Origin of the sequence: Paenibacillus sp. FSL K6-4396 (genome assembly GCF_038002525.1) — a bacterium.
In the GTDB taxonomy this organism is placed as follows: Bacteria; Bacillota; Bacilli; order Paenibacillales; family Paenibacillaceae; genus Paenibacillus; species Paenibacillus amylolyticus_B.
Window position 1 is genome coordinate 1,038,090 of the sequence record NZ_JBBOCR010000001.1, and the last position, 115,343, is coordinate 1,153,432.

At 46.3% G+C, this 115,343-nt stretch carries 107 protein-coding genes (2 of these 107 cut by a window edge); 83 read left to right on the top strand and 24 right to left on the bottom strand.

Annotation, left to right across the window (positions count from 1 at the left end; translation table 11 throughout):
- The 3 genes from MHB85_RS04610 to MHB85_RS04620 form a co-directional block, all read left to right on the top strand.
- On the top strand, nucleotides 1–1,689 hold the 3' portion of the coding sequence (locus MHB85_RS04610; protein ID WP_341072467.1) for an alpha/beta hydrolase family protein. It extends 438 nt beyond the left edge of the window; 1,689 of the gene's 2,127 nt are visible here — the last part of the coding sequence; its start codon lies off the left edge, out of view; it ends in the stop codon at nucleotides 1,687–1,689.
- A 454-nt stretch (nucleotides 1,690–2,143) separates the two neighbouring features.
- On the top strand, nucleotides 2,144–3,322 hold the full coding sequence (locus MHB85_RS04615; protein ID WP_192132643.1) for an alanyl-tRNA editing protein: 1,179 nt from the start codon (nucleotides 2,144–2,146) through the stop codon (nucleotides 3,320–3,322).
- A 117-nt stretch (nucleotides 3,323–3,439) separates the two neighbouring features.
- Entirely contained in the window at nucleotides 3,440–4,744 is a 1,305-nt protein-coding gene (locus MHB85_RS04620; protein ID WP_192132645.1) for a DUF1963 domain-containing protein, read from the top strand.
- Between the two features lie 161 nt (nucleotides 4,745–4,905).
- Here the strand turns inward: MHB85_RS04620 and MHB85_RS04625 are convergent, their stop codons facing one another.
- Both MHB85_RS04625 and MHB85_RS04630 read right to left on the bottom strand, forming a co-directional pair.
- The gene (locus tag MHB85_RS04625) at nucleotides 4,906–5,253 is read right to left on the bottom strand and encodes a DUF1801 domain-containing protein (protein ID WP_192132647.1); all 348 of its coding nucleotides are present in this window, start codon (nucleotides 5,251–5,253) and stop codon (nucleotides 4,906–4,908) included.
- On the bottom strand, nucleotides 5,250–5,825 hold the full coding sequence (locus MHB85_RS04630) for a GNAT family N-acetyltransferase (RefSeq protein ID WP_192132649.1): 576 nt from the start codon (nucleotides 5,823–5,825) through the stop codon (nucleotides 5,250–5,252). Before MHB85_RS04630 ends, MHB85_RS04625 begins: the two co-directional genes overlap by 4 nt.
- A 181-nt stretch (nucleotides 5,826–6,006) precedes the next feature.
- Here MHB85_RS04630 and MHB85_RS04635 point away from each other — a divergent pair, with 181 nt between their 5' ends.
- From MHB85_RS04635 to MHB85_RS04645, 3 genes are all read left to right on the top strand, one after another.
- Nucleotides 6,007–6,462 carry a GNAT family N-acetyltransferase gene (locus MHB85_RS04635; protein WP_192132652.1) on the top strand — a complete coding sequence of 152 codons (456 nt, stop codon included), beginning with the start codon at nucleotides 6,007–6,009 and terminating at the stop codon, nucleotides 6,460–6,462.
- Nucleotides 6,463–6,617: 155 nt separating this feature from the next.
- Nucleotides 6,618–6,899 (top strand): hypothetical protein, encoded by a 282-nt coding sequence (locus tag MHB85_RS04640; RefSeq protein ID WP_105601025.1) that lies wholly within the window; start codon nucleotides 6,618–6,620, stop codon nucleotides 6,897–6,899.
- Between the two features lie 135 nt (nucleotides 6,900–7,034).
- The gene (locus MHB85_RS04645; RefSeq protein WP_341072468.1) at nucleotides 7,035–8,387 is read left to right on the top strand and encodes an amino acid permease; all 1,353 of its coding nucleotides are present in this window, start codon (nucleotides 7,035–7,037) and stop codon (nucleotides 8,385–8,387) included.
- 103 nt (nucleotides 8,388–8,490) lie between these two features.
- Here the strand turns inward: MHB85_RS04645 and MHB85_RS04650 are convergent, their stop codons facing one another.
- Both MHB85_RS04650 and MHB85_RS04655 read right to left on the bottom strand, forming a co-directional pair.
- Complete coding sequence (locus tag MHB85_RS04650) at nucleotides 8,491–9,465, bottom strand: alpha/beta hydrolase (RefSeq protein WP_341072470.1); 975 nt, start codon at nucleotides 9,463–9,465, stop codon at nucleotides 8,491–8,493.
- Nucleotides 9,462–10,091 carry a TetR/AcrR family transcriptional regulator gene (locus MHB85_RS04655; RefSeq protein ID WP_091015914.1) on the bottom strand — a complete coding sequence of 210 codons (630 nt, stop codon included), beginning with the start codon at nucleotides 10,089–10,091 and terminating at the stop codon, nucleotides 9,462–9,464. Before MHB85_RS04655 ends, MHB85_RS04650 begins: the two co-directional genes overlap by 4 nt.
- 371 nt (nucleotides 10,092–10,462) lie before the next feature.
- Here MHB85_RS04655 and MHB85_RS04660 point away from each other — a divergent pair, with 371 nt between their 5' ends.
- Nucleotides 10,463–12,217 (top strand): methyl-accepting chemotaxis protein, encoded by a 1,755-nt coding sequence (locus tag MHB85_RS04660; RefSeq protein ID WP_341072471.1) that lies wholly within the window; start codon nucleotides 10,463–10,465, stop codon nucleotides 12,215–12,217.
- A gap of 114 nt (nucleotides 12,218–12,331) precedes the next feature.
- Here the strand turns inward: MHB85_RS04660 and MHB85_RS04665 are convergent, their stop codons facing one another.
- Nucleotides 12,332–13,243 carry a LysR family transcriptional regulator gene (locus MHB85_RS04665; RefSeq protein WP_341072472.1) on the bottom strand — a complete coding sequence of 304 codons (912 nt, stop codon included), beginning with the start codon at nucleotides 13,241–13,243 and terminating at the stop codon, nucleotides 12,332–12,334.
- A gap of 116 nt (nucleotides 13,244–13,359) precedes the next feature.
- Here MHB85_RS04665 and MHB85_RS04670 point away from each other — a divergent pair, with 116 nt between their 5' ends.
- A complete protein-coding gene (locus MHB85_RS04670) occupies nucleotides 13,360–14,403 on the top strand; it encodes a 2,3-butanediol dehydrogenase (protein ID WP_341072474.1) in 1,044 nt (347 codons plus the stop codon).
- 192 nt (nucleotides 14,404–14,595) lie between these two features.
- Here the strand turns inward: MHB85_RS04670 and MHB85_RS04675 are convergent, their stop codons facing one another.
- Together MHB85_RS04675 and MHB85_RS04680 are read right to left on the bottom strand one after the other, a co-directional pair.
- Nucleotides 14,596–15,108 (bottom strand): GNAT family N-acetyltransferase, encoded by a 513-nt coding sequence (locus MHB85_RS04675; protein ID WP_341072475.1) that lies wholly within the window; start codon nucleotides 15,106–15,108, stop codon nucleotides 14,596–14,598.
- Between the two features lie 129 nt (nucleotides 15,109–15,237).
- Nucleotides 15,238–16,002, bottom strand: coding sequence for a helix-turn-helix transcriptional regulator (locus MHB85_RS04680; protein ID WP_341072476.1), 765 nt, complete (start codon nucleotides 16,000–16,002; stop codon nucleotides 15,238–15,240).
- Nucleotides 16,003–16,363: 361 nt separating this feature from the next.
- On the opposite strand from MHB85_RS04680, the gene MHB85_RS04685 reads away from it, so the two are divergent.
- The 5 genes from MHB85_RS04685 (at nucleotide 16,364) to MHB85_RS04705 (ending at nucleotide 23,320) form a co-directional block, all read left to right on the top strand.
- Nucleotides 16,364–18,685, top strand: coding sequence for a beta-L-arabinofuranosidase domain-containing protein (locus MHB85_RS04685; protein ID WP_149846282.1), 2,322 nt, complete (start codon nucleotides 16,364–16,366; stop codon nucleotides 18,683–18,685).
- An 82-nt stretch (nucleotides 18,686–18,767) separates the two neighbouring features.
- Nucleotides 18,768–19,334 carry a Uma2 family endonuclease gene (locus MHB85_RS04690; protein ID WP_149846283.1) on the top strand — a complete coding sequence of 189 codons (567 nt, stop codon included), beginning with the start codon at nucleotides 18,768–18,770 and terminating at the stop codon, nucleotides 19,332–19,334.
- A gap of 394 nt (nucleotides 19,335–19,728) precedes the next feature.
- Nucleotides 19,729–20,460, top strand: a complete 732-nt coding sequence (locus tag MHB85_RS04695; protein WP_091016231.1) for a hypothetical protein — start codon at nucleotides 19,729–19,731, stop codon at nucleotides 20,458–20,460.
- A 12-nt stretch (nucleotides 20,461–20,472) separates the two neighbouring features.
- On the top strand, nucleotides 20,473–22,161 hold the full coding sequence (locus MHB85_RS04700) for a vWA domain-containing protein (protein ID WP_341072479.1): 1,689 nt from the start codon (nucleotides 20,473–20,475) through the stop codon (nucleotides 22,159–22,161).
- A 19-nt stretch (nucleotides 22,162–22,180) separates the two neighbouring features.
- A complete protein-coding gene (locus MHB85_RS04705) occupies nucleotides 22,181–23,320 on the top strand; it encodes a toxic anion resistance protein (protein WP_091015899.1) in 1,140 nt (379 codons plus the stop codon).
- Between the two features lie 122 nt (nucleotides 23,321–23,442).
- Here MHB85_RS04705 and MHB85_RS04710 read toward each other — a convergent pair whose 3' ends face one another.
- Together MHB85_RS04710 and MHB85_RS04715 are read right to left on the bottom strand one after the other, a co-directional pair.
- On the bottom strand, nucleotides 23,443–23,976 hold the full coding sequence (locus MHB85_RS04710; protein ID WP_341072481.1) for a hypothetical protein: 534 nt from the start codon (nucleotides 23,974–23,976) through the stop codon (nucleotides 23,443–23,445).
- Between the two features lie 128 nt (nucleotides 23,977–24,104).
- Nucleotides 24,105–24,725: a TetR/AcrR family transcriptional regulator gene (locus MHB85_RS04715; RefSeq protein WP_341072483.1), complete on the bottom strand. Its 621-nt coding sequence runs from the start codon at nucleotides 24,723–24,725 to the stop codon at nucleotides 24,105–24,107.
- A gap of 192 nt (nucleotides 24,726–24,917) precedes the next feature.
- Here MHB85_RS04715 and MHB85_RS04720 point away from each other — a divergent pair, with 192 nt between their 5' ends.
- Nucleotides 24,918–25,676: an SDR family oxidoreductase gene (locus MHB85_RS04720; protein WP_341072484.1), complete on the top strand. Its 759-nt coding sequence runs from the start codon at nucleotides 24,918–24,920 to the stop codon at nucleotides 25,674–25,676.
- Between the two features lie 165 nt (nucleotides 25,677–25,841).
- On the opposite strand, the gene MHB85_RS04725 is transcribed toward MHB85_RS04720, so the two are convergent.
- A complete protein-coding gene (locus MHB85_RS04725; RefSeq protein WP_341072485.1) occupies nucleotides 25,842–26,876 on the bottom strand; it encodes a LacI family DNA-binding transcriptional regulator in 1,035 nt (344 codons plus the stop codon).
- Between the two features lie 445 nt (nucleotides 26,877–27,321).
- On the opposite strand from MHB85_RS04725, the gene MHB85_RS04730 reads away from it, so the two are divergent.
- From MHB85_RS04730 to MHB85_RS04745, 4 genes are all read left to right on the top strand, one after another.
- The gene (locus tag MHB85_RS04730) at nucleotides 27,322–28,608 is read left to right on the top strand and encodes a sugar ABC transporter substrate-binding protein (RefSeq protein ID WP_341072486.1); all 1,287 of its coding nucleotides are present in this window, start codon (nucleotides 27,322–27,324) and stop codon (nucleotides 28,606–28,608) included.
- A gap of 43 nt (nucleotides 28,609–28,651) precedes the next feature.
- Nucleotides 28,652–30,007 (top strand): sugar ABC transporter permease, encoded by a 1,356-nt coding sequence (locus MHB85_RS04735; RefSeq protein ID WP_210109698.1) that lies wholly within the window; start codon nucleotides 28,652–28,654, stop codon nucleotides 30,005–30,007.
- Nucleotides 30,004–30,840, top strand: coding sequence for a sugar ABC transporter permease (locus MHB85_RS04740; RefSeq protein WP_091015889.1), 837 nt, complete (start codon nucleotides 30,004–30,006; stop codon nucleotides 30,838–30,840). Before MHB85_RS04735 ends, MHB85_RS04740 begins: the two co-directional genes overlap by 4 nt.
- A 150-nt stretch (nucleotides 30,841–30,990) precedes the next feature.
- Nucleotides 30,991–32,277, top strand: coding sequence for an MFS transporter (locus MHB85_RS04745; RefSeq protein WP_341072488.1), 1,287 nt, complete (start codon nucleotides 30,991–30,993; stop codon nucleotides 32,275–32,277).
- 181 nt (nucleotides 32,278–32,458) lie between these two features.
- Here MHB85_RS04745 and MHB85_RS04750 read toward each other — a convergent pair whose 3' ends face one another.
- On the bottom strand, nucleotides 32,459–34,615 hold the full coding sequence (locus MHB85_RS04750; RefSeq protein ID WP_341072489.1) for an alpha-amylase family glycosyl hydrolase: 2,157 nt from the start codon (nucleotides 34,613–34,615) through the stop codon (nucleotides 32,459–32,461).
- 446 nt (nucleotides 34,616–35,061) lie between these two features.
- On the opposite strand from MHB85_RS04750, the gene MHB85_RS04755 reads away from it, so the two are divergent.
- The 3 genes from MHB85_RS04755 to MHB85_RS04765 are packed head-to-tail and all read left to right on the top strand — an operon-like array spanning nucleotide 35,062 to nucleotide 39,211.
- Entirely contained in the window at nucleotides 35,062–36,441 is a 1,380-nt protein-coding gene (locus tag MHB85_RS04755) for an alpha/beta hydrolase-fold protein (RefSeq protein ID WP_341072490.1), read from the top strand.
- Nucleotides 36,438–37,856 (top strand): hypothetical protein, encoded by a 1,419-nt coding sequence (locus tag MHB85_RS04760; RefSeq protein ID WP_341072491.1) that lies wholly within the window; start codon nucleotides 36,438–36,440, stop codon nucleotides 37,854–37,856. The genes MHB85_RS04755 and MHB85_RS04760 overlap by 4 nt, the downstream gene beginning before the upstream one ends.
- Entirely contained in the window at nucleotides 37,850–39,211 is a 1,362-nt protein-coding gene (locus MHB85_RS04765; protein ID WP_341072492.1) for an ANL family adenylate-forming protein, read from the top strand. The genes MHB85_RS04760 and MHB85_RS04765 overlap by 7 nt, the downstream gene beginning before the upstream one ends.
- A gap of 179 nt (nucleotides 39,212–39,390) precedes the next feature.
- Here the strand turns inward: MHB85_RS04765 and MHB85_RS04770 are convergent, their stop codons facing one another.
- Both MHB85_RS04770 and MHB85_RS04775 read right to left on the bottom strand, forming a co-directional pair.
- Nucleotides 39,391–41,163: an alpha-glycosidase gene (locus MHB85_RS04770; RefSeq protein ID WP_341072494.1), complete on the bottom strand. Its 1,773-nt coding sequence runs from the start codon at nucleotides 41,161–41,163 to the stop codon at nucleotides 39,391–39,393.
- A 223-nt stretch (nucleotides 41,164–41,386) separates the two neighbouring features.
- Nucleotides 41,387–41,968 carry a hypothetical protein gene (locus MHB85_RS04775; protein WP_341072496.1) on the bottom strand — a complete coding sequence of 194 codons (582 nt, stop codon included), beginning with the start codon at nucleotides 41,966–41,968 and terminating at the stop codon, nucleotides 41,387–41,389.
- 453 nt (nucleotides 41,969–42,421) lie between these two features.
- On the opposite strand from MHB85_RS04775, the gene MHB85_RS04780 reads away from it, so the two are divergent.
- From MHB85_RS04780 to MHB85_RS04830, 11 genes are all read left to right on the top strand, one after another.
- Nucleotides 42,422–42,550 carry a hypothetical protein gene (locus tag MHB85_RS04780; protein ID WP_341072498.1) on the top strand — a complete coding sequence of 43 codons (129 nt, stop codon included), beginning with the start codon at nucleotides 42,422–42,424 and terminating at the stop codon, nucleotides 42,548–42,550.
- 465 nt (nucleotides 42,551–43,015) lie between these two features.
- Complete coding sequence (locus MHB85_RS04785) at nucleotides 43,016–44,038, top strand: hypothetical protein (protein ID WP_341072500.1); 1,023 nt, start codon at nucleotides 43,016–43,018, stop codon at nucleotides 44,036–44,038.
- A gap of 172 nt (nucleotides 44,039–44,210) precedes the next feature.
- Nucleotides 44,211–45,566: a diaminobutyrate--2-oxoglutarate transaminase gene (locus tag MHB85_RS04790; protein ID WP_091015873.1), complete on the top strand. Its 1,356-nt coding sequence runs from the start codon at nucleotides 44,211–44,213 to the stop codon at nucleotides 45,564–45,566.
- An 11-nt stretch (nucleotides 45,567–45,577) separates the two neighbouring features.
- A complete protein-coding gene (locus MHB85_RS04795) occupies nucleotides 45,578–46,993 on the top strand; it encodes an MFS transporter (RefSeq protein ID WP_341072502.1) in 1,416 nt (471 codons plus the stop codon).
- Nucleotides 46,971–48,758: an IucA/IucC family protein gene (locus MHB85_RS04800; protein WP_341072504.1), complete on the top strand. Its 1,788-nt coding sequence runs from the start codon at nucleotides 46,971–46,973 to the stop codon at nucleotides 48,756–48,758. The genes MHB85_RS04795 and MHB85_RS04800 overlap by 23 nt, the downstream gene beginning before the upstream one ends.
- On the top strand, nucleotides 48,733–50,748 hold the full coding sequence (locus MHB85_RS04805; RefSeq protein WP_341072506.1) for an IucA/IucC family protein: 2,016 nt from the start codon (nucleotides 48,733–48,735) through the stop codon (nucleotides 50,746–50,748). Before MHB85_RS04800 ends, MHB85_RS04805 begins: the two co-directional genes overlap by 26 nt.
- Complete coding sequence (locus MHB85_RS04810) at nucleotides 50,745–51,521, top strand: HpcH/HpaI aldolase family protein (RefSeq protein ID WP_341072509.1); 777 nt, start codon at nucleotides 50,745–50,747, stop codon at nucleotides 51,519–51,521. The genes MHB85_RS04805 and MHB85_RS04810 overlap by 4 nt, the downstream gene beginning before the upstream one ends.
- Entirely contained in the window at nucleotides 51,518–52,930 is a 1,413-nt protein-coding gene (locus tag MHB85_RS04815; protein ID WP_341072512.1) for a type III PLP-dependent enzyme, read from the top strand. Before MHB85_RS04810 ends, MHB85_RS04815 begins: the two co-directional genes overlap by 4 nt.
- Nucleotides 52,890–54,737, top strand: coding sequence for an IucA/IucC family protein (locus MHB85_RS04820; protein ID WP_341072514.1), 1,848 nt, complete (start codon nucleotides 52,890–52,892; stop codon nucleotides 54,735–54,737). The genes MHB85_RS04815 and MHB85_RS04820 overlap by 41 nt, the downstream gene beginning before the upstream one ends.
- Before the next feature lie 209 nt (nucleotides 54,738–54,946).
- Complete coding sequence (locus tag MHB85_RS04825) at nucleotides 54,947–55,954, top strand: restriction endonuclease (protein ID WP_149846293.1); 1,008 nt, start codon at nucleotides 54,947–54,949, stop codon at nucleotides 55,952–55,954.
- Between the two features lie 256 nt (nucleotides 55,955–56,210).
- Nucleotides 56,211–59,699: a glycoside hydrolase family 2 TIM barrel-domain containing protein gene (locus tag MHB85_RS04830; protein ID WP_341072516.1), complete on the top strand. Its 3,489-nt coding sequence runs from the start codon at nucleotides 56,211–56,213 to the stop codon at nucleotides 59,697–59,699.
- A gap of 109 nt (nucleotides 59,700–59,808) precedes the next feature.
- Here MHB85_RS04830 and MHB85_RS04835 read toward each other — a convergent pair whose 3' ends face one another.
- Complete coding sequence (locus MHB85_RS04835) at nucleotides 59,809–60,258, bottom strand: hypothetical protein (protein WP_192132682.1); 450 nt, start codon at nucleotides 60,256–60,258, stop codon at nucleotides 59,809–59,811.
- A 173-nt stretch (nucleotides 60,259–60,431) separates the two neighbouring features.
- Here MHB85_RS04835 and MHB85_RS04840 point away from each other — a divergent pair, with 173 nt between their 5' ends.
- The gene (locus MHB85_RS04840) at nucleotides 60,432–60,902 is read left to right on the top strand and encodes a DUF4362 domain-containing protein (RefSeq protein ID WP_192132685.1); all 471 of its coding nucleotides are present in this window, start codon (nucleotides 60,432–60,434) and stop codon (nucleotides 60,900–60,902) included.
- Nucleotides 60,903–61,000: 98 nt separating this feature from the next.
- Here the strand turns inward: MHB85_RS04840 and MHB85_RS04845 are convergent, their stop codons facing one another.
- On the bottom strand, nucleotides 61,001–61,246 hold the full coding sequence (locus MHB85_RS04845) for a hypothetical protein (protein WP_192132686.1): 246 nt from the start codon (nucleotides 61,244–61,246) through the stop codon (nucleotides 61,001–61,003).
- Between the two features lie 87 nt (nucleotides 61,247–61,333).
- On the opposite strand from MHB85_RS04845, the gene MHB85_RS04850 reads away from it, so the two are divergent.
- The 9 genes from MHB85_RS04850 (at nucleotide 61,334) to MHB85_RS04890 (ending at nucleotide 70,755) form a co-directional block, all read left to right on the top strand.
- Nucleotides 61,334–61,714, top strand: coding sequence for a hypothetical protein (locus MHB85_RS04850; protein WP_192132688.1), 381 nt, complete (start codon nucleotides 61,334–61,336; stop codon nucleotides 61,712–61,714).
- Between the two features lie 517 nt (nucleotides 61,715–62,231).
- Nucleotides 62,232–63,188: a DUF4183 domain-containing protein gene (locus tag MHB85_RS04855; RefSeq protein ID WP_192132691.1), complete on the top strand. Its 957-nt coding sequence runs from the start codon at nucleotides 62,232–62,234 to the stop codon at nucleotides 63,186–63,188.
- Nucleotides 63,189–63,270: 82 nt separating this feature from the next.
- A complete protein-coding gene (locus MHB85_RS04860) occupies nucleotides 63,271–63,555 on the top strand; it encodes a DUF4183 domain-containing protein (protein WP_091015856.1) in 285 nt (94 codons plus the stop codon).
- Nucleotides 63,556–63,809: 254 nt separating this feature from the next.
- On the top strand, nucleotides 63,810–65,063 hold the full coding sequence (locus MHB85_RS04865; RefSeq protein WP_192132693.1) for a WXG100 family type VII secretion target: 1,254 nt from the start codon (nucleotides 63,810–63,812) through the stop codon (nucleotides 65,061–65,063).
- Nucleotides 65,064–65,081: 18 nt separating this feature from the next.
- Nucleotides 65,082–65,561 carry a hypothetical protein gene (locus MHB85_RS04870; RefSeq protein ID WP_149846301.1) on the top strand — a complete coding sequence of 160 codons (480 nt, stop codon included), beginning with the start codon at nucleotides 65,082–65,084 and terminating at the stop codon, nucleotides 65,559–65,561.
- Nucleotides 65,562–65,763: 202 nt separating this feature from the next.
- Complete coding sequence (locus MHB85_RS04875; protein WP_341072518.1) at nucleotides 65,764–68,901, top strand: DEAD/DEAH box helicase; 3,138 nt, start codon at nucleotides 65,764–65,766, stop codon at nucleotides 68,899–68,901.
- A gap of 177 nt (nucleotides 68,902–69,078) precedes the next feature.
- Nucleotides 69,079–69,399 carry a hypothetical protein gene (locus tag MHB85_RS04880; RefSeq protein ID WP_341072519.1) on the top strand — a complete coding sequence of 107 codons (321 nt, stop codon included), beginning with the start codon at nucleotides 69,079–69,081 and terminating at the stop codon, nucleotides 69,397–69,399.
- A gap of 54 nt (nucleotides 69,400–69,453) precedes the next feature.
- On the top strand, nucleotides 69,454–69,978 hold the full coding sequence (locus tag MHB85_RS04885; RefSeq protein ID WP_341072520.1) for a PsbP-related protein: 525 nt from the start codon (nucleotides 69,454–69,456) through the stop codon (nucleotides 69,976–69,978).
- A 45-nt stretch (nucleotides 69,979–70,023) separates the two neighbouring features.
- On the top strand, nucleotides 70,024–70,755 hold the full coding sequence (locus tag MHB85_RS04890; protein ID WP_341072521.1) for a restriction endonuclease: 732 nt from the start codon (nucleotides 70,024–70,026) through the stop codon (nucleotides 70,753–70,755).
- 80 nt (nucleotides 70,756–70,835) lie between these two features.
- Here the strand turns inward: MHB85_RS04890 and MHB85_RS04895 are convergent, their stop codons facing one another.
- Nucleotides 70,836–71,177 carry a helix-turn-helix domain-containing protein gene (locus tag MHB85_RS04895; RefSeq protein WP_341072522.1) on the bottom strand — a complete coding sequence of 114 codons (342 nt, stop codon included), beginning with the start codon at nucleotides 71,175–71,177 and terminating at the stop codon, nucleotides 70,836–70,838.
- Between the two features lie 141 nt (nucleotides 71,178–71,318).
- Between MHB85_RS04895 and MHB85_RS04900 the strand changes: the two genes are divergently transcribed.
- The 10 genes from MHB85_RS04900 to MHB85_RS04945 all read left to right on the top strand — a co-directional run bounded on the left by MHB85_RS04900 (nucleotide 71,319) and on the right by MHB85_RS04945 (nucleotide 79,625).
- On the top strand, nucleotides 71,319–71,834 hold the full coding sequence (locus MHB85_RS04900; RefSeq protein WP_341072523.1) for a HEPN domain-containing protein: 516 nt from the start codon (nucleotides 71,319–71,321) through the stop codon (nucleotides 71,832–71,834).
- 497 nt (nucleotides 71,835–72,331) lie between these two features.
- Nucleotides 72,332–73,573 (top strand): WXG100 family type VII secretion target, encoded by a 1,242-nt coding sequence (locus MHB85_RS04905; protein WP_341072524.1) that lies wholly within the window; start codon nucleotides 72,332–72,334, stop codon nucleotides 73,571–73,573.
- On the top strand, nucleotides 73,573–74,058 hold the full coding sequence (locus MHB85_RS04910) for a hypothetical protein (protein ID WP_341072526.1): 486 nt from the start codon (nucleotides 73,573–73,575) through the stop codon (nucleotides 74,056–74,058). Before MHB85_RS04905 ends, MHB85_RS04910 begins: the two co-directional genes overlap by 1 nt.
- 60 nt (nucleotides 74,059–74,118) lie before the next feature.
- Complete coding sequence (locus MHB85_RS04915; RefSeq protein WP_341072527.1) at nucleotides 74,119–74,586, top strand: hypothetical protein; 468 nt, start codon at nucleotides 74,119–74,121, stop codon at nucleotides 74,584–74,586.
- 40 nt (nucleotides 74,587–74,626) lie between these two features.
- A complete protein-coding gene (locus MHB85_RS04920) occupies nucleotides 74,627–75,124 on the top strand; it encodes a hypothetical protein (protein ID WP_341072528.1) in 498 nt (165 codons plus the stop codon).
- Between the two features lie 228 nt (nucleotides 75,125–75,352).
- On the top strand, nucleotides 75,353–75,679 hold the full coding sequence (locus tag MHB85_RS04925) for a nucleoside triphosphate pyrophosphohydrolase (RefSeq protein ID WP_341072529.1): 327 nt from the start codon (nucleotides 75,353–75,355) through the stop codon (nucleotides 75,677–75,679).
- Nucleotides 75,663–78,101 carry a DEAD/DEAH box helicase family protein gene (locus MHB85_RS04930; RefSeq protein ID WP_341072530.1) on the top strand — a complete coding sequence of 813 codons (2,439 nt, stop codon included), beginning with the start codon at nucleotides 75,663–75,665 and terminating at the stop codon, nucleotides 78,099–78,101. The genes MHB85_RS04925 and MHB85_RS04930 overlap by 17 nt, the downstream gene beginning before the upstream one ends.
- A 21-nt stretch (nucleotides 78,102–78,122) precedes the next feature.
- Nucleotides 78,123–78,419, top strand: a complete 297-nt coding sequence (locus tag MHB85_RS04935; protein WP_341072531.1) for an EndoU domain-containing protein — start codon at nucleotides 78,123–78,125, stop codon at nucleotides 78,417–78,419.
- 12 nt (nucleotides 78,420–78,431) lie between these two features.
- Nucleotides 78,432–78,743, top strand: a complete 312-nt coding sequence (locus tag MHB85_RS04940; protein ID WP_339189563.1) for a hypothetical protein — start codon at nucleotides 78,432–78,434, stop codon at nucleotides 78,741–78,743.
- A 522-nt stretch (nucleotides 78,744–79,265) separates the two neighbouring features.
- Nucleotides 79,266–79,625: a hypothetical protein gene (locus tag MHB85_RS04945; RefSeq protein WP_017690437.1), complete on the top strand. Its 360-nt coding sequence runs from the start codon at nucleotides 79,266–79,268 to the stop codon at nucleotides 79,623–79,625.
- A gap of 24 nt (nucleotides 79,626–79,649) precedes the next feature.
- Here the strand turns inward: MHB85_RS04945 and MHB85_RS04950 are convergent, their stop codons facing one another.
- Complete coding sequence (locus MHB85_RS04950; protein ID WP_341072534.1) at nucleotides 79,650–79,874, bottom strand: hypothetical protein; 225 nt, start codon at nucleotides 79,872–79,874, stop codon at nucleotides 79,650–79,652.
- A 189-nt stretch (nucleotides 79,875–80,063) separates the two neighbouring features.
- Here MHB85_RS04950 and MHB85_RS04955 point away from each other — a divergent pair, with 189 nt between their 5' ends.
- The 5 genes from MHB85_RS04955 (at nucleotide 80,064) to MHB85_RS04975 (ending at nucleotide 82,485) form a co-directional block, all read left to right on the top strand.
- A complete protein-coding gene (locus MHB85_RS04955) occupies nucleotides 80,064–80,372 on the top strand; it encodes a nucleoside triphosphate pyrophosphohydrolase (RefSeq protein ID WP_341072535.1) in 309 nt (102 codons plus the stop codon).
- Complete coding sequence (locus MHB85_RS04960) at nucleotides 80,356–80,640, top strand: hypothetical protein (RefSeq protein ID WP_341072536.1); 285 nt, start codon at nucleotides 80,356–80,358, stop codon at nucleotides 80,638–80,640. The genes MHB85_RS04955 and MHB85_RS04960 overlap by 17 nt, the downstream gene beginning before the upstream one ends.
- A gap of 51 nt (nucleotides 80,641–80,691) precedes the next feature.
- Entirely contained in the window at nucleotides 80,692–80,829 is a 138-nt protein-coding gene (locus tag MHB85_RS04965; protein ID WP_341072537.1) for a hypothetical protein, read from the top strand.
- 339 nt (nucleotides 80,830–81,168) lie between these two features.
- Complete coding sequence (locus MHB85_RS04970; protein ID WP_341072539.1) at nucleotides 81,169–82,083, top strand: hypothetical protein; 915 nt, start codon at nucleotides 81,169–81,171, stop codon at nucleotides 82,081–82,083.
- Between the two features lie 159 nt (nucleotides 82,084–82,242).
- Entirely contained in the window at nucleotides 82,243–82,485 is a 243-nt protein-coding gene (locus MHB85_RS04975; protein ID WP_341072540.1) for a hypothetical protein, read from the top strand.
- Between the two features lie 15 nt (nucleotides 82,486–82,500).
- On the opposite strand, the gene MHB85_RS04980 is transcribed toward MHB85_RS04975, so the two are convergent.
- Genes MHB85_RS04980 through MHB85_RS04990 form a run of 3 tightly spaced genes read right to left on the bottom strand, consistent with a single transcriptional unit; the run spans nucleotide 82,501 to nucleotide 85,485 of the window.
- Nucleotides 82,501–83,268, bottom strand: coding sequence for a MerR family transcriptional regulator (locus MHB85_RS04980; RefSeq protein ID WP_341072541.1), 768 nt, complete (start codon nucleotides 83,266–83,268; stop codon nucleotides 82,501–82,503).
- Nucleotides 83,243–84,169, bottom strand: coding sequence for a DUF2268 domain-containing protein (locus MHB85_RS04985; protein WP_341072542.1), 927 nt, complete (start codon nucleotides 84,167–84,169; stop codon nucleotides 83,243–83,245). The genes MHB85_RS04980 and MHB85_RS04985 overlap by 26 nt, the downstream gene beginning before the upstream one ends.
- Nucleotides 84,170–84,228: 59 nt before the next feature.
- On the bottom strand, nucleotides 84,229–85,485 hold the full coding sequence (locus MHB85_RS04990; RefSeq protein WP_192132732.1) for an MFS transporter: 1,257 nt from the start codon (nucleotides 85,483–85,485) through the stop codon (nucleotides 84,229–84,231).
- A 276-nt stretch (nucleotides 85,486–85,761) separates the two neighbouring features.
- On the opposite strand from MHB85_RS04990, the gene MHB85_RS04995 reads away from it, so the two are divergent.
- Entirely contained in the window at nucleotides 85,762–87,060 is a 1,299-nt protein-coding gene (locus MHB85_RS04995) for a galactokinase (RefSeq protein ID WP_192132734.1), read from the top strand.
- 227 nt (nucleotides 87,061–87,287) lie between these two features.
- Nucleotides 87,288–87,569, top strand: coding sequence for a hypothetical protein (locus tag MHB85_RS05000; RefSeq protein ID WP_192132736.1), 282 nt, complete (start codon nucleotides 87,288–87,290; stop codon nucleotides 87,567–87,569).
- Nucleotides 87,570–87,670: 101 nt separating this feature from the next.
- On the opposite strand, the gene MHB85_RS05005 is transcribed toward MHB85_RS05000, so the two are convergent.
- On the bottom strand, nucleotides 87,671–88,207 hold the full coding sequence (locus MHB85_RS05005; RefSeq protein ID WP_192132738.1) for a hypothetical protein: 537 nt from the start codon (nucleotides 88,205–88,207) through the stop codon (nucleotides 87,671–87,673).
- A gap of 191 nt (nucleotides 88,208–88,398) precedes the next feature.
- On the opposite strand from MHB85_RS05005, the gene MHB85_RS05010 reads away from it, so the two are divergent.
- From MHB85_RS05010 to MHB85_RS05025, 4 genes are all read left to right on the top strand, one after another.
- Nucleotides 88,399–88,773 (top strand): hypothetical protein, encoded by a 375-nt coding sequence (locus tag MHB85_RS05010; RefSeq protein ID WP_192132740.1) that lies wholly within the window; start codon nucleotides 88,399–88,401, stop codon nucleotides 88,771–88,773.
- 117 nt (nucleotides 88,774–88,890) lie between these two features.
- A complete protein-coding gene (locus tag MHB85_RS05015) occupies nucleotides 88,891–89,196 on the top strand; it encodes a hypothetical protein (protein WP_192132742.1) in 306 nt (101 codons plus the stop codon).
- Nucleotides 89,197–89,238: 42 nt separating this feature from the next.
- Nucleotides 89,239–89,811: a hypothetical protein gene (locus MHB85_RS05020; RefSeq protein WP_192132744.1), complete on the top strand. Its 573-nt coding sequence runs from the start codon at nucleotides 89,239–89,241 to the stop codon at nucleotides 89,809–89,811.
- Between the two features lie 10 nt (nucleotides 89,812–89,821).
- On the top strand, nucleotides 89,822–90,325 hold the full coding sequence (locus MHB85_RS05025; RefSeq protein ID WP_192132746.1) for a hypothetical protein: 504 nt from the start codon (nucleotides 89,822–89,824) through the stop codon (nucleotides 90,323–90,325).
- An 87-nt stretch (nucleotides 90,326–90,412) separates the two neighbouring features.
- Here MHB85_RS05025 and MHB85_RS05030 read toward each other — a convergent pair whose 3' ends face one another.
- From MHB85_RS05030 to MHB85_RS05040, 3 genes are read right to left on the bottom strand one after another with little or no spacing between them, the layout of a single operon-like run.
- Nucleotides 90,413–91,576, bottom strand: coding sequence for a Ger(x)C family spore germination protein (locus MHB85_RS05030; RefSeq protein ID WP_091015819.1), 1,164 nt, complete (start codon nucleotides 91,574–91,576; stop codon nucleotides 90,413–90,415).
- Nucleotides 91,573–93,075, bottom strand: a complete 1,503-nt coding sequence (locus MHB85_RS05035; RefSeq protein ID WP_256975096.1) for a spore germination protein — start codon at nucleotides 93,073–93,075, stop codon at nucleotides 91,573–91,575. The genes MHB85_RS05030 and MHB85_RS05035 overlap by 4 nt, the downstream gene beginning before the upstream one ends.
- Nucleotides 93,047–94,168, bottom strand: coding sequence for a GerAB/ArcD/ProY family transporter (locus MHB85_RS05040; protein WP_192132750.1), 1,122 nt, complete (start codon nucleotides 94,166–94,168; stop codon nucleotides 93,047–93,049). Before MHB85_RS05040 ends, MHB85_RS05035 begins: the two co-directional genes overlap by 29 nt.
- Nucleotides 94,169–94,363: 195 nt before the next feature.
- Between MHB85_RS05040 and MHB85_RS05045 the strand changes: the two genes are divergently transcribed.
- The 20 genes from MHB85_RS05045 to MHB85_RS05140 form a co-directional block, all read left to right on the top strand.
- Nucleotides 94,364–95,257 carry an NAD(P)-dependent oxidoreductase gene (locus tag MHB85_RS05045; protein WP_341072544.1) on the top strand — a complete coding sequence of 298 codons (894 nt, stop codon included), beginning with the start codon at nucleotides 94,364–94,366 and terminating at the stop codon, nucleotides 95,255–95,257.
- A 277-nt stretch (nucleotides 95,258–95,534) separates the two neighbouring features.
- On the top strand, nucleotides 95,535–96,266 hold the full coding sequence (locus MHB85_RS05050; protein ID WP_341072545.1) for a nuclease-related domain-containing protein: 732 nt from the start codon (nucleotides 95,535–95,537) through the stop codon (nucleotides 96,264–96,266).
- 264 nt (nucleotides 96,267–96,530) lie between these two features.
- Nucleotides 96,531–97,421 carry a hypothetical protein gene (locus tag MHB85_RS05055; protein WP_341072546.1) on the top strand — a complete coding sequence of 297 codons (891 nt, stop codon included), beginning with the start codon at nucleotides 96,531–96,533 and terminating at the stop codon, nucleotides 97,419–97,421.
- 227 nt (nucleotides 97,422–97,648) lie between these two features.
- Nucleotides 97,649–99,424 carry a cache domain-containing sensor histidine kinase gene (locus tag MHB85_RS05060; protein ID WP_341072547.1) on the top strand — a complete coding sequence of 592 codons (1,776 nt, stop codon included), beginning with the start codon at nucleotides 97,649–97,651 and terminating at the stop codon, nucleotides 99,422–99,424.
- On the top strand, nucleotides 99,421–100,485 hold the full coding sequence (locus MHB85_RS05065) for a response regulator transcription factor (RefSeq protein WP_341072550.1): 1,065 nt from the start codon (nucleotides 99,421–99,423) through the stop codon (nucleotides 100,483–100,485). The genes MHB85_RS05060 and MHB85_RS05065 overlap by 4 nt, the downstream gene beginning before the upstream one ends.
- Before the next feature lie 271 nt (nucleotides 100,486–100,756).
- Nucleotides 100,757–101,674, top strand: a complete 918-nt coding sequence (locus MHB85_RS05070; protein ID WP_047844113.1) for an ABC transporter permease — start codon at nucleotides 100,757–100,759, stop codon at nucleotides 101,672–101,674.
- 14 nt (nucleotides 101,675–101,688) lie between these two features.
- The gene (locus MHB85_RS05075; protein ID WP_341072551.1) at nucleotides 101,689–102,558 is read left to right on the top strand and encodes a carbohydrate ABC transporter permease; all 870 of its coding nucleotides are present in this window, start codon (nucleotides 101,689–101,691) and stop codon (nucleotides 102,556–102,558) included.
- A gap of 60 nt (nucleotides 102,559–102,618) precedes the next feature.
- A complete protein-coding gene (locus MHB85_RS05080) occupies nucleotides 102,619–104,274 on the top strand; it encodes an extracellular solute-binding protein (protein WP_091015806.1) in 1,656 nt (551 codons plus the stop codon).
- A gap of 343 nt (nucleotides 104,275–104,617) precedes the next feature.
- On the top strand, nucleotides 104,618–105,064 hold the full coding sequence (locus tag MHB85_RS05085; protein WP_091015805.1) for a tellurite resistance TerB family protein: 447 nt from the start codon (nucleotides 104,618–104,620) through the stop codon (nucleotides 105,062–105,064).
- A 40-nt stretch (nucleotides 105,065–105,104) separates the two neighbouring features.
- Nucleotides 105,105–105,698 carry a TerD family protein gene (locus MHB85_RS05090; RefSeq protein ID WP_091015803.1) on the top strand — a complete coding sequence of 198 codons (594 nt, stop codon included), beginning with the start codon at nucleotides 105,105–105,107 and terminating at the stop codon, nucleotides 105,696–105,698.
- A gap of 90 nt (nucleotides 105,699–105,788) precedes the next feature.
- Entirely contained in the window at nucleotides 105,789–106,364 is a 576-nt protein-coding gene (locus MHB85_RS05095) for a TerD family protein (protein WP_091015801.1), read from the top strand.
- Between the two features lie 93 nt (nucleotides 106,365–106,457).
- Nucleotides 106,458–107,039, top strand: coding sequence for a TerD family protein (locus MHB85_RS05100; RefSeq protein WP_341072552.1), 582 nt, complete (start codon nucleotides 106,458–106,460; stop codon nucleotides 107,037–107,039).
- 25 nt (nucleotides 107,040–107,064) lie between these two features.
- Complete coding sequence (locus tag MHB85_RS05105) at nucleotides 107,065–108,294, top strand: TerD family protein (RefSeq protein WP_341072554.1); 1,230 nt, start codon at nucleotides 107,065–107,067, stop codon at nucleotides 108,292–108,294.
- 191 nt (nucleotides 108,295–108,485) lie between these two features.
- Nucleotides 108,486–109,706 carry an HpcH/HpaI aldolase/citrate lyase family protein gene (locus MHB85_RS05110; protein WP_341074196.1) on the top strand — a complete coding sequence of 407 codons (1,221 nt, stop codon included), beginning with the start codon at nucleotides 108,486–108,488 and terminating at the stop codon, nucleotides 109,704–109,706.
- Nucleotides 109,636–111,069: a phosphoribosyltransferase family protein gene (locus tag MHB85_RS05115; RefSeq protein WP_341072556.1), complete on the top strand. Its 1,434-nt coding sequence runs from the start codon at nucleotides 109,636–109,638 to the stop codon at nucleotides 111,067–111,069. Before MHB85_RS05110 ends, MHB85_RS05115 begins: the two co-directional genes overlap by 71 nt.
- On the top strand, nucleotides 111,066–112,217 hold the full coding sequence (locus MHB85_RS05120) for a cysteine protease StiP family protein (protein WP_091015797.1): 1,152 nt from the start codon (nucleotides 111,066–111,068) through the stop codon (nucleotides 112,215–112,217). The genes MHB85_RS05115 and MHB85_RS05120 overlap by 4 nt, the downstream gene beginning before the upstream one ends.
- A complete protein-coding gene (locus MHB85_RS05125) occupies nucleotides 112,217–113,065 on the top strand; it encodes a hydrolase (RefSeq protein ID WP_091016215.1) in 849 nt (282 codons plus the stop codon). Before MHB85_RS05120 ends, MHB85_RS05125 begins: the two co-directional genes overlap by 1 nt.
- Entirely contained in the window at nucleotides 113,066–114,115 is a 1,050-nt protein-coding gene (locus MHB85_RS05130; protein ID WP_091015795.1) for an ATP-grasp domain-containing protein, read from the top strand.
- Between the two features lie 266 nt (nucleotides 114,116–114,381).
- Complete coding sequence (locus MHB85_RS05135; protein ID WP_149846316.1) at nucleotides 114,382–115,134, top strand: hypothetical protein; 753 nt, start codon at nucleotides 114,382–114,384, stop codon at nucleotides 115,132–115,134.
- Between the two features lie 11 nt (nucleotides 115,135–115,145).
- A protein-coding gene (locus tag MHB85_RS05140) for a toxic anion resistance protein (protein ID WP_036606281.1) crosses the window boundary here: on the top strand, nucleotides 115,146–115,343 show its 5' end (the start). The gene runs 906 nt beyond the window's last position; 198 of the gene's 1,104 nt are visible here — the first part of the coding sequence; the start codon lies at nucleotides 115,146–115,148; its stop codon lies off the right edge, out of view.

A 115,343-nucleotide genomic window follows, 5' to 3' on the forward strand; every position in this document is an offset into this window, starting at 1 on the left:
GCAGTTAGCGGTCATTCCATGGGTGGGTTCTCAACATTGCTATCCATGTACATGGATGAGATGAGTTCCCTGCAAACCGGATACCGCATGATCTATACAGGTATCTCCGTTGGTTCGGATTTCTCCTACGCCGCAGCTGTTGCACCTCAAGATCAGCTTCAAGCAGCATATGGCAGCCGGACTGTAGGCATGATTGCAGGTAAGTATGACGAATTCTTCTTCAACAAATCAGATGAAGAAAAAACAGCGGCAGAGAAAGAAGTGCAAGGTACCGTAACTCGTAAGGACTTTGCTGCAACTGCTTCGGGTAAAGCTTTCCTTGGACTTAAGCCAGATGTGCCAAAAGGCGAGACGGACCAATTTAAAGAAGTAACATCCGGTGATCTAACCGTGGATGGTAAGGTGGTACGTGCTTCTCAGACGGGTGAACACATTATGTATACACCGAATCAAACACACCCATGGAACCATTTCTCGGGAACAACGACCGGTCATTTGATCGACTTTTACACGCATGCATTCAATGGTGTGACCTCACCCAACCAGACAAATGTGAATCTGGATTCCGGTAATCAGATCTGGTGGGCTAAGGAAGCCTTAAATTTTGTCGCTCTGATCGGGTTCTTCCTGATGATTGTTCCGCTGATTACGTTGCTGCTCAGACTTCCGTTCTTGCGTAACGCGGCAACAGGTGAGATTGCAACCGTGTCCGCAGCGGTCAATGGGAAACAAAAAACAATGTATTGGCTCGCTATTGCATTCAGCACATTGATCCCAGCAATCTTGTTCCCTACCTTAATGGATAAAGAGGAGAGCGGACTGAATGTACTCCGCATCATTGCTCTGATTTTGCTGATCGTAAGTGTGCTTGGTGCCATTATTGGATTCGTCGTGGCTGGAAGCAAAAGAAACAACTATTCCGCAAGCCGTCGGGTAAACAATATTGCGGTGGGCAGTGTGCTTCTCGCGATCGTATCTCTGGTAATGTGGGTCATCTTCAACTATGCAGATAAGATTTTGGTTACAAGTTCGTATTTCAATGAACCAACAACAAATCAGATTGTGTACTGGGCGTTGGTATCGGCCTTAATTATGATCCTGGTAACCTTTGCATTCCACTATTTCTCTAAAAAGGATGCTGGAACTCGTTTCAGCGATTATGGTATCAGCCTGAACCCTGTTACGATAATTGCCAGCTTGGTAACTGCAGTACTTGCGGTAGTTATTGGGTACTCATTGTTATTCATAGTACAGGCGATCTTCGGAACAGATTTCCGAATCTGGACGTTTGCGGTCCGTACGTTTGAGAGTGAACACTTCATTACCGCATTGCGTTATACCCCGTTTTTCCTGATATATTACTTTGTCAGCGCGGTTGCCCTGAATGCCAATACACGTGGCAAACGCGGGGGCATGTTCCTGGCCATGGTACTGAATGTTGGCGGGTTGGTGCTGTGGTTGCTAGTGCAATACGGCAAAGACTTTATGACAGGTGTGGCGTTGTATCCAGGTCAGGCATTGAATGGCATTTTGCTCTTTGCACTGGTGCCTTGTCTCATCATCGCTGCCGTGTATGCACGCAAATTGTTTGAAAAAACGAATAACGTATGGCTTGCCGCATTTGTGAACACATTATTGTTCACCATGGTTACGGTGGCAAATACCGCACTGTTTTGGAATTTGGTTTAATGTGAAAAAGATATGGAATGCACCTAGGATTACACTTGACCACTCCGATTGCAGACCATACTTGATTTAGACACTCAGGAACTACACAGACAGAAAACCTTTCGATTTCTCTTATCACCGGATTTCCCCCTGAAGGGAGAAATCCGGTGATAAAGGAGTACGCTTCGCTTCTTCAGGTCCTTTCTGTCTGCTTCGCTCTTGTGTCTGTAATAAGTAATATAACTGCAATCTCCATTCCGGTGTAATCATGGGTCAAACCATATCCAACGTTACATTAAACGTGGATATAAGTAAGGGGACCGCTCTGTAGCTTGGCTTACAGAGTGGTCTTTTTGATATGGAGGAGCGGTCTTGTGTGCCTTAAATTGGATTCGCAGTTCCAGATAGTGTAATCTGGAGGTTAGGTGCAGATCGGTAAAAAACCATTTGAACGAGAAGGGATCGGGATGATTCAATGACGCAAAAAATCTATTATGACTCTGCTTATACAAGAGATTGGCATACAACGGTTACAGGCAGAGTGGACAAGGAAGATGGTATATATGTCACACTGGCGGAGACTGCTTTTTACCCGCATGGTGGCGGACAACCTTGTGATCTGGGACAAATTGGTGGCATCGCAGTTCTGGATGTGAACATTGAAGATGGCGAGGTGTGGCATAAGCTGGAACGCGCCCCTGAACAGACTGAGGTACATTGTGAGATTGACTGGGAGCGCAGATTCGATCATATGCAGCAGCATACGGGTCAGCATTTGTTATCGGCAATCACTCTGAAGCTGACTGAAGCCATGACGCTCAGTTTCCATCTTGGAACGGAGTATGACACGATTGATGTGGCTGCGCCTGAACTGGGAGCGAATCAATTGACCGCCATTGAACAAGAAGTGAATCGCCAGATCTATCGTAACGCTCGCATCAACACGTCCTGGGTTACAGCAGAAGAGGCAGCACAATTGCCACTGGTGAAGCAGCCTACGGTAACGGAAGACATTCGTATCGTCGAGATCGAGGGTGTGGAGTATAACGCCTGCGGCGGAACGCATGTGTCGGCGACGGGTGAGATTGGGATCATCAAACTGCTGAAAACTGAAAAAGTGAAAGGCGGCACCCGCATTTATTTCAAATGTGGAACAAGAGCGCTGAATGAATTCACATCCACACAAAACGTGCTCAATAGCATCATGGTTAAATTGAAGACCAGCAAGGACGAATTGTTGGAGCGCATTGAGAAAATGGAGCTGGAGCAAAAACAGCTGCAAACCGAGCTGAATGCAGTGAAAACAACGAACGATGCCTATTATGCGGAGGAACTTCTGGCCGCCCGGCAGGGGCTGGTGATTGCTCAGGTCTTTGAAGACAAATCGCTCAAGGATATGCAGAGCCTTGCCACCAAGCTGACGGCAGACCATGAAGGCCTTGTACTCTTTGCCAGTATCTCAGAGGCCAAAGTTGTTCTGGCACAGAACGGACAGCCGCCTGAATGGGCTTGTGGACCTTTCTTCAAAGGCAATCTTGGAGCCTACAATGGCAAAGGTGGCGGCAGTGAAAAGATGGCTCAGGCAGGCTTTGTCAGCAGTGAAGATGCACTTGCCTTTTACGAATTCACCAAGGATCAGCTGGGACATCACTGATCCTGATTTGTATTTTCCAGATACGAATACGAGATAGGTAGCATTGAAGAAATATGGAGTAAGGAGTAGACACGTCACATTGTGGCGTGTTTTCCATGGATTTTAGGAGGTGGAAAAATGACAGAACGAATTCCGTGTATACGGGAAGGGTGTACAAATACCATTTTACCTACAACAGTGGCGAAAACGGGTGGGTATTGCATGCCTTGCAAGCAGGAGATGGAGCGAGAGGAGCGCCAGAGATACATTGAAGCGAATCGGCGTGACGTAAACTTGTATGCGGGCATCACAGACCCGGTGGGAATTTTGAAAATTATGCACGAACCTCAGGTTCGCGATCCGCTAATTCGCTACGTGCCGTATGAAGAATCTAAAGAACAGGTGTATCTGTCTTTGTCTGTAGAGCAACAAGATCAGATGAAGGATTATGCGATGCAACGGATTCGTACAGGTGATGAAGATATGGCCAAAGACATTCTGGTATATCTGGTCTGCTACCATGATATATCGTTAACTGCCGAAATTCCTGAGCTGCTGGAACAGAAGATTTATTATCCTGCCATTTTGGTTAAAAGTGCCTCGACTGAAGTGCGAGATCATCTCTTGCAGCAGGTAAACACCGATGATGAGAATAGGAACCATATTTTGCTCATGCTGGCTCATATCGGGGATGATGTTGTCGTGCAGCAGTTCAGGCAGTGGAGACAGTCTCCGCCATCCTGGGCGAGCGAATTGTACGTGGCACCTGAGCATTACACCACTGAAGCGGGTTGGGAGCTTACAAAAGACGGGCAGCGCAGGGAATTATTCACTACCCCAAGTTATTCACTCTATAAAGTAAAAGAGAGTGAAGCAACTAACGTGGCAATAGCCGGAGGTTTGCTCTCGATGCTAACTCCTAGCAACAATTGCTGTCCATGGTGTGGTGGTGCGTTAACGACCTTAATTAATCTGGATGTTAAGCATCCGGCACTGCGGGACGTGTCTTGGCATGCCGAGCGACTTCAGTTCCAGACTTGCGTGATATGCAGCAGTTATGGTGTGGTTTACATGGAGCTGGACGCAGGAGGGGAGCCGTTATGGAGTTCACATAACGTGATGCCTGTGGGAGCAGAAGAGATGGACTTGGATGACTATGGTAAACTTGCACCGGATGTGGGCCGGCAGTTTCGGATTGCGGATGCATCACGTCATGCATTCCATGCCAGTGAGTGGGCGATGGAGCCATCGTTATCTCAGGTCGGTGGTCATCCGGGATGGGTCCAGGATGCCGAGTATCCAACGTGTCCATGCTGTTCCATGAGAATGAAGGCTGTAGCACAACTGGATTGGGGTGAAGTTGAGGAGTATGGTGAGGGTATGTATTACATGTTCATATGTGAGCCGTGTCAGATGACCGCCGTATCGTACCAGCAATCTTGATGGTGGAAGCTATGATTAAAAGCTATTATTAGCAATCATCTTATTAGTAATATTACACCGCTGTTAGGGTTGGAATGACAGTCGCAGCAAACAATAGCAAAGGGGCATCCCGTAAGTTCTTGAACTTCATGGGATGCCTTTATAATGTACGTCAGATTTTCCTACAAGTCCGCAGATGCCTGCTTCAGCAGTCCAGCCAACCATTCATAATCCGGTGTATCTTTTTCCTTGAGCTTGATCGTTTTGCGTTCTTCCGAGCCTTCAAATATCCCATCGGGTAGATCAAGTCCAGTTGCATGAAAGATGGTGAAGGACACGGCTTGTTTGGATGGAGAGATGACCGCAGCGTACTTACCGTTTTTCAAAAAATGAGGTTTCTTGTATTGCACACGTTCCTGTACGTCAGGGATGGTATCATGGACCAACTGTCGCAATTGTTCAGCGACTTGTATTTGCCAGGGGATCTGAATCTGTTCAATAAACGCAGTAACTTCTGCATTTTTGGTCATACTTGTTCACCCTCCGTATGGATCTGACTGTGTGTTTCCCATTCTGGTCTCAGGATTCCCATCATCAAGCGGTCGTAACGCTTGCCATCACGATATACAGCGGAACGTGCCCGTCCTTCCAACTGAAAACCAGCCTTCTCATAGGAGCGAATCGCTTTGGCGTTGTAGGCGATGACATCGAGACCAACCCGGTCCAGATTCATCTCATGGAATGCATATCGTAAAATAAGATTCAACGCTTCCGTGCCATATCCCTTGTTGCGATGTTTGGCAAGTCCGATGCCAATGGCAAGTTGTCCGCAGCGGTTGTTCCATTCAATGCTATGAATGACGACAAAACCAATCAGCGTATCCTCTTCATGCGTGCGCAGTCTGAAGTAAACTTCCTTGTTCTTCGTTTCGCCCTCATCTTCCAACTGTTTCTCTGAATAGGGAATGGCAAGATCAGTATCCACATTCCGAAGGTACTCCGGATCTTCGTTCCATTGCAGCATGGTCTGCACGTCTTCAGGACGTGGGGGAGTCATTTTTAATCGTTTGCTATAAAACAGGTTGTCCGTAGTTAGTGTCATAGGGGTCTCCTTTTGGCATCTGATAGCCTCATCATACTGGAAATTATAGGTGAATCACAATAGCGTATTTCAGTGGATATAAGTAACCTCTTGTCATAAAACCTAACACGGTAGTAATATGAGTTAATCGATATACATTCAGTGATAGAACCAATAAAAATGTCGGCAGGAGTGATACGTTTTGGAGATCAAAGTGGATGATTTAACTGGAGTACAAGTGAAGACATTAATTGCAGAGCACTTGCAAGGGATGGCAGCGGATTCGCCTCCGGAGAGTATTCATGCGTTGAATCTGGATGGGCTTAAGAAACCTGAAATTACATTCTGGTGTGCGTGGGAAGGGGAAGACTTGCTCGGTTGCGGGGCCATCAAAGAACTTGATCCAGCGCATGCAGAATTGAAATCGATGCGTACCGCTTCGGCTCATCTGAGAAAAGGCGTAGCAAGAAAAATTTTGGCCCACATTATGGACGTTGCTGTAGAACGTGGTTATAAGCGAGTCAGTCTGGAGACGGGCTCCATGGATTCGTTTATTCCGGCACGGAAGTTGTACGAAGACTTCGGATTCAAATATTGCGAACCATTCGCGGATTATACATTGGACCCAAACAGCGCATTTATGACGAAAACAATCTAAATGGATTTACGTGAGAAACCAGTATTCTGTTTTTTACAGGATACTGGTTTTTTATTTTTGCAACATATCGTACATTTTTAAAGTTGGAAAAGGAGTAGAATACACGCAATGATGTAACATGGACCATGCTATGAAAAGGGTGGAGGGAGCCGTGGATGATATATTGGTGGTTGGATCAGATGAATCCGCTGTTTGCCGTCTTGGTGTTATGTCCTATAATTGCTGTGGTGCTTGGAGTAGGCAGTTATTTTGCCAAATGGTTTAGACTCTGGGTAGCGCTAGTTATTTCTTTTATGTTGCCTTTGTTGTATATCGCGAGTGATCTTTCAACATTGGGTAGTAACATAGGCGCTTGGTTCATCTATGGGGCAGGGTATAGTTTGATCAGCTGGGTTGTATACAGATTGCTTCATGCAATTGTGGGGTATAAAACATAGATTATGTCCGTATGCTTGGGATGAATTGGCCATAAGGAACTACTGGGCTGATTGATGAACAATAGGGTATACTGGACATTATGTCTATGAAACAAGACAGCAGTACAGACGTTTTTTACATCAGGAGGATTTGAATTGGCTCAGACAGAAGGAACACTACAGAAGAAGCTTAAACCAAGACACATCAGTTTTATGGCTATGGGTGGTGTCATTGGAACAGGGATTTTCAAAGGCAGTGCAGAGACGATCGGACTCGCAGGTCCGGGCGTGATTGTCACGTACATTTTTGCTGGATTATTGCTGTTGGTTGTTATGGCCGCGATGGCAGAGATGGCTACGGTGTACAAGAACAAAAATATGAAAGATTTCGTGCAGGAGGCATTTGGTAGCCGAGTATCCTTTGTTATGGGATGGATGTATTGCTTTCTGTGGTTATCGGTATGTGTCATTGAGGTGATTGCTGCCGGGAGCTTTTTGCAGTATTGGTTCACGGAAGTACCGCTGTGGATGCTGAGTCTGGCTTGTGCGGCGTTCATTATACTCGTTAATCTGTTAAGTGTAGGTGTGTTCGGGGAATTTGAGTTTTGGCTGGCCGGAATCAAAATTGCCATGATCATTATTTTTATCTTCCTGGGTGCCGGGTTGATCTTTGGCATTATCCCAAGTGATAACACTCCATATCTGCAAAATTATACGCAAGCAGGCGGGTTCTTCCCGAACGGATGGTCATCGATTTTCTCGGCACTGCTTGTGGTCATGTTCTCTTATGGGGGATCGGAGCTGATTGGTCTGACCCTGACCGAGACGGAGAATGCAGAAAAAGTGATGCCCAAAATCGTGGGCAATTTCATGCTCAGAATTATTCTGTTCTTCACCTTGCCAATTCTCATCATCTGTGGTCTTATCCCATGGAATGAAATTGGGCCGGAGAGCAGTCCGTTTGTACAGGTGCTCGCCTCCACGGGACTGCCGGGAGCAGCACACATAATGAACTTCATTTTGGTGACGGCAGTTCTGTCTGCTGCAAATTCAGGGATCTATGGTGCATCCCGGATGATGCACTCCATGGCAGTGGGCGGGGAAGCTCCGAAGGCATTGTCAAAGACGAATCGCAACGGTAGCCCTATTAACACACTTCTGGTGTGCTCAGTAGTTTTGCTCGGAGGTTCCTTGCTTGGCCTGTTCGCGCAGGATCAACTGTTCCGTGTATTGCTCGCAGTTCCGGGGTTTGTCGTGATTCTTGTGTGGATCTGTATTGCCTCATCCCAGTTGAAACTGCGGAAGAAATATCCGGTTCAACCGACCTTCAAAGTTTGGGGATTCCCTTATATAACCGGAGCCGTGGTACTATGTCTCAGTGTGATTGCGGTGATGTTTGTGTTTGATGAGGGTAATCGGTTCAGCATTAGCATCTGTCTTGCCGTGCTCGCGGTGCTGATCATCTGGTCCCTGATTCGATTCAGAAAGATGAATGGACGGACCGTTTAGTATTTGTAATATATAGATGTACGATAATACGTAACAAAGAACATCCCGGCGGTGGTATTCGAGCCGGGATGTTCTTTGTGTTAATAGTCTTTTGGTATTCAATTTATTGTCCTACATACTTATCCATAAAGTGATCTACTCTTTGGAAATAATCAGTAGGATAATGATTAATCGCATCAATGTGTTCCGTATTTTGAGGATACCATACTTCTGCATTGGGATTATTTTTTAAGGACTCATAGATCTTTTCTGTATTTTTATAACTTATTTGCTGATCCCCAGTACCGTGAATGAGCATAACGGGCTTGTCTTGCATCTTTTTAACCGCGTCCATGGGTGATACGGAATCGAGATCAACGTTAAAGACCCAATCCGCCATCCATGTCGATGTATAACTGAAAGGGAATGCAGGTAAACCTGAGAAGAATGGCAGGCCCTCTCTCAGAAATAAACCGGCATTACGAAATGGACTATCTGCAATTACAGCCTGGATATCATCACTTTCACTTGTGGCCAGTAGAGAAGTAGCAGCCCCCATAGAGAAGCCGATAACTCCAATATGGTCTCCCGCATGATCTCTGGATTTTAGATAGTCTACAGCCCCAAGTAAATCGTATTTCTCATGTAGTCCCAGCGTAATCAAATTCCCATCGGACTTACCCTGTGAGCTGAGATCAAAGGCCAGTACGTTATACCCCTTTGGAACGAAATGTTCTACCAACTTGGGAGTACGACCTTTGACTAAACGATTACTCGTATACCCATGCACGACAATAATTGTTTTGTTACTTGCTGTGCCTGAAGATATACTCGCTGGAAAGAAAGTTCCTCGAATCGTATTATCATTTTTCATACTCTTGAATTCGACTTCTTCGTAAGGTGTTTTCTCCATATTCAACTCGTAGCTGACATTGGTATCTCGTGGATGGTGTAATAACGTGTCTACTACTTTATAGGATACAAAGAATACAAGAGAGACAATAAGCACAAGTGCTATCCCCAGGCCCCATAATAGTTTCTTGTGTTTCTTCATACGACCTTTAAAGGTCAGAGCAGGGGGTAAAGATGATTGACTCATTGAGATTCCTCCAGTGTTTCTTCGTGTTGTATGGGTGCAAACAGATAAAAGGCATGTCCCTTCAGATTCTCCCACTCAGGATGATGAAGGATGTCATCTCCGAGAGTTAAAGCTACTCCATTCAAAAAAGAGATATAACTTCGAGAGATCATCGCTGGAGAGAAGTTTTTGTTGAACTCCCCCATGGCTTGTCCCTTTGTATAGACAGATTCAATCGTATCGGTCATTATTTTAATGCTTTCAAGAACCTTCTGTGTAAGTTCGGGAAATCGGGTTCGTTGCCCCAAGACAGATTGAACAAGTCGCAGCTCATTGGTATAGAAGTAAATATGACTGAATTGTTCTTCTACCATGTTTTTAATCAGCGTACCTGGTGTTCCTTTTTGTTGTAGAGAAGCAAGTGATTTCTTCTGAATATCATCAAGCGGTTCAAGTACAGCGGCATGGAACAGAGCTTCTTTGCTTGGGAAGTATTGAAAGATGGTTCCGGAAGTTACTCCTGCAGTTTTTGCAATAATAGCCGTTGTGGTATTGGAATATCCGCCTTCGGCAAACAGGATCACGGCTTCTTTTAGGATTCGTTTACGCCGCTCGAGTCTCTTTTCCTCATTAACCGGTCTGGCCAAATGAATTCTCCTCTCATCATTACAATTAATTAATTAACTGATCAATTAATTAATAATATAACTGAATTAATTCCTTATGGCAATAGTAAGTTGTCCATTCATTTGCTGAAAGGATTTTAACTAGAAGTGGTTACAAGACAAAGGTATATATTGCAGGTTCTGTTGGGAAAAAAACTAAAATTATGCCTAGATGTAGTTTCTGCTAACAAATCTACCACATCCATGATAGCGTTTTTATGATAACCCAATATTTTCTTGCCTAATTCGACATATTCGTTTACTATTTTCCCATACTTAGTGCTTCAAGCATGTGTTTTTTGGGTATCGCCTAGTCAAAAAGGCTTGGGTTCACGGGAGAGGAAGAGGAGCGGATGATCGGTTTTTTTAGGAAACGTTTGGTTGTACGCATTGTTGCAGTCGTTACACTGGCCATGACGATTATAGCTGTTGGCAGCATGCTGTTACAGGTGGCCAATATGAAGCTGGCTGCGCAGGAGGCCATATCGAGTTACAATATCCAGATTGCTCAGAGTTATGTGAATCAGCTGGATACCGCATCTTATGCCGAGTTTGCCAAGAATCCCAAGGAGAATGACGCGTTCTTGAAGATTCGTGATGAGCTGGATGATTTTCGCGTAAGTATCGGGGCCATGTATGTCTATTTCGTCAAAATAGATGACAAAGGTACGCCACTTATTATGGTGGACGGCATGAAGGATGCAGATAAAGCCTCACCGATTAATGAAGTGACGGATGTCCCTCAGGAGGCTGTACAGAAGCTGTTGCAGGGGCAAACAGCCAGTTCTTCAATCATTAACAACGAGGAGTATGGCGACTATATTTCCTCTTATGCTCCTTTGCTCGATAGTAACGGCGCTGTAACAGGTGTCATTGGTATCGATACGGCGGTATCGGTGATCGGAAGCATTGAGTCAGATATTATGAAGTCGAGTATTCCTTTTTATGCTTTGCTGCTTTTAATTACACTTATAGGCATTGCCGTTGTCATGTGGTTTATCGTGAGGGGACTGCGGCCACTTCAACCGCTTAAGGCGAGTGTGGAAAAAATGGCACAGGGTGAGCTTGCAAAAGCCAACAAAATTTTGACGTCGTATCGTCTGAAAAGCAAAGATGAGATTGGAACCACATATCAAGCGATGATACATATGTCCGGCAACTTGAACAAGATCGTGAGTAACATGGTTGAAGGCGTGGCGGTAACCACCAATATTTTATCGGAATCAACGAAGGAATTTAATCGCAGTACCGAAGAGATGCTTGAGATGGGCAAGACGGTTGACCAATCTGTCGAACAGATTAGACAAGGGGCACATACACAGAAGCAGGGTGCGAGCGATAGCGCGCATGCGATGGAAGAGATTGCAAAAGGTATTACGGATATCTCCGAATCCTCGATGGTTGTATCGGATGCGGCAACAAGTGCGCTTTCTACGGCGGAGTCAGGTAAACAGAGCATGACACTGATGAAAACACAGATGGAGAGCATCTCACATGTCTCAAGTGAAGTTGTAGCGATGGTTCAGGTGCTGAACAACTACTCCCAGGAAATTGGTGGTGCCCTGCACACGGTTCGTGATTTTGCGAGTCAGACGAAGCTGCTTGCGCTTAATGCATCCATAGAGGCAGCACATGCAGGAGAACATGGCAAAGGTTTTGCGGTTGTGGCGGATGAAGTTCGGAAGCTTGCTGAGGCCTCAAGCACATCCATGGAACGGATTTCCGACTTGCTGCTTCGTATTCAACAAGAATCACAGCAGATTGGCTCACAGATGGGGGTTACTGCAACCGAGATTGGACAAGGGGTTACAATTACCGCAGAAGCGGAGCAAGCTTTCGCCCATGTGGTTGATGCGTTCCAACTGGTGACCAGTCGCATTCAGGAAGTCTCCGCTGCGGCAGAGGAAATCTCGGCAGGTTCGGAAGAGGCTGCAGCCTCTGTCAATACGATCTCGCAGATCTCAGCCGGAGTATCGGATCATTCGGATGAAATCTATCGCTTAATGCGTGAACAATCGGCCATGTTCAACAGGGTGGCGCAGACCTCCACCATACTGGAGCAGCAGACGAACGAGATGAGCGAAGCCGTACGCAAAGTTAAAGTATAGTTTGAGTAAGGTGTAGTAATAGTAACGCAAGAGGTAGTCAGAAAAGTGTTCCGCTCTTGGAGAAGTTGGTGTTCATCCCAAACTTCCTTCAAAGGGAGGAGCACTTTTTTAGATTTAAACTTTTAAATGATCCAGCTCTATCGCCTGTCTGAAGCGTTGGGCGAATCGTTCTGCAGCTACGGCGGACTCCTTGGACTCCGTCTGTACGAAGCCAATTTGCATTTTCGGTTGATCGATTCCAGTGATCTCTACCATCTTCACCAGACCTTCCTTCCATAATGGATTTTGGTAAAAGGAAAAGTCGTGACCAATCGTGGCGGCAATATCGTTTCGTAACACCATGTTGATGGCTTCTGAATTATTTGTTTTAAACAGAATGGACAGAGATCCATGATCATAAGTGAATTCCCTGATGAAGTCTTCGATGAAACCATCTCGATAGAGTGCCAGCTTGTGTTCTTTTAATTGATCAGGTGAAACACGGCTGTGTTTGGCAAGTTCAGACAGGTGATGAGTACCAACTACCAGCTTGCCCGAGTACATGGGACTGAAGTGAAGTCCATCGAATTCCCGCAATTGTTTGGCATAGATCGCGATAAAGCCCAGATGGGTTTTGTTACTCCGAATATCCTCGATAATTTCCATGGACCCTTTCTCTTCAATCGAGATGTTAAGTTGGGGGTGCTCACGCTTCATATCTGCAGCAGACTGGACAAGATACGGCATGACACTTGGAAAAGTAGCCACATGAAGCTCTCCGCTAAGAGAGGAGGTTTCTGCGTTCAGGGATTTCAATTCATCAATCCGCTGCAAAATGTCCAGTGCCTTGGCAATGAATTGTTTGCCTTCGGGAGTGGGGTGAGTTCCCTGCCGCGAGCGTTCGAACAGGATGATACCCAATTCTTTCTCCAGACGATGAACCGATTGGCTGATCGCCGATTGTGTGACATGCAGATGCTCCGAGGCGGCGGAGAATGATTGCGTTTTTGCAATTTCAACGACATATTCGAGCTGTTCCAGATTCATGAGTTCATCTCCGTTTAGCATTAATACAACTAATGTTAACATTAGTATCTATAAATATGAATAATACATGAACAGCGATATAATATATAGACAATCATATAAAGGGGATGAACTTCATGAAAGCAGCAGTATGGTATGCCCATAAAGACGTGCGTGTGGAAGAACGGGAGGTTCCGGTCGCTCAAGCGGGTCAGGTCAAAATCAAAGTGGAATATGCAGGGATCTGCGGCAGTGACTTGCATGCCTATCATCATGGTGTGGGCATTCAAGAAGGCGAGAATCATCCGCTCTCAGGACAAAAAGCACCGCTGACATTGGGTCATGAATTTGCAGGAACCGTGAGTGAATTGGGGAGTAATGTAAGCGGTATCAATGTAGGGGATCGAGTCGTGGTAGAGCCGTTGTACCATTGTGGAACATGTGAGTACTGTATCCAGGGGCGTTATAACCAGTGTACTCAATTTGGATTCGTTGGACTGAATGGTGATGGTGGTTTTGCGGAGTATGTTGTTGTTGAATCCTACATGGTTCATCCCATACCGGATAACGTAACTTTCGAAGAAGGCGCGCTCGTTGAGCCTACGGCAGTAGCCTTTCACGCGGTTCGTCATAGCAAGCTGAAAGTGGGGAACAAAGTAGCCGTATACGGAGCCGGTCCAATTGGATTATTGACGATTCTGTCTGCCAAAGCAGCAGGAGCCTCTGAAATCTATGCAGTCGATGTATTTGAGGAACGTTTGGACTTGGCAGTCAAGCTGGGAGCCATTCCGGTGAACAGTGCCAAAGTCAATGCAACCGAAGTGATTTTGCAGCAATCGGGCGGCATTGATGTGGCCTATGAAGCAGCGGGTGTGCAACCAACGATGGATAGCGCCATTGCGGTTGTCAAAAAAGGTGGAGAAGTTGTTGTCATTGCAGCAATTCCGAACCCGCTTCAAGTGAACTTCTTCGATCTTCTGGTGAAGGAAGCGAACCTGACAGCAACGTTGGCCTATCGTCACATTTTCCCTGAAGTGATTTCATTGATTGCGGAAGGATCGCTTGATGTGAAACAGGTCATCACCAAAAAAATCAAACTGGACGACATCGTGCAGGAAGGACTTGAACTGTTAATGACCGACAAGAGCCATGCGAAGATTTTGGTGGAGATTGGCGACTAAAAACCGTTCGCTAACGAAGATAGATTTTCATATCAACGTAATTGAAGTATAAGTTTTAGATCGCGAAAAAGACCGTTCATCCGTATGAATGGTCTTTTTCGCGTTATTCAAGTAGAACACACATCTTTCACTAGCTACTCTTCATCAATCATATTCCGCTGATCGCGGCTCTCAGATTACTTTTACCGTCGACTAGGAGTCATATCGGTAGCAGATCGCCTTACCCCCGCTACTCTCGGAGCTGAATTCCTCATCCTCTGTAAATCCGAAACGCTCATATAAACGGATGGCGTTGACCATCTGACCGCCTGTATATAAATACACCGTATTTTTGCCCATGTTCTTGGCAGATTCCACGCATTGCTGGAGCAATTCTCTGGCGATTCCATGACCTCTCCATTTTGGATCAACACCTAACAGCCGAATAAACGGATAATCGATTGGTAATTCAAAGTCTGGATAAGCCTTGCGCGCTGTTTCGAATAATTGGACTGTACCGACAATCTGATCATCAATCTTGGCGATCCATAATTGTGTCAGGTACGGATTAACCACTGACTCTCGAATATCTTTTAGGTAGGCCTCCCAGCGTTCATTTTGCTCAAAAGTCTCCCGATACTCGGCGTAACTTGCAATAAGGATATCTATAATCTCTGGATGGTCCGTTTCTGTGGCAGGATGAATCGTAACGGCAGCCGTTGTCATCTAATAATTCCCCTTCTCTTATGGGTTAAGTTTGGAATATCGTTTTCTTGCATTTTACCATAACGGATTCAATCCGATTGATTCAAATATTCTATAGTAAACTCAGTCATTTCTATAGATCAAAGCATATCAGCGATTGAGCTGTGTGGAATACAGATGATTGCGATATTCGGTTGGCGTATTGCCTTCGTATTGCTTGAACATGCGCAGGAACAGCTTGTAATCGGAGAAGCCGCACTGTCCGGCAATTTCTTTTACACTGGCATTGGTGTTCAGCAGCAGCTGTTTCGCCCGGCGAATACGTTCGGTGAGGATATAGGTTTTGAGTCCAGTACCTTTCTCGCGCTTCACCATTTTGGAAATATAGTCTTTGTTAAAATTAAAATTTTCTGCAATCTGACTCACCGTGATGTTTGTATGCAGATGAATATCGACCCACTTGCAGATATGGTCCACAATCGCATTGTGCGGGCGATAATCGGCCTCTATATTACGCTCCAGTTCTCTGAACAACAATAGCAATGCAGCGTCGGCTTCCTCCGGTGAGAAGGATGACACATGCAGCAGCTGCTTAAACAACTGATTGGCCATGGAAGGTACCTGAATGGTGGCATGTGTCCTAAACTGGTTGAAATCTGCCAACATGGCATCATAGTGAACCCAGTAGAAGCTGACGGGGGCGTCGCTGATTTGGTAGCCATAGTGGGTGCTACCCGCGCGCAGAAACAACAGATCGTTGGCACGAACTACATATTGTTCCTCTTCTTCCGCGATGTACATCTCACCTTCCAGCATCAAAATGATCTCATGCACAGGCATGCTGCGTCTCATGTGGCTCCAGTTGCCTTCGGATATGAACTTGCCGCACAGGTAATGTTCCAGTGGCTTTTGCATAGGACGGATTTATCCACCTTTTCTTGGATTATGAGTCTGATGTAATTATATTTTATTTGATAATATGGGGATATTCAAGCTCGGAAGTGGATTGTTGAGTATTGGACATATGGAACAGAACACGGATTTTACCCCTTAAGAATGAATGGATATCTATATAAGTTGAACTAAGATAACGGAGAGGACAGAAAAAACCTGAAAAAGCGAAGCGTTCGCCTTTATCCCTGGATTTTCCCTTGAGAAAGGGGATCAAAAAAATCTGGGGATAACAGCGATTGGAAGGTTATTCTGTCATCGTAGTGTCAGTGTAAATAATCTTTAGTTCAACTTATCTATTACATCCCGAGAAGGAGTGAGTGTCATGATTGATACGAAAAAAGGATTTCTGGGACCGGAACATGTAGATCTGTTAAATGGAGTGTTCCAAACATCACAAGAGGTGGGGGAGCGTTACCTGTTATCGCTGGATATTGATCGATTCCTGGCTCCATGCTTCGAAGCTCATGGTTTACCTGCCCGAAAAGAGCGTTACGCGGGTTGGGAGGCACGTACCATCAGCGGACATTCCCTCGGACATTATCTGTCTGCCCTGGCTGTGACGTATCAGGCAACCGGGAATATCACGTTAAAAGAAAGACTGGATTATGCTGTCACCGAACTGGCGAGAATCCAGCAGACCACAGGGAGCGGATATATCGGCGGTTTGTCGGAAGAACCTTTCCACATGGCTTTTCGAGCAGAGAATATTGGTGGATTCAATATCGGTGAATACTGGGTTCCCTGGTACAGTGTGCACAAAATCTATCGCGGCCTGATTGATGCGTACAAACTCACTGGTAACGGACAGGCACTTGATGTAGTTACTCGATTTGCAGACTGGGCGGTAGAAGGTTTGCTCCCGATGACAGAAGAACAGATGCAGACGATGCTTCAAAGTGAACACGGGGGCATGAATGAAGTATTTGCACACTTGTATGGGATCACGGGCAAAGCCTTATACCTTGAGATCGCCAATAAGTTTACCCATCAATTGATCCTGAGACCCTTGGAACACAAGCAGGACGATCTTCAAGGCAGACACGCCAATACTCAGATTCCCAAAGTGATCGGTGCTGCCGAAATCTACAATCAGGATCATACCCATGAGAGTTACCGGACAGCGGCAGAGTTTTTCTGGAACACCACGGTGCATCATCGTTCTTATGTATTTGGTGCGACGAGCATTTCGGAGCATTACGAAGCAAAGGGCATGGAGAGTCTCGGGATCAAAACAGGAGAGAGCTGTTGTACTCACAACATGTTGCATCTAACGAAGCAACTCTTCGCCTGGAATCACGATAGTGCCTACATGGACTATTATGAAAACGCCATCTATAATCATATCCTCGGCACGCAGGACCCCGATACGGGGAACAAAACATATTTTGCATCAACGCTACAAGGCCACTACAAAATCTATGGTACTCACGATACCGCCTGGTGGTGCTGCACAGGATCAGGCATGGAGAACCCGGGCAAATATGCCGAGGCCATCTATTTTGAGAATGAACAAGACCTGTACGTCAACCTGTATATCGCTTCCCAACTGGATTGGGCGTCACAGGGATTATCCCTGAAGCTTGAAACCGACTTTCCTTATTCGGAAAAGGTGACCCTGACGATCACCGGAGGCAGCGCCTCGGCTCATCTAAGATTACGCGTACCCTCATGGCTGCAAGAGCCAATGACGGCAACGGTTAACGGGGATACGGAACATCCGTATACACGGATGGAACCCGGCTATCTGTCCATCGACCGCATCTGGTCTGCGGGCGATGTCATCACAATCACCCTGCCGATGTCACTTCGCCAGTACACCTCCCGGGATGATGCCCACAAGGTGGCATTCCTGTACGGCCCGATTGTACTCGCCGGTGCACTGGGAAACGAGGGTCTTCCAGAGGATACGATTGTGGATGAAACAGCACTGAATCCCAAGACCGCACCCGTACCTGTGATCTGGACGGAGCAGGAGGATGTACAAGAGTGGATCAAGGTTGTAGATGCAGACACGTTAACATTCGAACTTAGCAAGGATGTCACTTCCACAGGTGAAGCCGTGAAACTCATTCCGTTCTATGATGTGCATCATGAATTTTATACCGTGTATTGGCCGTTTAACGATGAAGGTGATGCGCTCGAGAAAGAGTTGAACGATATCACGATCGACAGGGTTCAGGCTGACGGTCAGCAGGATGAGATTGGACATCAACTTGATAGCAACTGCCGTGGGGAGCATCACAACGGTTCAACCACAGATGGCCGTAAGAAGTTGCATATGTGGCGAGAGGCTTTTGGCATCAGTGGAGCTTACTTCAGTTATCAACTGGCAGTGGACCACGCCGCAACCAATTATTTATGTGTGGCCTATTGGGGTGGAGATCATTCCCCGTTTGAGCGGGAAGGTACGTTATATGAGAGACAATTCACCATTACCATGGATGGAACACTCATTGGAGAGCAGCGAATTCATATGAACAAGATTGGCGACGTGTTCTATGTGACATATGATATTCCTGAGAGCGTAACATCAGGTAAAGACAGCGTTAAGGTCATGTTCCAGGCGAAGGGCGACAATGGCTGTGCCGGGAAAGTCGTAGAGGTACGTACTACACGAAGCAAACCGGAATCTCTCTTTGCGTAATAAGAGGCATGGTGTGAAAAGGCGCAAACACAATGTTATAATGAAAATAAATTACGGTTAGGTGAAAGAGGAGGTTGGAAGTGTGGCAAAACCCGATAATAAAGGTACTTATAACTTTCAGGATTGGTTAACTTGGGAGGGGGCATGGGAATTAATTAACGGCAAAGCTTTTAATATGTCTCCAGCACCCACTTCATTGCACCAGTTTATTGTGGGTGAGCTGCACTTCTCTTTGCGGACTTTTTTTCAGAATCGGAAATGTTTCGTGTTTGTTGCCCCTTTTGATGTGTATTTTAGCGAAAATGAACAATATGACCTGCCAGATCAAGTTGTACAGCCTGATTTATCGGTGGTTTGCTCCAAAGACCAGATATCTAAGAATGGCTGTAACGGTGCACCTTCTTTAATTATCGAGGTGTTATCGCCTTCGACTGCGCTAAAGGATTTTAACGAAAAATTTAACTTGTATCAGAAATACGGCGTGAACGAATACTGGATTGTTGACCCCGGGAATCAAACCGTCCATGTGTACACGTTGGAGGATGGCAGTTACCAGACCCGTCATCTGTATACAGAGCAGGAAACGATTATATCTGTCTTGTATCCTGAATTGCACATTCCGCTGGATTCGTTGTTCAAGCTCAGGTAGTGGAAACTAAAAAAAGTGAACCAACGCATAAGGGACGAAACCGGATGATTTCCGATTCGTCCTTTTTGCAGTACTATTTTTCAGACAAGTCTTATATAAAAAATGACACGCATAGCTATTTTCCACGTATTACCTGATAACATTTCTTCTCCACAATCTGCTGTTTGAAAAGACGTACTTCTACGGATTGACCACCAAATTTCCTGCCTAGTTCCACGTTGTCCCTGAAAATATGAAATGGGATAAGCCCAAACCACGTATATTATGAGTATTCGAATATCCAATGTTATCCACCTGAGAGCGTTAACATCATGTACAATAAGAAGAAGTTGATCAGGAAAATTACGACATGAGGCACCAATATATAACATGAAAGGAGGTCGGATGATTGAACATGATCAAGTACATAAAATTATTGGGATTAATCCTCGGTATTGTGGCTGTGAATGTTCTGGCATTCTCACCCGGCTTTATAGGGCTGAATTTCGGGGAGGGTGCATTCACAACTGCGCTATCCGTTACCCTGTTGTTCGGTAGTGCAATGGCACTTTTATATGGCAGTTATACCTTGTTGTTGAGGCAGCCGATAGTCCTGCCCGTGAAGCATATCGAAACACATGAAGATTATGTGGAAGCTTTATCTTTTTATAGACGCATCAAGGTCCTCGAAGAAGATATTACGCTGGGGCTGTCCCAACTTAGCCGGATGAAAAAGAAGAAAGAAACACTCTTGAATGTGCTTCATCAGCGGTTTGATCCGGGGGAACTAAGCTACAAAAAATTCGCATCGGTCACGCTGGAAGTGGAGAAGCTGTTGTACCTGAATATCCGCAGTGTGCTGAACCGGTTGAATGTATTTGATGAAGCCGACTATGCCAACATGATGAAATCCAAATCCTCAAACCTTCCCCAAAAACTTTTTCAGGAAAAAACCAAGGTATACAACGATTATCTGTCTTATGTGAAGAATGCATTACACACCAATGAGGAAATTTTGCTCAAGCTTGATCAGTTGTTATTGGAGATTTCACGCCTCGACAGCTTTGAAGCCGGAGATATTGAACAGATGCCTTGTATGCAGGAGATTGATCAGTTAATCAAGCACACCAAATTATACAGACAGTGAGGGGTTGCTCGTATGGCCAAGAAGGGAAAGTTTTTTTTCATATCGATTGTAATGCTGGTACTCGTATTTGGTCTGGTCTATGCAGGGATTACACTGACGTCGAACTTTGGCAAGTCGACCACACAGGTGAGCACAGAGAATGCAGGTAAGGAACTGGGCAAACTGTACGCGGACATTGCACCAGCAACGGCAGAACCGGTCAAAGGACAGATTGATCTCGATCCGGTCGATGTGGCGGAATCACTGCCGGATATCTCCAAATTCGCAATTGCCGTAGAGAATACAACGAATGATTACGTCGAAATTTTCTCTTCCCCAGAGAAGTCGGGCAGCGGGGTAGACGGCTGGTTAACCGAGGTGGGCGAGGAATTCAACAAAGCGAATATCAGCGTTGGTGGAAAACCGGTATCGGTCAAAATCCGCAACATTGCCTCCGGAACCGCTACCGATTATATCAAGTCGGGCAAGTATATACCGGATGCATTCACACCTTCCAATGAACTGTGGGGCGAGATGGTTGAGGCCAGTGGGGTGAAGACAGAGATGGTCTCCAAGCGATTGGTTGGGAATGTTCCTGGTATTGTCATTTCTAAAGCCAAGTATGATGCACTGGTTGATACCTATGGCTCCGTTAATGTAAAAACCGTAACCGAAGCGATTGCCAACAATGAACTCGCGATGGGATATACCGATCCATTTGCCAGCTCCACCGGACTGAACTTTCTGGTGACTGCACTGAATACGTATGATAGCGCCAATCCGTTGGGAGAGAAGGCGATTGAGGGATTTGAGAAATTCCAGACGAATGTTCCGTTTACGGCCTCGACAACCATTCAGATGCGGGAAGCGGCCAAGTCAGGCAGACTGGATGCCTTTGTACTCGAATACCAGACGTATGTGAATACCGCTGATCTCAAGAGTGGTTACGTCTTTACACCTTTTGGCGTGAGACATGACAGTCCGCTGTATGCATTGGGACAATTGCCGCAGAACAAACAGGAGATTATCCAGAAGTTTGCGGAATTCGTAACCCAGGCGAAGTACCAACAATCAGCGGAAGAGTTTGGTTTCAACGGGTTGCAGGATTACAAATCCGAACTGGCCACCGTGGATGGCGGCACGTTGTTGTCTGCACAGAAAGTATGGAAAGAAAAGAAAAACGGCAGCAAACCGATTGCCGCGGTGTTCGTGACGGATGTATCCGGAAGCATGGACGGCGAACCGCTTAACCGACTGAAGGAGTCCCTGCGCAAAGGTCAGAAGTACCTGGGTACAGACAACAGTATTGGCTTGGTCTCTTACTCCAGTGGGGTAACCGTGAATCTGCCCATTGCCAAGTATGATACGAACCAGCAGTCCATGTTTGTCGGAACAGTGGATAGTCTGCAAGCTGGCGGAGGGACGGCGACCTTTGACGGGATCGTGGTAGCGATGAAGATGCTGGAAGATTACATGGCTGCTAATCCAAACGTGAAGCCTTTAATCTTTGTCCTGAGTGATGGCGAGACCAATGAAGGTCACACCCTGAAGGATATTCGGGATCTGGTCGAGACGTACAAAGTGCCGATCTATACGATTGGGTACAACGCAGACATCAAGGCTCTGGAGAGCATCTCCAGTATTAACGAAGCGGCAAGCATCAATGCCGATACCGATGATGTCGTGTACAAGATCGGTAACCTGTTTAACGTACAGATGTAATCTAAAGGGGGAACTATAGATGTCATTTTCAATGGAAATACCGAGCCACAAGGAAATTCAGAAGGTGATTGAAGAAGAGGTGAAACCCGTGCCCGCCGAGGTCGCGGAGCTTCAACAAGTGGCCGATGCCAACGTAGAGATGATTATGACACTGGATCTCGAATCCCTGGAAAAACGCAAAGAGATTCTGCAATCCATTGACGGCTTTGGTATGAACACGATGAGATCCTCTTCCGAGAAAAACGCCTTGCTTCAAGTCTCCGTTGGACATCTGTCCAAGACGGGAGACGAGGGCGGTCAGGTCGCCAAAGGTTTGACCGAGCTGCATATGCAACTGAAGGATCTCGACCCAAGTGTGGTTGATTTCGCCAAGACCGGCTTCCTCGGGAAATTATTCAATCCGCTTCGCGCCTATTTCCTGAAATACCAGAAGGCTGACGCAGTCATCGCTGACATCGTAACCTCTTTGGATAAAGGCAGGTCCACCCTGCGTAACGATAATACGACGCTGGAGATCGAACAACAGAACCTGAGAGAACTCACCAAACGACTGCAAAAGGAGATTCAGCTTGGTGTGCTCATGGATGAGTCCATCGATGCGCAGATTGAAGCCGCCAAGGTTCGCAATGAGGACCCCGAGAAAGTCCGCTTTATTACAGAGGAAGTACTGTTCCCGCTCCGTCAGCGGGTCATGGACCTGCAGCAAATGCTGGTCGTGAATCAACAGGGCATCATGGCGATTGAAGTAGTCATCCGTAACAACAAGGAGCTAATCCGAGGGGTAGACCGGGCCAAGAATGTAACGATCTCGGCACTGAAAATTGCTGTTACGGTAGCGAGTGCTTTGTATAATCAGAAGATTGTATTGCAGAAGATTGAATTGCTGAACCAGACAACCAATGATCTGATTGCGGGTACATCCAAAATGCTCAAGGATCAGGGGATTGCCATCCAGAAGCAGGCATATGAAGCCAGCATTTCCGTGGATACGATGAAACAGGCGTTCACCGATGTGTTGTCAGCACTCGATTCGATTAGTCTTTATAAGCAGGAAGCCCTGCCAAGAATGCGCGAGACGATTAACCAGTTCCGTGAACTTGCGGATACCGGAGAGCAGCAGATTCAGCGTTTGGAGAAAGGGCAGAAGCTGGGGCTGTAAGTCAGAAGAGAGAGAAATACAATGTCACTTGTTAGATGGCTATCATTTGTATAATTAGAAAAAGCGATCATTCCTCATTAAGCATGAGGAATGATCGCTTTTTGGTTCTCTATAATTAGTGACTAACTGTCATATCCCAAACTTCTTGCATAAGCATATAACTGTTGTTCACATTGGTCCATTAGAACAGCAGCGGTGTTTACTTTTGCATTTCCCTGTTTCAGTAATGTGTAATTCACTTTGTTCTTGGAGACTGCTTTTTGGTACAAGAGGTACCCTTCGAGCTGAGTGTAACTTGCCTTGATAAATGTGGCGTGAATTTTCTTAATTTGCGGGTTGGTAGGCTTGATTTGTTTTGCCTTGGATACCAATTTTGTATAATTGGGGATCACTGTATTCGTAAGTTTAAGATACATGGACTTGCGGTTCGTTGAAGTTACCTGAGTATCGATGCTTTCCAGAGCGGTAAAGGCTTTGGCCTCATAAGTTTCAAGAGCAAATAACTGAGTAGTGTACTCCTTAAATTCTTCATAACTCTGATCTGAATATGTAGAGGTTGCTACTTTGGTTGCATCGGCAGAAGCGGCTGGAGAGAAAAGCACTCCGCCAAGCAAAACAAAACTGGTAATCAATGATATAATCCACGACTTTTTCAAATGTAATGTCATCCTCCTTTTGTTTGTATTCCATTGGATAATCTAACATATCAATACCAGAAATTACAGGAATGTATTTACATTATTATGGTGATAAACCTTTCTTAAAATCCCTCTCAATGACCACGCTATAGGGAAGAATGGCGATTTGAATGTTCATCTTTCAACACGACATTGTCGGGCCTGTAATGAATGATCTTGAACAATTCCTCGGCCATGTAGGCGGGGCTGTGCTTGAAATCCTGTCTGATCCACTCCATGATCATGCCAAATATCGCATGAGACTGGTAACTTGCCAGCAGTTCAGGGTTAATGTGCTGCGGGAAGATTTGGTTCAGATCCTGTAAGGAAAGATCTCGAAGAACATCGCAGATCATACGCTGAAAATTGGAGGAGGCCTCCGATTTCACAACCAGTGTGTAGAATTGTGCATGCTGGTGCACATGTTCAAATATAGTGATGGCCGAAGAGGGCATCAGACCAACCTCGAACTCTTTCAACCCTTGATAGGGTTTGCGAAAAGAAGTCACCAGATCCTGAATCACATCATTGATGATCTCATTGAACAGGTCTTCCTTGTACTGATAATGTCTGTAAAATGTACCTCGATTCAGGTCGGCGCGCTGGACAATATCCGTAATGGATATTTCTTTAAAGGGATGTTTTTGCATCAAATGGATGAGGGCATCCTTCAGCGCAGCTTTTGATTTCTTGATTCTTCGGTCCATCGAATTTGGGGTTTCAGACATCTATTTTCCTCCTCGCGAGTTCAATTTATTAATTAAAGAACATTTGGGCTTAGTAGTGTTGTTTAACGTACAACTGGACAAGCTTTTACTGATTGAAGTGAAACGCTATGACTTATTATACTAAGGATAAGAGTTAATGAACATTTGTTTGTTAACTTATTGTAAACGAATACACAAAGGAGGATACATGGAATGAAACTTCAAGATAAAGTGGCAGTTGTTACAGGTGCTGGTTCAGGTATGGGGAAAGCGATCGCCACGTTGTACGCCCAAGAGGGTGCGAAAGTAGTTGTATCGGATATTAACGAGGAATCCGCACAGGCGGTAGTGAATGATATTAAGGCACAGGGCGGGGAAGCGATTGTGGTTCTGGCCAATGTAGCCAAAGAAGAAGATGTGCAGAATCTGATTGATACAACGGTGAGCACATACGGTACAGTAGATATTCTGATTAACAATGCGGGCATTATGGATGGCATGGAGCCGGCAGCGGATATAACGGATGAGAAGTGGGAGAGATTGTTCGCTGTGAACACAACCAGTGTGATGCGGACAACACGGAAAGTATTGCCGATCTTCCTGGAAAAACAAAAAGGTGTCATCGTGAACATTGCTTCGGCAGGTGGATTGCACGGCGGACGTGCAGGAGCAGCCTATACGGCTTCCAAACATGCGGTCGTGGGCTTCACCAAAAATACAGGGTACATGTATGCTGAGCAAGGCATTCGTTGTAATGCTATCGCTCCAGGTGCCGTGGCAACCAACATCAGCGCATCCATGGCTGGTATTAGCCCATACGGTGCAGGGCGGCAACAGCTGGGCATGGCAATCAACCCACGCATTGGGACGAGTGAAGAGATCGCCAAGGTGGCCTTGTTCCTCGGATCGGACGAGTCCAGCTTCGTGAACGGAACCGTCGTTACAGCTGATTCAGGCTGGAGCTCTTATTAATTCATTCAAGAGCAGTCGAGCATGGAGCAACGAAATAGTGCGAACAGTCAGGAAGCCGCATAACCATATGCGGCTTCTTTTTTTGTTAATCCGAAAACAGTGGACCACAGCGCCATACCCGTATAGGACAAACGTTTGCATTACTACACGGATGCTCGAAATGAATCAATTTGAGGGTGGTTTTGGTTTGGAAAAGAGTGAGGATTCGCGCACGATCAGACGATGGGGAATAATGACCGGATTATGAGGCTGTGGTTCCCCGCTTAGAATTTTCAACAATACCTGAACGGCTGTATAGCCCAGCTGATAGGTTCCAATGTCTATAGAACTTAATGGTGGTGAAGCCAGCTCCGATAGAGCAATATTGTTAAAACTGACCACGCTGATATCCTCAGGCACCAGATAATGAAGCTCGGCAAGAGCTCTCAGTACCCCAAAGGCCACATTGTCATCAATGACAACGATTGCGGTGGGTCTGTTTGGCAAGGACATGAACAGCGACATCGCCCTGAATCCACTTTCCTGCAGAAATTCGCCTTCCACAATCCAGTCACTATCGGCATCCAGCCCGGCTTGGGCAAGCGCCTTTTGGTATCCTAGCATGCGATCATGCGATAACGTAATGTCCGGTGGGCCGCTGACAAATCCGATTCGCGTATGCCCTTGGGCGATCAGATGATGTGTCGCATCATAAGCAGTCTGTACATTATCGTTATCCACCATGGGGGCATTGGGATGAGCTTCACTGCGACCGATTAACACAAAAGGAAACTTTTCCGCTTCCAAAAATGTGATGATGGGATCGTCTCGTTTGGACCCAAGCAACAGAATGCCATCCACTCTACGACCATGAACAAGGCGGGATATCGCGTGCAGTTCATTGTCTGATGAAGTTTCAGTAGTTAGCAGCAATTCATAATTCATACGCGTGGCATGTGTAATAATACCTCGCAGCAGTTCCCCGAAAAAGTAATTCTGGAACAATTCTTCAGCAGGACGAGGAAGCATAATGCCAAGAGTATGTGTCGTTTTGGAAACCAGGCTCTTCGCCATGATGTTGGGATGATAGTTCAATTCCTTCATGATTTGCTTCACTTTGATGGACGTCTTGGTGCTGATTCTGGGATGGTTGGAAATCACCCGTGACACTGTAGAAGGGGAAACACCCGCCAATCTGGCAATATCCTTGATCGTAATCATGTAAAAAATCCCTTCTGAACAATCGTATAAATATCCTCCTATGGTAATCCAAAGGATACGATAAATCAATTGCTAACTGCCAAATATGAGATGCACAGGAAGTAAAATAAAGGAAGAAAGAGTCTGAACAAGGAAACAGGAAATTACTGTAGGTAAAAGAGGTAAATTGGTTAAAATTGAGCAAATATGGCTTGTGCAAACGTTTGTGCAAAGAAAGTGCAGTATTGTATGATGTGATTGTTATTGTAGCGCTTACATCTTTGGTTTTACATACTTCTTGACTTATTTCCCCCTACATATTGAACGGAGGAGTCATCTTGTCTTCCATTTGAGCAAACGTTTGTACAAAAGTGAACATGGAATGCAAAACCTGACAACATACGCAGACAAAAGGGTGAAAAGCGCGAACATTGTTGGACCAAGCAGAGGGAAGGGGACATTTTAGATGAGAAAATGGCAAGGGGCAACATTGTCCGTCATGATGGCTTTTACACTGGCTGCGTGCGGGGCTGGAGGCGGAAGTCCATCTCCAACTACGGCAGGTGAGAATCCGGAGGAAGTGGTAGAGCTGACAGCCGAGAACCTTCAACCGGAAGAAGGGGCAACCCTGGTGATCTGGGAGGACAAGAATCAAAGCAGTTTTATTGAGCAAAGAGCCAAAAAATTCGAAGAGAAGTATGGGGTAACGGTCAAAATGGAGGAATTACCTCCAACCGATCAGGTAACCAAACTAACGACGGATGGCCCGGCGGGTCTCGCAGCAGATGTCGTCGTTTTCCCTCATGATAAGATTGGTAGCGCTTCAGAGGCGGGACTTATTCTACCCAATGACATATTCGAAGCAGAGACCGTAGAGAACACCAGCGACAACGCACTGAAGGCGGTGACGTTCAAGGATATCTTGTACGGCTATCCGTACAGCGTGGAGACCTATGCTCTCTTTTACAACAAAGCATTGTATCCAGAAGCTCCGAAAAACTTTGATGAGATTATCAGCTTCGCCAAGACGTTCAATAACGTGAAATCCAATCAATATGCGCTGATGTGGGAATTGCAGCAATTTTACTATAACTATGCATTCCTGGCTTCACAGGGCGGTTATATTTTTGGGGACAACGGGATGGATAGCGCGGATCTCGGTCTGAATAACGAAGGAGCCCTGAAGGGTGGACAGTTCTTGCAGAAGCTGAAGTCGGAAGTGTTGCCGCTCAAGATGGGTGACGTGAACTATGATATCAAAAAAGGATTATTCTCCAGCGGCAAACTCGCTATGGATATTAACGGCCCGTGGACCATTGCCGATTATCGCAATGCCGGTATTGATTTTGGGGTTGCTCCGCTTCCTGAGATTGATGGCAAACCGATGACCTCCTTCTCAGGGGTTAAAGCCTATTATGTAAATGCATTTACGCAATATCCGAATGCGTCTAAGCTCTTGGCAGCGTTCCTTTCCAATGAAGAGGCTCAGATGGAGAACTTTGATCTAAACGGTACACTTCCTGCGAACAAAAACGTAGCTAATGATCCGAAGTTGCAGGAGGACCCGATCAATAAGGCGTTCCTGGAACAGTTCAACAACTCCACACCAATGCCTTCGTTGCCTGCCATGGACAGCGTATGGGGACCGATCACTTCGGCCATTACGGATATATGGGATACCGATAAGGACGTGAAGGCATCACTGGATAACGCCGTGAAACAAATCCAGGAGAGCCTTGCAACCGTCCAATAAGGACGAACGACCAGGTTAGCAATAGGCGGGGAGGAGAGAGCAAATGCAACAGCAGCATGTCCCGGTGCCCGTTGGACCGAACAGGGAAAGGCAACACCGGATGACAGCGGCTATATGTTCCATCATACTGCAAGGTCTTGGACAGCTGTACAATCGACAATGGATTAAGGGAATTTGTCTACTGTTACTGGAGGGAGCAGGGCTTGCGTACCTGCTTCCTCGCCTGTCACAAGCCGTATGGGGCATATGGACACTGGGGGAGAATACACAGCGTTTTGTCAAAGTGAATGGGTCCACCGTACTTCAAAGGGGAGACCATTCCATCTTTTTGCTGTTGGATGGCATTATCGTACTACTGGTGTTTTTTGTATTTATTCTGATCTATATTCTCAATATCCGGGATGCTTACGTTACGGGAGTCGCCAGGGAGGAAGGGAAGCAGACTCTGGGTGCAGCGGCTTCGCTTCGGAACATGATGGACAAAAACTTTCCCTACCTGTTTCTGTCCATCCCGGCACTGGGCATTCTTTTCTTCACCGTTATGCCGATTCTGTTTACGATCACGATTGCATTTACCAACTACTCGGCGCCGGACCACATTCCGCCAGCCAAACTCGTGGACTGGGTGGGCTTCAAGACGTTCAGCGATCTGATTCAGCTGAAATCCTGGAGTCAGACATTCTATGGTGTACTAACCTGGACGGTCATCTGGGCTATCCTAGCGACAGTCACCACCTATTTTGGCGGTGTGCTTGTGGCACTATTGATAGAACAGCGGGGCATACGCTTCAAGAAGCTGTGGCGTACGATTTTTATCCTGCCTTATGCGATTCCGCAGATCATTTCTTTGCTGCTCATGCGTAATCTGTTTAATGGCCAGTTTGGACCAATTAATACGTACATGCGAGCGTTTGGGCTGGAGGGATTGCCCTGGCTGACAGATCCGTTCTGGGCGAAAGTCACCGTCATCGTAGTCAACATGTGGATCGGTATTCCCGTCAGTATGGTGCTCATTCTGGGTGTATTGACAGCCATCCCTCGTGATCTCTACGAGGCTGCGGAAGTGGATGGAGCATCCGCATTTCAGAAATTCCGAATTATTACGATGCCGTTCATTCTTTTTGCTACAACTCCGGTACTCATCATGCAATTTGCTGGAAACTTCAACAACTTCAATGTCATCTTCCTGCTGACGAACGGAAATCCGCTACGCGGAGATTATCAGTACGCGGGGGCGACGGACCTGTTGGTAACCTGGCTCTACAAGCTCACGCTCGATAATAACAAGTTCAATATGGCTTCAGCGGTAGGGATTATTATCTTCCTCATCATCGCTTCATTCTCCATCTGGAACTTCCGCCGCTCCAAATCATTCAAGGAGGAGGACATGATTCAATGAAGACACGTAATAATCCGCTGCGTCTGGCCCTGAGTTATGTGTTATTGGTGATTATCGCTATTGTTTCCATCTACCCGGTACTCTGGATCTTTCTCTCTTCCCTGAGACCGGGTGCGGCATTGTTCAGTGAACGGTTGTGGCCCGAAGCTTTCACGCTTACCCATTACGGTGAACTGTTCAATAACCCGTCCTTTATGTACGGCAGATGGTATATGAATACATTAAAAATCGCCTTTTTCACAATGATTTTCTCCACGTTGATGGTGACACTCGGGATGTACGCACTGTCCCGCTTCCGCTTCCGTGGACGTAAAACCATTCTATCCACCATGCTGATCCTTGGCATGTTCCCAAGCTTCATGAGCATGATTGCGATCTATATCATTTTGCTGCAAGTTAAACTGCTCGACACCCACGCTGCGCTCATTCTGGTCTATTCATCCGGAGCAGTACTGGGTGGATTTATCGTCAAAGGTTTCTTTGATACGATTCCCCGCAGTCTGGACGAAGCTGCCCGCATGGATGGTGCAAGTCATCTGCGTGTATTTACCAGCATCATCCTGCCCTTATCCAAGCCAATGCTGACCTATGTGGCACTAACCAGTTTTACTGGTGCGTGGATGGACTTTATCTTCGCCCGGCTGGTATTGCGGACGAAGGAAAACTGGACGCTGGCGGTGGGGATGTGGGATCTGGTCAACCGTTATCAGGACAGTAACTTTACGATGTTTGCTGCGGGGGCGGTACTGATCGCCATTCCAATCACCCTGCTGTTTGTGTTCCTGCAGCGATTCCTTGTTCAAGGGCTGACGGCAGGAGCCTCCAAAGGTTAATTCTGTGCCATAACAACATAGTCAGCCGCGATACCTGCGGCACATTCCAACCAGGCACTTCCGTGATGTCATGTCTTTATCGACTGGCAAAGCTGCGGAAGTGCCTGGTTCTATATGGGCTCGAATCATGATTAGGGAGGAACGTGATGTATGGGCATAAACACGTCCAGTGAGCCCGAGATTATGGGATATCAAGGAGGACAAGCTGCATTGCAAAATGCCAAGACTCCGCGAACGCTTTGGCGTAATGTTACCTTTCGGAGAATCTTGTACGGCTATGGGATCTCCGTATTCGGGGATTGCTTCAATGGGATTGCGATCAGTCTGTGGGTGTTACAGACCACAGGGAGTGCGAAGAGCATGGCGGCCGTACAGATATGTAATATGGCCGTCAGCTTCCTGTTTGGATCGGTGGCGGGTACGGTTGCAGACCGATTGGATCGGAGGAAGCTGATGCTGGCCTCGGATGTATTCCGCGGCGTAATGGCTGTGCTGATTGCGATTAGCTTATTTGGCTGGCATGCGCCGTTCCCGGTGGTACTGCTGTTGCTCTCACTCTCCATGTTTTCAAGTCTGTTTCAGGCACCTGCATTCCACGCCTCTGTAGCAAGTATGGTAGGCAGGGAGCATATTCAACAAGCAACCGGAACGATTCATATGGTGGATAATCTTGCCCGAATCAGCGGTCTTGCCGCGGCGGGAGTTGCTGTGGCTGCATTTGGAGGATTCGTCGCCATATTAATTACAGGGGCAACCTTTCTGTTGTCCGCAGTCTGTGTGCTGATGGCAGGCCGCTTTCCAGAGGTCCAGCGATCCGTTAGTCAGCAGACCACATTTGTTCAGGAATGGCGCAGTTCGTTCGGCTACATTTATCGGAATCGTCTAATTCGATCCATTGTATTGCTCAATCCGGTGCTAATCTTATTTTTCATGTCTGCCATGATGCTGGTTCAAGTGATGGCGGTCAAGGTATGGGAGGCGAATCCGGTACAATTTGGGTTAATTGAAACCTGTATTCCACTTGGATATATGATTGGCTCTGCACTGCTGATTGCTTCGGGAAAACGATTGAAACGAAGAGGGAGATGGGTATTTATCGGTCTGATTGTACTAGGCCCACTCTATATTTTTTTGGCGAATGTATCCTCACCAATCATGGCGTTGCCGTTAATCGTGGGCGGAGGTGCGATGTTCGCCTGCTGTACGATGCTCACCCAGATTATGCTGAGGACAGCCGTTCCAGACGAGCTGCAAGGAAGGGTCTATGGTGTCGTTGGAACAATCACCAGTACAGCGCCTATTCTGGGATTGACTGTTGTCTCCGTATTGGCAGATCAGTGGGGGGCAGCTTCTGTGTTGCAAGGCGTGGGCATACTGCTGCTGGCGACAGGTATTCTGGCAGCTACAACCTTGAAGTCGATCCGAACCTATCAATAAAACGTATTAGGGAGTATCAATGTTATGGATTGAACCACATGTACACATCAGCAGAGAGTGGGATAGAGGTAATCTTAGCAGCTTATGAAAAACCTAAGCATTCTGGATAAGCAAAACAAAACAAAACCCGGAACATACGCTGCGTTAGCGTAACTCCGGGTTAGCTTGTGGACAGAATATTCTATTGCCAGTTTACATTTACAGTCGCTGTTCCGCTGGTTGGTGTGGTGAACGTGTGGTTGGAACCACCTTCCCACGTAATGGTTGCTCCATTTTTCTTGAAGAATTTGAACTCCAGTTGTTTTCCAGCGGGCACGCTCACATCATAGTACCAAGTTGGGTAGGCATGGATAACTTGATTGAAAGCAGGTCCAATAGCGGTGGTGCCCGTACTCCAGTTGCCGAGTTCTGCCACATTACCTGTAAGATAGATGTTCTGACCCAGAGTGGTGGAAGCGTTGTTAATGACGAATCGTACAGTGACCTGATCACCCGTAAGGATGGTGAAGTTGTTATACGCATTGCTGTTGACGCCATTCGCAGCTACTTTCACAGCATAATTGCCTGCGGCAACAGCTGGGATCGTCACTTTGATCTGTGTATCTTCCCATGAGGTGATAGCAGCACCGGTAACGGCTGTTGTACCGAAGTATACGGTACCTTTGGTGGAGCCAAATCCACGTCCACTAATGGTAACAACATTACCCGGTTTACCCATCACCGGACCTACATGTCCGATCGTTGGTGTTGTTTCACTTGTTGTATACTGCCAGACCGCGGTTGCTCCGGCTACCAGAGTGAATGAAGAGACGGTACCATTGGTGGAAGTGATGTTATTACCGTTCAGTGCGCCGCCCAGTACATCGGTGTAGTTGCCTGTTGGCAGTGAAGTGCTTAGATTCGCAATGCTCGCTGGTGTGGAGAGATTACGGTTCACGGCAACAACAGCTACACTTTTGCCGAATTTGCGCTCATAGATATACACATCATTATTGATCCAGCGTTGCTGCGTGGAGCCGTAGGCAATGGCCGGATTGGATTTGCGAAGAGGGGCCAGCTTGCTGATGACGTTGAAGGCTGTTGTTGTTTTGGAGAAAGAAGGCATTTTGGCCCGATTGTCAGGGTCCCCGTTACCTGTCAGATACTGTTCGGTACCATAATAGATGGCAGGTACGCCGCGTGAAGTCAGCGTGAAGGCCAGCGCCTGTTCCAGACGACGGTTATTGACGGCACTTGTTTTGAAGCGATCCATATCATGGTTGTCGATAAACGTAACTTGATCATTCACCTGATTGTAATCTGCCGCTGTACCTGTAATCATCGAATCGAGGGCATGCATGTTGGATGTGTTATCCCGGAAGACGTTACGTACGGCAGAGTTAAAGCGGAAATCAAGCAGGCTCATCCCGGATTCGTTGGCAAATTCCGTGTTATCCGCATCGGATGCAGCAGATCCCAGGAACCATTCACCGAAGGTGAATACTGGCAGGTGTGCATAGATGGAGGACATCCAGCTCTTTTGCCAGCCGAGAGGCATATGTTTCACCGCATCCACGCGAATGCCGTCCACGCCCATATCAAGCCAGAGCTTGATTGCATCTTTGAAATATTGGTCAATGGTACTGTTATTGTGGTTCAGGTCAGCCAGGTCATAGAGGTTTTTGTAGATACCATTCTCCAGGGAGGAAAAATCGGAGCCGCCGTTGTGATGGAAAAATCCATTTGTATCATTTGTGTATCCGCCAACCAGGTTACCATTATCGTACAACTTGCCATTCTCAGCAAAGGACGTATCGGTTTCCATGGCAGGAGACGTATGGTTCGGTGCAAAGTCAATTACGATCTTGATGCCTTTGGCATGAGCGGTTGTAATCAGACTTTGAAAGTCAGCCATCGTTCCGAAATACGGATTGGTCTTCTTGAAATCACGTGCCCAGTAGCCATGATAAGCTGTGTTGATTACGCCGCCATAGTTGATCGTGGCGAAGATATTCTCAACCGGCTGGGAGATCCACAATGCCGTAACGCCCAGATCGCTGAAATAGTTATCGTTGATTTTGTTGATCAGACCCTGCCAGTCACCTCCGCAATACAACTTCAGGTTGCTACATGTAGCATCGTAGGCAGCCCCGGTGGGATTGTTGGAAGGATTGCCGTCCAGGAAGCGGTCCGTAAAGATCTGATAGATGACGTCTGTACTAAAGTTCTGCTTGTTGGTAACTGCGGTATCCGCATCGGCATAGATCGCGGAAGCAGGCAGATAGGGAAGTGCGCCTCCTGCAAGTAAACTGAGTGTCAGTGTTGTGCTGAGGAGTACACGTTTGGCCATTTGAAACATAGTAATCCACCCTTCTCGTGAATGTAGTAGTTTAAATAAACAACCAACCTGGCTCTTGAATAATAGCGCTTTCAATACAACGGAATGATACGCAGTGGATTGAAGACTTCCCTCCTTTTGACACGCCAACAACCCCGGCATCTCCTTCGGGAGTTACCGGGGTTGTCCTAAACCGCTCTGGTTTAAAAGCATGGCCCTCGAGTTATGATCACAACGTTATCGTAAGAAATATTGGATCTTATGTCAATAACTTTTTTGAGAGCATTTATTTTCTATTTTTATGTTTACAAAAGCACGTTCGCGCATTAAACTATTCGCAGATTCACAATATAAGGGCTATGTATCCCGGGACACGTACGTGTGTTTTGGGACAACCCCGTCTCTTCTGAGGCGGGGTTATTTGTATTATGCAGTCGAATCGGGAGAAGAGAGGCGGTTGATGATCGTTGAGTACCCATTCTGTCATCGAATGTTTGGAAGGCATTCAGGCGTCACGGCTGGGCAATATCCGCAACATTTATGTGTATCTCCCGCCCGGTTACCATGAGCAGACAGCTCGGCATTATCCGGTTCTGTACGTTCATGCAGGGCAGCGTGCTTTTGGTCCATCCGGGCCAGGTAATGAAACATGGAATATGGATCAGGCAGCAGACGGTCTTATTTCTTCCGGGCAGATTGAATCACTGATTATTGTCGGCATTACGCATGTCCGTCCAGTCAAGCACAACGAATTCTATCACTTCATCGCTCCGGAGAGAGAGGCCGTGAGTGTGGGATGCTCAGGCATCGACTATGAGTATTTTATCATTCATGAACTCAAACCGATCATTGACCATCGTTACCGGACGTTGCCGGACAAGGAGAATACCGGGCTGTTGGGTTCATCTGCTGCTGCACTTTGTACATTGCACATGGGGATGCGAAATCCGGATGTTTTCGGAAAACTGATCATGATGTCGCCATTCTATGTGGATGTGCAGCTGGACGAAACATCGGAAAGCGGGCTGTTGGAAGAAAACATGTATCGCTTGCCAGAAGAAGTACCCGACGTTCGGATCTGGATGGATATTGGAGACACGGAAGGTCTGTTTCTGCCTTCCCAGGTCAGAAGGGTAGCTCATCAATTACTTGAACGCGGAGTCAGATCGGATGAGGAATTGGCATTTTTGGAACAGCCGGATGCCTGTCATCAGGAAGGTGACTGGGGAGCACGCGTTCATCTCCCGTTACTATACATGTTCGGCCACGTTGGTAAACCCACCTCGCTCAAACTGCTTGGCAGGGATGTCATCGGACTACAGGGTGGAATGAGCGTGTGTATCAATGCACAAATGCACTATGAGAGCGGATGGGTTCAGAGTCTGCTGCATGGGAATTATTCTTCAAGTGACCCGGATGTAATCCAGGTTCGTTCGAGTGGAGAACTGGTGCCTGTCGGTATTGGAAGTGCATCCATTACGCTGACTATGGGGGAACTGTCTGCTACACGCATCTATACTGTGGTTCCTGAATTGTCCACTCATGTGGAGGTCTGTATTCATGCAGAGGTAGCCTCAGAGGAAGGGCCGGAGGAAACGATATATGGTGGGATGGGCATGAAACTTGTCCGTTCCGGTATAGGTCGATATGAGGGTTGTTACCGAGTTCCGCGTGATAGTGGATTCTCCTTCCGGTTTACTCGCGGTTTCCGTCGTTTCGAGACCGATGTGGATGGCAAACCTGTTTCCAATCGGGTATTTCGAGCGACAGATGATATGTCTGTGCATTATCTAATCCAATCATGGGGCAGTACGTCCGCCAAAACGGGAACAGGAGGCCAAAAATGATCATTCCTTCATTCGCTCCAGTGCTGGACATTCCCTATTATTATCCCTGCAATTTCCCTCTGATTCATGAAGTGCTCCATCAGCAAGGATCCATCACAAGTCTTGCACTGCTGGCGGCAAGCCGGTTGTACAGCCTTCCATCGTGCGGGGATAACGGACTGGTGAAGCCTTATTTTCACAAACTGGATTATGTAGAGCCGATCTGGGAGATGTATGGTCAGCGGGAGCTGGAAACCTTCGAGGAAGGCAAGGCGCTGATCAGGCAGCATATCGGCGAAGGTGGACTTTTTTTGGCTACAGGAACCAGTTATCATCTGCCTTACTGTGAGGATTATCAGAATCCCGAGTACATTCGCAAACACGTGAAGCAAGGCTCCCGACTGCATCTGGTAGACCATTGGATTGCCGTATATGGTATGGAAGATGAGCATGTTCACGTCTACGATCCCGTGCCCTCCAAGTATAAGGGAAAGGTTACTCAAAGGGCCTTTCATGATTTCTGGAAAGGGAACCAATGCATACCCGAGCTTGCTCACGCGAAGCGCAAAGAAAAACTCCGAACGTTTGGCACCATGGACATTCGGGCAACTGTGCAGCTTGACTCTGCCGGGTACCGAGACATGTTGACCCAGGCGTTAACAACGCAGATTGAAGAATTTCTGACAGGCCGGACGATTACACAAGGAGAGCGGAATTATTATTTTGGACATGCGGTGTCTCTGCGACTCTTAGATGCACTGCATGGGGCGAATGAAGGGAATCAGGCCAATGAAATGTTAATATCGGGTCTGCTGTTTGATATGCGATGGAGTCGATATTTTCTTCGAGATCTTCTTCAGGAGTCTGCCTTATGGCTAGGTTCTCCACTGGATCAATATGCGAGAGAATTCAGCGACATCGTCGTAGGATGGGAGAAGGCATACAAAATGCTGCAGGTCAGCCGGATGAAGAACCGCGAGCACTGGAAAGTACAGCTGACAGGTGTCATTAAAATGTTGGTCACGGATGAATGGCACTGGTATGAGTCGCTTCGAAAGTCCATGCCTCAGGCAGATTGCTTTCAACGTCAGACCGTGCCAATGATTGAACAAGAACACAGGGAGGCTTTGCTTCGTATAGTGCTGGATAGTTGCCGGGAGTTAAATGCATACCATAATACATCGATTCCGCTTGGTGAGGGTGGTAACGCCCCACTATACGGACGAAATGGGCAACTGGATTCGCTGGAACTCGTGTCATTGCTTGCTGTGGTGGAGCAGGGAATCGAAGATCGATGGGGTACGGGAATGGGAGCTGCTCTGGCGGAGATAGCTGCTGCTTCCATGCCGGAAAGTCCCTATCAGACGGTAGGCTCACTTGTTGATTATCTCGCACAACAATATTCGCCTGCTGGTGAGGAGGAAGCAAAATGTTGAACCAATTCTTGCTTGAACGATTCGCGGAACAGGGACAGCATCCTGCACTGATCTGGAAGGATCAGGAGTACAGCTATCAGTGGCTGCTGGAACGGGTTGGCATTATGGGTGAGTGGATTATAGCAGAAGGGCTGACAGGGCAACTTGTAACACTGGAGGATGACTATTCCCCATATGCAGCGGCGGCATTGGTTGCTTTGCTCGGACAAGGGTGTATCGTGCTCCCCATGGATCGGTACCTGGTTGAAGCCAAACGACAGGAATACATCGAACTGGCACAGGTGAAATGGCGGTTGAGCGTTGAAGAAGGCAAGCTATGCATTCGGCAAACGTGTGAAACTTCTGGAGAGGTTCCTGTGTTGTTAGCTACGCTGGCACAGGAGGGTGTAGGAGGACTGGTACTCTTTTCATCCGGATCAACCGGAGTGAGTAAAGCGACTGTGCATCGTGCAGATCGGCTGTTACATCGTTTTCGGCGGCAGGTTCGGCCCTTGCGAACGATTCCATTCATGATGTTTGATCATATCGGCGGTGTGAATACAATGCTGCAATCCCTGTCCAGTGGGGGATGTCTATGTATCATTGCGGATCGATCTCCCGAAGAAGTGTGCCGGACGATTGAGAAGTTTCGTGTGCAGGCACTGCCCGTCTCCCCAACATTCATGAATCTGTTGCTGTTGGGCAGAAACGATGAAGGGTATGACCTGTCCAGTCTCGAGGTTGTATCATACGGATCGGAAGTGATGCCTGAGTCCGTACTGGCAGCCTGGAACCGGAGATTTCCACAGATCAGAACGATACAGGCCTATGGCATGTCTGAACTTGGTATTCTGCCAACCCGCTCCAAAGAACCAGGTTCTCTGCTGTTCTCCATTCAAGATGAAGAGGTCAAGTACCGGGTGGTGGAAGGAGAATTGCAGATTCGTACAGCAACAGCGATGATTGGATATCTGAATGCACCATCACCCTTTACGGAGGATGGATGGCTGCGTACCGGAGATGAAGCCGTATTGGAGCAGGGGTACATTCGCATTTTGGGCCGCCGTTCGGAGATTATTAACATAGGGGGACGGAAGGTATATCCTGCCGAGGTCGAGGGTGTTCTGGAAGAGATGGAATGTATTGAAGCGGCGGTAGTTTCGGGAGAACCGAGTGGTATCACGGGTCAGAGAGTGAAAGTGACTATCCGGCTGGCTACAGAATGTACTCTCACCGATCTGCGTCGGTCCATCTGGGAATATTGTCGGGACAAGCTGCCTTCATACAAGATTCCGCAGAAAATCGTAATTACACAGGGAGAACTCGTAAGTTCGAGAATGAAGAAAATCCGTAAACCGATGATGTCGATATCCTGAACGAAATAATATTTCTCTGATTCGTTAGCCATTGAGCCCACTTATAAAATGAAGAAATTAATGTGTGGTGGGTTCGTTAGGATATGACGTATAAGATGTAGGAAAGGCTGTCTCTGGTCGACAATATGACCTAGGAGACAGCCTCTTTGATGTTTTTTTCCTTGTTAGCTGTATTTATATCAGGCCTCAGCTGGTTGTTTGACCTCCATTTGCAGTAGGGAGAAGCCGTATGCTTCCAGATCGAGGGTCAGTTTATTTTGCCTAGCTTCCACGGTGTTTGATGTGTACAGATTCCGCCAAACGTTACGCTCTGCCAAAGGGAGTTCAAGAGTACATGGCTCATCTCCCGCATTCAGCACAAGAAGCATGCGCTCACCCGTATGCGAATCCGATCGTTCGATGGCAAGACAAGGGTCTCCGGCTTTTGCATATACAATCTTCAGTTCCGTGCTGCGCAGCGCCGGGTGCTGTTTGCGAAGGGCAATCGTATGGGTGAAGAATTCCAGAAGTTCACGGTTCTGCTTGGTCTCATCCCATTCCATACACTTGCGGCAACCCGGATCATATCCCCCGTCAAGCCCCACTTCGTCTCCATAATAAATACATGGCACACCTGGATACGTAAGCAGCAACGTAACGGCAAGTTTCATCTTGCGCTCGTCTCCATCACACAAGGTCAGCAGTCTGGGTGTATCATGACTACCGAGCAGATTGAAGGCAGCTTCAGTAACCGTTTGTGAATAGGCTGCAAGCAGTTTGCCGATCTCATTGGCAAATCCGAGTCCGTCAAGCTTTTCGTTCACGGTGTAGTCCAATACCGAATTGGTAAACGGATAATTCATCACAGCATCGAATTGGTCTCCCTGAAGCCACATGAGCGAATCATGCCAGATTTCACCGAGCAGATAAGCATCAGGTTTGATGGCTTTTACCGTCTGACGGAATTCACGCCAGAACTGATGATCCACTTCGTTGGCTACATCGAGCCTCCATCCGTCAATGTCCATCTCCTCGATCCAGAAGCGTCCTACCTCCAGCAGGTACGCCTTCACGTCAGGGTGCTCCGTGTTCAGCTTTGGCATAAGCGGTTCAAAGGCAAAGGTATCATAAGTTGGGATGCCATCCTCCACACGCGGCGGCCAGTCTTTGATATAGAACCAGTCTGCGTAGGGGGAAGCGGTTCCATTCTTCATGACATCGACAAAAGGAGGGAACTCTCTGCCGGAATGATTGAATACCGCATCGAGAACGACACGTATGCCGCGCTGATGACAAGCCTCCACAAAGGTCTTGAACTGTTCATTGGTTCCAAAATGAGGATCAACCTTCATATAATCGCCTGTATTATATTTATGATTCGTAGTGGCCTCGAACAGCGGACAGAAATAGATGGCATTGACGCCCAGCTGGCTTATATGATCCAGATGATCAAGCACACCTTGCAGGTCCCCGCCGAAGAAATTCACCGGTGTGGGTTCCCCTCCCCAGGGTTCTGCATTGCTGGGACTGATGGAGGGATCACCATTCGCATAACGTTCCGGGAAAATCTGATAAAACACGGCGTCCTTCACCCACGCAGGCGGTTCAAAAATGTCGACCGGATTCATAAATGGAAAATCAAAAAACTCCAGTGGATGATCAGGCAGCGCCTGCTCGAATCCGCGCTCTGTCATCCAGACCGATTCCTCTCCCTGAATCAATTGGAAGCCATACCGTAATCTGCGATAGGGAGGTGAAGTCTCGGCTTCCCAATAATCGAACATTTCATCCCGGGCAAAGATACGCATGGGGATGTGTGTGATCGTTCGATCCCAGGCATATTTGTCCCCGGTAATGGCAATCACTGCATCCAGATCACCACGTTTGGAACGAAGTCGCAAATGCATGGTCGAGCGGTCATAAGCATAGGACCAATTGAGTTTGGGGCGATGGTAAATGGCTTCAAGAATCATGTGAATCACTCCTCGTTAGATGATGAGATTTCAGATCAATGCGGCCATAAACGCAAAAAAAGGCACAACCTCAATTGTTCACGAGGTTGTACCTTTCGGCAGCATAGCCTTTTGATTATAGTGTTATTATACGAATTAACTCAGCAAAAGAAAACACTTTTCTTCCTTAAATTTCAAATTGTTTTATTCGAAATGTAGGATGCATATCTGCAATTACTGTTTTTTATAAATCAAATCCAAGTTTATTGGCGTATGCAGAGAATTCTTTGTGAAACTTCTCGATATTTTTCTTGCCAGCAGCAATTTTGGCATTGGATTGTTTCAGGAGAGCACTGTTTACCGTTGTTTTGGAGACCGCTTTTTTAGCGAGCTGGAATCCTTCCAGCTGTGTATAGCTACCTTTGATCAGGTTGGCATGGATTTTTTGCAATTCCGCATTTTGCGGTTTAATCAGTTTCAGCTTGGATACATATTTGGTGTAGTTAGGAACTGCTGTGTTGGTCAGTTTCAGGTAAACGGACTTGCGATTGGATGATGTAATGTAAAATCCACCTCCCAAAGCATTAAAGGCTTTCTCCTCATATACCGACGCGGTATCCAACTGATCCAGGTAGTTGAGGAAATCTTCTTCTTCGACTGTAGGGATCGGTTCTTGTTCGGACGTGTCAACTTCTTCATAGTATTCGTCTTCCGAATATGTAGTGGTTGAGTCATCCGCAGCTGAGGCGTAGGACCCCGCAGGTGCGAATATTCCGCCAAGCAAGACAAAACTCATAATGATTGATAGTACCCATGATTTCTTCACGTGTTAATATCCCCTATCTATAGATGTGATTTTATTCCAATGGATAATCTAACATAGTGCGACAAGAAATTACAGGAATTGTTTTACAGTAAAATCCTTGGTTGAATGCATATGAATGAATAATGTTTCACCAGCAAAAAGGGCATGCACTAGATGAAGCTAAAAGTAAGAAGAGAAATAGGTATGTTAAGTAAGCAAGAAAAAAATTACATATATGGTTGATGTGGAATTGGATTATATCGTTGATTTCGGAGGTGATATGGTTTGAAGTAGAGTGAAATTTTTTTCCAAATAAATGCTTGTATAATGATTTCATCTCCATTACAATTCAGTTGATAATGAGATTCAATATCATTTATCAGAAAAAGGGAGACGGGTTACATCACATTGTGGCTGTTTACAACAAGTCCATCTACGTAGAAAGGTAAACCGGAAGATCTCGTTACACAGGACATGGTCCAGAAGGTTTTCCAGATGGAGTGTGAGATTGCAGTCGGTCCACTGTCCGGCACACCAACCATTATCCCGCATGGAAGGGGAAGGAAGCTGAATGGAGAACAGCGTTACACTCAGCTGGCCTGAGGATCTGAAGATGCAGATTTTGGCTGAGGAATATCGACAGACGAAGATCCCAAGAATTACTGTCAGACCTGTCTCAATTTAAACCATTAAGTATTTCTCTACGTGTTCCATGATTACTTCAATAAAGATTCGATGAATGATTCAAGCTATATCTCTATTTTTAATCCTCCTCGTCAACGCTTCTACGTTCAATGCAGATAACAGGGACAGGCAAACTCTTGGTTTCATCTGATTCAGAGATTGCCGCGTTTGTTGTACCTGTTATTCGATGTAACAAAACCACGCCGACATAAACTCACGTCAAAATCAATCTTATTTTTCCTTAAAAGTTTATTATTGACAACGAAGAACAAATTGCCATAAAATAGATTTTATATGATATTGATAATCATTATCAATATAAATCACAATAAATATTGATGAACGTATGAGCGAGTACTTTCATTCGATCGAGGAGGATTTTCAGTGTTTCCGAAAGGGATTCATAATCTGCAAAACCGACTCATTATAAGCAAAGCGAGAGAAATGGGCATCACCTGTGAGCCACTTCTTGAGGGATGCGAAGATTTTCTGAAGCTGTCTGTAGGGGATAAAGAGATCATCATTAACAAAACCAGATCTCATCGTCTGCCGTTAATCGCTGGACTGCTCGCCAAGAACAAGCAGGCATGTAATATGTTGTTGCATGAACAGGGCATGCCTGTACCGTCATTTATTGTGATTCCAGAGATGGGAAGCGAAGCAGTAACTTTTCTGAATAGATACGGCTCCATTGTAGTGAAACCACTGGATGCGAGCAGCAGCATGGGCGTGACGCTGGATGTGCGTACTGAAGAAGAACTGGAGACAGCCATTGATCTTGCGAGTGTCCACGGCAGCAGCATTATGTTACAGCAATATGTGACCGGAATCGATTACAGAGTGCTGATTATCAACGGTGAAGTGGCGGCTGTGAATGAGTATCGGCCTGTCTATATCGAGGGAGACGGGACTTCAACCGTTCGGGCGTTAATCAGGCAGTTGAATCAGGATCGAGTCGAGATGACGCCCATTGGGGAGTATGAAGCGTTTCCCCAGGTTGATGCAGAAACGGAACGAGTGCTGAAGGTATTACATGCACAAGGGACAACTCTGGATGAAGTTCCTGCTGCTGGTGAAGAAATCGAGCTATATGATCTCCGTAACTCAGCCGCCGGAAAAATCAGTGAATTCTACAAGGATTGTACCGAAATCATTCATCCCGAGAATGCGCGAATGATCATTCAGGCGGCCAAAACTCTTCAGATTGATGTAGCAGGGGTCGATGTTCGTTGTCGTGATATTCGCACGCCGATCTCCAGGGAAGAGGGGGGCATTCTGGAAGTGAACGCCTTGCCCGATCTGACACACCACGTCTTTCCCAATGGGGGGACAACTCGTGATGTGGTTCGGTTATACCTGGAGTACCTGTGTCACGAGCAATTTGAATATAAGATGTATAACTTATAACAACGGATAGATGACAATATATAACGGATATCAGATGACAGATACCATCATTTATAAATCGGAACTTACCCATGATTTTGAACCAAGACACCTTGCCATATATGAATAGGGCAGAACAAGAATCACAGGCAGCAGTTAAGCCTGAATCGATGATAAGGAGCGTTAAAGGGCTATGTCAGTAGAAGTGCAGACGGAATATCTGAAGATGCAAAATGAGAAGGAATCCAATGCAAGATCGTACCCCAGACATTTCCCACTTGTCATTAGCAAGGCCCATGGGGTGAAGATTACGGATACGGAAGGCCGCGTATTCTACGATTGCCTGGCTGGTGCAGGAACATTGGCGCTAGGGCATAACCATGACACGGTGGTCAATGCCATTCGCGATGTCCTGGATCAGCAGATTCCGTTACATACACTGGATTTGGCAACACCGCTGAAGCTTGCATATATGCAAGAGCTATTCTCCATTCTTCCAGTAGAGATGCAGGGCAAGGCTAAAATTCAGTTTTGTGGTCCAACCGGAGCGGATGCCGTAGAAGCAGCCATTAAGCTGGTCAAACATGCAACAGGCGGCAAGTCCATTCTTGCCTTTCAGGGTGGTTATCACGGTTCGACCCAAGCGACGATGTCGATGAGTGGCAACCTGAGCAAGAAACAACATTTGCAAAGCCTGCTGCCGGATGTTCATTTCCTGCCTTTTCCTTATGAATACCGCTGCCCATTTGGTGTTGGTGAAGGCATGACGGCCCGGTTAAGCGCACAGTATATCGAGAACTTGCTCGATGATTGCGAGAGCGGTATTGCTGCACCGTGCGGAGTCATTGTGGAGACGGTGCAGGGCGAAGGCGGGGCGATTCCGGCAGACATTGAATGGCTGAAGGAGCTGCGCCGAATTACGGCAGAGCGAAGTATTCCGCTCATTATCGACGAAGTGCAGACAGGCATCGGACGCACAGGCCGTATGTTTTCATTTGAACATGCCGGAATTGTACCGGATGTAATCATCTGCTCCAAAGCGGTCGGCGGAAGTCTGCCCATGTCTGTCGTCATCTATAAGGAAGAGCTGGACCAATGGCAGCCTGGTGCACACACAGGAACGTTCCGTGGCAATCAGCTGGCCATGGCTGCGGGACTTGCCACACTTCGTTATATCCGGGAACAGAATGTTCTACACAACGTACATCTGCGCAGTGAGCAGTTCATGAATCAACTGAATGCATTGAAAGAGCGACACGCCGAGATTGGTGATGTGCGTGGCAGAGGGTTGATGATCGGCGTCGAGGTGGTTAATCCGGCAGGACGCAAGGATCGTCTGGGACATTATCTGCCTAATGGTGTACTTGCTGAGTCTATTCAACGTGAATGTTTCAAGAATGGATTAATTGTGGAACTGGGCGGGCGTCATTCAGCTGTTGTTCGTTTTCTGCCGCCACTGAATATTACGGAGCAAGAATCGGGCGCGATCCTGGCGATCTTTGAGAAATCGGTAGCTGAAGCGATTGCCTTAGCAACGGCTGCATGCTGAAGCTGTCCCTGATGAAAAGGCATGCAGTATTACTCGCGATTCTGATCGGTGCCTTTTCGCTGGTGCTGACCAACAGTGCATTTAACCTGCTGCTGCCTTATTTTGTGCAATATTATCAGATTTCTACGACAGCAGGCGGATGGATCATCGCGCTATACATGCTCGCCATGACATTAACAATGCCGCTGGCTTCCCTAATTGTGGACCGACTGGGCCGTAAGCAGACGTATATGTTGGGCATCAGTATCTATGGACTGTTCTCGGTGGCTGGTGCGTTGTTTTATCACTCTATTGAAGTACTGTTGCTGGTTCGTTTCATGCATGGCGTTGCCGCGGGGCTGATGATTCCGTTATCACTTGTGTTGCTGTTTGATGTATACGGACCAGAGGTGCGAGGACGAATTACAGGAGCGTGGGGCTTGCTGCTTATGCTGGCTCCGGCTGCTGGTCCAACGCTGGGTGGTTTTATCATTCAGTATGGACGGCTTGAAATGCTGTTCTGGCTCAATGTGCCCCTGGCTATATTCTCGTTTATCGGCTGCGGTCGAGTCATTCAGACTTATATTCCTGCCCGTAGGAAACGATGGCATCCAACCAGTGTCATGCTGTTGATCTGCGCGGTCGGTGCCCTGAGTCTGGGCGTACAGTTGTATGCGAGTCCTGTCGTGCCAGTATGGGTACCTTGGCTGCTGATTGCGCTCGGTGTGGCGTTACTTATTCGTTTTGTCCAGACCGAGAACGGTCGCAAGGAACCACTGATACGTTACCAGTTGCTGCGACGTAATGCCATCTTTCCGCTGACTGTATTGATCTCGACCATTCAGGATTGTGTCATGTTTGGTGTGATCTTTGCATTGCCATTATTGTTCCAGGATGTCTTCCACCTGTCACCAGCCTTGTCCGGTGCGTTGTTCATACCCTTGTCGATCTGCACAAGTCTGTTCATGTGGATCGGAGGCAGTCTGCTGGATCGCGGTCGGTCCATGCATTTTATCGCATGGGGCACGTTGCTGGTGTCGATATCAATCCTGTCATTTGCCGTTCTGCCCATGGCAGCATCGATCTGGATTATAGGTATGCTCATGGCGTGCCGTGGAATTGGCGTTGGTCTGTCAGGCATGAGTATCTCTGCGATTGGCCTGCAAGCATTACCGGATGAAGACATGCACGAAGGGTCGGTATTATCAACCACGATTGAGCGTCTGGCTTCTTCGTTTGCGGTGATGGGCATGACCCTGTATTACGATATGCGTTGGCAATGGCTTACCGGGGCAGGAACGTCCATGGAGATGGCAAAATGGGGAGCGCTCAAAGAGATCTGTATCGGACTTGGCTGCGCCATACTGCTTACACTTCCCCTGGTCTTACTTATAACCCGAAAGAAGGTTGGCATCATTGTTCGAGATGGAAAACAAGCTCCGGTCTGAGGCTGAGCAGCAGGCCCATGAACATTCGTGCAAGCTGTTGCTGAACTGTTACATACGTGAGCTTGCGCTAGAGAAAGAAAGCAATATTCGGATCAATCCAAATACGCTGTCGTACACTGTTACTTTTCAAGCTAGTAGGGTGAAGGTGACAGGACGCTTGTCTTATTACTCTGCCATAGGGGAGCATGAATACCTCAGCATGGAATCTGGCGGGGAAGCGGTGCATTATCGCGACCTGATACGTTGGATCACATCTGAATTAAGCGGGAATGGGGAACAGGGAGCGAGTTTGGATCAACGTGGAATGTTGAAGAGTGCGGTGGAAATGAAGAGCTCGGTTGAGGTGGATATTGCACAGCCATTGGGTGAGAGTACGAATCGTGTCGAGGTGGCGTATGCCAGAGATTTTGCACAAAAGGTAGATAACAGTGTACGTAACCTTACCATGTATATCGAACAAGCAGCGGGTCTCGACATCCACGACTATCGCACATCGGAACAGTCTTTGTTGGTTGGTCATCCGTTTCACCCTTTTCCGAAGAATTCCAAAGGCTTCAGCGAGCAGGATGTTCAGAAGTACAGTCCGGAGCTGCGCACATCGTTTCAACTCTGTTATATCGCGGTGAGGCAGGATGTCTATATGCAAGAATGGGTGGATGACGAGGCAATGATGGATTTGCATGAACTCTTGCGGAGCCATGTGCAGCCGATTTTAAAAGAAAAGAGTGAAATGTATGGGCTGCTGCCCGTCCATCCATGGCAATACGCATACATATCACGGTTGACCGAGATACAGCACTATTTTCAAGATGAAAAATTAATTCTGCTTGGCAGTGCGGGGCCTATCGTCTATCCAACCTCTTCGGTCCGTACGGTCTATGTTCCGGCATGGAATTGCAATATCAAGCTGTCACTGAACATGCAGATCACCAACATGATTCGCACCAACAGTGCTGAGCAGATGCGCAGAACACTGGATGCCTCCAGATACGTCAGGCAGCATGACTGCTTCGGTGCTGAACCGAATACCCATATTGCGTACGAGACAGGTGTAGCGACTTGTGCTTTTGAAGATGAAGAGTTAACGAGTCTGTTTACGATAGCTTATCGACCCATTGAGTTCGACCCTGCGAATACGTATGTCTTATCCAGTCTGGTTGAGGCACCACTTCCCCGGATGCGCTCCAGGCTGATGACGATGCTGGGTGGTGGACGTGACATAGCTGAGCGTTGGCTGGATTGTTATCTGGCATGTTCGTTGCTGCCGATTGTACGGGCGGCGGGAGAGAAAGGCATTCATTTTGAAGCCCATTTGCAGAATACCCTTGTGACATTGGAGGATGGGTTGCCTGTGGACTTTATCGTCCGCGATCTGGAAGGGGTCAGTGTGGATGAGGAACTTATCCGTGAGCAGGATTGTGCTACGTCCGATTTATTATTTTATTCGCGAGAGAAAGCCTGGGCGCGGACATCGTACTATTTTATCGTCAATCATCTGGGGTCTCTGATTCATGCCATGGCGCGAGATGTGAACGTCCCGGAGGAGCATTTCTGGAAGCAAGTACGTGAGGTACTTGTGGAGGAACTGGAACGAACGGGCAATGCATATGTGCAACATCTGCTGACAACGGATGCATTTCTGGCCAAACAAAATCTGGTGAGTTGTGTAAGAGGGATCAGCCAGACCCCGGTTTACGTGTCGGTGAGCAATGTAATGAAACAAATAGGGAGTGAAGTGCGTGGGAGTCGTGGGATACAGGGCTGAAGCAGGCGGCAGGACAGAAGCAGTCTACGTGGGTGTACAGGAACGGATCATGCGTCAGACGTTGGAGGCGATGTGGTTCGAAGGCATTTTGGACAGTCAAGTAAGTGGGAACAAATGGCGAACCAGCGGCCTTACATCTTCTGGCGATTCTGTGGCGTACACGTGTGAAGCCGAACGAAAGTTTTCATTTGGCCGAGTGAAGGTGAAGAAGGGTTCGATTCAAAGGGAAGGCGTACCATGCACCAATCTGGATCTGTTTTTGGAAGAAATCGTGCTGAATTCATTGAAGGGTGCGAATGTGACGGCTTTTATTCAGGAGCTGCTCGAAACGATGGCAAAGGACAGCCAGTGCCGGGCGATATTGCCTTTGAACATTCCGCGTGAAGATCGTCATTATGATGCGCTCGAAAGTCACATGACCGACGGTCATCTGTATCACCCGAGTTACAAGTCGAGGTTAGGGTTTTCTCTGAAAGACAATCTGGCCTATGGGCCTGAGTTTAACTCTGAAGTTTCATTAGTCTGGGTGGCTGTGAAAAAAGAACTCGCTCAGACCGCTGTATCCGCGGGCTATAGTTCTGAAGAATTGGTAAGGCAGCATCTGACTGCGGAGGACGTAGAGCGATTTCAACAGATCCTGCAACAACAAGGTCGAACGGGCATAGGTGAGACGGTCAACTTATATGTGGCGGGTGCCGATCAGTTGGGGAGCAGCACCGAAGTTCGTGAGGGCGTTGGAGAGACAAGCCAAGCGAAGCTTCATGGGGCAGTTCGTGAAAAAGGTGAAACAGTCCGTAGCCCGGGCAGAGAAGGTAGCAAAGTGGATGGGGAAATAGGAGGTTCTGACGCGGATGATCGATATGTGTTCATTCCGGTTCATCCGTGGCAGTGGGAGCACCAGTTGGAGTCGGTATATGCCCGTCAACTGATGGATGGAGACATCGTGTATCTCGGTCCATCGTCTTCGCCCTATCGTGCACAGCAGTCAATCCGTTCGCTGTCGAACCGGGTGAACCCCGAAGCTCCTTACATTAAGCTGGCTCTCAGCATTACCAACACGTCGAGCACGCGGATTCTGGCACAGCATACGACCCAGAACGCACCGTTGATCAGCGATTGGCTGGATAATCTCGTTCGTGAAGATGAGCTGTTGCAGCGGGCGCAGTTTGGCCTTTTAAAAGAAATCATGGGACTGTCGTTCCGTTATGAGCAGTTGCCTGCAACGCAGTATGGGCGGGCCTACGGTACACTCGGAGCCATCTGGCGGGAGAATGTATCGGCTCACCTAAAGCAAGGTGAGACGGCGTGGCCGCTGAATGCGCTGATGTTGGTACAACCGGATGGTGTTCCATTTATCCAGGATGCTGTAGAACGACATGGTGTGGAAAAGTGGAGCGAGGCCCTTGTACACACAGTTACACTGCCAATTATCCATCTGCTCTATGCACACGGGATTGCACTGGAATCTCATGCTCAGAATATCATTTTGGTACTGGAAGATGATCTGCCGAAACGAATCATTATCAAGGATCTGCATGATGGTGTCCGCTACGTACCGGATCAACTGTTACACTCGCAACAGGCACCGAAGCTGAACCCCGAGCCGGAAACTCATCGCAAGTTCAATCGGTATTCTTTCATCTATGCGGGAGATGTGTCGGAAGTCCGTGACTATACGTATGACGCATTCTTCTTTATCTGCATGACGGATGTTGCGTTGGCCTTTGAGAAGTTTGGATTGTCAGAGCAGTCATTCTGGCAGCTGTGCGCAGGTGTAATTGTGGATTATCAGAAACAGCATCCGGAATACGCAGAGCGGTTTGTTGCATTTGACCTTTTTGCCGAAGATGCACTGATCGAAGAGATGACCAAGCGCCGTCTGTATGGGGATGGGGAGTTGTATTTCCGTAAGGCGAGCAATCCGCTCAAGGTATCGAAGGATGCACTGGAATCACAGGGAACGCTCGAATTAAAGGGAATCATCGAATGAGAATTAATACGCTGAAGGAAAAGATTGCACGGAAACAGCCGGTGTATGGCCTTTTTGTATCTATCCCGCATCCAATCATCATTGAGATGATCGGGCATGCGGAATATGACTTTGTCATCATTGATCTGGAACATGCCACAACATCGATGGAATCGGTAGAGGAATTGATCCGGGCTGCGGAACTAGTCGGCCTAACTCCGCTGATACGTATCTCGAAGGTGGAGCGAGCGGAGATTCTTAAAGTGCTGGACTGTGGCGCCCAAGGTATCGTTATTCCGCATGTCGAGCAACTGGAGCAGGTGGAAGAAGCGGTTCGATACGCCTACTATCATCCGGTTGGCATGCGAAGCTTGAATAGTGGTCGTCCTGGTGTATTCGGGAAATATCCGCTCACGGGATACATTGGGGAAGCGAACGAACAAGTGATGATTGTCCCCATGATTGAAAGTGCGGAGGGTGTTCGGCAGAGTGCACAGATTCTGTCTCATCCTCAGGTGAGTTTTGTATTGGAAGGTGCGGCGGATCTGTCGCAATCCCTCGGCGTGCCATGGCAGACCGAGCACCCGGATGTGAGACGTGCGCTGGATGAATTGCATGCTACCGCGCAGCAGCGCGAAGTACCTTATGCTACGGTCACGAGAGGCATGGAAGACATGGCGCTCTGGGCTGAGCGGGGAGTACATATATACGTGCTGGGGGATGACCGAAATACGGCATTTCGGGCGTATGCCCAAAAACGGAATGACTACAGGAATGCGGGTGGGCAGATATGAAACCAAGTGTATGGCAGGCGATCGATGAACTTCAACGAGGGATGGAAGACCCGGTATGTGCGTATATCTATGATCTGGCTGGCATTCAGGAAAAGGTACGTCAGATGCTGGGCAGCATGCCCGAAAATACACAGTTGTTCTATGCCATCAAGGCGAATCCTGATCCGCGAATCATTGAGGCGTTGCTTCCATTGGTAAAGGGCTTTGAAGTGGCTTCCATTGGAGAGTTGCTCAAAGTTAGGGCCGTAAGTCGAGAGGTTCCGATTCTGTTCGGCGGTCCAGGCAAGAAGGAGAGCGAGCTGCGACTGGCCATTGAGCATGGCGTGAGTTATATCCATGTGGAAAGTCTGCTGGAGCTGAGGCGCATCATTGCGATTGCGAGGGTGCGAGCGATGGATCAGGAGCAGGCGCAGGGGAGCAGGCAGAAGCAAGATCGGGAGCAGAAACCGGAGCAGAGATATACGCAGGAGTACGGCGAGGAACCGATTCAAGGACAGCAAAAACAGGATCAAGAACAGAAGCAAGAACATGCGCCCCAACAGAAGCAAGCGCAGGAAGTGCACGTGCTTCTCCGAATTAATCTGCGAAGCAGTACGTTACCCCGGACGAAGATTGTCATGGGCGGCGGGCCAAGTCCTTTTGGCATCGATGAAGAGGCAGTGGAAGAAGCCATCGAACTTATTCGTGTGGAAGACGCGGGTATTGTTCGGTTGAGCGGGTTCCATTTTCACTCTTTGTCCAACAATATGGACGCCAGACTGCACGCCGAGATGATTGAGCTGTATTTGCAAAAGGTAGAGCAGTGGCAGCAAGAGTATGATCTTCCTGTGGAAGTGGTGAATGCAGGAGGCGGATTCGGCGTGACTTACGATGGCAGCCCCGGATTCGACTGGCCTTTATTCACTTCTCTGCTGGAGCAAAGTGAAGCCAGACAACGCCTTGTTTCACGCGGAGGCGAGTTGTATTTTGAATCCGGTCGACTGCTTGTGGCAGACCACGGGTATTATGCCGCAGAGGTTACGGATATCAAAACTTCTCATGATCAGCATTTTGCTGTGTTAAGGGGAGGTACGCATCATCATCGTCTGCCTGCTTCATGGGGACATAACCACCCGTTTCAGATTATGGCGACGGATCGTTGGAAGCATTCATTTGCCCGTCCAGAGGTAAGGGATGGTCGAGTCCATATCGTAGGTGAGCTGTGTACACCCAAGGATCGCATGCATTCTGATGCGGAGGTAGCACTGATGCGGGTGGGAGACATTGTTTTGTTTGAAAAGTCCGGAGCTTATTGTTGGACCATCTCGCATCATGATTTTCTGGGGCATCCGCACCCGGCATTCCATTATCTAACGGAGGACAATAATCATGTCAACACTGATGAAGCGTTCCAGTCTGCAAGCCGCTGAACGCCGGATTATGGCGGATCTGATGAATTCATTTTTGGTCGAGCAATTACTCCCACTGGAGGATCACCCATTCATTGATTTTGCCGCAGCACCTGCACCATTCAGACGATTGTATAAGGAATATGACGGCGAAGAGCAGATACAGAATGGTGCTTCTGACATTAGATTGCATACGCAAGGTGTACTGTGTCTGATTGAAACAGGAGTGAGACAAGCGATTCAGTGGGTTCAGGGTTCAGCAATATATGAGGAGAAACCAGATGGAAGCTGGGTTCTCCTTGATTCTGCGGCAGAAGTTGGACGTGCGGTGTTACAGAGGGCTTTGTCGGATGGGGCTTATGCGCAGCCTGGAGTTGCGGAGTTCCTAGCTAGTCTGGATATTGCTGTGGAGCAGTACGCTCTGGGCTGGGAACAAGTTCAGTATCTGTCCGCCTGCGTTCCGGTGTCTGCTTATGAGTGGTTTATCAAAGGTGAACGTGTTGCGGCATTGCGGGATCGTCCATTCCATCCATCGTCCAAAGCCAAAGTGGGATTCAATGCAGAGGATGTAACACAGTATGCAGCGGAATTCGGGAAGGCGATTGCGTTGTGCTGGGTCGCTATCCGTCTGGATGCCGTGCAGCATGGTTGTGAAGATGGGTTGTCCATTTTGGACGTGTTAGACCATGTTCAGCGTGGAATGGTGGAGGCCGAGTTTGCCCGAAAAGGGATCACGCTCTACGAATATCTGCCCATACCTGTTCATCCATGGCAATTGCAGCATGTGATCCTGCCTCGCTTCACTGGAGAGATTGAAGAGGGCAGCATTGTTGTATTGGATATAGAAGCGGGCGACGTACAGGCGACTTCATCTCTGCGCTCGATGGCTCCGTCAACCGAATCCACGAGGATGCTCAAGCTGCCGGTTAGTGTGCTGTCGCTGGGGGCTGCTCGTTATCTGCCGGTGGTCAAACTGTTGAATGGTCTTGCTGGAGAACGGATGTTACGACAGGCCATGGCTTGTGACGAGACGTTGAAGGACAAGGTATATATGTGCGAAGAGCAGAACTGGTGGGGCTTCATGCCGGAATCCATGGGACTGTTCGACGATCATCCCCGCCATCTGGCTGCACAGATTCGTGTGTATCCTCCTGAATTGTTGGATGAATCCTACAAAGTCATCCCCATGGCTGCGCTGGGTGTAAATCTGGATGGACATCATCTGTTAACGGAGATTCTGGGAGATAACCTTAGCAGCGATGGCGTTCTCGACTTTTATACTAACGTAGCGACTACGTTCTATGACATCGTGATGCGTCTGTTCAAGGTGGGTGTTGTACCTGAGATTCATGGTCAGAACTGCTGTCTGGTGTTAAAGGATAATCAGGTAAAGGGTCTCTTGTTCCGCGACCATGATTCCGTGCGTCTGCATCAGCCTTATCTGGATCAGCATGGTATTGCAGACCCTGCCTATCATATTCGCCCGGGATACTCGAACAGCCTGTATAACGAGACGATCCAGAAGTTGATCTTTTATGTGCAGTCTTTGGGGGCGCAGGTGAATCTGGCTGCGATCATGGAGGCACTGAGCGAGGTGTATCACATCCCGGAAACGAAGTTATGGGAGATCACGGAGCAGGCTTGGAAGGAAGCGCTGGCACAGGTGCAGCTTCCTGAATTCGACCGGGCCGCGCTCGCTCATGCGATATTCGAGAGCAAGGAGTGGCCCGTGAAGTTGGTTGTCCGTCCGCTGCTTGAAGCAGACGGAGTGCCTGGCGCGATGCCATCGGGCAAAGGCATAGGGTGGAACCCATTTCACAAGGAATAGAGGTTAAAGTGAGTTCAAAGCTGCATAAAGTATTACAAAATAAGAGGTGACTTGAGATAATTCAAGTCACTTTTTAGATTTGGTTAACGATCAACTTGCAGTTCAAAGTGTAATAATTACTGAACTATATACAGTTTTCATGCAGGGAATGTCATTTCCATGACGAAACTTCTAATTAAGTTAGAAATAAGCAAGTTATGGAGGAATTTATGAGTAAAAATAATTGGTTTATTAGAGCCGGAGAGAATGCATATCTCTTTGAAGAGTTCAAAGAAACACAGATGATAGCCATTGGCTGGAATGAAGTAGGTTCATTGGCCCAAGTAAGACATATCGATGATGTGAAGAAGCGACTTCGTAACGAGTATCCTGACTATAAGGATGGCAAAGTAAATATAACAGCGGGCCAGTTAATCAGATTTGCTAATGAAATGAAAGTAGGAGATTTGGTTGTTACATATAATCCTCAAACACGCGAGTATCTGATTGGGGAAATTACGTCAGACTATGAATTTGGTGAAGGGGTTATTTCCGACAAAAATCACTATAGAAAGGTGTTGTGGAACGGGCTAGTTAATCGAGATGTTTTAACAGCGAACACACGGAATTCCCTAGGTTCGATAATGACTCTTTTTGCATTGCAAAATGAAACAGTGAAGGAACTGATCCATTTTTTGAAATCCAAAAGTGCTGAGTCTTTTGAATCACAACCGGAAGAGACTGAGAAAGAACAGGCAGAACTAGATACAATCAAGGAAGATGTAATTGAAAGAGCACATGAATTTATAAAGGACAAATTCAATCATTTAGATTGGGAAGAAATGCAGAGTCTGGTAGCTGGTGTCTTAAGAGGCATGGGATACAAAACAAGAATATCTGTAAAAGGGCCTGATCGCGGAAGAGATATTATTGCATCGCCAGATGGTTTGGGGCTGCAACAGCCTAGAATTATGGTGGAAGTCAAACATAGGAAAAACGCGATGGGTTCCAATGAAATTCGAAGTTTTATCGGAGGATTAAGACCCGGTGATCAAGGGGTTTATGTTTCAACAGGTGGATTTACCAGAGAGGCTAAATATGAAGCAGAACGTTCTAACATTCCAGTATCTTTGGTAGATGCAGATCTACTGGTAGAGCTGATTAATCAGCATTATGATGCATTTGATTCAGAGGCTAAATCATTAATGCCCCTAAAGAAGATATATTGGCCTCTATAAAACAGAGAAGGTGACCCGTTTGACGGGTTGCCTTTTTGGCTTATTGTCATTGGGAGTTGAAATGCTTGGAGGGGGAAAACGTTCAACAATCTGGCTAAAAAAACTTATGAAATGGGGGTACAGGAAAGAGACTGATGGTATAATCGGGTTATGTGTTATAGTCATACTTGTGTATTATCGAAAAGGTTTTCGTAAAAATCGATATCAACTGTTGTAACCGCAATCATAATTTACTTCAAGAAAGTGAGAATCTACGATGAATCAGAAGAGACTTTTTAATGATGGATGGCAATTTGCAAAAAGTAAGCTGGACGTTACGGAACCTGCGGGTCTGGTGTATGAACCTGTGGAGCTTCCCCATGATTGGCTGATATATAATACGCTTGAACTGTATGAAGACAGCATTGGATGGTACCGTAAGACGTTCCATTACACGAAGGATGAGCAGCAGCTTTTGCTCTGTTTTGATGGCGTATACATGGACTCTTCCGTGTATGTGAACGGACAGCTTGTTGGGGAGTGGAAGTATGGCTATTCTGCTTTTGAACATGAGATCACAAATGCACTGGTGGAAGGCGAGAATGAAATTCTAGTCAAAGTGGTGCATCAGAGCCCGAACAGCAGATGGTATTCCGGGGCTGGAATCTATCGCAACGTGTGGCTGAAGACAAGAGATCGCAACCATATTGTTACGGATGGAACGTATGTATCTATCAAGCAACAACCGGGTGGCTGGCAGGTGGAAGTGGATACAGAGCTGAGCCTGGAACAGAATCAGCAGGCAGAGTTGGTGAATACGATCCGGTATGAAGGTCAGGTGGTGGCATCCAGCCAAGCGCATGTTACGGTTTCGGTGGGTGAGAATGCGGTGGTATCGGCAGATAGCCAACAGATCATTGTGGAGAATCCAAACCTGTGGAGCCCAGATGCACCGCATCTGTATGAGCTGGTCACCGAACTGAAACTGATCTCGGAAGATCAGAGCGAGAAGATCATTGAGGCAGTATCCCAACGTATTGGATTCAAGGACGTTAAGCTGGATCCGAGTGAAGGTTTCTATCTGAACGGGATCCACACGAAGATGAATGGTGTCTGTGAACACCATGATCTCGGGGCGTTGGGTGCTGCTTTTAACCTGACGGCATTGCGTAGAAGATTCATCCTGCTGAAAGAGATGGGTGTCAACGCCATTCGAACTGCGCATAATATGCCGGCCAAAGAGTTTATGGAACTTGCAGACGAGATGGGCATGCTCATTGTGTCCGAAGCGTTCGACATGTGGGAACGGGCTAAGACACCGTATGACTATGCGAGGTTCTTCCCGGAGTGGGCGCATACGGACGTGAAGAGCTGGGTGAAGCGGGACCGTAACCATGTCAGTCTAATCATGTGGAGTATCGGGAACGAAATCTATGATACCCATGCGGATGAGCGCGGTCAGGAAGTGACCCGGATGCTGATGGATTATGTGTTGGAATTTGATCCAAAAGGCAATGCGGGCGTGACGATTGGTTCCAACTATATGCCATGGGAAAATGCACAGAAATGTGCGGATATCGTGAAGCTGGCTGGCTACAACTACGCGGAAAAATACTATGATCAGCATCATGCAGAACATCCAGACTGGATCATCTATGGCAGTGAGACCTCATCAGTGGTGCAAAGTCGTGGCATCTATCACTTCCCATTCGAACAGCCAATCCTGGCCGATGATGACGAGCAGTGCTCGGCGCTTGGGAACAGCACGACAAGCTGGGGCGCAAAGTCGGCTGAATATTGCATTCTGGCTGAGCGGGATCGTCCGTATTCGTTGGGGCAGTTCCTGTGGACCGGATTCGACTATATTGGCGAACCGACGCCGTATCATACGAAGAATTCGTATTTTGGACAGTTGGACACAGCAACGTTCCCGAAAGACGCTTATTATATCTACCAGGCGGCATGGACCGATTATAAGAAAAGTCCGATGGTTCACCTGTTCCCTTATTGGGATTTCAATCCGGGTCAGATCATTGATGTACGCGTGTGCAGCAACGCGCCGAAGATTGAGTTGCAACTCAACGGTGAGACGATTGGCACCTACGATATTGATCACGCCCATGGAACACAGCTATCCGGCTGGTGGAAAGTCCCTTATGAAGAGGGTGAGCTGAAGGCGATCGCTTATGATGAGAACGGTGTTGTGATTGCAACCGATGTACAACGCTCTTTTACGGATGCGAAGAAGATTCGTCTGCAGGCGGATCGGGAGCAGCTACAGGCGAGCGGTAAAGATCTCATTTTCGTGGAAATTACGGTGGAAGACGAAGCGGGTAATCCGGTGCACAATGCCAACAACCGCGTCCAGGTTCAGGTGTCCGGTGCAGGGCGATTACTGGGTCTGGATAATGGAGACAGCACGGACTATGATCCATATAAAGGACTCAGCAGAAGGTTGTTTAGCGGCAAACTGATGGCCATTATCGGAGCAACAGATGAGGCTGGGACAGTACGGATCGAAGTATCTTCGGAAGGGTTGGAAGGTGCCGCAGCTGAGTATGAAGTGCAGGTTGTGGATGCGACAGATGTCGATCGTGATATAAAAGAAGTGCATTCCGTCTTCATGGTCAATGAAGAACGTCCGGTGCTGACGGGCAGCGCTCAGGAGATTCCTTTGCGGAAAATCGAGATCATCAGCGAATCAGGACAGCTTCTCGATCCGTCCAACCCAGAGCTGGTCGTAACGGCCAAGCTGTATCCGGAGAACACGTCCTATCGGGACATCGAGTGGGCTGCTGTGAATGATGGAGGCATTGAATCCAACATTGCCAAGGTGGAGGTCATGCCTGCGGGAACGGACGGCAATGGAGAGAATCAACATACGGTGAAAGTATCGGCGATCGGTGACGGGGCGTTCCGACTTCGCGCTACCAGTGCAAATGGTACGGATAAAACAAAACTCATCTCCCAGCTGGAATTCAAGGCGGAGGGTCTCGGAACAGCATACAAAGATCCATACGGCTTCATCACGGGCGGATTGTATGATTACACCAAAGGCGAGGTTGGTAACGGGAATGAACGCGGTGTAGCAACAAGTCGGGACGGGGAGACACATGTAGGCTTCCGTAATATCGACTTTGGACCCTATGGTTCCGATACGATCACCATTCCGATCTTTGCATTGTCGAGTGAAGAGTACTTTATTCAGATCTGGGAAGGCATGCCGGATGAAGAAGGCAGCACAATGATCGCTGATGTGGTATATGACAAGGAATCCAAATGGAATGTGTACCAGGAAGAGACATATAAGCTGTCCAAACGCCTGAGTGGGATTACGTCGATCTGTTTTGTGTTGAAGCAGAAGATTCATATTAAAGGGTTCTCTTTTGAGCCCCAGAGTCGCGCTTTTGAACAAAATGCGGCTGCATCCTGTGACCATCTCTATGGAGATACGTTCAAAATTGAGGGTGACCGTGTTGAAGGTATCGGGAACAACGTGTCGTTGGAGTTCGAAAACATGGACTTTACAGCAGAAGGCACGCCGAAGCTCGTCATTCATGGCCATTCACCAATAGATAAGAATACAATTCATATCCGCTTCGCAGGTGAGGATGGACAGAGTAACCAGCTGGTTGAGTTCACACAATCCGAAGGATATGAGGAGCGGGTGTTTGAGCTTGAACGTGTGACAGGTGTGCAAAAGGTAATCTTTATCTTCTTGCCGGGAAGTCAGTTTGACTTCAACTGGTTCCGTTTCGAGAAGTAAGTATGATGTAAATATAAAAGCCCTTCATGCAGGCATCAGTTCATGGAAACGTGGATCTGAATCGCTTGCGTGAAGGGGTTTTTCTTGTATGTAGATGTGGAAGAAAACATCAATGAACCTGCTCTGCCTCAACGGAGAGATCTAAGTGATGACCTATCCTGCTATAAATGTACAACTTAATATTCGTGTCTTGTAATGCAAGCAGATTGATCGTTTTATCACTATTTCTGCTGATAGATGTCTCCATAGGTTCACTTACTTCATCGACATACATCTTCACATATACCGTGTGGTTGCTGTTGTTTCCAATTGATATGTTGGCATGTGTCCCGTTCGAAGCAACCATTGTGAAGCTGCCGTTGTATGCGGAACGACCTTCATGTTGAGTTGGGGCAATGAGCAGAACAGATGTAGATGTTGGGAAGGAGCGCTCCATTTCATGGGCTAATCCCTTTGACTGTCGTTGGTTCGTTGAAGCTAGAGTCGCTGTATTGGCTGAATGGGTGGATATGAGTACAGATAGAGTCAGTGCTACACCGAGCATTGTTTTTAACGTCATTAAATCAACCCCCTGCTGCTGAATGATAAAATACTAAAATTTCCGTTCCTGTTATCTATATTTCTATGGTTCTAAACGTTTTGCACAGCAGTAGGGTTACGGGGAAATGGAAAAATAAGAATAATGATGCAACAAAGGATAAGATTGAAACGTTCCATACATGAGGTGATGGAATGAAAATTATGCTTATCCTATCGTTAGCTTTAATGCTGTTAACTGCTTGTGAAGCAAATGATCCAACAACGGATGCTTCCGGAATTACGCAAGCTTTTCCAGAAATTATTGAGCCCCATAATCCAGAGCAAGCGGAGCAAAGCGGGGATGTGGTTGTGCTTCATGGAGACATACGGAACGAAGATAAGTGGGACACATTTATGAAAAATGTGAAGAAAAAACAGCAGGATCAGGTTCGTGTAACGATGTATACCATTGAAGGTGGGGCTATTATCCAGGAATTGATATACGATGGCTCAGCTATTCAATCGACTTACGATAACTCAAGGGATCTCTATGGCTCCAAACAGGGAATGAAGACTGACACCTGCAAAGGGATCGGGACAATGAAGAGTGAGCAGGGACATATTTTTTACGTGTTAACCGGGTGTGAGAAGGAAGAAAACCCTTTTTGGATGCCTAAGTTGTAAATGAGATGTATCCACATGCAATTTCTTAATAAAAACTGTGAAGCCGAGGCTGGCTGTGCAGGTTTTTGTAGTTATATGAAAGGTGGATAATCGGGATTTTATCTGTACAAAGCAATTGACTGCCCACCGCCCTGAATCTCATAACCCAACTTCACTTCATGATCTGTATAGGTTTCATTAAGCAGGGTGATGGTAAGCCCTTCTACAGTTTTGGTTTGAGTTGGGATGTTTGAATCGGGAAGTGCGGATTCTTCTGTATTAGTAACTGTAAAATAAAGCACAAGTGGAAGTATCAATATGATAAGGCCAATAATGATAGCGATGATAATATTCCTTTTGTTCAATGTGCCTCTTCCTTTCAGAGAAAAAATGTATTGAAGTGCAGTTGATCATTAATAACCAATTATATCATATTCTGGAGGAGGGATTTAATGAAGAGGTTCTGGATGTTATGTATACTAATACTCCTATTAACAGGATGTAATCAGAACAATAGAGAGAAAGCCATTGATTATCTAACGCAAAATCAAAGAAATGATGCATCACTCATTGTATTTACCGACCGACCTTCGGAGCGACCATTTATTGTTGAGTTACAGACGCAATTAAATAAAGTGAATAACGAGAATTTGAGGGCAGAAGGCCCAATAACTAACGTAACCTTTTATAATGTCCGTGATGAAAATAAGTTTAATTATGAGAAGATTTTTGGTCTGAAATCATATCCATACATGATCCTGTTCGAGAAAGGCCAGATCACATTGGAAACGCAGGAACCGGAAGAGATCGTTCAGCATTTTAAGAAGAGGTAAGAGTCTACTGAAAAAGCTTGCCCGAACACGCAAAATATCTGGCCAATGAATTTTCCATCTACTGCAACTTGAACGAGAAAATGAATCCTCCGTTTGATTCCAATCGACTTCGTTGAAATTTGCGTATAATTACTACGGTCAAGTTGGCTGGTGAAGATAGAATACAACCTATTGAGATTCATCCCGATGGATCGTCTGAGTTAAACATAAAATGTGATATGCGAGGTCTTGTCTGGAAAGACAAAAGACAACTATAGAAGGACTCTTGTCTTTTTTATTGGGCTTCCCTCATAGTTATTCGCACACTCTCCGAATGTGTTAAGGACATAGTATAGGGCATATATACTGTGTGCCTTGGCCTAAGGAGATGATCATTTTGAAGTATCTGAACAAAAGGACAGCCACCCTCAACAAATTGAGGCCCAGTCGTTCTACGTCGAAATGCAGAAACAAACACTTGGGAAAACGAAAGAAATGCCATATTATCCGTAGGTCATATCGGAGAAAACGCTGCTCAATGAAGCGTCCATTAAGATCACAGAAGATGGCCCGTGACAAAAAAGTCATTGCATTACCGAGAGGGGGAGGCAGCAATCCTGTATGTTGTGAGCCTTCCCCCCTGCTCGCTCCGTTGAGACAACATGAATTGGAGACTGTGAGTCTCCCTGGAACGCAAGGTGTGGCAGGTGTCCAAGGCCCCGCGGGATCTCAAGGTGGGCTGGGTCAACCGGGAATTCCCGGAGCGCAAGGCCCGGCAGGCTCTCACGGCGAGCCGGGTCAACCGGGAGTTCCGGGAGCGCAAGGCCCTGCAGGCTCTCACGGCGAGTCGGGTCAACCGGGAGTTCCGGGAGCGCAAGGCCCTGCAGGCTCTCACGGCGAGTCGGGTCAACCGGGAGTTCCGGGAGCGCAAGGCCCTGCAGGCCCTCAAGGTGAACCGGGTCAATCGGGAGTTCCGGGAGCGCAAGGCCCGGCAGGGCTTCAAGGCGAGCCGGGTCAACCGGGAGTTCCCGGAGCACAGGGTCCCGCAGGCCCTCACGGCGAGCCGGGTCAACCGGGAGTTCCCGGAGCACAGGGTCCCGCAGGCCCTCAGGGTGAGCCGGGAACTCCCGGAGTGCAAGGACCAACGGGTCCCCCAGGTGAGCAAGGTCCGCCGGGCACCATACCCGGAATTGAAATCATTCCTACGGCAAACCGTTACTTCTATTTTCCGGATACCGATCTGGATTTGTCGGTCTCAGTTATAATTCCTGCCACAGCATTTACTAATGACGATGGTGACAGCATAACCCAATTTGGCGGGATTGGACTTAACAGCTTTAACAATCTTTATATCAACGGAATCGTTCAACCAGGAAATTCATACAGTGTAAGTGCGAATAGGTTGTCTTTTTCGTCCCAAAACGGTGTGATCTTTGCAGGGACACCTATTACTATCGAGATAATTATAATAACAACCAATATCATAAATGGTTAAAATTGGTTTAATTTACCGGTTCCTTTGCCTTCACTACTCCCAAACCTACCACATATACTATGTTAGGTAGGAGGTGAGAAACATGCCACTTGTGACACCCTTTCAGAACAGTTTGAGATTTGCTGCAACCATTGGTGATGGAACCGGGACTGGAGCAACGTTTGCGATTGCTGCGACAGCTTTTACAAATGACGCGGGTGTAGCTGCAACGGCATTTCCAGGCACGTTCAACTATTACAATCTTTATATTAATGGCCTTATGCAAACAGCAGATACATCCTCGGCTACCACGACTACAATTACAATTCCCGGTGGAGATGCATTAAATGCAGGGACTCCAATTGTCGTACAATTTGTAGTGTCTTAATGACGATGTAATCATGCTGTAACGTTATCTTGTGCGACTTCTATCTGAGATAGAAGTCGTTCTTTTTGTACAAGACTCTCGTCGACATAACAGTATTCATTCATGCATTAATGTGCAAAAATGGTTACCCAAGGATGTTGCCCAACTACCGGATAACCTCTGAGGAAATGATCCTTCCGTTTGATTCCAATCCTCACTCTCACTTGTTAAAATTTAGGTACATAAACTATGGTCAGGTTGGCGGTGAAGATAGAATGCAACGTATTCAGGTACATCCCGATGTGTTGGACGAGAAGGCTCGATTGGTCCAGCAGAAGAAACAGGAACTGGAGCGAATGGTCTGGGAACTGGAGAAATCCATCTATATGTTGCAATCCGATTGGTCGGGTGTGACCGGAGAGCGTTTCTTCTGGGATTTTATGCAGGCAAAAGAAGTGTTCCCAACTACACTCGGACTGTTGGACAAGATCCAGAATGAGTTTACGTTTATCGCAAAGAACTTCAGAACAACGGACGGCTCAGGCCAGGTGGCGTTGTACATTCCAGAAGAGCTGAAGCGCAATTTCGCTGTAGGGCTGCTTGATAAATCCATAGGAGAAACAATAACGGGAATGGGCCAGACGGCAGAAGCTTTCTTCCATAACCCGTTCAGTACAATAGGCAGTGTGGCATATGCCATGACCGTCGGCAAAGTTGTAGATGTTGGGCGGGGCATTCAATTTGCATGGGATGCTGCCTGGGGCACGGGAACGGCGAGGTCGGATATAGAGCAATTCGTAGAAGACCAGAAGAAGCAAATTGATGAGAATGGAGCAGGATATTACGGTGGAGCGATGACAGGTCAGGCTCTGGCGTATGTATTGTTTGGGAAAGCTTTTCGTTCGATGGATGACAAGCATACCGATCTGGGTGGGTCGGGGGGAGGTAAGAAGGAGCACGGGGAGAATGGCTCACATAATAAAGAATTTACGTTTATTACAGACCCCGGAGAAATGAAGAAATATATTACGCCTCCTAAAGATGGATTTCAGGCGTATCTTGAAAGAAATTATATTGAAATTAGAACAAAAGGAATTGAAGATGTACCTATTGTTGCTAAAAATACAGGACTGACAGAAGAACAAGTTACTAACATGAAAAGACATCTATTCTTGAGCACTTATAATTTGTCCATAGAAGGTAAACCGTATAAAGAAAACTACTTTCAAGCCGACGGGGATATAGCATATGCTTGGAAGAAAGCTCAAAACGGTGATCTTAATGAAGCTGAGAAGGATTGGTTTAAAACATTAGCGAATCATGAATTAAGAGAAAAAGAGTTAATGAGTGAAGGAATGCCCCTGAGGGATCGGTCGACTTGGAGCGCGGAATTAGAGACATTTAAAATAGATACAGAGAAAAATGCTCATGATAAAGCTGCTGTAACAGCTCCCAATCCCCCGCCTTTTCCAGGTTACGATCCTAGTAAGGATTTTGGTAAGTACTACGATGATAAGATTGATTACTAAATGTTGAGGTGAAACAGAATGTCATTGAAAAATGCAGTATCCAAACTAAATAATATAAATTGGGCCTTAGTAGGTACTGTTATCTCTGAGGAGGATACTAAACTCGGATATGAATTTCTCAGAAGAATGGCTCAATTTTATAAAGCGGAGCAGCTGAAGCCTATGCCACCTGCATTTACAAATGTGGCGAAACTGCTAGGAGATCAAGAAGAGGAATTAGATATTTCAGCTTATTGTAGTTCGGAGGCTGTTGCGTATTTGAATCAAAACTCATATGTGAAAAGAATATTTGAATATTATCTACAGTTGGCGAAGTACGCAGAGAATACTCCGAGCATCAGCCAGTATCTAGACATATATGAACCGTTAATTATACTTTTTGAACGGGGGGGCTCTTTTACCATCAAACCACTCTCTCTAGAAATTACACAAGTCTCACATTTTCCATTAAACAATTGGTATGAAAAATTTGTTGAGAAAGATCCGATTGATATTTAATAATCTGTAGATCATTAGGTTAATATTTCGCAAAATCGTATTCATAGAAAAGCACTTCTACCAAACCAAACGTAGAGGTGCTTTTTCCTATGAAATCAAACAACTAATGAAATCTCCCACAGATTGGTCGATAATATAGAAGAAACATTTATATACATAGAGAACTATCCACAACCATCCTATACCCACACGAGGTACATTCATGAAACAAGGCATATATGAACAGCTTATTAACACGATCACCAGACAGGAGATTTCGGCACTGGACCCGGATGTGTATAACATTGGGACCGAGAAGCTGGATGCAGAGGAAGCACGTAAATTGCTGTCCACGTATTTGGCGGCGGTGACCCGGCGAGCGCTCAAGATTGTGCGGGAACAGACGGAAGATAAGACGGCAGTGTTGGCGCAGATCCGAACGTGTAATGAGATTATTGCTACTCTCAAAGGCACACTGGGGGAAGAAGAGTACAACGAATTGCAACTGGATGAGCAGGGGGAAGTGTTGACCCATGTGTATTCCAAGTTGAACAGCATTCGTGCGGTCCGGGATACCCGAATCGTTCGTCCAGATACGCCGATCTCCCAAAGCTCTTTATTCACAGGTGCAAAGTCCGAACCGAGTATGTTATTGGAGTTGCAGAAGGAGATCGTGACCGCCGATCGGATCGATTGGCTAGTTTCATTTATCAAATTCAGCGGGCTTCGCTTGCTTCTGGAACAGCTTCAACAATTCACAGCGGGCGGTGGGAAGCTGCGGATCATCACGACCACCTATATGGAAGCAACCGACCTCAAAGCTATTACTGAACTTAGCAAATTACCTAACACAGAGATCCAGATTTCGTATGATACCAAAGTGACACGGCTGCACGCCAAAACGTACATTTTCCACCGTGATACTGGATTCACTACCGCCTATGTCGGCTCCTCCAACCTGTCCAATCCGGCGCTGACCAGTGGCATGGAGTGGAATCTCAAGGTGACGGAGAAGGATTCACTCGATGTGCTGCGCAAGATTGAAGCGACCTTCGAGAGTTACTGGAATGACCGTGAATTTACGCGGTATGTAGCTGAGGATGAAGGCCAGGAGGCACAGTTGAAGGCGGCTCTGAATCGCAATAAAGATCGGTCTAACCACTTTCACCTGGAAATCCAGCCTTACGATTACCAAAAGGAAGTGTTGGAACAGCTTCACGCCGAGCGTACGCTGTACGGACGAAACCGCAACCTGATCGTCGCCGCCACAGGCGTTGGCAAAACGGTCATCTCTGCCTTCGATTACAAGCGATTCCGGGCAAGCCATGCGGGAGCCAAGCTTCTTTTTGTCGCCCATCGGGAAGAAATCTTGAAGCAAAGCCGGGACACGTTCCGGTATATCCTGAAGGATATGAACTTTGGTGAGCTGCATGTCGGGAATCACCGAGCAGAGGCGCTGGATCACCTGTTTGTTAGTATTCAGAGTCTTAACTCCATGAAGCTGACGGAGATCACCAGCGAAGATTGTTACGATTACATCATTGTGGATGAATTCCACCATGCCGCAGCGCCTTCGTACCAGAAACTATTGTCCCACTACGAACCGAAGATTTTGCTAGGACTTACTGCAACACCAGAACGGATGGATGGCAAAGACATTACCGCCTACTTCGATCATACGATTGCCGCCGAGATCCGTCTAACCGATGCCATTGACCGGAAGCTACTGAGTCCTTTTCAATATTTTGGCGTCACCGATACTGTCGATCTATCTCAGGTGAAGTGGTCGCGTAAAGGCTACGATCTGAACGAACTGGAGAAGCTCTATACCCATAACAAAATCCGTGCCAACCAGATCATCCAAAGTCTGAACAAATACGTAACCGATCTGGACGATGTGAAGGGGCTTGGGTTCTGCGTAGGGGTGGATCATGCGATGTATATGGCAAAAATATTTAACGACGCCGGTATTCCATCCATAGCCCTGCATGGCGGGTCGAGCGAACAGGAACGTCATTCTGCGAAAGGACAGCTGGTGAACGGGGAACTGCGCATGATCTTTGTCGTGGATCTGTACAATGAGGGCGTGGATATCCCTGAGGTGAACACCATCCTGTTCTTGCGTCCTACTGAAAGTCTGACCGTATTCCTGCAACAGTTAGGACGTGGACTACGGATGGCGGAAGGCAAAGAGTGCCTGACCGTGCTCGACTTCATCGGACAAGCCCATCAGGAGTACAGATTCCAAGATAAATTCCGCGCCCTGATTGGCGCTACCAGACATTCCATCTCGTACTACGTCGAGAAAGGCTTTTCGAACCTACCTCGCGGCACGTTCATTCAATTGGAAAAACAAGCGAAGGAATACATCATGCGTAACCTCAAGCAAATGAGTCGTAATCGCAGAGCGTTGATCCAGAAGCTGCAAACGTTCCAGCAAGACACCGGACTGCCGCTGACCTTGGCTCATTTTGTAGAGCATCACGGGATGACACTAGTTGAATTGTATGGTGGACGTACGGGGAAAAGGTATTTCCGGGGTATGCTGGCCGAAGCCGGACTGACAGAGCCAATCGAGAGTGAGCAAGATGAGTACATCCGCAGACTGCCATCTGTGCTGACGATCAACTCCCGAAGCTGGCTGACGTTCCTGATTAACTACATTGAAAAAGGCGATGAACCGACCAACACTGATGAACAGCGCATGTTGATTATGTTCTATTACACTTTCCACCGGGCCGCGCCTGAGAAACTGGGGTTGAGCAGCATCGAAGAGGGTGTGCAGCGTGTGTTGTCTTGTGAAGCATTCCGAGCAGAGCTTGTGGATATTTTCCAATATAATCGGGCTCATCTGCGATTTGTGGATAAAAGCAATTCGTTCCCGTACACTTGTCCACTGGATATCCACTGTATGTACTCCATGGACCAAGTGCTTGCCGCCTTCGGTTATTGGAATGCCCAGCAATCGCCCGCCTTCCGTGAAGGCGTAAAGTATTTTGCCGATGAGCAGACCGATATTTTCTTCATTACACTGAACAAATCGGACAAAGACTTTTCACCCTCCACGCAGTACGAGGACTATGCGATTAACGAGCGGCTATTCCATTGGCAGACACAGAGCCGGGTGTCGGAGCATACAGCTACTGCGCAACGGTACATCCATCATCGAGAGACGGGGAACCGGATTGTACTGTTCGTGCGGGAGTATAAGGAGGAGCATGGCTATACATCTCCATTTGTGTTCCTGGGCGAAGCGGATTATGTGAATCATGAGGGGAACAAACCGATGAGCTTCGTGTGGCGGTTACGGGAAGAGATGCCTGCGAAGATGGTGGCGGTGGCGAATAAGTGTATTGTTTGACAGAGCAACGTGAGGAACCTGCTGTGAAAAGCAGGTTTTATTATTCAAAATTGTAATTAATGGTGGAAATGTGAGGATTTATGTTGGATAATGATTCTATAAGCCTAGTTCTCATTCGATAGTCTGATCTATTAGAACTACGTGTGAATAGAGATAAATAAGGAAGGTGATAAAGACATGGAAAGTGATGAAGTACATACCTCAAGTAAGAAAAGTGGAAATTATAAATTTTGGATCGTAATGGGATTTATATTGATTTTGCTTGCCGTGACAAACCCAAGCAAAGAAGATTTTGTTGAGTGGGTCGTAAACTCTTCAATAGAAGAGTCAGATAATGAATGGGTCAGTGCAGGGATCAATTTGTTTGGGAGTCCAGTGATAAATGGCGTTACTACGCAACAAGATCTAATATTTGTTTCTATTTTTAAAATGGAGCTTGGAACAGAAAAAACTTCTACATTGGGTTTCGGAAGACGCTTTTTCATTAGACTTCCTTAATTCTAGAAATAAGGAAATATTGCTATACAGCTATTTGGATAGGAGAATAATACGATGAAGTATTTAATATTCATAATGTTGATCATTGTAATTACAGGCTGTGATTCTAGTAACGATCTGACTAACAAAGTAAATACTATAACTACTGAATCAAGTACATATGAGAGTGTTAAAAATGAGAACATCAATGTGGAGTGGACCACATATCTTAACAGCAGATTCGGCTTCAGTATTAGTTATCCTGGTGATTGGATAGCAGGAGAGGAATCAGATAATGGGGATGGAAAGCAGCTATATGTGGGCAACCCGGATATTGATATTCGAGTATATGGTAGTCATGTTTTCGAAGGTATAGAAGATTCAGTATCAGAATCGATGAAATATCAAAGTTTAAAACTCGATAGCGGGGTAAAGGCAGATATGTGGGTTGGTTATGAGGATGGGATGGTTTTACTGGAGTTATCCTGGATGTCTGATGATGAAATTGAGTACAACTCCTACGTTAAAGTATCAAAAGATTTTTTTGATGAAAACGAAAAAACTATACTTCGTATTGCTAAAAGTATGAAAGCCATTTAAAAGGTAAATCGGTTATATTTTATAAGTTCTAAGGAGAATAAGTGAATGAATGAGATTATATGGCTCGTTATTGGTGTTGTTACATTATCAGTTGTTGCTGGACTATTACAGCCTTCTAAAAAGAAAAAAAAAAAGTCCAAACCACGGAAGAAACAGACTACTAAAAAAACTGTGAGTAGCGGATTTAATCGTGCCTCCTCTACGTGCAGATCTGACGAAATAATTCTAACTCTATCATTAGATAAAATGACGGGAGCAGAGTTCGAACGTTTACTTACGCTCTATTTTAGAGACAACGGTTATACTGTAAAAGAAGTAGGCGTTGGGGGTAAAGATGGAGGAGTAGATCTGGTTATTACAGATAAGCGCGGTGAAAAAACAGCTGTTCAAGCCAAGTGTTATGCTGATCATAATAAGGTGCAAGTAATGACTGTTCGTGAGCTGGTAGGTGCGAAAAGGAATCATGACTGTATTTTGTCTCTGATCGTGACGACATCTGATCTTACGGGTCCAGCAAGAAAAGAAGCCGATCAATTCAAAGTGGATTATTGGCACGGTGGTTTAGTAGACAGCAAGCTACGCAGTTGGGGGAGATGGAAGCCTTCCAATAGAAAAGTAAAAACTACTACGACCAAGAAAGAGCAATCTATATCTAAAACCGTATCTAATATCAAGTGCAGTTGTGGTGCTGCAATGGTTAAACGTAAGAATAAAGCTGGGGCGGAATTTTGGGGATGTAGCAGCTACCCTACCTGTAGAAAAACGAAAGCTATCTGAGTGACCTCACTAAAATGACGGAGAAAACAAAGGCAAAGCAGCTTGTAAGCTGCCTTGCCTTTGTTTTTATATGTTCAAGATCACTTTAATATTTCCCGTATCACATTTTTGGTTAGTTGAATGCTCTCTGGGGAAGCATCTCTCAGCATGGCTACAATCTCCTGTATAACTACTTCTGACTCTGTGAAGTGAATGTCTTCATCAACATAAGCGAAGAGCTGTATTAAATTTACTTCAAGTGACACAGCGATCTTTGCCAAGTTCACCAAAGAAACATTCTTTTCTCCACGTTCAATCTGTCCTATGTATGAAAAATGAAATCCACCTTTTTCTCCGAGGGATTCCTGTGAATACCCTCTTTCTTTGCGTAATGCGCGAATTCTGGCTCCGACCAGCTTCAAAACTTCTCTGTCTTCGTTCATGGTATTCACCTCTCTATGTTCAAAAGTGTAGACAAGTTTCCTCAAGGTAAACACCAAACGAAGAATATAAATAATTTATTTGATTACTATAGGTATCATTTTATTGTATAATACTGGTATTAACTCTTTGGAGGGATGACAATGGCAAGAAATTGGTCCATACCCGAAGCACATTGTAATCACCAAGTAGATTTTACCCCACGTTTACAAGACCATGATATCTCCACACAACCTAGATCCAAACGAACTCCTGCTTACCACATGCTACATACTACAATATTGGACTATCACCAACATGCTAAGTATCATCTCAAACTTGCCACCATCATGCGTAATCACAATCAGTTCAAAGCCTGCCTGATTCTCTGCGATTGGGCTCTAGCCTCCATGAGTAAGGCGCTTTATATCCATAAGTATCATTCAGTTCATCCACCCAAGGAACTCACCATGAACGAAATCTTGCCTCTAGTGTATACGGACACTGAATCCGAATTGGATATCGCTTTGTTCATCGGTACGATGCAACATATGTCATCCCTAGCAGATTACCCGAACGACCAGCCACTAGAACTAGACAACATCGAAAAGCTTCTTCAACGAACAGAAGAGATATTGGACGAGTTAGCCACTCGATTGAAGGATGATTCATCAGGGTAAGATGTTTTTTTAATTGATCATTTAGGTTAAATGTTTGATTTATCTGTGTTAGTAGGTGTACATTTTGAAAAGAGTAATTGCTATCGCGTTTTTCATATTATCTATAATGGAATTGGTTACATTAATCCTAATTGGTAAAAGCTTGATGACCGGGTACATGGAACCGAGTACATTTAGCGGGATAATTTCATTCCCACTAGGCGCTACGTACCTCTCGATCTGGATGTTCTTTTCACGGCAAGAGTTTACCGGAGGGCGAGTCGCGACACAGATTAGTTTTACAGCGGCATTGTTGACTTTGTGCCCGTTGGTGTGTTTGTTAATTATTTTCTATTAAATCAAGAGATTAAGAAGATTTCCTTTGAATTAGGACCTATGAAGTACGTTGTTGGAAATATTGTTATGGTGGGAAATGAAAAATCAGGATGTTAGAAGGATATATATACATCAAGCTTCTGCTAACATGGTAAAATCCTATTTCAAACGCGGAGAATGATATGAGTACAATTAAAGTGACACCAGAGCAACTGCTGCATGTATCCAGACAGATCGAGCAGGGCAGGCAGCAGTTGGAGGGTATACGTAATGACCTGACCGCACGGATCGGATTCATCCAGTCTCAGTGGGCGGGAGCAACGCAGGAACAGTTTTTCTATGATTTTCAGCAGTCACGTTCAGTACTTGATCGAGCACTGGAAAGTATGGTTAAGTCATCCCAAGATCTGTTCGCGATTGCCGAGAGATTCGAACAAGCAGATCAGGAACAGGTGAGCTTGGGAGCCGTTGCTGGGCAGATTGCTGCCCACACAATGATGAATCATAATATAGGTAACACAGAAGAACAAAGACGAATGGTATATAATCCTTTGTTTGGAGTTAACATGCCCGCAAGTGAAGCGGAGGATGGTATGCCAGGGCAAAAGGAGTTTGTTAAGTATTGGGAACAGGGTGGCACCTATGAAGAAATGAGAGCTGGACCGAAGCAACCGGAGTCTGGTGGTGGAGATATATATGATGAACAGATCAGCGCATTTAAGGAAAATCATCATCCCGTAACTGGAGATTCCATACCAGCATGGCAAGCAGCAGTTTCTATAGGAGGTTTACAGACTGCTAAGCTCGTGTTGGCTTTTACAGGAACGTATAATAAGGGGTATAAGGTTCCGAAAGAAGGATTAGGATTACCGAAAGACAGAAAAGTAACGCCTAATCACCTTCAAAGCAAAATATTGCACGATAACCCAATGGTCAGCAAAACGAACAAAGGTTTAGAAGTGGAGTATGCTAACCAAGCTGGAAACAAAATCGTTTGGGTAGAGCACAATCCCAAAAATATTACCAATGCTATAGAAGCTGCAAAACATAGCCGAGACACAGGGAAAGTTGTTGAAGGAAAAGTTGGTGAATTTGTAGATCGGCATGTCGGGGTAACTGGATTTGGGGTGGAAATTAAAAATGCAGATAATAAATTAAGAGTTACGGATTTGGATGTTGTAACGAACTCACAAATTATTGAAGTGAAAAAGTCAGCGGGAGCAGTGAAAACAGACCAAATAGATAGATTAGTGGATACAAATAATAAAGAGTTTTTCAATTACAAGAAGAAGGAAGTTATTTTATATATAGACGCGCCACTAGAAAATACGGGTCGAATTGCATCTGAGAAAATCGAATATATAAAGAGTAAGGGTGTCAAAGTGGTTAACTCGTTAGAAGAATTAAGGGAGGTACTGAAGTAATGGCATCTGCTTTTGTTTTAGTAGAAGAAAATAGTAATATTCCCATTGCGCGTTTGATCCAGGATATACAAGAAGCTTGTCTGGAAGCAAAATTAACTTTAGTTTTTGGAGTTGAAAATACGGATTCAGAACTGAACATGAAACATTGCTCCTTGGGAATTACTCATTCAGACAAAGAAGAGTTGGGCCATAGTGAGCAAAAGAATAACATCAGAGTCGATGTATATGATGAACCTGTTCAATATCAATATAGAGAATTGGAATGGAGAGATGATGGGAGAGTATATTTTAACACGCTGATTTTAGATGAAGTTTATCAAAATGAAGAGGTTACTCTAACCTTTCTATATCATTTTCTTATGAGACAGCCACAGATGGTTATATGGATCGAGGAAGACTGGATATATACCTTATCTGATCTGGAGAAAATTCTGAAAACTACAATTCATTCCGAATGGTGTTATGTGAATCCCGATTCGATTTGAGTAATTATGAGACATAAAATCAACAGCCCATGATTCGTACTCTCAAGTGAGGTGGGTATCGTGTCAAAAAGTATTTATCTAAAAAGCAAGGAAGAGGTGTCTGCACCGGAACTTATGGCGTATACCTTGGCCAAATTAGGTTCGTATGAATGGAATAGAACAGAGATGTATAATTCGAATCGGATATATGAGAATCCTGCGGGTTTCTATTTTAGATTCCATAACGCTGATCAGCTTTACGAGGAATTAAAGCATTGTATTCAGCACTTTAAGGGAAACCTTGAGTGGATGATCTATGTAAGTCCTTTAACCAAAAATCAAAATTATGTCATTGAGCCAGCAGATGTGCACCATGCTAAACAAACTGAGGCATATCAAGTGAATTTGGAACTTGAGGAAGTGCTTCAAGATTCATATAAAGAAATCTGTGAGCAAGCCATTCAAGACATTCCATTGTTATGTAATCATATTGAGCAATGGTTTGGGTTGGAACATAAGCAACTACATCCGCCTACAATACCGAATTAATGTGATATGAAGAATTACCTGATGTAAGAGGGTTTGTATTGTGCAAAGTTTAGAAATCATTTTAATTGATTTTAACAAAAATAATCTGGATCGATTCATTAAGAATGATTTGAACATTCAGGTGGATCAGGTCAAAAGTTCTCACTTTTATGATAACCGTAGTGAAAAGGATAATGAATTTCAGCAAATAGAGAGCCTTGAAGAGATTCTTTCTCCTAAGGGAACGGGGAATATATTATTGTCTCAGCTTAACCTAGGTCATGCCTTTAATGACGTGATGATTGTATTTTCATTCGATGAGGAATCTGGAGATATCGTTATGAATTTTCCTGAAGAGGAGTTGTTCAGCGGAGAAAATTCAGAGACAACGTTAAAAGCTCACAAGTTAATAGAGTATATTCTTGATATTAAGAACAAGTATGCAATTGAGAAGGTTAGAATCGGTCATGAACCAGCTATGGATGATGACACTTGCTTGGTCGAGATTGATATAGAAATGATGGATACGAATGTGATTGTCTCAAAACTGTTGGCTTAGAATCCTTCTGAACCAGAGTTTGATGCAGAAAAATTAGACATTACGAATTACCGAACGCCCATTTCAACTCGAATACGAGTAGTCATGGGCTATTTTTAACTCCTCATTCCAATCCAACCACTTTACAAAATCCACCCATCCCTCCCCATAGCAAATGGTATAATGGCAAAAAGGGAGATTCTGGCGCAAAGCTGGAAAACCTCCAAAGCAGAAAGGATGTTATACCACATGCCTACATACAACAAATTGGTGCGGGACAAGATTCCACATATTATCACAACCAGTGGGAAGGAGTGCCGCACACGCATTCTGGACCCAGAGGAATATAAGCAAGAACTAAGAACAAAGCTGCGAGAAGAATCAGATGAGTACATGAGTGCAGGAACCGATCAGGAAGCACTGGAAGAACTAGCCGACATGCTGGAGGTCATCCGGGCGCTGGCGGAGGTGCATGGAGCCAATGCGGCGCAACTGGATAAGCTACGGGCGGATAAGGCTGAGGCACGCGGTGGATTTCAGGAGAGAGTGTATCTGATCGATGTCGACGAAGCTTAACGTTAAACTCATTACAGATAACTTGGCAGACGAACTGATTGCCCGGATGCAGCATGCATCCGGGATTTATATTATGACGTCCTTTATTATGCAGTCTGGTGTGAAGCTGCTTGCTCCGCATTTGAAACGGGCAGCAGAACGTGGGGCAGAAGTGCGGATGCTCGCGGGAGACTATCTGTATATCACACAGCCCGAAGGTTTGCGGGCACTTTGTGAGGTTGATCCACGAATTGAGACACGGCTGTGGCGAAGTATGGGCACTTCTTTTCACCCGAAAGCGTATCTGTTCGATCATGACAACGGGGAGGGACTACTGATTGTCGGCTCGTCAAACTTTTCGTTCACGGCGCCGAGGACGGGATATGAATGGAATCTGGCGATGAATGCGGAGGCGGAGCCGTATACGTTCCAGTCGGCTTTGGATAAGTTCATGCAGAGCTTCTACCACGAGACAACCCTGCCGGTGAACCCGGATTCGATTGCGCTGTATGAAGAAGAGTACCGAAAGTATCACCAGAAGAACCCGGAGATGATCCAGCGCATCACGGAGATGGAAGAAGCGGAATTTGGCACAGGTCTACCTGAGGACAAAGAGGAAGAAGCCGCCGAGCTGTCGCTTGTGCCGATCCAGCCGCGTTTGGCGCAGTTGGATGCGCTTGAAGCACTCCATGGCACGATGGAGGAGCAGTACGACAAAGCGATGGTCGTCATGGCGACAGGGCTTGGCAAAACGTATCTGGCGGGTTTCTTCGCGCAGCGGTTCCAGCGGGTGTTGTTTGTGGCGCATCGGGAAGAGATTCTGTTCCAGGCGAAGAAGTCCTTTCAACGGATCATGCCGGATCGTACTCATGGGATTTACAACGGGCAGTATAAAGATGGAACGGCAGACTGTGTGTATGCTTCGATCTTTACGCTGAGTATGCAGAAGCACCGGGATGGTTTTGCGGTGGATGCATTTGATCTGATCGTGGTGGACGAATTCCATCATGCGGCGGCGAAGACATATATGTCGGTGATTGAGCATTTTCAGCCGAAGTTCCTTCTGGGCATTACGGCGACCCCAGATCGACTGGATGGCAAAGATGTGTATGCGCTCTGTGATGGGAATGTGGCGTACCAGATGCATTTTATCGAAGCGATCCGGCGAGGATGGCTGGCGCCATTTCAATATTACGGGGTATTCGACGATACGGACTACTCGCAGATTCGCTGGATCGGGACGAAGTATGATGAAGAACAGCTCATGGCTGTTCAGTTGCAAGAGGAGCATGTGGAGACCATCTGTGAAGCCTGGCGGCGGCACAAGCAGACGAGAACAATTGGCTTTTGCTCGTCGATCCGTCAGGCGGACTATTTGGCTGCGTATTTTCGCAGTCAAGACGTGAAGGTGCTCAGTCTGCATTCGCGCACATCGGAGATGTCGCGGGAGGAAGCCATTCGCCAGCTTGATGCGGGTGAGCTGGAGGTTGTGTTGACGGTGGATCTGTTTAATGAGGGGACAGATATTCCGCGTGTGGACACGCTACTCTTTGTGCGTCCAACGGAGTCACTCACCGTGTTCACCCAGCAGGTAGGGCGCGGCCTACGGCTGGCGGAAGGCAAATCACATTGTGTCATTATCGACCTGATCGGGAACTACCGAAATGCGGATGTGAAACTGAGTCTGCTGGATGTGCGTGGGGAGCTGGAAGGAACCGCGAAAGACCCGGATTCGGCTGTGCCGGAAGTTCCGGCTAACTGTGGAATTCATCTGGAGACGAAGGTAGTGAACCTGCTTCAGGAGCTAAGCCGCAAACGGCTGCCGCGCCGCGAGAAGCTGCATCAGGATTTTCTGGATGTGAAACGAGAGTTGGGGCGTATTCCGACGTATCTGGAGCTGCATCTGATAGGACGTTCGAAGAGTATCGGGTACCGGAACGAATTTGGCTCCTATGTTGGATTTCTCTATTGGGCGGAACTGCTGTCCCCTGCTGAGGGAGAGGTAGACGTTCGGCATGAGGCGTGGCTGCGTGATGTGGAGAAGACGGTCATGAACAAAAGCTACAAAATGATCGTGCTGCTGTACATGCTGGAGCGGGGCGAAGCGCACTGGATGGACCCAATCACCCCGAGTGAGATGGCAAGGTTTTTCCATACGTATCTGACGGAGAAGGAGTACCGGAAACGGAAGGACTTTTCGGACAAAGGTAAACTTGCGCTATGGGAATGGAATGAGAAGACGGCAACGGAGATTGAGAAGTTGATAATTGAAATGCCCATGTCCAAGTGGAGTGGGGCGAAGGGCAGCATGACACGATTCGAGGATGGACTGTTCTCGCTGAATGTGCAGGTGAAGGATGCCGAGGAACAGGCGGTGTTATATCGCTGGACGAAGGAGATTTGTCAGTATCGTTTGCATGCGTATTTTGAGCGGGGACAATAGAATAATGCAAGAAAAGGTACTTTGAATAAAATCACATTTAACATTATTAAAGAATATGCAAACGGTGTACGAGTTGGTAATATACCGAACCACAAAAATAAAGCAAAGAGAAGTGGAGAGGGCCAAGCATGGTTCCCTAAGGAGTGGACATCGGAAGATATCAAAAAGTCAGGTGAGCATATAGCAAATCTGCCTGAGAATAGAGTTAAAGGTGATAGCGAATGGATGTTTGGAAACTATAACGATGTTAGAGTGGGAGTGATCAACAACGATGGTCAGATTGGAACGATTACTCTAGATAATTCAAGACCACCGTGAGGAGAGTAAGACATGGTAGACTACAGTGAAAAAGTTATCTCATTAATAAAGAAGAGAAAAGATTTACACCCCGACGATCCTGCTATTCAAACGATATGGAATGAGATGGTAGACATTCTAAAAGAGAATGAGCAGAGTGCCATATCATTTCTAAATCAATGCGGAGAAGAAGATTTATATTGGCTGAGTGAGATATTTGAAGATCTATCTTCTGAATTTCAAAGTCGAGCATTTATAGATTGTCTTCTTCAATTGCAAAAGAAGTATCCTGATCTGGATATGGAGCAGGATATAGAATATGCGATTCAATCCATTGAGGAATAATAAAAAAATAAGCCTATTTCAACTCCTATAGGGAGTAGTCATGGGCTATTTTTATATCCTCAATCCAATCGACTACTTTACAAAATCAACCGATCCCTTCAGTTGAAAGTATCCAAGCCGTGAAATCTATAATTTTGTTCCTGAAGTTGCAGATCTTTATTTATTCTATCGCATTTCAGCATAATCAAAGTATTCTGATGAATCAGCAAATACTTTTTACATGTAGAGCTTATCGTAATCAAAGACAGAACGTTTTTTAGATGGATTAAGGTAAAGTATATGACATCTGGTTACGGGCTACCGCCGCTTTGCAGGCGCTTCTTCCAAGTATTTTTAACTTTCCTACGACTATACTTCTGACATAAATGATAATTAACAGAATTTCATGATGAATTACATAGTTTGGCGTGGACAATAAAAAAACATTATTGGTAATATTATGTACATATTCGTGCTTTAAATTCTTGCTGTTCGAATTTTCCGGATTATGAGATAACAACATTTGTAGTGGGAGGTTTTTTTATGAGAAGGACTTTTGTATTCATTCTGACTTCAATGTTGTTACTTGTGGCATGCTCAAACTCAGGTCATAATGAACTTCAAAGTTGGGCATTTGATGTCGTAACTTGGGAGAATGGGATTTACAAGGTGACAACTGAAACTGTTACTACAACTGATGTGGAAATCGAAATTGGAACAATTAAAAAATACTCTACAAATGAAAGTAATAAATTACCGAATCTGTTCTCCAACAAGTATAAAAAAGGGACAAAATTATTTAAAGTAAAAAATGTAGAGACAGACGATTATATTGCAGTAAAAGATAATGAGACTTACTATAGAGCAGTAAAGATGGATGGAATGAATACAGCGGCCAATTAAGGCCGCTGTATTCATTCCATCATTTTAATGTGTAGATTCCTCTATAAGTGTCAATTCAGAGATGATCTTAAGACTTTGTAAATTTATAAGCTGCTCATTAGTTCCCACTTTAAAAATACTCACATCCTCATTGATTGGAATATACCCATTGTCGCCAATTTTCTTTAAATAGAGAATTACACTATCATTTTCAACAAGAGGAGTTGTTCCATGATATTTGACTACAACATTTTTATCTTCACCACTCATTTGATAGAGTGTGACTTTTTGGTTGAGTAAAGCAGAATCACCCTTTAGAACTTTTTGGATGTTTATTTCGGACTTTTGCTTATAATCATAAAATTTCTCACCCGTTACAACTGTACCGTTTTGGGCTGTTACTTTTGCCTTAACAACCAGTTCCAGAGTGCATTACGATCCTAGAGGCCGTTATCGCACATGGCTGGCAAATTGATGAGTACCTTGAGAAGATACTTTCATACAATGAACCCTACACGCATTCTGGACCCGGAGGAATATAAGCAAGAACTAAGAACAAAGCTGCAAGAAGAATCGGAAGAATACATGAGTGCAGGAAGCGATCAGGAAGCACTAGAAGAACTAGCCGACATGCTGGAGGTCATCCGGGCGCTGGCGGAGGTGCATAGAGCGAATGCGGCACAGCTGGATAAGCTTCGGGCAGACAAAGCCGAGGCGCGTGGTGGATTTCAGGAGAGAGTGTATCTGATCGATGTCGACGAAGCTTAACGTTAAACTCATTACAGATAACTTGGCAGACAAACTGATTGCCCGGATGCAGTATGCATCCGGGATTTATATTATGACGTCCTTTATTATGCAGTCCGGGGTGAAACTGCTGGCCCCGCACTTAAAGCGGGCGGCTGAGCGTGGGGCAGAAGTGCGGATGCTCGCGGGAGACTATCTGTATATCACACAGCCCGAAGGTTTGCGGGCACTTTGTGAGGTTGATCCACGAATTGAGACACGGCTGTGGCGAAGTATGGACACGGATTGAGAAACTGATTATCGACATGCCGATGTCATGTGGAGTGGGGCGAAGGGCAGCATGACACGATTCGAGGATGGACTGTTCTCGCTGAATGTGCAGGTGAAGGATGCGGCGGACAAGGCGTTACTGTATCGTTGGACGAAGGAGATGTGTCAGTATCGGTTGCATGCGTATTTTGAGCGGGGAGAATGGTAATCTCTTGCGGTTAGATTAATTGAAGATGTTTTATAAACTATAAGTGGCAATGAAGCTGGTAGTATATAAGCTTTATTGCCACTTATAGTTTTTGTCGATTACTTGATTGAGATATTAGTTTTTAAATTCATAGATAGCCAGAATGATAATGGCAATTAGTGCTATAAGAAAGAAAATAAAAAGGGCAGTTAAAAGCCCGTAACCTAGTATAGAAGCTAACTTTGCAATTAATTTTTTCATGGAAAACAACCTTTCTATTATGAATTAAATTTACAAAATATCTTATATATGATAATATCATACATGTAAATAAATAACATATAGAGAAGGAGAAGTGAAATGAATAATTCTAGTAAGCTACTAAAACCAATACTTGCGTTCTCGTTACTGTCTGCAGCATTTATGCCTTATGCTATTTCTAGTAATACTACTTATGCAGATTCCCTCTCAGTCGAAGCATCAACTCCTATCACGAATGGGGTAAATAATGCCTGGACAGATGGTACTGTAAATAATGAACAATTGAAAGAAGAAGCAGATTTATCGACTTGGAATATAAGATATGACGATGAGGCAAAGACGGTCTTGAAGAGTATTAAAAGCAACAATATATCTGCTTTAAAAGCTCAGGCCCAACAAGAGGCTGAGGCCAAATTTTTGGAAGAAGTTCAACAATTCCAGTCTTCTACAAATGCCAATGATCAATTGAATTTTGCAGCGGCAGCAGAAAAAACAAAAGCACAGTATCGTTCTGATTTTAATTTGGTAGCGCTATCACTAGGCTCTTTCTCTTGCCCTTTTGCAGGACAAGCTCTTAGAAATTCGCTTCAGGATTCTCCTTCAGCACTCGATTATGCTGCAGGTAGCAGTCGTTCAAATGCATGGTCACTAACTTCAGCTTACACTACAGTTTCGATACCTATTGCCAAAGCGATTGATAATGCAAATGCTGCTGGGAAAACATTTGTTTCTGGTGATTCCAGTGTGGCTACAAGCGCTGGAAACGCGGGTTTGGATTTTTATCTAGCTCTCGGTAAAGTTACTGTTAGTTGGGCAGCTGAAAAAGTGAGTGGAAGCTGGAAAGTATATATTCATACGTATGATAAGTATGATTTTCAAGATAAGACTGTACCAAGCAGCTTCCCGAACAACATAATTACTATTGCAAACAATGAAGGCGCTAAAGCTCAAGCAGCCGGAGCAATTGTTCCTTATTTCATTCACATCTACACTCAACAGAATTACAAACCTTAATTTGGAATTGTTACTTATTAGTATATAACACTTTAAAAAGAGTTTAGTTTCCCATTTTTAACAAAAGATTGACTCTGAACTCTGGAGTCAATCTTTTTTGACTTATGGAGACCCAGGTGGTGAACCTGCTTCAGGGGCTAAGCCGCAAACGGCTATAAGATGATCTTGCTGCTGTACATGCTGGAGCGAGGTGAAGCCAACTGGATGGACCCGATCACACCGGGGGAGATGATAAGGTTCTTCCATACGTACCTGACGGAGAAAGAGTACCGGAAACGGAAAGACTTTTCGGACAAAGGTAAACTTGCGCTATGGGAATGGAATGAGAAGACGGCAACAGGGATTGAGAAACTGATTATCGCATGCCGATGTCTATGTGGAGCGGGGCGAAGAGCAGCATGAGGCGATTCGAAGAGACTATACTTCTTTACTCTCCACATAAACCATAATCGCTTGATACAAAAACCTCAAAAATCCTTGATCACCAAAATGATGAAAATAACCCGCATAGCGACGATCCGTCGTATAGGCCTCCGCAATACATCTCAGAATCTCAGCATCACAGACCATAAACTGCTCCAGACAACTCTTCCATTCACCCACTAATACTTGCACCTCACCAGAATCAGGAGATAGATCCTGATGCTTCGCCAACTCCCGAAATACCTGCTCCATATTAACCGAAAACTGCTGGTAGGCTTTTTCTTGCTCTTCCGCAGACAGTTGGTTCACATTGGCTTCAAATTCCTGATATTTCTCGGTGTCTCCATATACAAACTTCGCCTCGGATTCATATTGTTCTTGAATAGACAGAATGGAAGAGTCGTCAAACAGATGAAGATGAGAGATATCCGTTCCATCTACATACTCGTCCAACTGGTCGATGATGGTTTCGAGCTTTTGTTTGCGTTGAACCAGTGTACTGCGATGCTCTCTTAAAATATCTTTCTGTTCATCTTTGGAGAGCTGCATCATAGCTGCAATGTCTTTTAATGAGAAATTCATTTCTTTGAACAATAGAATCATCTGCAGTTTCCCGAGTGCCTCTTGATCGTAATACCGATAGCCATTGTCCTCGACTTTGCTAGGTTTCAAGAGATCCGTTTTATCGTAATAGTGTAATGCGCGTTTGGTGATGCCTGTGATCTGAATAATATCTTTAACGGTGAAATAGGGTGTCTTCATTCCAAAAGTCCTTTGTTTCAGCAAGGATGACACTTGCCGGAGTGATGGTTGCTTCAGTGATTGGTGTACCTGTTTTGTTCAGATAATATTGGATTAGGTGATAACCGCAGGCATAGCCAGCCGCATAGGGCATACCTACGGGCGTGAAGTTTTGCATTGTGGCAAGTTCATCGCCGTATAGATACGGATTAATCTGGTCAAAACCGGTGACATGCAGCTGATCTTTCATTTGCGGCTTGATTACGTTGTTCAAAGTCTCCATATCCGTTTTGGCTACCCAAGGGCCTAGCCACTCTGCTCCATACAGGGACGTCGCAAAGCTCTCAGCCAACCCCTCGCTAACAACCATTTCCCCAAGTGTAATCTGTGGATTCCACTGGATATATTGGTACCTCACATTATGATTGCATTCATGGGCTAACACGGATTGCATACGAGGTAGAGTATATCTATTCGGGATTAGGTTCGCAATAATGTAACCTGGGATTCCACCGTCTCCGCTGATACCTTCGTTCATGGTCAGTGAAGGGCTATTCTTATCACCCAATAAAATCGTATATAGATATTCGGAGACCGATAGCTCAATCCCGTGCTCTATAAAGGTGGATAGACTCGTATGAACAGCTTCATGACACTGTTGCCAAAATGCTTCAGACGAAATCGCTGCTAACGATTCGTTAATCTCAGATGTGATATCTGTGGGAGCGATGTTCAACAAATTATTCATCATGATCACGTCGAAGCCATTAGGCTCTTGAGATTGAAACGGGATCTGTTGAATGTTCCATTTGTTCATAAAAGGACTCATCATTCGCTCGCGGTATAACTCCAATTTTTCATCGGGTGCAGCCTGGATGATCTCCTCATAGATTTGATCTGAACGTAACGCGGTAATCTTCATACCTGATCTCTCCTTTTTATTCGCTTGAGATCATTATCAAGTATGACCTAACGTAACAGTCAAGCGTTGATGTTGCGCTGCTGGTTCTCTGAATGACTCTTCATCTTCATGGTAAATACCAGCGCAGACAGGATATAGATTAGGCTTAACAAGAGATAAGGGAGTTGCAGCGAGAATACACGATCGAACGTCGTTTCACTAACCCGCACCAATAATCCGCCGAGAAGCGTACCAATAGCACTAATGCCAAAGGACAGAAAGCGAAACACACTTCCAACCCGGCCGAGCATCTCATTAGGAACGGAACGCTGCAGGATGGAGGAACGGGTAACATTGTAGACGATGATGAAAAATGCAGCACAGAAATACAGGCCACCTACCAAGTACGCATTAGTAGTAAGACCAACCACACCGTAGATGATTCCCATGCACAGAATGGAGGAGATAATTAATTGTTTTGTACTCCATTTCTTGCGCATATATGCAACAGCCTGGCTTCCTACAATGCTGCCGATCGTTGCGATGGAGATGAGTATACCGAATGCAAAAGCATCCAACTGAAGCACGTCTCGTACAAAGAAGATCTGAGTAGACAGAATGATGGAATACATCAGCGTAATGGTGACAGACAGAATGGCTAATCCGCGGAGAAAACGATCATGATAGACATATTGAATACCGGACCACATCTCGCGTTTCCAATTATTCATCGGGCGAACTTCCTTCCTGGTTGTTTCGGTATCCCCCGGGTAAAAGTTTCCCTTCATACTGATTAAAAAGAGCAGAGCAATAACAGCCGTTACGGCGTCTATGGCAAAAGGAAAAACAATATGCAGGGTGATGATGAACCCTCCCAGCGCAACGCCCAGAATATCACTTGTGATTAACTGTCCAGCGGTGAACTGCCCATTCGCTTTCTCCAACTTACTCTCATCTACCAGTTGAGGGATGGCCGTCTGCACCGTACTGTCGAATACGACCCGGCTAAGCCCGATCCCGAACATGAACAGAGCCAGAATCGGAATGCTCACCCATCCTCCCCAGATACATAACGTCAGAGCAAGCAGAAGAATCATTCGTGTAAAACCAGCCCCAATCAGCATATGTTTGCGTGAGTACCGGTCGATGAGAACACCCACGGGCAGACTGAAGAGAAGCCATGGTAAACGAAGTGCCGTCATGGTGACAGAGGCATACAGCGTATCGCTTGTAAGTGTTGAAATGAGCCAGGGAACGGCAGCTAGCGTAAGTCCATCACCCAAAAATGTAAGCGAAAATGCACCGAATAGCTTGTTATAGTTCGACTTAATTTTCATCGTTCCCTCCACCAATAAGATGTAAAGCATAGCTATAATAAGATTGGGAAATAATGTGTTTTCACTTAATAACAATGTAAGTTATTGCAAAATGGATTTCAATCCTATTTTTACATTAAATAACTTCACAAAACGCTTACAAACTTTCAATTCTACCCTACCTTTTCCGCTGTGAAGCTGAGATAATGGGAGAGGAATAAAGCATGAAACAGATGCGATAACGATGTTCACCAACAGCCCAAAAATAAAAGCTGCACATCCATAGGAGGATTATTAATGACGACACAACCATTGAATCTGATCCAATCCACGGAGGGCCAAGCGTTACTTGCCCAAATGTATGGAGAATCACAAGTAGCGGAACAGACTGCACGTTACACGAAGTTGAACGCCACGTTCGAAGAGTACTTTGGCGCACAAGAAGGAAGCAAACTGTTCAGCGCGTCAGGACGCAGTGAGATTGGCGGCAATCACACAGATCATAACCATGGTAAAGTGCTGGCGGGCAGCATTACGCTGGATACGATTGCAGTGGCAGCACCAACTGCGGAGTCGGTTATTACCTTTTACTCAGAAGGGTATGACAAGAAATATGTAATCGATCTCACGGACCTCACGCCAAATACGGAGGACGATGGCACAACAGCATTGATTCGCGGTATGGCTGCGGGATTTGGGGAATTCGGATATAAGGTAGGCGGCTTCCAGGCGTACCTCTCAAGTAACGTGTTCTCGGCATCTGGGGTGAGTTCCTCGGCGTCATTCGAGATGCTGATCTGTACGATTTTGAATCACTTCTATAATGATGGAACAATGGATGTTGTGACTTTGGCCAAAATCGGTCAGTATGCAGAGAACCATTATTGGAATAAACCTTCCGGTCTGCTGGATCAGATGGCTTGTGCGTATGGCGGACTGATTGCCATTGATTTTGAAAATCCTGCACAGCCAGTTATCGAGCCAGTTCAGTGGGATTTCCAACAGAATGGTTATTCATTGGTTATTGTGAATACAGGTGGCAACCACGCCGATCTGACGGAAGATTACGCGGCTGTGCCCAATGAGATGAGAGCGATTGCTCAGGCGCTGGGCAGTGAGTATGTTCGGGAAATTACGGCAGACGCAATCTACGCCAATCTCAAGAAGGTTCGTGAAGCGGCTGGGGATCGTGCCGTGCTGCGCGCGCTTCATTTCCTGGAGGAAAATAATCGTGTCGATGGTGAGGTTCAGGCGTTGCGAGATGGACGTTTTGCTGATTTCCTGAAACTGATTACCGCATCCGGTAACTCGTCATGGAAGTGGCTGCAGAATGTATATCAGAGTGGTGCTGTGAAGGAGCAAGAGATTGGCATCGCGCTGGCACTGACCGAGAATTATCTGCAAAACCTGGGTGACGGCGCTTGTCGTATTCATGGTGGTGGATTCGCAGGGGTTATTCTTACAATTCTTCCAAACGAAAAAGTGGAAGAGTATATGTCCTGGATGCACGACATGTTGGACACGCCAATTATTGTTGTTAATGTGCGTGCACAGGGTGCAGTATGTCTGAATGCATTAATCGCTAACGCAGGCTAAAAGCACTCAGATAAATAGTTCTAACATGATTCTACGAAGTCCGGGCTAAGCTCGGGCTTTTTGGCCTGTTCATTTTTTGAAAAACTTCAAACTTTTAAGGTCTGTAATGTGTTATTTAAGTAGTGGTTTAGTTAGGTTGGTAGTGACTAGAATACAGGCGTATTGATGATGGTTCGATTAGGTGAGAGGCTGTATCTCAATAATGTTCTCATGGGAGGAAGGATCAGATGATTACACCTACAGTGGCTGCGCAGGAAGAGACTCAATTATACGAGGAGTTGCGGCGTGCGATCGATGAATTCGAAGAGGGTGAGCAGCGGAAAATCGTTCTCAATCGGATGATTAAACAGCTAAGGTTCGCCAAGTGGCGCAAAGATCGAATGCGTAAGATCGATGCATACTGCCAAAGAATCAAGCCCGCGACACTTTGGATCATATTAGCTACAGGAGCACTTGCGCCGGTTTTGTTATTTAGCATGTTCATCTGGGTGTCGTTGTGGGTGGAATGAAGCTCTAGCGAAGGGTTATAACATTATGATATTAATAAAAAGAACCGCTAATCATCGGATAGTAACATTCCGACTATAACGATTCTCTGAACTATTTTAGATTAGTGGGACATTTGTTTAGATTTACTGTCTAAAGATTGCACTTGTCCCTGGATATACTGGTGGTAATCACGGAAGCTGCTGATGTGATGTAAAGAATCGGAATTTTCAGACTGGATCTTAATTTTACCGTCCTGAGGCAATTTTTTCATCTCAGCAATGACCGATTTGGAACCTTGGATATCACCTGACATCTCCTGAATTCGCTGTAATAATACGGGATGTCCTTCATGCTGGAGCATTTCAGCGAGCGGTCTCATCTCCTCCAGCTTTTGGCTCGACCGTTCAAGCATGGTCATCACTTTGCCTCCATCTGTACTTGCACTAAGCGAAACCATCCGGTGGATATGATCTTTCTCCATACGCTCAAGCGCCTCAAGATGGGAAGCTTCCAGTCGTTTGGGATCGCTCCAACTCTCCGAGCGAACGGTGTCATTCTGTTGCTGGGAAGCATTATTCGCAGTGCCATTACCACAGCCCCATAACAGAGTTGAGCAGGTTAACACGGCTCCAACGGCGATGATACTTTTTAACCTCATGCTGTCACTCCTTCGATAATTTTCCTGAAGGTAGTATGAGCTATAATATCCAAAATCATGCTTCTTCTCTTCATTTCATTCTCAGTATGTAATTGAATAACCTTTTAAAATCGAGAGTACATATCTTCGCAAATTTTTGTAGCCTGTATTTTCACGTGAAATTGCAACGGTAAGTAGCGAGGTGAAAAATAATGAATCTTTATACTAATAACATCTGGCGCTGGACCATCAACCTTCTTTATCCTGCCATCATCTTTGTCTTTCAGAGCTGGGGACCAATATTGGATTCTTGGACAGGTCCCATTTTGTTTGTCGCGCTGTTCTGCTTTCTATGGAGTGATGTAAAAGACATGTTCCTCTCAACGGGACTGACATGGTTTATTGCCATCCCGTGTTGGTGGTATTGGATTGAGCGCCCGGAACCATCATTCGGTGCGGAGAATTTTGCCGCACATTTGTGGTTAATTGTACTGATGTATATTGTCTTCGTGCTCATTCCTCAGACATTAATCCTGACTACTCGGTTGCGGGTAATGGATTATTATAAGAAGGATGGTGAGAAGTGAAAGTTAATTGAGAGTAGGAGGACGTTGCGCGCTTTTTTTTATAAAATGAACGCATGGGAGAGAGTTCGATTTTCGAGCAAAGGTATAAGAAGTAAAGAAAGAAGTTTTTTGTACATCATGATTTTCACCTTAATATATGGTCTGACATTACTGATCTGGCCGTTGATCGCATTTGCCATGGGAATGTCGCTCGCTGCACCCACTCCTTCTGAGTATCAGGTTGCAAGTCGTCTGCAGGGAGACATACTAATGTCATACCCACTCTGTGTTATTGGGGCTTTGGTTTCGGGATGGGTTTCTTATCATGAGAAAAGATACATTTTTCCTTATTGGATCATGCAGTTGCCATTGTTATGGATCGTTGCATGGATGCTGGTAGATTACCTTGGGTCAGCACTATCTGACATACCATTTCTACGATAATTAATTGTTTATACAGATTCAAATGTAAGGAGATATTATTCTATGCCCAAGACACGCAACCGTAAACGGCTAACGTACGTGTTGTTCTTGTTCCTCGCTCTGTTTTTGATACGCTCTTGTGGTCCGCAGGACATCGATACCATCTTAAGTGAAAAAGGTATTTTCCCAGAACAGGTGAAGCTTATTACAACTTTTGAACCGCGAACACAAGTGGTTTTATATCAAGATCTCACTACGAATAACCTGACTCCTGCTTTGATCCAGCAAAAGATGTGGTTCTCCGAACTAACCAAAATAGGCGGTGGTCTGCATGATAATCCGGCCGAGCCGCTTTCTTCTCAGATATCAGGATACCAGAAGTCTAAAGGCAAAATGATCTATATTATATACGGTTATCTCTACGATGCTGACATTACCCAGATACATATTCGTTACGAACCAGATCGGGCATCTGCACAGTTGGAAGCGGCGATCGTTGAATCTTCTTCCGATCAATCTAGCCGCAGGTTGTGGTATGCGGTAACCCAGCAGCCGATTCATGAGATGATATGGGATATCAAAGGGTTGGACAACAAAGGTCACATCATCTATTCATCTCTCGATAGCGAGGCTTAGGAGGTAAAATATGAATTACCTAAAAAGGATCAACAAGCCTTACCTCATTTTCCTCATCTGGAACGTACTCATGATCGGTGCTGTACGTGGATTAACCTTCCAGCATGAGCCGGGTAGAGGGGTATCTGGTAACGGTAACCTGGGCCTTCTGGTGTTAGCTCCATCTCTTCTGACCTTTCTCATTCTCTGTATCTGGACGACAAATTTGTCCAAATGGTGGTTATATGATCAGCGTCAGCGCTGGGGAGGGAAGATACATGCCTGTGTACCCTTTGCAGCTCTCTTGCTGTGTGTGTTGTCTGTCGCTTGGGAGCTACACACCATCAATAACCTACGCCTCCAGCTCAATGGATTTACGAATGATCCGGATTCGGCCGTGTACCGTTTTGGTTGGCTGAACCAGTACACGAACACCTTGTTTTATAACGTTCCGATTCTACTGTTTGGTCTGTCATTCTCCATATTTATAAGCTGGCTGATGGAATGGAAACTTCGCAGTCCTAGGTCCACCTAATCCGAACTGCAAACGAAATATATCCTTCATCAACACAAACACCCCTCATCCGTCGTATCAGACGGGCAAGGGGTGTTTCGAGTCATATTACACTTTTCTTTTATATTTTCCTGTATACGGGATGGTGAGATGGATTTTCAGATCCTGGATCGAGTCTTCGGTAAGCATCATCTTGCTGCCATTGTTTGATAACTTACGCCAGAGCTTCGGATTTTTGCGATACAGTTTCTCCTGAAGGCCGTAAATATCCACACCACGCTCAAGGCCGTGACGATAGGTCTGCATAATCTGCTCCCGCAACTTCACTTCACTAATCTGGATCATCTCCTCATAAGAGGTGGGCACCAGATATTCATACAGGGCAGTTAGGTATTGGGCGTCAATATTAAACTTGACCTCTTCACCCTGAATGACAGGCTTGATTTTAATCTTTGGTAAACCTACACTGAGTGCCCCATAGATCGTTCCATCCTTCTGCACAAGCAAGGGAGCACGCCGCATGTCCTTGATCAGCCAGTGATAACCGGGAAGCTGACTGCGTGGAAGGTATTCAAAGTCAACGCCTGTCTTTTCGAAAAAGGCCCCCTCGATTAGAAATAAATCCTTTTTCTTCTCGTTCTCGGCCCATTGGGAATTGTTCAATGCAATACTGGGCAGATACGTCGTGGTAGCCGGATCATTATGCGTTGCAATGAGCTTGAAGCTAAGCACGGGCGGATACAACGATTCTTCCAGATAAGTCGGGAGCGGATTATGAAGAATGCTATCCAAGGGCGACATATTATAGATGGACGTTGCACTGAGAATTTTCTCCAGTGGTTCGCGGGTTCCGTAGACCCAGGTCGTATAACGGGATTCTGGGAACCGTCCCAGCATATCGAACACTTCTTTGATATGTTTGCTGGTGAGCACACCTTCCGCCATAACGATGGCTGTCACATGCCCCCAAGCCATGTGTAATTGAGCTGTACGAAACAGTTCGTTCAGCGCCAGACTCATGGTTTTCCCTTCGGCATGTCCGACCCATACAGGTGGCGTATCTGCACTTTTGGTTGAACTCTCACTTTTGGCGACACTGGCAAAATCCAGCGTTTGTACATACAGGTGATACATCCCGTCTTTGTAATCAATGCCAAAGGCTTTGGCGTAGTCCACCTGTTGGATCTCAAAGGCACTCCAGCATCCACTTGTCATCACGCACATCGATAGGCTTAACAGACCCAGCGTACATCTCCGCAACAAACGCTTCATCTTCCGTTTCCTTTCTTACGCGGTTCTTGAGTCTCAAGATAGACGGGTCTGCGTTTACCCAACCCTTTTGGCAGTTTGAATAATGAAGCTATCGCTTGTTTAAAATGAAGCGGTGTTAACGGCGTGAGATACGGAATGCCAAATGATTTGAGATCGGTCAGGTAGATGAGGAACAGAATCAACGACAGGATGAACCCAAAGATGCCGAGGGAAGCTCCCAGGACAAAACAAAGGAAGCGCAGGATCAGCACAGAACTGGTCATAACCTGATTCACAATGGTTGCTCCAGCTACGACGGTAACTGCGATGATGACAATCATGAGGGGAGAGACCATGCCGGCTCGAATGGCGGAATCCCCTATGATCAGACCTCCAACCACAGTTAATGTCTGGCCGATGGCACTTGGTAGACGTACCCCCGCCTCTCGGAACAGCTCCATGAGCAGCATAATGAGAAACATCTCCACTCCCGATTCCATTGGCAGTCCCATACGTCCTACCGATATCGTGGCAACCAGTGGGAAAGGAATCTGATCCATATGAAATGAAGTCAGCGCAATATAGAATCCGGGCAGGAACACGGTGATCATCAGGCCAAGAAAGCGCAGCATCCGCCCTACGTTGACAGCTAAGAAGGGAAAGCTGGCATCTTCCGGTGATTTGAGCAAAAGAAACAGATTGACTGGCCCAATAATGGCGCTGGGATTGCCGTCGACAATGAGGATAAAACGTCCGTTCAGGAGACATTCTGCAGCAAAGTCAGGCCTGCCCGTATAATGGGTGACGGGAAACAAAGTGATTTTCGAAGGTGACAGCAATTCTTCCAGTTCATTGGCGGTCAAGATTCGTTCGATCTCAATCTTACGCAACCGATCCTGGACGTCTTCGATCAGCTCCGGATTGGCGATATTTTTGATATACATCAATGCCACCTTGGTTGCAGAACGTGTACCGATCAGTTCGATATTGCAGGCAAGTTGGTTCGTACGCAGACGGGTGCGTATCAAGGCAACATTGACGGCAAGGGGTTCAATGAACCCATCTCTTGCCCCGCGGATCGAAACTTCGGTGGTCGATTCCTCCGGTGTTCGAGTAGGGATGTTAGATATATCAATACTCCACATGGCTTGAAGAGATGGTATACAGATTAGCATATGGCCTTCAAAAACACGGAGAGACATCAGTTCTGTTCCAAATGCCGGATCTTGCAGATCCATTCGGGTCCAATCCAGGCTGATGCATTTTTCAATGTCGGATGTACGGATAAAGTGTGTATCTTCATATGTTCGTTTGAGTTCCGGGAGAATAATATCGTAGATCGCTTCACTATCCACCATACCGCTGCAATAGGTCATAAGGAGTTGCATCGGAGGTTCTCCGAACATGTGACTATTGATGATGACATCATCAGATCCCGCAAAAAAGGTGTTCAGGTTATGCTCGTTCATTCGGAACGGTTCAACTTCACGATTATTCTTGGGCTGGGTTGAGATCGGCACGTTTGGGAGCCTCCTTGTCCTTTTTGTGGATTAATGCGGCAATGGTTAATATCACGGTAACGATTGAGACATAGGCCAGCATGACCGGGAACTGAATATGATCTACGTAATAGTCGACGTAATCAATGCGCCACCATTGCATCGCCATAAAGCTCATGATGACGGTGATGGTGAGAATCGCGATATATCGTTTCTTCGGTCTGCGGAAATTCAGCAGATCCACGATGAGATACATAGATATAGCGACCCTTGCGAAGGAACCACTAAGCCATTGATAGATGGACAAAAAATCAACGTGTTGCAGCAGCTTGCCGATATTCACAAGTTTCCATTGCTCATAGGGACTGTTTCGTTGTTTTGCTGCTTCTTCTGGACCAAACTCGACGATGGCTCCGATCGTGGGACCGATCGCCATACTGAGCATAAACACGCCGAGGATCAAAACATGCCACCAACGAATTTTGCCTTTGACTTCATGTTGGAACAACATAAGAATCCAGATTTCCATAAGCCCGGCAAGAGAGTAGATCATGCCCCGCCATACGGGACCCATGCCGTTCTCCATAATCGGGAACAATAGACTGTAGTCTTTGTATTTCATATTGGCGGACATTACAAAATAACCAAGTAAAATTACAAATGGCAGCAGCAGACTGGAAGTCATCGCAATGGAGCGTATGCCTTTAGCCGCTGCCCACGCGGCAACCAGTGCTCCGCCACCAGCCAGAACGTAAGGTGGCGTGAATTGAAGATATGTGGAGACGGTCCAGTTAGTTGTCTCATACAGCGTATGTGTGCCAAGCGTGAACAGTAGAATGGAAGCGGAGATCCGGAAGATCCAGGAAGGAATCGGCCCGAATTCTCGCGTAATCCAATCTGTTAATCGCTGTCCACGTACTCGCCGAATGATGATATACATCATACATAGAAACAGCATGAAAAAAGGTCCTGCCACCACGACAGACAACCATCCGTCTCTGCCGCCTGCTTCGAGAATAGCTGGAATGGACAAGACATGGCAGACCAGTCCGGCACTTAATAAAATGATGGAAAAGGACAACCAGATGGTAATTTGACCTTTCTCACGACTCATGGGAATCCTCCTTTCCAATGAAGGAAGTTTCCGTTAGGTTGTACAGCATACAGGAAGTTGATTCCTTTTTCAGATTTTTTCACAGAAAGTTGCAACCGATATGGACGGACTAAGCAGAAAGCTTTAACATACAGATATAGCAATGTCGAAGACAAGCACTGAGCGAAGCATAGAGAAATAGGGAGGAAACCTGCGATGACAAATACAACGAAGGCACCTGGAGAGACGAAAGTTGGCTTTATTGGTACAGGCGTGATGGGTAAAAGCATGGCTGGGCACATCCAGCAAGCGGGATATCCGCTGCATGTGTACACGCGAACTGCTGCCAAAGCGGAAGCATTGGTGAAGGAAGGTGCCGTATGGCATGACACACCAGGCAAACTGGCTGCCACGTGTGATGTCATCATCACAATGGTGGGGTATCCGAAGGATGTCGAGGAGATTTATCTCGGTGAGGATGGTCTCGTGACCAATGCCAAACCGGGTTCATATCTGATTGATATGACGACCTCAAGTCCGTTACTGGCTGCACGAATCTTTGAAGCTGCGGAAGCCAAAGGACTGCATGCACTGGACGCGCCTGTGTCGGGTGGTGATATCGGAGCGCAGAACGCGAAGCTGTCCATTATGGTTGGAGGTAGTTCGGAGGCCTTTGAAGCCGTGCGTCCGCTGTTTGAGCAGATGGGCACCAACATTGTGCTGCAAGGCAAGGCGGGAGCCGGGCAGCATACCAAAATGTGCAACCAGATTGCCATTGCCTCTGGCATGATGGGCGTGTGTGAAGCACTCGCCTATGCCAAGACGTCTGGTCTGGACGCGGAGACCGTGCTGAAGAGCATTGCTACCGGTGCAGCCGGAAGCTGGTCTCTCAGCAATCTCGGTCCGCGCATGATCGCAGGCGATTATGAGCCTGGATTCTATGTGAAACATTTTATCAAAGACATGGTAATTGCACTGGAGTCTGCAAAAGCGATGGGCATGAAAACGCCTGGTTTGGCTCTGGCTGAATCCCTGTATCAGGAAATAGCGAATAATGGTCTGGAAGAGAAGGGTACTCAGGTGCTCTACACCTATTATCTTCAGGCTTAACATCCAAGAGAACAGCAGCGTATTCTTTTTCTATTCAGGAAAGGGTTGCGCTGTTTTTTTCAATTTTGCGGTTTGTTTATGCGTCTAAAGTCACGGAATTGGTTAAATGTTCATATGTACTTTGCGTATTGGAGAGAATTTGATCGTTTTCCCTTTATTTTTACCCCGCTTTATCCGACATAAGTAATAGAAGTTTACATAATGAATGTGTCAAAGGATGTTATTCCTCCTGTAATGGTCACCCGTAACCCACACTATAATAGAACGGAGCTTGCCCATGTTCAAGAAAATCCTGTCTCTGTTCAAGACACAACCAGAGCTTGCGAACCAGATTACAGCCTCCACTTCAGCGTTACCATCGACGACAACCATTCCCCCGCGTATGGTCCGTAGTAAGCGCAAGAAAAAGGCGGAAGGGGATTGGACACGCCAGCCGGAGGAACCTAGTACAGCAGATCAGCTGATCGGTCTTCCAAGTCAATATAAAGTGCTGAACGACCTGCTCGTTACCAATCCGAAGTCACGCTCCGGTTATTCGCAGATTGATCATGTCGTAATCGGTCCTCGGGCAATCTTTGTGATCGAAACCCGAAATCTGACAACAGGTGAGATTCGCGGCGGAAGAAGAGAGGCCAATTGGTCAGTCAGCAGCAGTCGGGTCAAAATGTACAATCCGCTTATGCAGCATCGTGCACATGTGGAAGCCATCCATGCGCACCTCGGAGACTACAAAAGAGTACGTCTCGTCTCCATGGTGACCTTCACCAACCGTTGCCGCATCAGTGTTGATCCTGCTGTGAGGTATGTGAATTCGGATGAACTGATCATCTACGATCATGAATTGGTGGAAACGATTCAGCGCAAGACAGAACGACTTGAGAGTGAGGTTCCCGAAACCGTATTTCAAGAGAAGGATATTCAGGCGATCTACGCTCTGTTATCATCGGTCAATTCCACCGATCCTCAGATTCGGTCAGAGCATATGGAGAAGGCAAAAGGGATCAAATAATTACCCTTCACGAACACTGTTGTCCATACGGGCGGCAGTGTTTTTGTGTTGCGGTGGTAGTTAATGTACGAGTAGTAAAAGGCTTTAGACACAGGTATATCGTCGTATACAACCGATTTTTAACTTATGATAGAATGTAGAGCATGTCCAATTGTGTGAATCAAGCATGTTATATGAAAGGATATTTTTGTAAGCGGGTGTTCAAGTCTTGAAGCAGAGGTTAATGGTTCTCAGGAATATACATAGGATAGGGGAAGATTATACATGAAATGGAATTATACGATAAAGACGTTCACAGTTATGCTTGGTTTGGCAGCGATTCTGACAGCTTGTGGTGGCGGAGCGAAAGAGACGTCATCGCCGGAGTCTGCTTCCGGTACAGAAGTTGCTTCATCAGAAACAAGCAGCTCGAATGCTGCCGTAACAGAAACCGCAGCAACCGGTTCGAATGGGAGTGAGCAGACAGGTTCAGCTACAGAAGAGTCTTCTTCAGCCGACGACGGCAAGATTGGAAAGGACTCCACACTGGAAGAGTTGAAGCAGCAGTATGCGGATAAACTTGGTTATATCCGTATCCCTCTGAATGATTATCCGGTGCGTCGGGTCAGTGAGGAAGGTTCCAAAAATATTAATGTAGCCAACTACAGCGATGCCGTTGTGGACATGAATGCAGGGGTGCCAATTCATTCGGATTCGCAGCAGTTGATTGATGATGCCTTTCCTTTTTTTACAACCGTACAAGCACCTGACGAATCTTATATAACTTGGGGAGAAGCAACCAATCTGGAGCGTGCCATGGTGAAAACGCTGTTTATCGCGCGTGAAGGGCTGCTAATTACCGAAGATGCGATGAAAAATAAGGACTACAGCAGTACATCGTTCCAGGATTCCAAGGATTTCTTCAGGGTCACAGCGAAATTTGAATCGATGGCACCTGTTGCACAGCATCCACGTGACATTACGTTGAGTACGTTATACGACAAAGCCCGCACGTCATGGGGCAAGCTTGCTGCGATGGACCCGGAGCAGGATGAAGCGGCGTTTGCCGAGATGTACAAGACGACGAGAACCGATGCCAATAATGCCATGGGGTTGCTTAATGTTCTATTGTCTACCAATGAGGATGAACGGATCAAAGAGATTTACGGGGAATAAAAATGCCGTGATCCAGAGTTAATCTGGATCATCCCGGTAACAGGTCTGGATCACATGCCTTCAAACTCTGACTACCGATTGAAGCGGGGTCAGGGTTTTTCTGGTTTTTTCCAATAGGTGTATGATATGTTTTTAGGAGTCAGACATGTCCGGAATATAGGTGAGGTGTGTGAAAGATGTGGTGGATGAACTTTTGTAAACGCTTTAAATTTAAAACGAAGCTAATCTTGTTTTTATCTACCGCAACGGTCTTAATCTCCGGAATCACAGGGTTGATCACCTATCGCATCCATATCGATCTGTTCAATGAAGAGGTCAGTCGCCAGTATAGTCTTACCGCAGAGCAGATTCTTGCACGTCTGGATTCCAGGGTACACGACATGTATAAAGTCACCGATTATATCACACTGAATCCCTCCGTAAAAAATGCCATCAAAGCACAGACCTCTGGCATCTCGTCCTATGATCAGATGAAGCTGGAAGATGAACTGGATGATCAGTTGTATCAGGTAAGGCTGGATGCACCGGAGATCATGGGGCTCCGCATATATGACCTGAAGGAAAACATATTTAATCTCGGTGCCTTTGCCGGCTCATTTCAACAGATGGATCCTTCCTATCTGGCAGAGATGGTTCATAGACTGGAAGGAACAGGCGGCGAATATGGTTGGAATCGTTTGGGGCCGGATGCTTTCTTGCAGGAGGAACAATCCAATTGGATTCTGGCGGGACGATTAATGCGGTCTGTTGATCTGGAGACTTATGGCGTCATGTTAATTCTGTTTAACACCTCGTTGTTCGAATCGTATCTCAAAGATCTGCGACTGAATGAGGAAGTTGCTGTCTACTTGTTTGACGCAGATGGTGAGCTTCTTTATGCCTTTCATAATCAGGATGCGGATCCACCACCACTTACCGAGCTAAGCCTAGGGGCGACGGAGATCAGGGACGAGCAGGGAACAACCCAATTGTATACGAAGCAAACGTCAGACAAAGCGGGCTTCACCTTGGTTAGCAAAGTCTCACTCGCTCAGATTCAGAACAAGGGAAAGATCATTGTCAAAGTTGCTGTGTTCTCTGCGGTAGCCAGCATATTATGCTCCTGGTTCATCATTACCATAATTAGCGGCAGACTGTTGCGTCCACTTGCGAGTCTGGTCAACGCGATGAAAAGAGTGCGTGATGGACAGTTCGATACACGGGTTCGGATCGAGACACGGGATGAGCTCGGTTTTATCGGTGAACGATTCAATGCAATGGCTTCCCGGATTGATACGCTTATACATGAAGTGTACGAGCGCGAGCTCAGTGAAAAAGAAGCTGAACTCAAAGCTATTCAGGCCCAGCTGAATCCCCATTTTCTGTATAACACGCTGAGCATGTTTTTCTGGAAGTTCTATATGCTTGGCGATGAGAAATCGGCTCGCCTGGTCACTGCCTTGTCCGAGATGCTGCAGTATACGCTGGAACCCGTGCAGCAACTGACGACCGTGCAGGATGAGATGAAGCAAATAGATCACTACCTGCAGATTCAGCAGGCCCGGTATCAGGAAGCCTTGTCGATTGAAATTGCCGTTCCTGCTGAATTGCTTCGCTGTCAGGTGATCCGACTGTTGCTTCAGCCCATCGTGGAGAATGTTTTTGTTCATGCCTTCTCGGACAAAAGGAACAACCGTCATCTGGAGATTCGTGGCTCGCGGCAAAACGGGCATGAAGGAGAGCTGGATCTGCTTATCATTGAAATTTCAGATAACGGCTGCGGCATGCACGCATCGGTCATTGAACACATTATGACGCCAGTGGCACATGCGGGTGAGGAACGTCAGCACATTGGCATGCGGAGTGTACTTCGAAGAATTGAGTTGATTCACGGTGAACCCTACGGTGTACAGATCGAGTCGACTATGGGAAAGGGTACGCTAGTACGTCTTCGTTTGCCTTATCAGATCGGTGAGGACTTATGCCGGGAAATTCAGGTGACTGAGAGGAGTAGGTTCTGTTGAATGGACGTATGCTCGTAGTGGATGATGAAGCATTATTTCGTCAGGGTCTGATTCATCTGGTTCGCAATAACCCCCTCGGTTGGGAGGTTGTCGGGGAAGCGGCCGATGGAGAAGAAGCGATACAGGCTGTACACAGCTGCACACCCGATCTGATCATTACGGATATCAACATGCCTGTGATGGATGGTCTAGATTTGGCCGAACGCATACACGAGAGTGGACTGGACATTATGATTATCATTTTGACAGGTTATCGTGAGTTCGAATATGCACAGCGTGCTATCCGGTATGGAGCAATTGAATTTTTGTTAAAGCCGTTCTCGCTGGATGATGCATGTCAGGTGTTACAAAAGGCACATGAACGATATCGCCGAAAACAGTCCGACATTCGGATCAGGGAACAATACAGCCAGGTGGACCGTACCGAGCGACTGCGAGAGGAACTGACTTTGTTGCTGCTCCATCATCAATTCGGATCGATAATGAATCGGATCGAGGTGTTGCTGGAAGAAGCGTCCGGGATGAGCTTGTCACAAGGCAAAGCGGAGATTCATATGCTTATGAAGGTCATGACGGACTTACTGGTACAACAGCTTCAGCCTCAGGAATCCGGTGGGATGGACTCAACTGCCCCAGATCCACTGCTCTGGATTCATACCATACCTGAAGTCATCACTTGGGCCAGATGCAAGAGCGAAGAGTGGGTGGATATGCTGATGCGGCTAACTCAGGAACAGCAGGATCATGTCGTTACACGAGTTATACAGTATATTGAAATGAACTATTCCAGCACATGCACGTTGCAGGCCGTGGCTGCCCATGTTCATGTGACACCCAACTACTTGAGCCATTTGTTCAAAAAAGAGACAGGACAAGGCTTCAGCCAATATGTCAGCAAGCGTCGAATTGATAAGGCGAAGCTGCTGCTGCACAGCACTCGGCAGAGCATGGCAGATATCGCGGAACTGACCGGGTTCGATAACTCCAGTTATTTTACAACCGTATTCAAACAGATGACGGGGATATCGCCCCGCGAATATCGCAAGCAAGTAGCCAAGTAAAGTGCCCGGTAACAATCCTCCTTGAACTGCTGCAGGGTCACAATTAAAGAGAAGCCTCCTCTTAATATCTGTTCGTTTCCAAGTTCAACCCCACCATGTGGGGTTATTTTTGCGTAGAAAATTATAAAAGGATCGTTAAATAACAAATGTTTACGCTTACATTTTTATCTAAAATACAACTATAGTACATCAACAGCAGAGAGGAGTGATGGATATGAAGGGGGAACTGACCGCAGGTCCGCCGTCTGGATTACAACCACCGGATAGTGAAATGAAGCATCGGATTCGGCAGCAGCGGCTTCGACGATTCAAGATGAATATACCGTTAATCTTGATGTTTGTTCCGGTGATTATGTTCTACCTTACCTTTCGTTATGCACCCATCGGAGGGCTGGTCATGGCCTTTAAGGATTACAATTTCTATGATGGGCTGTGGAACAGTCCATGGGTGGGCTTTCAGCATTTTCAGACGCTGTTCAGTGATCCGCGCACGGTGGAGATTATTCGCAACACCTTGTTCCTCAGTCTGTTAAGCATCATTATCGGGTTTCCCATTCCGATCATTCTGGCCATTATGCTGAATGAAGTGCGAAACATGGCCTTTAAGCGAACGGTGCAGACGGTGGTCTATATGCCACACTTCTTTTCCTGGGTCATCATTGCGATGATGATCATGACGGTTTTCTCTTTGGAAAATGGAATCGTAAATCGCTGGGTCGAGGCCTGGACGGGAGCACCTTATCCGTTCATGTACAACAAGGGTTCGTGGGTTGCGGTGTTTGTTGGCTCAGGGATCTGGAAGGACATGGGCTTTAATGCCATCATTTTTCTCGCGGCACTAACGACCATTGATCCGAGCCAATACGAGGCTGCACAGATGGATGGGGCCAGCAAAATGCGCCAGATCTGGCATGTCACCCTTCCGGGTATACGCTCCACCATTATTCTCCTGCTGATTCTATCGATGGGGCGGGTGATGGAGGTCGGATTCGACCAGGTGTATATGCTTCAGAATTCCAATGTCAATGAGATAGCGGATGTCATCAGTACCTATATCTACCGCACCGGTCTTCAGGGAGCACAGTTCAGCCTGACAACAGCGATGGGATTGTTCGAATCACTGGTTGCATTTATCCTCATTTTCAGTGCAAATTATATCGCGCGGCGATTTAACGAAGGTTTGTGGTAGGGAGGGAGAACGGCATGAGAAAAACCAAAGGAGAAAAAGTCTTTTATTTAATCAATTATGTATTGTTGTCATTGGTTGCCGTCAGCTGTATCCTGCCCTTACTGAACATTGTTGCCTTGTCATTTAGTGATGCGAGAGCGGTTGTTTCAGGTCAAGTGGGATTATGGCCCGTCGATTTCACCTGGTTCTCCTATCACAGCCTAATTACCGGAACGCCGATTCTGAATGCATTCTGGAATAGTGTGGAGATCACATTGATCGGTACAGGGCTCAGCATGGCGGTGACGATTATGGCGGCATATCCGCTGTCACGTAGACATTTTTATCATCGGCGCTTCTTTACGATGGCGATGGTGTTCACGATGATTTTTAACGGTGGACTCATCTCGACTTATTTGGTCGTGCAAAATCTCGGTCTTGTGAACAGTTACGGTGCGCTTTGGCTACCGGGCCTGGTGAGCACGTACAACATGCTGATTATGCGATCTTATTTTGAAAATCTGCCAGGGGAAGTGGACGAGGCTGCGCGCATCGATGGTTGTGGTGAACTGGGGCTTTTGTTCCGCATCGTGTTGCCATTGTCCAAACCTTTGCTGGCGACTATTGCTCTCTTTTACGGCGTGGGTTACTGGAATTCGTTCATGAGTGTGATGATTTATATCAATGATACGTCCAAATACAACATGACCGTGCTTGTCCAAAATATGATTATGTCCAATCTGAATGTACAGGATTTTACCGATCCAACGATGATATCGAATCTGACCCCGGAAGGCATTCGGGCAGCAGCTGTCATTGTGATGGTCATACCCATTTTGGCAGTGTATCCGTTCTTGCAGAAGTACTTCGTTAAAGGGGTCATGCTTGGATCAATTAAAGGTTAAAGCAGGCTGTGGGTTAACCCGCATGGGTTCATATTACAGGAGAGAAAGAGGGTCTTATCTATGGCGTTAACGATGAAGGCATGGATGAAGTCGGGTCTCGTTCTGGGCTTGATCGGTGGTTTGCTGGCGGGATGTACAGGAGGTAACGGTAGCGAACAGGCGGAAGGCGAAGGCAACAGGGGGAACATCACGTCAACAATCTATGATCGGGGCGCGGTCCCAAGCGGCATGGGTACAATCGAAGATAACATGTGGTCCAAGTGGATCAACGAGAATGGCCCGGCTAATGTAAAATATACAGCAGTTCCCCGATGGGAGTCCCAGTCCAAACTTAACGTATTATTCGCTTCTGGCAGTGCACCGGATATCATTTTTGAATTCGGTACGCCGATCCGTAACACACTGTTTAATCAGAAACAGCTGATGCCGCTGGATGAGTTGATCGAGAACTCGAGTGTGGAATACAAAGCCTTGATGGAGAAATATCCCCAGCTCAAGAAGGCCGGCATTAAAAGCGATGGTAAGCTCTATGAAGTGGGGCGTATGAACGAGGTGTTTCCACTAACGAGCTTTTTCATACGGGAAGACTGGCTGGAAAAGTTGAATCTGGAGGTACCGACCAATGAGGAAGAGATGCTGGCGGTAGCCAAGGCCTTCACGGAGAATGATCCCAATGGAAACGGAGCTAAGGATACATACGGCATCGGTGGATTTCAGTTCGGCGATACAGCGGGTCTGTTTCGCTATATGTACAACGCCAACTGGGTGAATGTGGAGGACGGGGAGATGGTGGTTGGTCCCAACAACATGAAAGAAGCAACGGCATTCAAACGTGCATTATATGAAGCAGGAGTGGTAGATAAGGACTTACTGACCGACAAGGACGGGGCCAAGGCGAAGCAGGATTTCCTGAATGGCAAAATCGGTATGTACGCGGCCATGACTTCGGATTATACCGGGTTTGCGGCGAAGGAACTGGATACACTGATGCAGAATGTTCCTGAGGCCAAATTAAAGGTCATCGCTCTGCCAACCACGTCCGTAGGACAGCACACGATGGTGTGGAATAACCCGGTTCAGATGACTGCAGCTGTGAATGCACGAGCCAAAAATCCGGAAGCAGTTATGCAATATATCGATTTTCTGACCAAAATAGAGTCAGGCCGGACCTTCAAAAATGGATTTGAAAACACGCATTATACGCTGAACGATCAAGGCTGTCCGCGTATCTCGGATCAGGAGAAATACAAGCAGGAGATCAGCTGGGCAGGGGATTACGCCATGTTGTACAGCCGTCTGGAGGAAGGCAAATGCGGGTACACAGAAATGCTGTTCAGCGAAGAGATTCCGTCACAGAAGGAAGGACTTCGACTATTCAAGGAAGCGCGTGAGGTATATATGACGGATCTTCCGGTAGGAGAGGGTGTTACCCATTCAGAACATATGCCGCAGCTACCGAAGGAACTTCAGGTGAAGTTGACCAATGTGACAACAGCGATCAACGATATTTTTACCCGTTCCATCATTGGCGGAAGCAAATATACAGTCGAACAGGCTGCAACGGAAGCACAGCAGAAGTGGGAGCAAGGCGGTGGCCCGGAGATTGAAGTATGGTACAAAGACTGGTGGAGCAAGGAAAAGAATAATGTACTCGTCTGGGACGATTTCTATGAGATCTATGAACAACAACAGGCTGATTTTGAAAAAGCAGAGTGAATTCAAGGATTCAAATCATTCATAAAATTTATAATTTTGGTGTTGGTAGAAATAAGCGCTCTGATCCCCTGATCAGAGCCTTTTTATGTTTGGGCTTCAAATAGGGGAATATTTGACTGAAAAATGAAGTGAATAGAAAGTTCTCGCCTCTCGCTTGAAACCATATCCAGAACGATGCGTATCATAAGGTATTAATTGTTTTTTAATGTAGAATATTGCCGTATTTCAGAGTATAGTTAAGGAATAATTTAACTTATATTCAATCATGATGTAAGGATGAAAATTACTGAAAACCATGAAAAAAAGTGAAGAACACCATGTATGAAACTATTGGAGGTTGAGTATGAGTTCATTTAAAAGTTGGTTAAATTCAACAAAACAAGGACTTGAAGAGCAAGTCAAAAAGTTTAAAAATAAAGATTTTATGGATGCCGTGGTTGCAGGTTGTGCACTGGTTGCTTTTGCAGATGGTTCCATTGACGAAGCGGAAAAGAACAAGATGGCCGGTTATATCAACCTCAGTCAGGAATTGAAAGTATTCGATATGGCTGAAGTGATTACACGCTTCAATCATTATGTCGCGAACTTTGAGTTCTCTCCAGAGATCGGGAAGCAGGAAGCGCTGAAAGCCATTGGGAAATTTAAAGGTAAGCCAGATGTAGGACGCGTTATTGTGGGCGTATGCAGTGCAATTGGTTCAGCGGACGGCAACTTTGATGATCAGGAGAAAAGAGTTGTTGCCGAGATCTGCAATGTACTTGGACTGAACCCGGGTGAATTCAATCTCTAAGTAGAGTAGATATTTTACATGTGAAGGGAGGTGAAAATCAGTGGCAAGCATTAACTTGGTCAAAGGACAGAAGATTGATTTAACCAAAGGCAATGCAGGACTTACGCAGGTGATTGCTGGTCTCGGTTGGGACCCGGTAACTGCCAAAGGGTTCTTCGGAAGAAAGAAACAAGCGGATATCGATTGTGATGCATCGGCGATCATGTTGAATGAAGAAGGCAAGTTGGTGAAGGACTCCAACCTGGTTTGCTTCCACAACAAGCAAAGTGCATGTGGTTCGGTTATCCACTCAGGTGACAATTTAACAGGACAGGGAGACGGTGACGATGAACAGATCAAAATGGATCTGTCCCGTATTCCTGCTGATGTTCATAAAGTATTAATCGTTGTTAATATCTACGATTGTGTCAATCGCAAGCAAGATTTTGGCATGATAGAGAAGGCTTATATCCGTATTCTGGATGGTAAAAACTCCAGTGAGCTCGTGAAGTTCAATCTATCCGATAACTACACAGGTTCAACAGCGTTGATCTGTGGGGAATTGTATCGTCATGGAGGCGAATGGAAATTCTCAGCAATTGGAGAGGGTTCCCATGCGGTACATATCAATGAACTCGCTCGCAGGTACTCCTAAGTACAAGATTTAACCTAAATCGACAATAATCCTGATATTCATATGTCACGATAACTACAATACACTTAAATAAGCGAGGATGATCATACGATGGCAATTAATCTCTCTAAAGGTCAAAAAATCGATCTGACTAAAACGAACCCAGGTTTGACAAAAATCACAGTAGGCTTGGGCTGGGATACCAATAAGTATGATGGTGGAAAAGACTTTGACCTGGATGTATCGGTATTCTGTGCCAATGCAAACGGTAAAGTAGAAGGCGAGAAAAACTTCATCTTCTTCAACAATCCACAAAATGAAAATGGTTCTGTTGTTCACACTGGTGACAACCGTACTGGAGATGGCGATGGTGATGATGAGCAGATCAATATCGACCTGCCTAACGTACCCGCCAATGTAGAGAAGATTGCATTCTCCATTACGATCTACGAAGCTACAGAACGTAGCCAGAACTTCGGACAAGTCTCCCGTGCTTATGTGCGAATCGTTAACGAAGCAAACAACGAAGAACTGATTCGTTTCGACCTGGGAGAAGACTTCTCTATCGAAACGGGTGTAGTTGTTGGTGAATTGTATCGTCATAACGGCGAGTGGAAGTTCAGTGCCATCGGTAGTGGTTACCAGGATGGATTGGTTGGATTGACACGCGATTACGGTTTGCAATAGGACGTACAGAACGACTTACAGGATGGGAAGAACCGTCTCCTGGGCGGTTCTCCTTTTCATTTAATCACATATCTTGGAAAGGTGGAAAAACAAATGACGATCAGTCTTGCCAAAGGACAACGTATTGACCTGACTAAGACGAATCCGGGCCTTACCCGTGTGGTGGTTGGTTTGGGTTGGGATACAAACAAATATAGTGGTGGAGTCGACTTTGACCTGGACGCTTCGGCTTTTTTGTTGTACGAAGATGGAAAAGCCAAAGGTACGGATGACTTTGTTTTTTACAACAATCCAAGCGGCGGTTCGGGTTCAGTGACACATACCGGTGACAATCGTACGGGTGAGGGTGACGGCGATGATGAGCAAGTTGTTGTTGACTTCAGCAAAATCCCTGCGCACATTCACCGGATCGGTATTACGGTAACCATCTATGATGGAGATGGACGAGGGCAGAATTTTGGACAAGTCTCCAATGCTTTTGTTCGTGTTGTAGATGCTGCAAGTGATCGGGAAGTGCTTCGGTTCGACCTCGGAGAGGACTATTCCACAGAAACAGCTGTAGTATTCTGTGAGTTTTACCGTGCGGGTGCGGACTGGAAATTCCAGGCGGTAGGCAGCGGCTTCACAGGTGGACTATCTGCTTTATGCAAAAATTACGGACTGGATGCACAATAACTTGGCATAGAAAGGTGATTCTGCTATGGCGATTTCTGTCGTGAAAGGCCAGAAGAGTGATCTGACCAAAACCAATCCGGGCTTGTCCCGTCTAACGGTAGGCATTGGTTGGGAGGCAGCCACGGGTGTAGAGCTGGACACATCAGCATTCCTTCTGGGTTCAGACAATAAAGTGGCTGGAGATGAGGATTTTATCTTTTATAATCAGCCCTCTACCTCGTTCATCACGTATATGGATGGTGGACAGGTTGGCGGCGAGAAGAAACAATTCGCCATTGATCTTGGCAAAATCCCTGCCCGAATTGAGAAAATCGCCTTCAGCCTGACGATTCATGACGGTGAAGCACGACGCCATCATTTTGGACAGGTTCAGCATGGTTTTCTACGGTTTGTTAATGCAGCTACAGGTCAGGAAGTGATGAGATATGATCTGGGAAGCGGTTTTACAGTGGAGACCGCGATTGTCATTGGTGAGTTGTATCGCCATAACGGAGAATGGAAGTTCAATGCAATAGGATCGGGTTTTGCGGGAGGTTTGAATGCACTCTGTGCTAACTTTGGTGTGGATGTGGATGGTGGATCAGACGCTGCGCCAACCACATCAACCGTTCCCCCGGCACCCGCACCAGAACCGACGCCTGCTCCTGTGAATTCGATCAATTTCAGCAAAATTGAATTGAAGAAGAACGGCGACACCATTAACCTCAAGAAAAATGCGGGGGGACTTGGTGAAATCCTGATTAACCTCAACTGGAATCAACAGGGTAGCAAAGGGTTATTTGGTCGCAGCAAGAGTGTGGATCTGGACTTGGGCTGCCTGTTCGAGATGAAGGATGGTACACGAGATGTGATTCAGGCCTTGGGACAGACGTTTGGTTCACTGAATCGTTTCCCTTATATTGCACTGGATGGGGATGACCGGACGGGATCGGTTAAGACGGGAGAGAATCTCCGGATTAATGGTGCCCGTATCTCGGAAATTGAGCGCATCTTGGTATTTACCTATATTTATGGTGGTGTGGCCAACTGGTCTCAAGTAGACGGTGTGGTAACTATCCAGCAGAAGGACGGCCCGGATATCATTGTCCGAATGAATGAATACGGGAGCCCGCTTGGCATGTGTGGCATCGCGATGTTACGCAATGTGAACAATGAGACATTCAGTATTGAACGAATCGTGCAGTTCTATAATGGGCATCAGGCGTTGGACGAGGCTCATGATTGGGGAATGCAGTGGGTTGCGGGAAGAAAGTAATCATTCGTATTTATTGAATATATAAACGCTGTATCGGTCAGCACCATTGCAAGGATACTGTTGACCAACGTTATCCTCGATAATAGACCATCAATCCCTCCAGACTAAGGAGGGATTGGTTTTTATGCCCCGACAGCTGGAATCAACTATTGCAGATTGGCTATTGCCAAAGGTGCGAGGAGGAGACAAACCTGAAATATTTTAACTTTTTGAGTCCGGAAGAAGAAGATACTTTATTTTTCTCTTCACCCGTCTCGTTCAATCACCGGACTTCCAAAGATCTACTGGCATATGCTGTTGGGGCTGCTTTATATATGCCCGCGACGCGCACACATATCGCGGACGACATTATGAATGGTAAACATGAAGGTCTGACGACCATTATTATTGATCTGGAGGATGCTGTGGGTGACGACCAAGTGGAGTTTGCCGAGCAGTGTCTGGTACAGCATCTAACTCAACTGATGACTTATATGGAGACAGGCATGCTGAGTCAGGATCAAATGCCTCTTCTGTTTGCACGTGTACGTTCACCACAACAGTTGGAACGACTCATTGATACGTTGGGAGAATTGGTGTCCATGCTGACAGGTGTGGCATTGCCCAAGTTTTGTGTGGGCAATGGAAGAGCCTATTTTGACCAGATCCGCAAGTATAATCAACGGAAACCGGATCATTATCCCGTTCTCTATGGAATGCCTATATTGGAAACGGCTTCAATTATATATCGCGAGACACGTTGGGAGACCTTACTGGGCCTTCGAAACATCCTCGATGAACATGTTGAATATGTGCTCAATGTACGCATTGGTGCGACCGATTTCTCCAGCCTGTTTGGACTACGCCGAAGCCCGGAATTGACCATATACGATATCGCCACGATCCGTGACTGCATCTCAGATATTATCAATCTGTTTGGACGAATGGACAAGCCGTATGTGATCTCAGGTCCTGTCTGGGAATATTTCAGTCAGCGGGAGCGTGTGTTCAAACCTCAATTACGACAGACTCCATTTGAAGAAACCCTAGGCAAATCAGGGCTGCATCTGAGAATGAAATATATTACGAATACAATGGATGGATTGATGCGTGAAGTCATGATGGACAAGGAAAATGGAATTGTAGGCAAAACGATCATTCATCCTTCTCATATCAAGCCCGTACAAGCGATGTACGTTGTTACACATGAGGAGTATTCCGATGCCCAAGACATCATCGCCCGTAATGACGGTAGCCTGGGTGTGTTCAAAAGTAATTACTATAACAAAATGAATGAGATTAAACCACACTTGAGCTGGGCAAATCGCATTCTAATCCGATCACAAATATATGGGGTGTTACATGAACAGCAGCATTTTGTCGGGCTCTTGCCCAAGCACGAACAACAACATAACTACGTTCCCAATTCTTGATCAATTCAGTCTGAACGTTCAGGTTACACATAACCCGCTGCAACTTCCACTAGAATCTCTATTTTCCATGGCTGCACGCATCAATAAGAAACGTTCATTTCTGTTTGTAAGCAAACTGCTGGGCAAGCACATCCCGGTTAACCCGTATACCTCGCTTCTGAGTGGTGCAGCATTAGCTGTTCTGTTATATGAGCACCTGACTGAGGAGACGGAAGAGACCAAAGATCAGATCACCGAGTGGAAACGTGAAATGGTCGAAGGATTGATTGATCCCGAGCAAGCTCGGCAAGTGTACAACATGCTGTTGCAAGAAGGCTTGAGCTTGCCGGAAACGATTCGTTTTGTTGGTTTTGCGGAGACAGCGACAGCGCTGGGCCACAGCATGTATGAGATGTTTGCTGATCAAGCTTCCTATATTCACACCACTCGCGAATATGTTCCAGCGATGCATCCAGATATTCAATTTGAAGAAGAACATTCCCATGCGATGGCTCATCGTTGTTATGCGCTGGATCATCAAGCCTTTGCAGGAGAGGGCCCGATTGTTCTGGTGGACGACGAGATTACGACGGGCAAAACGACGTTGAATATCATTCGGGATATTCAGGCCAGATACCCCCGGAAGCAATATGTGATTGCTTCGCTGTTGGACTGGCGTACGGAAGCGGACGAGAATCGATTTGCCGAACTGGAAGCTGAACTTGGAATTACCATTACACCGTTAAGCCTGTTGAAGGGCCGCATTGAAGTGGTGGGTACTCCACAGTTGGAAGCAACACAGCAAGATGAGCAGCTATCTCATCCTGCCGTAACGCTTCATACCTCTACCGTTGCAGATGCCTTCGATCAGCTGCATGCCACTTCGGAGGATGGAGGAGGTAAACGTAGCACAGCGAGCTACGTTCAGCATACGGGCAGGTTTGGTATGCAATCCCGACATAATGACGTATTGCGTGAAGAGATTAGCCGGATTGCAGAACGACTTCGGTCACAGCGTACGGGAGAACGGACGTTGGTGATGGGAACAGGGGAGTTCATGTACATTCCGATGCGTATTGCTGCCGAGATGGGAGAAGGTGTGTTTTATCAATCCACTACTCGCAGTCCAATCCATACACATCCAGCTCCAGCATATGCTGTTCGTAGTGGTGCCGGATATGCTTCACCGGAAGACGCTTCTGTTCGTAACTTTATCTATAACATTGCCCCGGGACAATATGATGAAATCTTTGTTCTGCTGGAGAGACAGATGTCCGAAGAACGAATGGAACCGATGTTGAAGGTACTGGGTCAGTTGGGATGCGGACACATTCATATCATATATTGCGGTTTGCCAGAGAAGACAGGGGACTACGAGCAATGAACTTAACTACACTGGAGCTAATCAGACAACGTGAGATTCAATCTCCCGAACCGATGGGCAGTTATGCTGCATCGGACGTTGTTTTCCTACTGAAGGATATCAGCCATGTGGATCTGGAAAAGGGAACGGGTGAACGGGAGCAGGCGATCCAATCCGGGGTTCATTATTCGGAGATGCTGCCCGTGGAATATCAGCCCACAGCAGAATACATCGAGCTGTTTCATCAAACGCTGGAACAATCCGCTGCAAGAATCGCACGTCATACCGCCATTGTGGCTGAGAAGATTGTAGAGCGCAGGGGACTGAATCTGGTGCTGGTATCTCTGGCTCGAGCCGGAACGCCTGTAGGCATCCTGATCAAGCGTTATATTGAATTGAAATACAAAGTGACGATTCCGCATTATAGCATTTCAATTATTCGTGGCAAGGGTATGGACGAGAACGCAATTTTATATATTTTACAGCAGCATGGTCTGGAGACAGCCATTCAGTTTGTAGATGGTTGGACAGGAAAAGGGGCTATTCGCAAAGTGCTGAAAGAGTCCTGTGACCAAATGGAACGGACTTACGGTGTAAGCCTCGATGATGATCTTGCCGTGTTGGCAGATCCGGGGCAATGCTCAGGCACCTTTGGGACGAGGGAAGATTATCTCATTCCTAGCGCTTGTCTGAATTCCACTGTCTCTGGACTGGTTAGCCGTACAGTACTTCGCGATGATCTGATTGGGCCGGCAGATTTTCACGGGGCCAAATGGTATCGTGAATGGTCCTCTGCGGATGTGTCGACCCAATACGTGGATACTATTGCTCAGCATTTTCCGCAAATGATGGACCTGGCGGAAATTCAAACGGACGACAATGCTACGGATACTTCGGAAATCACCTGGAAAGGCTGGCAAGATATCGAGTCCATCCAGCAATCCTTTGGCATTGCGAACATCAATCTGATCAAACCTGGGATCGGAGAAACAACCCGGGTGTTACTGCGCCGTGTTCCTTGGAAGATTCTTGTGGACCGTCTGGATAATCCGGATTTACAACATATCATGATGCTCGCCAGAGACAGAAATGTGCCGGTTGAGGTATATCCGGGACTAACCTATTCCTGTTGCGGTATTATTCAATCCCTGGGAGGTGGAGGAGAATGATGATCTACGCAAGTGATCTGGACCAGACGCTGGTGTACTCCCGTCGTGCGCTCCGTATTCCCGAAGATACACCGGGACTTGTTCCCGCAGAGTGGATTAACGGCAAGTTGTCTGCTTTTATGTCAGCATATGCACTGGAGCGGTTGCAGTCTTTGCCACAAGACATTGTATTTATGCCTGTGACGACACGTACCGTGGAGCAGTACCGACGTATTCATATTTTTCAGAACGAATGTATCCCGAAATATGCAGTGACGAGTAATGGTGGCAACATCATTGTTGACGGTCAGGTAGACGATGAATGGAATCTGCATATTCGTTCTTTGCTTCGTCAGCAGGCAGCTGCTCCCGAAGAGATCCTGGATTTATTTGACGATGTACTGAGTCCGGAATGGGTGATTAATCAGCGATTATGTGATGAGTTGTTCTACGCATTGCTGATCGAACGTGACAAGCTTCCTATGGAGCGCATTGCCGACAAGATTCGGGTGTTAGAGACACTTGGATGGGAGAGTTCGATTCAGGGGCGGAAGCTCTATCTGGTGCCTTCGGCAGTGAACAAACGAGCTGCAGTGGAGCATATTAGGCAACGCATTGGTGATGTGCCTGTGATTGCTTCGGGTGATTCCTTGCTGGATCGTTGTTTGCTGGACTTTGCGCACCACGCCATTGCTCCGTCTCACGGAGAGTTACATGTGGAGAGACAGCGTGTACCTGAGCAGGTACCGTATCAATTTACCAAACAATTCGGTGCTTTTGCAGCAGATGAGATTCTCGATTACGTTCACCGTATTCATAACGATCAACAGACCCGGATAGACCATGCCGAGATAAGGGAGACCGTATAAATGAAAAAAATGAAGATTTACTTCAACCGTTGGTTCTCTGTAACGTATCATTATATGAATGCGATTCGGGACAATGAGGACGGCATGGAATTTGAGATCTACGGTACTCATCCTGATCCGGGACACATGGCATTACAGGGCTGTGATGTTGCAGAAGTTGAACCGCGTGTAACGGGCCGGGAATATGTTGATTTTTGCCTCGACTTTTGCCGCCGTTATCAGATTGATGTATTTATTCCACGCTGGAACATGCTGGACATCAGCAGACATATCTCCCTGTTCGAAGAGATCGGTACACGGGTTATCGTATGCTCGGACACGGAATTGCTGGAACAATTGATGGAGAAAGACCGATTTTATGAATCGGTGCGTGAGAAAGGCATTATGGAGATTCCGGATTATTTCACAGTTAATAATGCTGCACAATTCCAGCAAGCCTATGAGGCGCTGCGTGCACGTGGACACGATGTATGCTTCAAACCATGTAATGGTGAGGGTGGTATGGGATTCCGGGTGATTAACAATGAGCGTGATCCGTTGCAGGAGTTGTTCGGGTATGCGCTGAACTCGATTTCATATGAAGATGCCCTGCGTGCATTCTCTTCTGCTCCGTCCTTTCCCAATGTCATGGTGATGGAGGTACTGGAAGGATATGAATACAGCATTGATTGTCTTTCGGATCGCAATGGGAAACTATTAACGGCTATTCCGCGTAGAAAAGAAAGAGGACGTTTGCGCTTGCTCGAAGAAAACGAGGAATTGCTGGCGATTGCCCGCAATGTGGCAGAAGTATATCGGATTCCTTATAATTTTAATATACAGATGAAATATCGCAAGGATACACCGAAGCTGCTGGAGATCAATCCGCGTATGTCGGGTGGGTTGCACATGTCTTGTCTGTCGGGCGTGAACTTCCCGTATCTGGCGGTCAAGTCTGCACTTGGCCATGATATTGGACCACTTCATCCGAAGTTTGGCATACTGGGAAGTCATATCGAACAGCCATTTATAATCGACGTTCAGAAGGTAAGCGGAGTACATCACGTCTAGCTGAGAATTTCCCTCAACATTGACACCTTCTGGATGGTTTTTTTACAATACGGATGAGAGGTTATTCAAAAAGTCCACTTTTGATTACGAATAATGCCTTACGGCATCATCAGCATCGAATATGAAATTCAGCCGAAATGTCCGTTGCTCACGTAGTTTTCCTACGCTCCGCTACTCCATTTCTATCTTCATTCCATCTTCTCGGTACTGAAAACAAGACTTTTTGAATATGCACTTTATGTGTTGTTAAGGCAGGAGGACAAGTAATGTTACGGAAAACGAAGATAGGTATAGGCGCATTGGTCGGTTATGGTCTCGCGGCGATCTCGAGTCCCTTTCTACCGGATGTCATCACGTGGGCAATTCCGGCACTGGCAACTGTGGTCGGGGGACTGATTCCTTCACGTTCCACGCCGCGTACACAGGTCCAGGGTTCGTCATCAGCCCCTGTACCCATTACAGATATCGGAAATGAACCATCCCGCTTGAATGGTGGACAAGCGCCGAGCGCAGTGCCAACAGGGGCAAGAGAAGCTTCTCCGGCACAGCCTCATTCGAGCTCCACTCCCGCACAACATGCGGGCTCAGAACAAGCGAAGCCTTCCCGCACCGAACCAGATCCTGTATTTGATCCGGTGATTGAATACCTGGAGGTTCTGGAGGACATGATCATCTCCGAAGGTCAGAAGAACGAGCTGGATAATGAGATCGTGGAGAAATCACTGGCGTTGTTTGCCCGTTTGCAGCGTGTGATCCCTTCTCTTCAGGAGCTGAACAACGGGGATATCAACCATACGGTGCGCAGACTGATTTTGAAAGACCTGAACGGGTTTATTAATCCATTTCTACGTTTAAGTGGAGAAGCCAAACGTAATAATCGGCGTATGCTACTGAATGGTCTTCGAGACGTGGATTCCAAGATATCGGATATTGTATCAACGATTGAACATAAAGACTTAATGGAGCTCCAGAACAAAGCGGAACTAATACATCAACGGTATAACAGCTCTGAATTATAGGAGGGATTGGCATGGCAACGGAATGGGCTCAGTTGAAGCAGGAAGATGAGCAACGGATTAACCAGGAAGCAACGCAGCTTATTCAGAAAGTGTCCCAAAGTGACCCGGCTCATCTGGATACCTTAATGGATGATATCGGCAAGTTGGGCGTGAAAACACAAGAGAGAGCAGGACAGACTCTCAAGCTGCTTGATCGTCCAGTCAATGAA

What these genes read in the sequence shown, in the direction of transcription:
- MHB85_RS04615 (WP_192132643.1), top strand. Translation starts at nt 2,144, where the DNA reads ATGACGCAAAAAATCTATTATGACTCTGCTTATACAAGAGATTGGCAT.
- MHB85_RS04620 (WP_192132645.1), top strand. Translation starts at nt 3,440, where the DNA reads ATGACAGAACGAATTCCGTGTATACGGGAAGGGTGTACAAATACCATT.
- MHB85_RS04625 (WP_192132647.1), bottom strand. Translation starts at nt 5,253, where the DNA reads ATGACCAAAAATGCAGAAGTTACTGCGTTTATTGAACAGATTCAGATC.
- MHB85_RS04630 (WP_192132649.1), bottom strand. Translation starts at nt 5,825, where the DNA reads ATGACACTAACTACGGACAACCTGTTTTATAGCAAACGATTAAAAATG.
- MHB85_RS04640 (WP_105601025.1), top strand. Translation starts at nt 6,618, where the DNA reads ATGATATATTGGTGGTTGGATCAGATGAATCCGCTGTTTGCCGTCTTG.
- MHB85_RS04650 (WP_341072470.1), bottom strand. Translation starts at nt 9,465, where the DNA reads ATGAGTCAATCATCTTTACCCCCTGCTCTGACCTTTAAAGGTCGTATG.
- MHB85_RS04660 (WP_341072471.1), top strand. Translation starts at nt 10,463, where the DNA reads ATGATCGGTTTTTTTAGGAAACGTTTGGTTGTACGCATTGTTGCAGTC.
- MHB85_RS04665 (WP_341072472.1), bottom strand. Translation starts at nt 13,243, where the DNA reads ATGAATCTGGAACAGCTCGAATATGTCGTTGAAATTGCAAAAACGCAA.
- MHB85_RS04670 (WP_341072474.1), top strand. Translation starts at nt 13,360, where the DNA reads ATGAAAGCAGCAGTATGGTATGCCCATAAAGACGTGCGTGTGGAAGAA.
- MHB85_RS04675 (WP_341072475.1), bottom strand. Translation starts at nt 15,108, where the DNA reads ATGACAACGGCTGCCGTTACGATTCATCCTGCCACAGAAACGGACCAT.
- MHB85_RS04680 (WP_341072476.1), bottom strand. Translation starts at nt 16,002, where the DNA reads ATGCAAAAGCCACTGGAACATTACCTGTGCGGCAAGTTCATATCCGAA.
- MHB85_RS04685 (WP_149846282.1), top strand. Translation starts at nt 16,364, where the DNA reads ATGATTGATACGAAAAAAGGATTTCTGGGACCGGAACATGTAGATCTG.
- MHB85_RS04695 (WP_091016231.1), top strand. Translation starts at nt 19,729, where the DNA reads ATGATCAAGTACATAAAATTATTGGGATTAATCCTCGGTATTGTGGCT.
- MHB85_RS04700 (WP_341072479.1), top strand. Translation starts at nt 20,473, where the DNA reads ATGGCCAAGAAGGGAAAGTTTTTTTTCATATCGATTGTAATGCTGGTA.
- MHB85_RS04705 (WP_091015899.1), top strand. Translation starts at nt 22,181, where the DNA reads ATGTCATTTTCAATGGAAATACCGAGCCACAAGGAAATTCAGAAGGTG.
- MHB85_RS04715 (WP_341072483.1), bottom strand. Translation starts at nt 24,725, where the DNA reads ATGTCTGAAACCCCAAATTCGATGGACCGAAGAATCAAGAAATCAAAA.
- MHB85_RS04720 (WP_341072484.1), top strand. Translation starts at nt 24,918, where the DNA reads ATGAAACTTCAAGATAAAGTGGCAGTTGTTACAGGTGCTGGTTCAGGT.
- MHB85_RS04725 (WP_341072485.1), bottom strand. Translation starts at nt 26,876, where the DNA reads ATGATTACGATCAAGGATATTGCCAGATTGGCGGGTGTTTCCCCTTCT.
- MHB85_RS04730 (WP_341072486.1), top strand. Translation starts at nt 27,322, where the DNA reads ATGAGAAAATGGCAAGGGGCAACATTGTCCGTCATGATGGCTTTTACA.
- MHB85_RS04735 (WP_210109698.1), top strand. Translation starts at nt 28,652, where the DNA reads ATGCAACAGCAGCATGTCCCGGTGCCCGTTGGACCGAACAGGGAAAGG.
- MHB85_RS04740 (WP_091015889.1), top strand. Translation starts at nt 30,004, where the DNA reads ATGAAGACACGTAATAATCCGCTGCGTCTGGCCCTGAGTTATGTGTTA.
- MHB85_RS04745 (WP_341072488.1), top strand. Translation starts at nt 30,991, where the DNA reads ATGGGCATAAACACGTCCAGTGAGCCCGAGATTATGGGATATCAAGGA.
- MHB85_RS04750 (WP_341072489.1), bottom strand. Translation starts at nt 34,615, where the DNA reads ATGTTTCAAATGGCCAAACGTGTACTCCTCAGCACAACACTGACACTC.
- MHB85_RS04760 (WP_341072491.1), top strand. Translation starts at nt 36,438, where the DNA reads ATGATCATTCCTTCATTCGCTCCAGTGCTGGACATTCCCTATTATTAT.
- MHB85_RS04765 (WP_341072492.1), top strand. Translation starts at nt 37,850, where the DNA reads ATGTTGAACCAATTCTTGCTTGAACGATTCGCGGAACAGGGACAGCAT.
- MHB85_RS04770 (WP_341072494.1), bottom strand. Translation starts at nt 41,163, where the DNA reads ATGATTCTTGAAGCCATTTACCATCGCCCCAAACTCAATTGGTCCTAT.
- MHB85_RS04780 (WP_341072498.1), top strand. Translation starts at nt 42,422, where the DNA reads ATGGTCCAGAAGGTTTTCCAGATGGAGTGTGAGATTGCAGTCGGTCCA.
- MHB85_RS04790 (WP_091015873.1), top strand. Translation starts at nt 44,211, where the DNA reads ATGTCAGTAGAAGTGCAGACGGAATATCTGAAGATGCAAAATGAGAAG.
- MHB85_RS04795 (WP_341072502.1), top strand. Translation starts at nt 45,578, where the DNA reads ATGAAAAGGCATGCAGTATTACTCGCGATTCTGATCGGTGCCTTTTCG.
- MHB85_RS04800 (WP_341072504.1), top strand. Translation starts at nt 46,971, where the DNA reads ATGGAAAACAAGCTCCGGTCTGAGGCTGAGCAGCAGGCCCATGAACAT.
- MHB85_RS04810 (WP_341072509.1), top strand. Translation starts at nt 50,745, where the DNA reads ATGAGAATTAATACGCTGAAGGAAAAGATTGCACGGAAACAGCCGGTG.
- MHB85_RS04815 (WP_341072512.1), top strand. Translation starts at nt 51,518, where the DNA reads ATGAAACCAAGTGTATGGCAGGCGATCGATGAACTTCAACGAGGGATG.
- MHB85_RS04820 (WP_341072514.1), top strand. Translation starts at nt 52,890, where the DNA reads ATGTCAACACTGATGAAGCGTTCCAGTCTGCAAGCCGCTGAACGCCGG.
- MHB85_RS04825 (WP_149846293.1), top strand. Translation starts at nt 54,947, where the DNA reads ATGAGTAAAAATAATTGGTTTATTAGAGCCGGAGAGAATGCATATCTC.
- MHB85_RS04830 (WP_341072516.1), top strand. Translation starts at nt 56,211, where the DNA reads ATGAATCAGAAGAGACTTTTTAATGATGGATGGCAATTTGCAAAAAGT.
- MHB85_RS04835 (WP_192132682.1), bottom strand. Translation starts at nt 60,258, where the DNA reads ATGACGTTAAAAACAATGCTCGGTGTAGCACTGACTCTATCTGTACTC.
- MHB85_RS04840 (WP_192132685.1), top strand. Translation starts at nt 60,432, where the DNA reads ATGAAAATTATGCTTATCCTATCGTTAGCTTTAATGCTGTTAACTGCT.
- MHB85_RS04850 (WP_192132688.1), top strand. Translation starts at nt 61,334, where the DNA reads ATGAAGAGGTTCTGGATGTTATGTATACTAATACTCCTATTAACAGGA.
- MHB85_RS04855 (WP_192132691.1), top strand. Translation starts at nt 62,232, where the DNA reads ATGAAGCGTCCATTAAGATCACAGAAGATGGCCCGTGACAAAAAAGTC.
- MHB85_RS04860 (WP_091015856.1), top strand. Translation starts at nt 63,271, where the DNA reads ATGCCACTTGTGACACCCTTTCAGAACAGTTTGAGATTTGCTGCAACC.
- MHB85_RS04865 (WP_192132693.1), top strand. Translation starts at nt 63,810, where the DNA reads ATGCAACGTATTCAGGTACATCCCGATGTGTTGGACGAGAAGGCTCGA.
- MHB85_RS04870 (WP_149846301.1), top strand. Translation starts at nt 65,082, where the DNA reads ATGTCATTGAAAAATGCAGTATCCAAACTAAATAATATAAATTGGGCC.
- MHB85_RS04875 (WP_341072518.1), top strand. Translation starts at nt 65,764, where the DNA reads ATGAAACAAGGCATATATGAACAGCTTATTAACACGATCACCAGACAG.
- MHB85_RS04880 (WP_341072519.1), top strand. Translation starts at nt 69,079, where the DNA reads ATGGAAAGTGATGAAGTACATACCTCAAGTAAGAAAAGTGGAAATTAT.
- MHB85_RS04885 (WP_341072520.1), top strand. Translation starts at nt 69,454, where the DNA reads ATGAAGTATTTAATATTCATAATGTTGATCATTGTAATTACAGGCTGT.
- MHB85_RS04890 (WP_341072521.1), top strand. Translation starts at nt 70,024, where the DNA reads ATGAATGAGATTATATGGCTCGTTATTGGTGTTGTTACATTATCAGTT.
- MHB85_RS04895 (WP_341072522.1), bottom strand. Translation starts at nt 71,177, where the DNA reads ATGAACGAAGACAGAGAAGTTTTGAAGCTGGTCGGAGCCAGAATTCGC.
- MHB85_RS04900 (WP_341072523.1), top strand. Translation starts at nt 71,319, where the DNA reads ATGGCAAGAAATTGGTCCATACCCGAAGCACATTGTAATCACCAAGTA.
- MHB85_RS04905 (WP_341072524.1), top strand. Translation starts at nt 72,332, where the DNA reads ATGAGTACAATTAAAGTGACACCAGAGCAACTGCTGCATGTATCCAGA.
- MHB85_RS04910 (WP_341072526.1), top strand. Translation starts at nt 73,573, where the DNA reads ATGGCATCTGCTTTTGTTTTAGTAGAAGAAAATAGTAATATTCCCATT.
- MHB85_RS04925 (WP_341072529.1), top strand. Translation starts at nt 75,353, where the DNA reads ATGCCTACATACAACAAATTGGTGCGGGACAAGATTCCACATATTATC.
- MHB85_RS04930 (WP_341072530.1), top strand. Translation starts at nt 75,663, where the DNA reads ATGTCGACGAAGCTTAACGTTAAACTCATTACAGATAACTTGGCAGAC.
- MHB85_RS04940 (WP_339189563.1), top strand. Translation starts at nt 78,432, where the DNA reads ATGGTAGACTACAGTGAAAAAGTTATCTCATTAATAAAGAAGAGAAAA.
- MHB85_RS04945 (WP_017690437.1), top strand. Translation starts at nt 79,266, where the DNA reads ATGAGAAGGACTTTTGTATTCATTCTGACTTCAATGTTGTTACTTGTG.
- MHB85_RS04950 (WP_341072534.1), bottom strand. Translation starts at nt 79,874, where the DNA reads ATGAGTGGTGAAGATAAAAATGTTGTAGTCAAATATCATGGAACAACT.
- MHB85_RS04955 (WP_341072535.1), top strand. Translation starts at nt 80,064, where the DNA reads ATGGCTGGCAAATTGATGAGTACCTTGAGAAGATACTTTCATACAATG.
- MHB85_RS04960 (WP_341072536.1), top strand. Translation starts at nt 80,356, where the DNA reads ATGTCGACGAAGCTTAACGTTAAACTCATTACAGATAACTTGGCAGAC.
- MHB85_RS04965 (WP_341072537.1), top strand. Translation starts at nt 80,692, where the DNA reads ATGACACGATTCGAGGATGGACTGTTCTCGCTGAATGTGCAGGTGAAG.
- MHB85_RS04970 (WP_341072539.1), top strand. Translation starts at nt 81,169, where the DNA reads ATGAATAATTCTAGTAAGCTACTAAAACCAATACTTGCGTTCTCGTTA.
- MHB85_RS04975 (WP_341072540.1), top strand. Translation starts at nt 82,243, where the DNA reads ATGATCTTGCTGCTGTACATGCTGGAGCGAGGTGAAGCCAACTGGATG.
- MHB85_RS04980 (WP_341072541.1), bottom strand. Translation starts at nt 83,268, where the DNA reads ATGAAGACACCCTATTTCACCGTTAAAGATATTATTCAGATCACAGGC.
- MHB85_RS04985 (WP_341072542.1), bottom strand. Translation starts at nt 84,169, where the DNA reads ATGAAGATTACCGCGTTACGTTCAGATCAAATCTATGAGGAGATCATC.
- MHB85_RS04990 (WP_192132732.1), bottom strand. Translation starts at nt 85,485, where the DNA reads ATGAAAATTAAGTCGAACTATAACAAGCTATTCGGTGCATTTTCGCTT.
- MHB85_RS04995 (WP_192132734.1), top strand. Translation starts at nt 85,762, where the DNA reads ATGACGACACAACCATTGAATCTGATCCAATCCACGGAGGGCCAAGCG.
- MHB85_RS05000 (WP_192132736.1), top strand. Translation starts at nt 87,288, where the DNA reads ATGATTACACCTACAGTGGCTGCGCAGGAAGAGACTCAATTATACGAG.
- MHB85_RS05005 (WP_192132738.1), bottom strand. Translation starts at nt 88,207, where the DNA reads ATGAGGTTAAAAAGTATCATCGCCGTTGGAGCCGTGTTAACCTGCTCA.
- MHB85_RS05010 (WP_192132740.1), top strand. Translation starts at nt 88,399, where the DNA reads ATGAATCTTTATACTAATAACATCTGGCGCTGGACCATCAACCTTCTT.
- MHB85_RS05015 (WP_192132742.1), top strand. Translation starts at nt 88,891, where the DNA reads ATGATTTTCACCTTAATATATGGTCTGACATTACTGATCTGGCCGTTG.
- MHB85_RS05020 (WP_192132744.1), top strand. Translation starts at nt 89,239, where the DNA reads ATGCCCAAGACACGCAACCGTAAACGGCTAACGTACGTGTTGTTCTTG.
- MHB85_RS05025 (WP_192132746.1), top strand. Translation starts at nt 89,822, where the DNA reads ATGAATTACCTAAAAAGGATCAACAAGCCTTACCTCATTTTCCTCATC.
- MHB85_RS05030 (WP_091015819.1), bottom strand. Translation starts at nt 91,576, where the DNA reads ATGAAGCGTTTGTTGCGGAGATGTACGCTGGGTCTGTTAAGCCTATCG.
- MHB85_RS05040 (WP_192132750.1), bottom strand. Translation starts at nt 94,168, where the DNA reads ATGAGTCGTGAGAAAGGTCAAATTACCATCTGGTTGTCCTTTTCCATC.
- MHB85_RS05045 (WP_341072544.1), top strand. Translation starts at nt 94,364, where the DNA reads ATGACAAATACAACGAAGGCACCTGGAGAGACGAAAGTTGGCTTTATT.
- MHB85_RS05050 (WP_341072545.1), top strand. Translation starts at nt 95,535, where the DNA reads ATGTTCAAGAAAATCCTGTCTCTGTTCAAGACACAACCAGAGCTTGCG.
- MHB85_RS05055 (WP_341072546.1), top strand. Translation starts at nt 96,531, where the DNA reads ATGAAATGGAATTATACGATAAAGACGTTCACAGTTATGCTTGGTTTG.
- MHB85_RS05070 (WP_047844113.1), top strand. Translation starts at nt 100,757, where the DNA reads ATGAAGCATCGGATTCGGCAGCAGCGGCTTCGACGATTCAAGATGAAT.
- MHB85_RS05075 (WP_341072551.1), top strand. Translation starts at nt 101,689, where the DNA reads ATGAGAAAAACCAAAGGAGAAAAAGTCTTTTATTTAATCAATTATGTA.
- MHB85_RS05080 (WP_091015806.1), top strand. Translation starts at nt 102,619, where the DNA reads ATGGCGTTAACGATGAAGGCATGGATGAAGTCGGGTCTCGTTCTGGGC.
- MHB85_RS05085 (WP_091015805.1), top strand. Translation starts at nt 104,618, where the DNA reads ATGAGTTCATTTAAAAGTTGGTTAAATTCAACAAAACAAGGACTTGAA.
- MHB85_RS05095 (WP_091015801.1), top strand. Translation starts at nt 105,789, where the DNA reads ATGGCAATTAATCTCTCTAAAGGTCAAAAAATCGATCTGACTAAAACG.
- MHB85_RS05100 (WP_341072552.1), top strand. Translation starts at nt 106,458, where the DNA reads ATGACGATCAGTCTTGCCAAAGGACAACGTATTGACCTGACTAAGACG.
- MHB85_RS05105 (WP_341072554.1), top strand. Translation starts at nt 107,065, where the DNA reads ATGGCGATTTCTGTCGTGAAAGGCCAGAAGAGTGATCTGACCAAAACC.
- MHB85_RS05115 (WP_341072556.1), top strand. Translation starts at nt 109,636, where the DNA reads ATGAACAGCAGCATTTTGTCGGGCTCTTGCCCAAGCACGAACAACAAC.
- MHB85_RS05120 (WP_091015797.1), top strand. Translation starts at nt 111,066, where the DNA reads ATGAACTTAACTACACTGGAGCTAATCAGACAACGTGAGATTCAATCT.
- MHB85_RS05125 (WP_091016215.1), top strand. Translation starts at nt 112,217, where the DNA reads ATGATCTACGCAAGTGATCTGGACCAGACGCTGGTGTACTCCCGTCGT.
- MHB85_RS05130 (WP_091015795.1), top strand. Translation starts at nt 113,066, where the DNA reads ATGAAAAAAATGAAGATTTACTTCAACCGTTGGTTCTCTGTAACGTAT.
- MHB85_RS05135 (WP_149846316.1), top strand. Translation starts at nt 114,382, where the DNA reads ATGTTACGGAAAACGAAGATAGGTATAGGCGCATTGGTCGGTTATGGT.